The following is a 115343-nucleotide window of genomic DNA, read 5'->3' as shown; positions in this document are numbered from 1 at the left end:
TATTTTAGATAAATTCGGTTTTGAAGCACCTGAGCTAAAACTTAGCTACGCTGGCGAAGACGTTTATATTGTCGACCACACAGAGAAAACCCAAGCGCCTGACGATATTGATCAGGCTCGCGTTGTTGGCGTGGTTGATCACCATAAATTAGGTGATTTAACTTCATCAACTCCGCTTGAGTGTTGGATCCGCCCTGTTGGTTGTTCAAACACCATTATTAAGATGATGTACGATTTTTATAACGTAGAGATCCCTAAAGACATTGCCGGCATTATGCTTTGCGCCATTTTAAGCGACACGGTTATTTTTAAATCGCCAACCTGTACCACAGCCGATATTAAATGTGTTGAAGCGCTTGCAGAAATTGCAGGCATTGAAGACTTTAAAGAACTAGGCATGGACATGTTCCGTGTTAAATCAGCCGTTGAAGATACGCCAGTACGTGACTTAGTAATGCGTGATTTTAAAGACTTTAACATGAACGGTAACCTTGTTGGCATTGGTCAGTTAGAAGTTATTGACCTTGCGGTATTTGACGAGATTAAAGCCGACCTTGAAGCCGACATCGCCAAGCTTAAAGAAGAAGGCGGTCGTCATTCAGTATTTTTACTACTAACCGACATTATGAAAGAAGGCTCACAAATGCTGATTGCATCAGACGATGCCAGCCTTGTTGAGCAAGCCTATGGTGAAAAGCCAGAAGACGGTAAAGTATGGCTAGACGGCGTATTGAGCCGCAAAAAGCAAGTAGTACCACCACTACAAGACGCTTTTAAGGGCTAGGTTCGAGGTTCGAGGTTCGAGGTTCGAGGTTCGAGAAACTTAAAAACCTTGCGGTTAACATCGCAAGGTTTTTTTATACCTGTAGCAGCGGGTTCACCCCGCGTCAGGTATTAGGCTCAAGGTGCTAGGTGCTAGGCTCTCTGTCCGCAGCTCTTGGCCCGTCCGTTACGGTATAAAGCCCCACCTACATTAAAATACCTGCTATATTTACTTATAAAATAAAGGCGTTAGGCTCTAAGTGCTAGGCTCGAGCTTCAAGCCGTAACCCGCAGCCCGCAGCCAAAACATAAGGACATAAAATGCAAATACTTCACCATGGAGCAGTCAATGGCGTAACAGGCTCATGCCACCAGCTGATAATAAACGATCAAAGCTCTTTTCTAATTGATTGCGGATTGTTTCAAGGAGAAGATTCTGTAGATGATCTAAGCATTGAATTTAATATAGACACAGTTCGCGCGCTTATTGTTACTCATTGCCATATTGATCATGTTGGCCGCATTCCCTATTTATTAATGGCTGGATTTAAAGGACCAATATTTACCTCTATTGCATCAGCAAGTTTACTGCCGTTAGTCATTGAAGATGCATTAAAAGTGGGCGTCACGCGAGATCAAAAAATAATAGACACCTGCTTAAGGCTACTTAAACAGCAAGTTGTCGAAATCGATTTTAAAACCTGGTTTGATCTTCCTTGTAATGGGGAGCACACAGCCAAAGCCCGACTTCAACGAGCAGGGCATATTTTAGGCTCCGCTTATGTAGAAATAGATATAAGCACGCCTCCTTATAAAGCGAGCAATATTCATAGAGTGGTTTTTTCAGGTGATTTAGGCGCGCCCTATACGCCTTTACTACCCGCCCCTAAAGCCCCCTATAAAGCAGATACTTTAGTTATTGAGTCAACCTATGGAGATAAAAACCATCAAGGGCGAAAACAACGTACGCAAACCTTAAAATCTGTGATTGAACGCGCTGTTGCCGACAACGGCGTAGTACTTGTACCTGCCTTTAGTATTGGCCGCACACAAGAGCTGTTATACGAACTTGAACAGCTAATTCATGCCTCTACAAAAAATTCACCTTGGCGCACAATACAAGTAATACTCGACTCCCCCATGGCGGCTAACTTTACTCAACAGTACCGAAGGTTTAAATATTTATGGGATGAAGAGGCAAAACAAAAAGTAGCCAAAGGCCGCCACCCACTCGACTTTGAAAACCTCACTACAATAAATACCCATAGTGAGCACTTAGCGTTAATAAATTACTTAGCCACCCGTCAAACACCTGCCATTATTTTAGCAGCAAGCGGTATGTGCACCGGTGGGCGAATAGTTAACTACCTAGAGCGCTTTTTAACCGACAAAACCACCGACGTACTCTTTGTAGGTTACCAAGGACGCGGCACATTAGGTCGCGACATACAAACCTATGGCCCAAAAAATGGCTATGTAGTTATTAATAATACCCGCATTAATATAAACGCCAAAATACACACCATAAGCGGCTACAGTGCTCACGCCGATCAAGCAGGTCTCATCAAATTTGTAACCGGTATGCGCAAAAAGCCCCGCCATATAAAAATAGTCCACGGCGATGATGACGCTAAAAATGCACTCGCAGCAAAATACAGGGAAATATTGGGAGATGATGTAAAAGTTGAAATTGGGAAGGGATAGGTTCGAGGTTCGAGGTTCGAGGTTCGAGGTTCGAGGTTCGAGGTTCGAGGTTCGAGGTTCGAGGTTCGAGGTATTTAAAAACCTTAAGGTTAATATCGCAAGGTTTTTATATCCGTAGCAGCGGGTTCATCCCGCGTCGTTATTAGGTTTTAGGTTTTAGGTATTAAGCCCGTCACCCGTCACCCGTTGCCCGCTACCTGTTACCCGTTACCCGCTGCCGTGAACCCAAACACCGAGCTTGGCTTAATCTCTACCTAAAACCCAATACCTAGCACCTTTGTCTTTAACCAGACGCGGAATAAATCCGCTGCTACACCAGTCAATCTTAACCCGCTTCTCGCAGCCCGTCGCCCGCTGCCGTGAACCCAAACACCGAGCTTGGCTTAATCTCTACCTAAAACCCAATACCTAGCACCTTTGTCTTTAACCAGACGCGGAATAAATCCGCTGCTACACCAGTCAATCTTAACCCGCTGCTACACCAATCAACCTTAACCCGCTTCTCGCAGCCCGTCACCCGTTGCTCGTTACCCGTCACCCGTTACCCGTTACCCGTTACCCGTTACCCGTTACCCGTTACCCGTTACCCGTTACCCGTTACCATTGTTGTGATTCAATATCTTTATTATCTACGCTCATTTCTATTTGTTTGTTAAGTAAGTTAATTAATAAAATACTGCGCATGTCGCCACTGGGCTCTTTGTAAATTGCTTGAATACCTTGAAAAGAATCGTTATTAACGCTCACTACATCACCCGCTTTTGGCATCGTTGACTCAACAGTTTGTGAACATTCACTTTGTAATTGTTCAATTAAACTTATGGGTACCACTTGATAACTCGCACCATAAGACACAAACCCACCTATACCGCGGGTATTTTTTACAGCAGAAAAGTTACCGCTTTTTAATTCAAGGCGAACAAATAAGTAATTAGGAAACAAAGCTAACTGCTTAACAGTGCGACGACCTTTAATGAGCTTTTCTGTTGTTAATTTGGGGTAAAATGCCTCAATCCCTTGGTTGGTTAAATTAGCTTTTGCCCTTTCCTCTTGTCGTGGCTTACACATAACTAAATACCAATTTTCCATACTATATCCTGTAACCTTAGCTTAACGAGCAATCGTCAGCATTTATCTAACCGAACGCACTATTGTAAACTACTCACAGACTTGATGCGAGGTAGATAGTTAGGTTCGAGAAATTTAAAAACCTTGCGGTTAACATACGCATCGCAAGGTTTTTTATGCCTGTAGCAGCGGGTTCACCCCGCGTCAGTATTAGGGTTTAGGGTTTAGGCGCGTAACTCGTCGCTCGTAACGTATCGGAGTTTTTCAAGGGGAAACACAAGAGAAAAGTGTGACTTTTTATTGAATGTTAGATCCCTTCAATAAAACAAATTGAAAAGTGATCGCGGTAGGAGTGAGCATTACAAACCAGTGAACTGGTTTTACGGGTGAAGTCGATTGATAGGTATAGTGTGGTGTTTATGCGTAAAAGCCCCAATGTCACTTATGTAAAATATCAATGTTTGTACATGATGACCGTTTTTAATGGCCTAACTCAATAAGGTATGACGGATACGATAAATATTCATATTATGTAAGTGAAGCTTTATGAGGCAGGCGCGGCAAACCATCGCTTGAGAGATTGAATAAACATGACCACCTAAATCGGCAACCATGCCGCCATTAAAATTCGGCCCCCTTTAACGTTAAATCTTCAAACACTAAAATGTCATTTTCATTGGTTATCTGTCGTGAAATTTTGTGCTCAAAATAGAGTTTTTGCTTAAGGTTTTACCGCATAATTTATTGATGCATTGTTTTATTTTCTCCCAGCGATTTGCCCCTTTATTTCGTCAGTTAAACGTTTACAAAACACCTAATCAAGTGCATAAAAAAGACTTGGAACTTTCGCCCCAAGCCTTTCATTAAAACTGTCACCTATTTCAAAACGTGACAGAAATCGTTATATAACAGTGATAACCGTATTTAGATCATCGATTAACTAATCTGCGGGTAAAAGCGAATACAATTAAAATTAAACTGAACCAGCCTAAGCTACCACTATCACTAGAGTCTTCAACGGGTTTTTCAACAACAGGTGCAGCCACTACATTAATGTTAAATTGTTCTGTTACAGGCTGTGAAATTTCACCATCGGTAACAGATACGGCAATAGTTACCGTACCAATATGTGCATCACCAGGCGTACCTGAAAAAGTTCTAGTGTCTGCTTCAAAACTCAACCAGCTTGGCAACTCTGTACCATCTTCTAATGTTGCAGAATAAGTCAGCTCATCGCCTTCATCAGCATCAGTAAAAGTTTGCGCATCAAAGGTAAAGCTATACGCAAGACCCGATTGTGCTTCCTGATCTGGAATTGCTATGTTGACTACGGGCGCCCTGTTCTTTTGAATAACAACAACTTGGGCACTCGCATTAACAGTTTCGTCATTAGCTAGCTCAACCACTACTGTTACCGTTTGCTCGGCAATATCGACAGGCCAAATTATCTGACCAGCTTGAGCAGCCAATTCAGTTGCAAGATTTAATTGACCACTAGCATGAACTAGTTTGACATTTAGCTCATCATTTTGGTCTAGTCCTGCAACATCCCAAGAAACTCTTAAGTTTTCACCATTAAAGACAACGTTTTCAGTGTTGATTAAAATACTTGGTACTATGTCAACGACGACATCAAACATTACTTGCTTACTATCGATTGTAATATCAAAAGATTGAGCTTCAACATTTTCGCCTGAAACGTCTAAACGATATAAACCTAAAGGCAAACCGTTAAAGGCAAATCGTCCGGCAAGATCGCTTAAAGTGGTGTTAACTAAATCAACCTGTATACCTTCAGCCGTGAAGAGTGATAAATCTACATTAGCTACTGCATGGCTGTTAGCAGAAACAAATCCAATAAGGCTTGCTTGGTGTGTATTAATTACCACACTTTCAGCAGTGCTGATTTGATCATCGTCTGTTATGACAAAAACACTATAGTAGTAAATCGTATCTCTAGATGCCGAAGTATCATTACATTCGTTAGCAACTTCACTACAAATCTTCAGGCCATCATTTGGACTTACAGGGAAATCATCTGTGCTTCTTACAGTGATCACTTCAGCAATATTTGGCAAGTTAGGTAATGTCCATGTAAGTTGAACATCGCTACCGTTTGAGCTGGCTTGCAAATAGCTTATAGCCTGAACGGCCACAGCGGTTTCACCACTATATGTGGGCTCAACAATGGTATTGTCGATAACTGCGCGCACATCACTATTAACTTTAATAACAAAACGCTCATCGCTAGTTATTTCTTCGTAGTTTATGACTTCTAGTGTGCCACTTTCTGTTGTGCGTTTTACAAAGACTCTAGCATTGGGGAATTGCTTATAACGTTCAATTTCTACTTCAAACTCACTTGCGCGAGACAAGTAAAGCTTTTCAGACATAAGTGAGCGACTGACATAGCTTACATCTTGTGCCATTTGCTCAGATAAAGGCATTAAACGAGCTGGTTCGTCAGTTTGCTTGTTTTTCACCGAAACAATACGAGCACCCTGCACGACGACCTGCGTATGAACTAAAGAGTTCATAGTAATAGCCGCTTTATTACTATTTCCTTTTACATTTTGCTCAGTAACACCTTCCTTACTAGCATTCAAATAAAATGCATTTTGTGCTTCTTGTGCAGTGCTATGAAGCTGTAACTCATCATTAGTAACACTAGCAAATCTGGTCATTGAACCACTGTTAGCATACGGGTTGTACGCCACAAAATCACCGTATTGGCTTTGCACTGTGCCTGTTTTTTTGAAGTCAACGACAAAATGCGGGATAGTGCTTAACGCATCGCCAGTAAATTCTAATTGGCTATAACTGCTTGGAAAGTTATTATCATGCGTTACAAGTACGGTAGTGTTGTTATATTTAATTAGTTGGGTTGCCACGATGGCATGACCACCTTTTACAGTGAAGTAGAACACCAGTGGGGATGCTTTATCATTAGTGAAATGTTTAGCATAATAGCTACTTAGCTGCTCAACATTGCTAAAACGTGAGAAACTGGCACTACCGGCGCCACTATTTGCTCCGCTCCCCGAGTATGCGCCTTGGGTAACAAAGTAATAAGCAATTTGCGCCATACTTTGCACAATATCATTATTGTTCGTTGCAATATATTGACTCACGTCTTTAGGTAACGGTTTTGGTGTTTGCGTTTCACGGTATTGCCAATGGTCATTATAGAGTGCGGTAATTGTTTGCGCAGAGCTACCCTCAACAATTGAGCTACCCCAAGCTGATGCTTGTGCGCTGTTATTAAAGTTACTCGCCGCTGAAGTGGCTAATCCATAGCACACTCCGCCGAAACTGCGATTTTCTCGAACACTTTTATCAATGCCGTCATATTTACCGACAATTTCATAGGCTTCATCTCTACGATGTTCAGGTAAAATAGGCGTGATACCATCAGCAACATTAAGTAAGGTACCATGCACTTCAAGTTGCTCGAGTGAACAGTTTCCTAACACCCAGCAAGCAATGCCTCCGTCAGCTAACATGGCATCACTCCAACCACCATTTTTAAAGGCATAACCATGTTGGTCAACATTAAATGAAGTACCATAAACACTCAAATTGTTTAAATCCTTTATAACTTCACACTGCTCAGCTAAACAAATAGACATGCTGGCATCTTTAAGCACATAAGGTGCATTATTCAGGGTGAAGTCTACTTTAAAAGCCTTCTTAGCAGCGTCAACTGAACATTCCCCTGGTAACTGCTGGTTACTATCTTGAACGATAAAGCTGTGCTGAGAACAAATATCCTCTAATGCACCACCACTTTTAGCAACTAGATCACGAAAATACACAGTAAAGGTATTTGAAACCTTGGCGCCACGTTTTTGATAAACTTTATCGGTTTCAAACTCAAAATTAAAAAGAGATTGCGCTTGGTTGAACCAGACATTGTCAATAGCAAAACCGGCGCGCTCTTCTGTTTCTATTGCAATACGGAAGCTAGCAATGTTCTCACCACTAATTTCAAAACGCTCAATACCATAGATGGAATCAAAACGCTTACCTAGAAGCTCGCCATTTTCGTTATACCAAGAAATAGCTGTTGAGCTGAGGTCATCAAAATAACCTGCATCAAGGGCAAACGTATTTACTGTTAAGGTTCTACTTGGATCCGCCGGGTCGACAAAATGCCCCTCAATAGCACCATTAAATCTTGGATAGCCCGATAACACCGGAGTAGTTGGGTTAGCACTATCTGAAGTGATAAATGGTGTATCTCCAGAGAAAATAATTCCTTTATCAGCATACTGGTCTGTTATGTAAGTGTTTGTAGCAAACTCTGAAAAGGTGATTATACCTTCCTGTGCCTCTGCCTGAACTTGGTTTTGTTTACTGAATTGTTGTTTTTGAATAGTGGGTGAAGAAGAATAAAACTCTTCACTATAAGCTTGTTGATTGGTCTGTGCGTTGGCCGAAGTGACTAAAAGACTATAAGCTAAGCAAGTTGACGCGAAAGTAACTTTATTACATTCCATAAATATTCCCTTTTATCAATAATGAAACACCCCTAAATAAAAACATGCAGTTAACTTTTATTTAACATCTTGGAGCCTGATTAGGATATATCAGTATACTTTTTACAGCAAGCGTCGACAGAATATTTAGTTTTTGAGGTTGGCTTGGGCTACGCATCTTATCGTGTGGGTATCTATTACACTTAATTATTCGCTTTTTAATCGTGGCAAAAAAATTCAGCAACCGCATTATCATGATAATGCGGTTGAAGCCTGAAGCGACTAAGTGATTTTAATGATCAAAGCTTAATGAGAATAAGCGATCAAAGTTAATGCAATTGGGTGTTCAAAGCTGGAGAGAATATGCAACTGTTAGATTTGATTGAGCTCTTGTTTGTTTAGCCCAACTGGTTAATTCGAGGTTCTAGGCTCGATGCCCATACCCCGTCGCTCGTAGCTCGTTACCCGATGCCCGTTACCCTTTAACCAACTTTTTCATATGCTCAGTAAACTCATTACCTAAACTTTCATGGCGCATGCTGTATTCTACAATGGCTTTTAAGTAACCGAGTTTATCACCACAGTCATGTGAGCGGCCGCTCATATGAAACGCTTCTACTGTTTCTTGTGCTATTAGCGCATCAATCGCGTCAGTAAGTTGAATTTCGCCACCAGCGCCAACGTGAGTTTTAGCAAGTAACGGCCAAATGTTTTTACTTAGTACATAACGGCCAACAATCGCGAGGTTTGAAGGGGCAACATCAACATCTGGCTTTTCAACCATGGCATTAATAGCGGCGCTTTCACCTGGGGTTAGTTCTACACCGTTAATATCAGCAATACCGTATTTGCTTACATCTTCCTGTGCTACAGGTTCAAGCATAATTTGGCTAGCTTGCGTTTGGTTAAAACGCTTGATCATCGCTGCTAAATTTTCAGTTTTTTGATTTGCCGTATAAGCATCGAGGATTACATCTGGCAGTACCACTACAAAGTCGTCATCACCCACAATTGGCTTAGCGCATAAAATAGCGTGTCCTAAGCCTTTAGCTTCACCTTGGCGTACATGCATAATGGTTACATCAGGTGGGCAAATAGAACGTACTTCATCAAGTAATGTACGCTTAACACGTTTTTCAAGCGTTGCTTCTAACTCAAAACTGGTATCAAAATGGTTTTCAATCGCATTTTTAGAGCTGTGCGTTACTAATACAATTTCTTTAATGCCCGCAGCAACACATTCGTTAACTATGTACTGTATAAGTGGCTTATCAACCAAAGGCAACATTTCTTTAGGGATGGCTTTGGTCATAGGTAACATACGCGTGCCTAAACCGGCAACAGGGATTACAGCTTTCATGCTAGTCCTTTAATTAAGTTTTTAATAATTTTGATAAATTAGCAGCTAAGCAATATATCTAAGCTGAATAATTTTATCTTTTTTAAATGTGCTGTGTAATATTATAAACCCCACTCTACAAAAAAAAACACCGGGCTCGAATTGAACTCAGTGTTTTAAATATTATAGTCTCTAATGCTTACTCAAATTTATCAAGGCTTTATCCAGTACCTAAAGCCCTTAATATTTATCAATCACTACCAAACAAGTCGCGAGTATACACCTTATCTGCAACGTCGCTCAGTTCCTCAACCATACGGTTTGATACAACCACATCTGATATTTGTTTAAATTCATTTAAGTCTTTAATTACACGTGAATGATAAAACTTACTTTCTTCAAGTACAGGTTCGTACACAACAACTTCGATACCTTTAGCCTTAATTCGTTTCATAATGCCTTGAATCGCAGAGGCTCTAAAGTTATCAGAACCAGACTTCATAACTAATCGGTATATGCCCACTACTTTAGGATCACGCTTAAAAATTGACTCAGCAATAAAGTCTTTACGGGTTGTGTTTGCATCTACGATCGCACCTATAATATTATTAGGTACATCGGCATAATTTGCGCGAAGTTGTTTAGTGTCTTTTGGTAAACAGTAGCCGCCATAACCAAACGAAGGGTTATTGTAGTGGTTACCTATACGCGGATCTAAACTAACACCTTGTATAATTTGCTTGCTGTTTAAGCCATGTGCTTCAGCGTAGCTGTCTAACTCATTAAAGTAAGCAACACGCATTGCTAAGTAAGTATTCGAGAATAACTTAATAGCCTCAGCTTCGGTCGAATCTGTAAATAGCACTTCAATATCTTGTTTTATAGCGCCTTGCTTAAGTAAATTAGCAAACACCTCTGCACGTTCACTCTGTTCACCAACGACAATACGTGATGGGTATAGATTGTCGTGTAAAGCCTTACCTTCACGTAAAAACTCTGGTGAGAATATTAAATTTTCTACACATAGCGATGTTTTAATATTTTTAGTAAAGCCAACGGGTACTGTCGATTTAATGACTAAAACAGCATTTGGGTTATGCGCTGTAGCATCTTTAATAACGGCTTCAACCGATCTGGTATTAAAGTAGTTATTTTCTACATCATAATCAGTTGGCGTGGCAATAATTACAAAGTCTGCATTTTTATACGCTGAAACCTTATCTGTAGTTGCTGTAAAATTTAAATCATTACGAGTTAAAAACTCACTGATTTCGGTATCAACAATAGGTGATTTTTTATTATTTAAAAGCGCTATCTTTTGTTCGTCAATATCGAACGCAACCACTTCATTATGCTGTGCTAATAACATAGCGTTAGAGAGGCCTACATACCCTGTGCCTACCACTGTAATGTTCATTAAAGATCCTATGCCTTTGAATTTTTTTGGAGAAAGTAATTTAAAATTTATATCTGCAGGTATAAAAACTTATGCCCTTAATTAACTACTCTATATAAGTGTTTAACTTGTTAATAGAGATTGCTGCCATAGATTACCGTAATAAAGATCAGCTTTAAAATCAGAAAAAGATTCAAAACCACTACCTGGAGTAAAAGTCATTTCTCCAAAAAGTACCTTCCCATCAACTAAATATAGATCGACTCTTACATAGTCAAACCCTTCAGCAAGCCTAACCGCCGCCTTTTTAAGCTTATTTAACTCTTGTAAAGAAGGTAAATCATAATCTCCACCACTATATAATAAATCATAATCTAAACGTTCAAAGTCTAGAGAATAGAGATTTCTTTTATGATTTGAGAATCGATCAAAATCAACTTGTAAAAAGCCCTCTGAGCCATTGAATATATGAAACTTAAAATCTTCTATATCTAACCCATTATTATCTATCAACTCTTCGATTATAATTTTTTTAGGTATTAGATCATATTGCGTTTCACCTAATATTGTACCTTTATAACGACTTACCATCGCTCTATCAAACTTTTTCCGTAGCTTATCATAATTTATAGTTGACTTATCTTTCACTATTTCAATGTGCTCATCCCCACTTCCAAAGTTTGTTTTTATAACAAAAGCTTTTGGTAGTTCTGAAAAATTAACATCACTAAATGAGCTAAAGTAACCTATAAGCGGAATTAAATAATCACCTCCTAACTTCTGTTCCACAACCCGCCTAACAGCATATTTATCCGACAGTTCTGAATACTCCGGGAGCATATTCAACTTTCGGAGTTGGAGTTTTTCTGTATAAGTCTTTGGATTAGAAAAGCTAATGACTTTTCTATGCTTCAAAAAAAAATAAATGAAAAGTCGAGCCTTTAGAGGTATTAATTTGAATATCTCAATTGTTGTCTTGTCTAATAATTTCATATTAATTTATTAACTTGTTTTTTATATGGCCAATCACAATAGCTCTAAACTCATCGTTTCTAATTATCGTAAAAACTTTTTTTATCAAACCTGTTAGTTTGTTTTTTATACTCCCCTGATTTTCTACACTTGAATTAGTGTTCCCAAGCTTTAGCTTTATGATTTTTTAAAGAAAAATAATATAACCAACCTGAATATTGTTACAAATTAGAAATAAATATATTTAACTAATGTAAAGGCGCTTATGAAAACCCTCAAGTATTCCTGTTTATTTTGACACTTCCTATGACACATTAAGTACTTTTATCTATCACTTATTTTGTTTTAGATGTTTAATTTAGTAAATCTCTACCTTTTACTTGTCTTAAATAAATTTCAACTGTTACTGCTCTTAATATTTTATCACTTTTATTAATGAAATTTGAGTCTAAATGTGGCTTTAGATATTTTTCAGATAAGTTTTCATTAGTTAGTTTTTTATATTCCGCAGTATCACAATTCAAAAGGTTATCAATATATTCTGCAACACTAGAAGAGCGTATCCACGATCTATAATCCGTATAAACCTGCGTAGTCTTGATACCCATTATTGTTTTAAGCTCTCTAATAACTTTATTGTAAGCACGAATAGTTATATTTGGTGTAATAGTTAAACCTGCCGGCTTACCAGTTTGTTGCCAAGGAATATCTTTAAAAAATTTAGGGAAAAACTTTTGAAGCATTGATGCGTATAACTTATTATTTAACCGATACTCATCAGGGAGAGAGTAGATCAACTCAACACAATCATTATCAAAAAATGGTTTGCGTTGCTCTAGAGCGATTAGGGAGTTAACAGTACCCATATTAATTAACCGTCTGCCCCGCGACATAAATAAATAAGGATCTATATGGTTAATATTATAAAAATCAGAATCGAAACTTTCATCCTTAGTATTATGGTAATAGGATTCAACAATGTTTTTATTTATTTTTCTATTTAAATAGTTATCATTTTTAAAATAGCTACCACCGAAAATTGCATCACCTAAATAACCATTTAAATTGATATCAACATTACTAGCAATATCATCAATAAACTCGCCACCATGCATATGCATCATGTCTTTCATACCATCGGTATTCCAAACTTTTTCAAGTCGTGGCTTAAACCAGTTTTTATTGGTAAAGTGGTATTCTTTGTGATTCCAATGTGATTTTGAAACCACCGTTTTAGCAATAGTAATATCATCACAGCCGTCAATACCAAATGTAAATGCACTACCTTTATAATCAGGATATAAATGTTCAACCGCTGCAAAAATAACCCTTGAATCTAAACCACCGCTTAAGGTTATACCTATTTTTTCTTTAGGATCGAATCTTCGCTCAACGGCTTTAATAAAGCGTTTTCCTAACTCATTAACAGCGTCATCAAAAGATATAGATGATGGCTTTATTTCTGCCCAAGTCCAATAATGATATTGAGAAACAGTATTTTTTTGTAAATCTAACGTAATCACGGTTGCTGGTTTAACAAGCTTAATGTGCTCAAACCAAGTGTGCTCCCCCAGCAAATAACCTAAATCCATGAAGCATTCAAAGCTTGTTGAATCTATTGTTTGATCTATATTATCTAAGGATAAAATAGCTTTAACCTCACTTGCCCAAGCAAACTGTCCTTTGTTCCAATACCAGTAAAGCATTCGCATTCCGTAGCGATCTGAAATTAGTTTGACTTGTTTTTTATTTTGATCATAAATAACAGCACAAAAGTAACCATCTAATTTATTCAAAAAGCTGTCTAATAGATTATGGTGATATACAAACAATAAACATTCACTAAAACTTAAACTCTCTTCATAGCCGAAGCTACTTGCTAGCTCTACATGATTATAAGTCTCGCCTTCTATCCAAGCAAAAACTCCATTACTTTGTATAGGAGAATTCTTTTCACCTATTTTATTAAGATGAACACGAGAAGCAGCTATTGATACATCTTCAAACAAATCATCTTTTTTAAAGTATGGATAAAGCATCATTGATTTTTGCACTGTCTCAATAGATGCAGTTTGATCTTTTTTTGTAAAACCAAATATACCTGGCATAACTAGTCCTTTTTAAAACTTTTAAACAATGGCTTTTCAACCAAAAACAAATAGGGTGCATAAAGCATGAAACAAACAACGCCTGCTAATAATATACGTAAAATTGGTGCTTCTAATTGAGCGAAATGTACAGATTGTTTTGCAAACCAAGCAATTGTTATTGTAACTACTACAACTTTACTAAAATGTAAAAAAATACCTAAATAGGAGATCCGCCCAATTTTAGCAATTAAAACGTGCCAAATTACGCCAACGGTTACAGATAGAGCTAGCAGCGTAAACGCTACTGCTTCAACTGTTTGAAAATACGAAAGAACAATAAACAGTGTAACAGAAACAGTAGAAGCCCAAAAAACATTCCACCAAAAGCCAACATCTGCACGACCTAAAGCTAAAATCAAAGCACCACCGGGGTTACCTAACGCCTTTCCAATCCCCACAAAAGCTAACACTGTAACTAATAGAGCTGTTTGTTCCCAACCTTTTCCAAAAACTATCAACACAACATCATTAGCGAAGAAGGACAAAAAAGCCAAAATAGGTACCGTTAATAAACTCAATATTTTTACGCTCAAACTGTAGTATCGATTTAAAGCTTTAGGATCATTTTGAACTTTTGCATAAACGGGGAATGCAACCTTATTAACAACAGGGTTGATTTTGGCTAATGGAAATATAATTAACTGCCACGCCATGTTATAAAAACCAACTGCTTGAAAACCAACCATTTTACCAATTAACAATTTATCAATGTTTGCGCTAATATAATTGACAGACTTTTCGCCCATTTGAAATAAACCAAAAGAGTAAAATCCTTTCATCTCACTGTGTTTATATGAAAAGGTAGGGACGTGATGATTTTTCAACCCCACATACAAGAACAATATACTTGAAGTAAGCGCTTGTGTAAGCATTGAAAAAACCAATGCATACACCCCCCATCCACTATAAGCAAAATAAACGGCCACTATAAAGGACAATGATGCTGTAACCACTTCAATTTTTGCCATTAAATTAAACAAAAGCTCTTTTTGACACAAAATACGATACTGGTTACCTAAAGAAACAATAATAAAAACAGATGACAGTATTATAAGAAGATTATTCAGCCTTGCTTCTTCATAAAAAGAGGCTATTAATGGCGCTAGTACAATCACTAGTAACGCAAGTAAAGTACCCGATATAATATTTAGCCAATATAAGCTAGACAATTGACTATTACTTATTTTTTGCCTATGGATTATTGCATTACTAACACCCATATCCATAAAGGCTTGAGAAAAACCAATAACAACCATTAAAATAGCCATTAAACCAAAGTCGGTAGGATCTAGGTAACGAGCTAATATTGACAACTGCAATAATTGTAAGATTGTTACTATTACCATAGATGTAGTTGTCCATTTAACGCCTGAAATGGCACTGCTTTTTAAAGACATAAACAAAAAACACCAAAAATATACATATAAATCAACTATTGGGTTGCTTTTACATATTAATCATACTAATTACTACAATTGATATGTACTAAGTTAGACTGGAACCGAATTATTCAAATAAACTCTTTAATTGGTTCAAATAATTTGACTTAGAAAAGTACTCTTTTACCACTTCAATGTTTTTTTCTTCATTTAAAGAATCTAAGCTATTAAATTGTTCTACATCTCTGATATTGATACCTTTTTCTTTAAAAAATTGCCATTGAGTAGTATCACTTCTGATATATACGGTTTTACCTAACCCTAATAAAGTAATAGTATTTCCCATTGCTTGTTGGCGATTATGATTGAAAATAGCAATGTCAATTCTGCCTAAAAAAGCAAGGTATTCATTAAAGGGGAGCATGTCTGTGAGCGGTTTAAATTTATCACCGAACCACTCTCTTCCTTGCTCTATTATTTTCTTTGCATACTCTTGTGAACCGTAAGATAATGGTAAATATATGCATATATTTTTATCTTTGTAAGGTAATAATTTTTTTAATACTTCTAAATGGTTATTACTTGAGCAAGCAGAGTTACCTACCTGAATATTAATCGTCTTACTGCTATTTTTTGGCACTTTATACTCTTGATACAAATTACTAGTGTACATTAAGCATTCATGATATTCGCCTTTTGCTTTATACCACTTTCGAGCAAGAGCTACATCCCCATCTATATACGTAACCAAGTGACCTATATTTTTAATTACTGGACGTCTGAAAAATTCTTTTATTTTCCACTTCCAATTTTTGCAGCCAAGCTGATATGTGTACAGATCTCCTCCCCACATTACCCAATAACATTTATTGAGTAACCACGGAGTGAAAAATAGTATTTGCACTAACTTTATATCGAATAAACCATGCAAAATAATCTTATCAGCTTGATGCATTTTTATAATCGCTTGAAAATAATGCTTTAATCTAGCTAGAAAGGTAGTATTTGATAGGCTTATGTTTTTAGCATCAATTAAATCAGCAGCGGCTACTCCAGTAGTTAGCAAAAACTCATGTTCATCAAAATTAAATTGCTCTCTGACAAGCTGAACAAAAGGAGGGATAAATTTATCGCATCCAGCAATATGTAATATTTTTTTTGTCATTTACCACTTAACCTAACCATATATCTGAATATAATTAAAAGCTTAAAGCTGCTGTAATCACTTTATCTTGCTCTTCTTTTGTCATTCCATAATACAGCGGCAAACGTACTAGCTTTGAACTCTCTTGGGTTGTATAAGTATCTTTGCCTGAAAACTCGCCAAACTGTTTTCCTGCTGGGCTTGAATGTAGTGGGATATAATGAAAAGGTGTCGTAATATCCTGCGTTTTCATATAACTAATAAATTCATTTCGCTCTTCATTTGAGCTCAATTTTATATAAAACATATGCGCGTTATGCGTTAATGAATCCGGAATATGAGGTAGCTGTTCAGCCTTTAGTTTCAGGCTGAGTTTATTGTAATAACGTTCCCATATTGATAAACGGAAATTATTTATCGTGTCTGCTGCTTCAAGTTGAGCATATAAATACGCAGCTTGTAACTCGCTTGGTAAAAAGCTCGAGCCTATGTCTTGCCATGTGTATTTATCGACAATACCATGTAGGAATTGGCTACGGTTTGTTCCTTTCTCACGTATAATCTCAGCTCGTTCAACCAACTTAGGGTCATTAATTAAAATAGCCCCACCTTCACCACCCGACGAGTAGTTTTTAGTTTCATGAAAGCTATAACATCCTATATGACCAAGAGTCCCTAGCGCTTTACCTTTATAGGTAGACATTACGCCTTGTGCTGCATCTTCTACTACCCACAAGTCATGTTTTTCTGCGATAGCAAGTATTGTATCCATTTCACAAGCTACACCTGCGTAATGTACTGGCACTATTGCTTTTGTTTTAGCCGTAATCACAGCTTCAATGAGTGTTTCGTCAATATTCATTGTGTCCGGACGAGCATCAACAAATATAATTTTTGCACCACGTAATACAAACGCATTCGCTGTAGATACAAATGTATATGAAGGCATTATGACTTCATCACCAGGCTGAATATCAATTAAAATAGCGGCTAACTCAAGTGATGCGGTACACGAAGGGGTAAGCAATGCTTTTGCTGTATTTAATGTTTCTTCAAACCATTTTTCGCACTTTTTAGAAAAGTAACCGTCGCCGCATAGCTTGTCTGATGCAATAGCTTGCTCGATATACGCTAATTCTGTACCTATTTTAGGAGGAATATTAAAAGGAATCATTTTTTCTCAATTTTATACTAACTAACAGCGTAACGCCTGCAATGCATACAGGCTAGTGATCTTCAACATGTAGACTAACTTGCTAAGCAGGTGCAATCATACATGTTTATGGTAATCTACATTCGTTTCAATTATTTTAAACCCAAGGTTCTGATACAAAGAAAGTACCCCATTATTTGCAGCAGATATATTAGTAAATACCTTACTAACACCTTCGCTTTTAAAATAACTAATTACTGAACCCCAAAAAAATGGAGAGTGCATTTCAAAACCTTTTTTACTCCCCCCAAGGATTAAACTAACCTGTTTACGCTCATTGACTCTGTAAATCATAAAGGAAATTATATCACCAACATTTGACTTATTGACTAAACACGAAACATCTTGATTGGCAAGCTCATTAACCCATTGGTACATTCTAATATCTGAGAGATGCTTCTGAATAAACGGGTCTTCATGGAATCTAGAAAACTTAAACATATCACGTGCTATCTCTGCTATCTCCTTAAACTCACTTTTTTTTGCCTTATTAACCGGCAGCATCCTTCTTGAGTAGAGAGGCGGTAGTGTATATTCATGTAATTTACCAAGCGCAATTCTGAAGCTAGTTTCACATGCGATATAACCACTTTTAAATAATAACTCTTTAACTACAAAATCATTAGCTGGAAATCTACCATATATAAGCTCTGCATTACAAAAAGAGTTATTATTCAACTCTATTTGAGTACTCTCGATATTTTTCGTTTCAATCTCTAATATCTCAAATGTTCTTAGTTTGAGTGCAGATTCATCCCATGGGGTATAGCGCCCTCTAATCATACTTATCCCCTCAAGCAGTACTACCAGCGTCAACTGTTAACGTTGTCCCCGTTACACCTGCTGCGTTAGCCGATAGTAAATATAACGCAGCAGATGCAGCATCATCTACACTTGCTAATCGGCCTATACAACTTCTTCTTTTAATCTTTTCAAGCTTGTCACCTTGAAGACCATCTGTCATGCTGGTTTCCATATAACCTGGTGCTAAAGTATTAACCGTTATCCCTACCTTGCCAAGCTCACGTGCTAGTGACTTGGTAAAACCTCCTAATGCTGACTTAGTTGCGCCATAGACGCTTAAACCACTGAAGCCAGTCGAACCAATAATAGAGCCAACATTAATTATTCTACCGGCCTTGTTAAGCAACATTGCGCGTGAAACATATTTTGTGAATAAAATAGGGGCTTCAATATTAACTTTAATGCTTTGAGCTATGTCACTTTCATGCATTGTACCTAACACCCCATCATTACCTATAGCGGCGTTATTTATTAGCCCGTAAGGCCGGCCATGCTCTGTAGTGATTTTTTTTACCAGCTTAGATATATTCGTTGTATCTGAAAAGTCATACTCATAAAAAAACAATTTATCCGAGTGCTTTAGCTGTAACACTTTAAACTCTTCAGTTAAAGTTCTGCTCACTGCAATTACTTTGTAGTCGTTAGTTAAGAGTTGATGGCATAACGCTAAACCTAAGCCTTTACCCGTACCTGTTACAATAACTGTTTTTTCCATTTTAAAACCTTATTAATTTACCCGTTGAGTTAGTAGCAATAGTTTCAACAAATTTCAGCAACACCGGTACTTCGTGTGTTTCTAGCTCATCTTTACATAATCTTAAAATATTCGTTTTTAGATCTTTGGTGTTTAAACTTTTTGCAGAGTCTTCTAATACAACTTCCGCACACACTATCGTACCTAACATAGAGTTACTTTTACCAAACACTCGAGAATAACTGACACTATTACATTGATTTATAATCGCCTCTATTTTTTCAGGCATTACTTTATTACCACCAACGTTAATGGCACCGCTACTTCGACCTAAAAATATCACACGCTCATCAATACACTCGACAAGATCACCCGTGTTTATGAAGCCCTGCTCATCAATATCTACATGCCCAGCCAATAAAGCACTATTAGAACGCTCACTTCTAATCCAAAGCTCTTTGTTTATTATTTTGAGACTTATACCTAACTCACTATTTGCTAATAAGTAATTAGCAGGAAAACCTTCCTTGTTATCCTTAACAGCAAAACCAACACCAGCTTCGGTTGAAGCATATATATGTGTTATTTTAGCCGTAGAATACTTATGCTGAAGAGCATTAAGTATACTTTGAGTGCTTATTTCTCCACCTAAAGTGATTTTTTTAAGCTCTAATGATGAAGCGTTTTCTGTCATTAGGACTTTACGCCAAAAAGAAGGCGTTGCAGATACTGAGTTTACTTGGTTAAAACTAAATATATTAACAATGTCACTAATTGAATGTTCACATTCGCTAATTGTAAGCACTGAGCCTGCAGCGACAACTTGTAAATATACTTGCAAACCTGCAAACCTATTCAAGTCATAACATAACCCCCAGTTATAAATACTACCCAACTCAATGTTTTTTTGAGCAGTACTTATTAGTCGTTCTAAACTAAACGACACTAACTTAGGTGTACCTGTAGTTCCTGAAGTAGCTAAAAGCCAGCCATGTGATTGTTCAATTACACTCACAGTGTTCAGCTTTTTAATAACGATCTCATTGTTAGCTTTTAAAGTTATGATATATTCAATTTCAGCGTTTTCATAAAAGCTACTGGTTGTATCTTCATCTAAATCACTTGCTTGTAAAAAAATAGTTTTAGCTAAACTATCAATCGCAGGTAAATATAAAGCTAAAGAGAGCCTATCGTTTGAAGTAACAGCGCAATTCTTGTCTTTTAAAAAGCTATACCTTTCAATAAACTCAAAAGTAATCTCATTTAATTGTTTATAGGTTACTGACCTATTTTCAGCTTTAATAAAACAGCGTTCCAAAGGCACTAAATTTATATAATCTAAAAGCTTATTAAGCATTTGCCTGCTCATAAATTGCAACAAACTCACCAAATGTAGTCGGGTACACTGGCTCTTCCATTATTTGGAAAGGATCAATATCAAGCTCCTCTTCAAGTAAAGCTACTAAAATAGCAAATCCTAATGAATCAAGGTCTGTTTCAAGTAGTATTTGATCATCTTTTATATCTACATATGTTTTTTCTTTATCAGTTTGCTCTAATGCTTCATTAAATTTTTCTAGAATAATAGCTCTCATAATTTACCCTTATATATAAAACTCATTATAATATTCAATTGCTAATAAAACACAATCATAAATAAACTCATGTATCTCATAATTTTAATTAATATTTTTTGTTTTTTGCTACTTTTTTTGTTTTAACCATCAAAAATGACTACTCTATATTTATTAATAACAAAAAAGCCGCTTTTCTTAGCTCATTATAGTAAGCGGGACCAATTAACTTACCGCCCTTACAGTTTGCTCTCAATAATTTCTAATAGATATTTTCCATAGCTATTTTTGATAAAAGGTTGGGCTAATTTTGTAACTTGTCGCTTTGACAGCCATTTATTATTGAATGCAATTTCTTCTAGGCAGGCTATTTTATAACCTTGGCGTTTTTCAATTGTTTCTACAAATTGAGCAGCTTCAAGCAAGCTTTCATGCGTGCCAGTATCAAGCCAAGCAAAGCCTCGACCAAGTATTTCAACATTAAGTTTGTTCTGTTTTAAATAAATTTCATTTAAACACGTTATCTCTAGCTCACCTCTATGCGAGGGCTTAACTTGTTTTGCTATTTCTACAACTGAATTGTCGTAAAAATATAAGCCCGTGACAGCAAAGTGTGATTTTGGCTTATCTGGTTTTTCTTCTATAGAAATTGCTTTTTTGGTTTCATCAAACTCAACAACACCAAAACGTTCTGGATCTTTAACTTGGTAACCAAAAACAGTAGCACCTTGACCATTTTTAGCATTCTCTACAGCCTGTTTTAATTTAGGTGTAAAGCCTTGTCCATAAAAAATATTATCTCCAAGTACTAAACACACATCGTCATTACCAATAAAGTCTTCGCCTAAAATAAAAGCCTGCGCTAAGCCATCGGGGCTTGGCTGTACTGTATAGCTAAGCTCAATACCAAATTGTGAACCATCACCTAATAATCGTTTAAATGATTCTTGATCTTCAGGTGTAGAAATAATTAAGATTTCACTTATTCCCGCTAACATCAACACAGAAAGCGGATAGTAAATCATTGGCTTATCATAAATTGGGAGTAACTGCTTGGATACACCCATAGTAATAGGATAAAGGCGTGTACCGGAGCCTCCGGCAAGGATAATTCCTTTCATGCTATTTTCCTTTAGCTGTCATATTTATTTCGCCCAGACGCTCACGTTGATATGAACCATCTTGTACGTTTTGACACCACGTTTGATTATCTAAATACCATTGAACGGTTTTACGTAGGCCTGTTTCAAAGGTTTCGACCGGTGTCCAGTTTAGCTCTGCACTCATTTTTGATGAATCAATAGCATAACGTCTATCGTGACCAGGGCGATCTGCCACGTACGTTATCAGTTCGGAGTACGGAGAACCTTTAGGTACTAAAGTATCTAAAATACTACAGATGGCTTCTACTACTTCAATATTCTGCTTTTCGTTATGGCCACCGATATTATAGGTTTCACCCACTTTGCCTTCGGTTACTACTTTATATAGGGCCCGTGCATGGTCTTCAACATAAAGCCAGTCACGAATTTGATCACCTTTTCCGTAAATTGGTAACTCTTTGCCTTCTAGCGCATTAAGTATTACTAATGGAATTAACTTTTCAGGAAAATGGTAAGGGCCATAATTATTAGAGCAATTTGTAACAATAGTCGGAAACCCATATGTACGTAACCAAGCTCGCACTAGATGATCGCTAGAGGCTTTGCTTGCTGAATATGGGCTACTTGGTGAATAAGACGTTTGCTCGGTGAATAATGGAAGATCACCTTCTTGCTCATCTGGGTGTGGAAGGTCGCCGTAAACTTCGTCAGTTGAAATATGATGAAACCGAAAAGCTTCCTTTACTGTATTAGTTAATGTATTCCAATATTCTCGAGCTGCCTCTAAAAGGTTATAAGTGCCAACAATATTAGTTTGTATAAACTCTGCAGGACCAGTTATAGAGCGATCTACATGGCTCTCTGCAGCTAAATGCATTACTGCATCGGGCTGGTGTGTGGCAAACACACGATCAAGCTCTGTACGGTTGCAAATATCAACTTGTTCAAATGTATAACGTTCATCATTAGATACACATTCTAGTGATTCTAAATTACCTGCATAAGTAAGTTTATCAATATTAATAACTGAGTCTTGAGTATTCTCTATAATATAGCGAACGACTGCTGAACCTATAAAGCCTGCGCCGCCTGTCACTAAAATTTTCATTTGAATCCTTTTATTCTATTAGGGCATACATAAAAATCTGGAAAATATAACTTGCTCTACATGGATTTATTCAAATATATCCACGTAGAACTTTATACTTTAAGTGTTCTTCATAATATCTTGAATAACTGATGTTCTAAAGTTATCGCATCCAGTTTTTATTAAAAAAGTAAAGGATAAGCTGCAAGAGGCAGGTTTCCGAGACATTCATGTGTTCGTACTTCATTGTAATATAATCGCCAGAACCAAGAAAACCCTCTTACTTGACCGATATTCTAAAACAAGTAAGCATCAAGAAATCCCTGTCGGAATACCTAATTAAACCGCTACACGAAGCAATTCTATTGTAGCTTGCCCGACTGAATGTTTAATATATCTATATTGTGCGCTTCGCATCAGTCTGTTAATGCCTCTGAAATAAGTTAAGCTATTATCCAAACGCAACTAGCTGGTTGCCCACGTTCATCTTTCAATTGGTCTAATACGCGAGCTACACGGCAAGCAGCTAATAAAGTGTCAGCTTTTATAGTTAAACAATCTAGCATTCCTTCATCACCACATTCAAAGTTATGAATCGTTACCGCAATAAGAGTGTCATGCATAAACTCGAGTGCACACTAATGACTAGCTTGTTCTGCACCTCTAAAGACTGAGGAATATGCTGGATAACACTCATTTTGTTTATTGTTTCAAGTTCAAACTAATCTGATAATACACTCGGTAAATTTGCTTATGGTTGAAAGAAAAACCTTTAAAATATATCAGGCAAAGCATCTCAAAGAGCCTCTCGAAGCGAATTCTCTACCACAACACTTAAGAGTGTCAATGACAATAGCATCAACTTTTCTCAATACCGCAGTGAGGGGTAATTCCCCTATTTTTAATGGAAGCCAGCTGTAGAATTTCCGTTGGTTGAATTTTCAGTTTTTGTATTGGTGTTATACCACACAACCCTATGTTAGGTCGTTCATTATTATAAGTCCACAGCCAATCAGTCGGTCTGTCTTGTAACTCACTAATATAATTGTAAATATAATGACTCAGCCAGTCGTAACTAACTGTTCGATTGAAGCTATCTATATAGACATTTGGGCTATTTAAGCGTTTCCTTGGCTTGATACACAAGTTTAACTCAAGCTCTCGGTAAATCCGGTAAACTCACTTGTGGTTCAATTTATACGGCTTTACATTGTGTAAATATAAAAAGTACAACCCAAAACCCCAGTTACGGTTTTATTCAATTAGCTCGAGTAACAGGTCTGCTATTTTTAGATTTTCATTTCTTAATATCAGTGTATAACAAAAACAAGTTTCACTAATAATAAAAGTACGACAGGCAAAGGCAATACTCATTTTATTTGTGCTAACGACTTCATGCGCCAATACTTTACTTTGCGCTCAGTAGCCATTACTACTTTTTTACCATGGCCTCTTATATGACCTCAGATTTTAGCCGCTCCTCAGCATACATTTTCTTTAAACGGCGATTTTCATCTTCAAGCTCTTTCATTCGTGTCATTAAGGACGAATCCATGCCGCCGTATTTAGCGCGCCATTTATAAAAGGTTGAATTGCGCATACCATGTTCACGGCATAGCTCAGGAATGGGCACTCCGCCTTCGGATAGCTTCAAATAGCCAGGTTCTGACTGTCTGTAAAATGTGCTTTTTCATAATTTACTCTTGTGTTTACAATAAGAGAAAATTCTACATCTGGCATCTATTCTTTTTCGGAAGGATTACCGATCTGAGATTCGGTATAGCATATTTTTTTCATAGTCATCTCCTGAGTTAATCATTACAGAAAACTCAAATTAAGCCCGTCTCCGTTTAGAGAAAGTAGATACAATCTCCGCTACTATTATAATAAATGATTATTTAATCCTATAAAAAAAAAGATTATAAAAGTATCTCAGAGGACTTTCCGGAAATATTTTAGACTTACTTTTTAATATTTTAACTACTGTACTAAACAAGCACCTATAACCAAATTTAATCGAAGTTAGAATATAAAAAATTAGAGGATGTTGATATTTCCTTAAATTTTGTAACTTTAAAAATTTATTTGCTCTTATAGCAACGTCTAAGCGAGTAAAGTGCCTTTTATTAGTCGGTCTAGATAATCCACCTGCATCACCACATACTGAATATATTTTTTTTTCACTAATAACTATTTTTTTAGCGTTACAATAAGCCCTTAAAGAAAACATAACATCGTTTGAAACAAGTGTTTCATCAAACTTTATGCTTTTAATGCTATCTCGTCGGTATAGCTTGCTCCAGGGTACAATAAACTGTGTTCCAACGTGATTCAAATCATCACTTTCCAATAGTAAAGCATATTTTACATGTCTATTGCATGCTGTTCCTGAAAGGTTATGTGAAGTCGGCGGAAAAAAAACAATATCCCCATCCTCCTTGAAGTAACTAGCAACTATTGAATAGTAACCCGGTAAAAACACGTCATCCGCATCTGCAAATAGTACCCATTCACCATTACTTGCAGCTAAACCGATATTCCTACAAACACCAGCTCCTTTAACATTTGTGTTATTTACCAAATTTACAATGTTACTATAGTCACTAAGTTCTTCTCTTTTATAGGGCTTGGTACTATTATCATCAACAATTATAATCTCTATATCCCTATAGTTCCCAATACTTTTAATTAACCTATATAGTAAGTCAGGTGAATTATAGTGAGGAATAATTATAGAAAGCATTATCTAAACCTCTTATAAATATAAGAAATTAATACTCTCACACTATAGAATGCCCTAATCACTATAGAAGATACTAATATACTGTAGCTTTTATGCTTTGTTTTAAATAGCATTTTCCAAATAGCTAATATAAAAGTCAGCCTTTTTTTTAAGCTTCCACCTAGGTTACCTCTAGATACAGGAATATCAACCCTATACAAGGCTAACTCTTTATCAACATGTATAAAACTAGTCATTGCTAATAGATCAAAATAGAAAATTAAGTCTTCTCCCCAAGGAGAGTTATTACACATCAAAGTAAAAGCCTCTCTTTTAAGAAACAACCCGGACATTGATGGGAGTATATTATGCCGCAGTAACTGAAAATGATTTTTAATATATTTTACTTTGAGAGTAGATTTTTTCTCTCCCACTTCTGTTTTATTAACTTTATATTCCTCACTCTTAACAGGCTTTGTATTACCATAAAGGAGCAATATATCCCTACTATCTAATTTATCAATATTTTCGATAATATACTTAAAGCCGGAAATGTTTATAATGTCATCAGCATCAACTAACATAAACCACTCAGCTTTAGAAAGCATAACACCCTTTTTTCTTGTAGCTTCGGGACCTCTGTTTATTTTCTCCTGACTTAAAATAAATTTACTTCGTGCACCTTTATGCTTTTCAATAAAGGATTTTACCAGGTGGACTGAAGCGTCTGTTGAGGAGTCATCAACAATAATTACCTTGTTAAATAAGCTCCAAACTTCTTCCAACTGATTAAGCAATTCAATTATATATTTTTCTTTATTAAATAATGGGATTATTATATCAATATCGCGTTTCATCGAACTCTCTTTTTCTGGTATATGGTAAGTATACCCAGTAACATCCATGGTGCAGGGTGACCGATTACACTACTGATCAACAAACAAAAAATAGTAAAATACTTATATGGTTTCGCTTTAAAAGCTACCTTTAAAGTAAGCAAGTAAATTATAAAAAAACTAAAACCAATTAAGCCTACGTCAAGTGCGAATGCTGCTAGGTAAGCTGTTGGCCTAACAGGACACAATAATTGGCCGCAGGTATACTTAAAGTAGCCAATTGAATATTCATCAATACCCATAGCTTTCATTGCCAAAAGTGACGACTGCTCCCAATTACCAACTCCATAACCAAAAAAAGTAGTTAAGCCCTGATTATAAGATGATATAACACTAACGCCTCTAAAGCCTGAATTAATAACTAAGTACTCAAATGATGTAAATAGATCGTCTAAAGACATTAATCCAATAATGATCTGTATAGACCGCACGTTACCATAATCAACCTTACCCCCGTCATATAATAAGTTCAGCAAAAAAATAAGCGCGATAGTTGATGTTGCATATAAAGCTATATTTATTAGATTCTTAAACTTAATGTGCATAAATGACATAAAAACCAAATATACTATTAAGCCTAAAGCTGATTTAATGATAAACACAATAAATAACCCAACAAAGATATCTTTCAAAAAATTATTGCGACCATTGTCTAGAAATCTAAACATTGCGTATATAAAAATAAATTCGTAAGCAGCTCTTGAGGGCTCTGTAGATAAGATAGAAACCCCCCTACTGCCAACTCCACTTCCCCCACCCCTTTCTTTTAATAGAGCTATAATTGGATCAAAAACCACTCCAAAACCAAGTGTTTGTAGCAAGCCTACAATTATGTAGAAGAACAAAATAAAGCGCAGTAGCTTCTTGAACCATATTAAGTTATCAGTTTTATTCAAAAACCAAGCTAAGGTAAAAATTATAAAAGTTGAATTAATGTATGCTAAAAAGCTTCTAGTTAATTGTCCGAGATGCTCTCCCTCAGTTAAGTATGCCGCGTATAATGCACTAAGGCTAAATATAAAAAGTAATAACAGGAATGCTTTAGAGATTTTATTATAGATAATTACACATAGCAGAGTAAAAAATAAAGCCCATGGAAATACCTCTGCATCAATTAACCTAAAAGTTATCGATGGAAAGAATAACATTATACAAAATAACCTAAGTAAGTATGTATTGGTCACTGATATATTTAAGTTACTCTGAATAAGAGAAGGTGAGAGTTTCATATTATAAATATTAACTCTATTTTAGATACTTCAGAAGAGCATTATAACAATATATAGCAAAGTAATAACTTGTCATCATAACGCTTAATTTCATCTCTTTCCTGTAAAAAAGCCACTGCCATTTTAATATTTCCAGTTTATCTTGTGTCATGCCTGAGTCCACCCTGTATAGAGCTAACGCCTCATTAAGGCAATATGCTCTCTCAACATCTTTTAGGATATTTAGCCATAATCCCATATCCTGTCTTTTTCGTATTAAAGGCATGTATTTTTTGCCTAGCACTTCTGTATCATAAATCGCAGTTAAACAACCAATAACATTGCCACCCAAAAGCTTACGATAAGTTGTATATTTTGGAGGAGTAATTATTGCTTTCTTTTCATTACCTTCAACTTTTTGATAGGCCGTAAAAGTAAATGCATAATTATTTTTTTGCATAATGGCAATTTGTTTAATTAGCTTTTCAGGTAACCATTGATCATCAGCATCTAAAAAAGCTATAAAACGGCCTTTAGCTTGCTTAATAGAATTATTACGAGCAACCCCCGCCCCACCATTTTCTTTATTTACAAAAAGCTTAATACGACTATCTTGATTACTGTATTGTTTAACTATTTCCTGAGTATTATCATTTGAGCGATCATCTGTTATTAACAATTCCCAGTTTTGATAACTTTGCTTAACAACAGAATCAATAGATTGCGCAATATATTTTTCTGCATTGTATGCAGGCATGATTACTGAAACTAATGGTTTTTCCATTATCTTCCCATCCCGAACAACACAGTTTTCACAGTTAGCAATAAAATTTTAATGTCTAACATAGATGAGTGGTGCTTAATATAATGAATATCGTATTTGTGCTTCCAAATCGCATCTTCAACTGAAGCACCATAAGGGTAACTAACCTGTGCTAAACCGGTAACCCCAGGTTTAACTGCATGCCTAAAGCGATAATATGGAATTTCTTTCTCTAAGTCCCTAATAAATACCTCACGCTCAGGCCTTGGTCCTACTATCGACATACTGCCTTGTAATACATTTATAAGCTGAGGTATTTCATCTATCCGTGTTTTTCGGATAAATTTACCTACCTTAGTCACTCGTACATCATTCTTTGATGCCCATTGCGCCCCGTTCTTTTCAGCATCACTGCGCATAGATCTAAACTTATAAACTTTAAATTCTTTATTATATTGACCTGTTCGTTTTTGCTTATATAAAACAGGTCCGGGACTTTCAATTTTAATTAAGACTGCAGCAATTAAAGCCAAAGGCAAGGTGACGATAAGTAGCAAAATAGAACTTATTAAATCTATGAAACGCTTAGTCACTTGAGTTCGTTTATTTGACAATATTGAAAATGCTTTTTGATGCAAAAAATAACTACTGTGAAGTAAACGTACCTCAGTATACTTTAAACGCTCATCTAAATAACTCACAAGCGGCTCAACCCAAGCACCACATTCTGTTGCATTAACCAAAAACTTGCGCTGTTCTTTAGTCAAATGTGCACTTTGGTAATGACACACTACTTTCTGAGTGAAATCATGAATTGAATAATCATTGATAACAATATCAAAGGAATAATCATTAATAATACTTCCAATTTTTTTAGCACTTTCTGGAGGACAAAACACATAAATAACACTTTGTTTAAGCGCTTCTGATTTAGATTTAAAACTATTAGTAATAAAAACAGGTTCCATTACATCTAAGTTACTGGCGGAAGAGTGCTTTTCAGCTTCTACTGTTTTAACTTCCGGACTCATAGTTGGCCTTCCATTTATATAAATTATTTAATGTACAATTCGAAAACTTTCAAATAAAAAGCGCATTTATAAATCAACTTTCTAAGTTTAATTAAATTAAAAGCTCAGTTCTAAATTGAATTTTTGCAGTTTTATATCTCAGTTTTATTTATATGCACTGAGACACTTTTTTCTAAACTGAGACAGTCAATTTTAACTATCTCATTGTAATTGCTTGTTTTTGTACTTTTATTTAAAAGTGCCCAATAGGCCCTCTATATATCTAGGAATTAGGTTCTAGGCTTCGGGCCGCGAGCCCATAGTTCTGAGCTCTAGTCTTTATCCTTGGCTATATAGTGTCTGATCAATACTATCATTACACTTAGCATTCCGCCTAAAAGAACACCCAGTACACAGATTAATGCACGCTTAGGTTTAAACTTTTCTTCAGGCACGAGCGCTGCATCAATCGTTTTAAATACATATTCGTCGCGTACTTTAGCAAACATAATTGTCTTAGTTTGCTCTTCAACTAGCTTATAAAGTACCGCACGGATATCGGCTATTTTAGTTTGTTCTAGCTGTTGGGTTAAAAAGTCAGTGCTTTTTATAGCCTCTTGCACATCTCGCTCTTTCATGGTTTGGTTAATATCTTGTATTAACCAGCTAACCCATTGCTGGGCAACACTAGGAGATACATGCTCTACCGACACGGTAACCATACCGCTTTCTTTATCAGTACTTGCACTTATTATTTTGCTAAAAACCTTAAACGCTTCCTGCATAGATGGCTCTGGTTTAAAAGGCGCTTTAACCTCACGCACCCATTTACTGTTTTCAGCATCGAATATTTCGCTATCATAAATAACTGTATTCGTTTGCATATCCCACGATTTAGCTGCCATCAAGTCGGCTAATATACTGTGCTTTTGAATGAAGTCACTGGTAAATTGGCGTGATTTTAATACCTCAATGGCTAATTGTGCCTTATTACTCGAACCACCACCTAAATTTACACCTGCTAAACTCGCTAAACCACCGAACTGCCCAGCCAATGCACTTAAGCCACCGCCACCTTCTTGCTCCGCTGGTGCAAGAAGTGCCTCAGACTTATAAATATTAGGTTGGTTAATAGCATAAATAACCGATGCAACAGCAAACAGGGTAGTTATTGCAATTATTATCCACTTACCTTGCCATATTACCGCAAAGAGCTCACGTAAATCTATTTCATCGTCAGCGATGTTGGGGTTTTGCATTGGTGTATTATTTTGCATTGGCTCGTTATTTTGTAATGTACTTGGGTTGTTCATATGGGTCTCGTGGTTCTAGTAAGTGGCTTCGGGCCGCGAGCTATTGGCTAAGAGCTATTTTTAATGACCGTTATTAATCTGCTTAGCATCTTTGCAATAACCTCACATTCTTCGAGAATATAACCTGCTTTTAAGCTATTGATATATCCTAATTCTGAAGCAATCATAACTTGTGTTTTTAATTCGCCTATGGAGCCTTTGGCAATCCATAAAAAGCGAGTTTTTTCTTTTTCAAAACCTCTTTCCATCCCCTCTGCAATATTGCTAGGTACAGAAACAGAGCATCTACACATTTGATCTTTTAGACCATAATCCTGGAGCTGCTGAAAGCTTTTATAAATTAATAAACTTAACTTAAATGCTCTTTGCCAAACTTCTAGATTTTCGTATTTCATTTTTAACTCTAAAGTAATACTTTAAAGTAAAAATGTAGCAGGTTTTAGCGTTTTTACAGTTAGTTAATTTTAGAGCTTCGAGCTTCGAGCTTCGAGCTTCGAGCTTCGAGCTTCGAGCTTCGGGCTTCGAGCTTCAGGCTTCGGGCTTCGAGCTCTAGGCTCTAGGCTCTAGGCTCTAGGCTCGTCGCTGTAAGCTTATCTAGCCCTTCAGACACGCTTCACGTTCCAGTTCGTCGCAGAGCTCCTCTTGCTCCTGCTTGATGTAAACTAGTACACATAATCACTTAAGCAATTTAACGAGTTAAACTATCCGCAAGCGGCGTTAAAAACTTTTTATTTAGAACAACTAAACTACAAAGCTTTTGCCTTGCTATCGTAAAGTTTTCCTGGCCTAAAATAGCCCACTCTATTACGGGTACTAGTTTCAAACTACTTGCTTGTCTAGCCCTTCGGGCACGCTTCCGCCCCTAGGTTGCAGTTCCTACGGTCTGATAAAAAACAGGTTTTAGGTTCTAGGCTAATGCTCATAACCTTTAAGTAAAAACCTGCGGGTTAAAGTCCCGATTTAAAAATCATTTTAAACCACAGAGTACATTGAGGCGCTGCACGCTAACACAGAGAAGAAAAGCTTATATTGAGAAAAAGCCTTTAACTTTGATCTCTTCCTCTGTGTTCTCTTTACCCTCTGTGGTGAATAAAATCACTAACAGACGCGACATAAAGTCGCTGCTACGTTTGCGAGGCGTAAAGCCCCGCTTTAAAAATCATTTTCAACCACAGAGTACACCGAGGCGCTGCGCGCTACACTGAGAAAAAGCTTGCTGAAAAATGACAGCTAATAACTGCTCTTTACCCTCTGTGGTGAATAAAATCACTAACAGACGCGACATAAAGTCGCTGCTACCTTTGCGAGGCGTAAAGCCCCGCTTTAAAAAACATTTTAGCTGCGAGCCACGGGCTACGAGTTTCGAGCCCTAAGCCCTTAGCCCTTAGCTAATAGCCCACAGCCCGATACCCGTTGCTTATAACCCTATATTACAGGCTACCTATCGCGGCTACTGCTACACCTAATTGATACAGTATTTGCGTTGCTGTGCTCCACAGCGTTAGCTTATCCATGTGCCCAGTGTCCATAGGTACTACTATGGTGTCGCCTGGCTCTAGCTGGTCTGAGTTATTAACGGCAAACCAGTTACCTGCGCTAGGTATTTTAACCGAGCCGTTGGCTTTTATAATGTAAATACGATCGTCATCAGCACGCTCTTTTAAACCACCACTTAGCTCTAGGTAGTCGTCTAGGCTAACGCCTGCTTTATATAAGTGAGTAGTTGCATAATTAACCTCTCCCACTACGCTGATAGAGTCGCGCTTACTCGGTACATAAAGCGTATCACCATCTTGTAGCACTAGTGTTTGCTGGTTTTTAGCAATTAGTGGTAGGTCGATAACTAAACGCCCTACAGCTTCAACACTGGCTAAGTCGTTAAGTAGTTTGTTCATTTCGCCGTACGAAAGCGCACTACTACTTATTGAATTTTGAAAGCTTTTTGATGCTACATCGCGGCGTAGTTCAGTAGCTAAACGGGCTAGTTGTTGTTGCTCTTGCTGCTTAACCGATTGGCGAATAAACACCGCTGCTTTTTGCTCGGCAAAGTTAGTAAAGCCACCGGCACGGTTTAATAAATCGGTTAGTGTTTCGCCGCGGCGAATGGTGTACGTACCCGGGAATAGCAACTCACCTTTAAGGGTTACTTTTACGTTTTCTTGCCAGTTAGGAATGGTAAAAATATTTAAGCTGTCTTTACTTTGTAATTTAAGGCCTTGTGCATTGCCACTCAATACTTGAGCAAGGTCTATATTAATGTGCTCAACATTTGAAGCATCGCCATTTACCATACGGGTAATTTCGGCTTGTTTGGTATAAGCCGACTCCAATAAACCACCTGCTGCTGTGATTAAATCTGCTGCTTCAGCATCTACTGTTAATGGGTAAACGCCTGGGTAAGTAACACTACCATTCACCTCAACTAGCTGAATAGCTTGCTGAGTAGACGCTTGTCGCTTTAACTTTTTAATTATTGGTGCTAACAAATTATTACGGCTATAAGGTGTATAGCTAGCAGCACTTAGCTGGTTACTATCTCCTGCTTGGCTAGCAGCTTGCTCAATTGTGGTATCTTTTTTAGTGCCTGAGCCCGTTGCTGCTAACGTTAACTTTTCATCACGTTTTTCTTCAAATTCACTAAATATAAGTATTTTGTCGTTAGCGTTAAGGATTAAGTCGTTTTCACTATTTTTAACAATAGCTAAAGCTACATCAAACTGATGCACTTCTATGTCACCATTTATGTTTATTTCGCGCACCACTAAGCCATAGCTTAAATCGGCTTGTGGGAGCAAGTCGCCACGTACCGACTTAAGTACATCAGATATGCGTTTACCTTGGTGCCATTGGTAACTACCAGGGCGTACCACAGCACCGACCAAGTTAACTGAGTTTTTATATTGTGCGCTTATGGTGTTAAAACGAATACGGTCGCCGTCTTGCGGAATGTAATTAATTTTATTTGCCGAAAAGTCTACGGTTAGTACTTCTTTACGGTTGTTATTAAAGCGCTCTACTAGTGCATTTTTAGTATAGGCACCGGGCTTTAAGCCGCCAGCCATTGCCAGTAGCTCTTTTGCTGTTTCGCCTTTTTTAAGCTCAAAAATAGCAGGGCGTTTAACTAATCCTTCTACTTTAACTTGTGCGCCCACCGAAGGTACAAATACCACGTCGCCGGGTTTTAAAATAATATCGTTACTGCTATCACCGTGAATAAGTAGGTCGTATAAATCGAAATTAGTAACTACTTTACCAGCCCGCTTAACTTGAATATTACGTAATGATGCAATATCCGACACTCCACCACTTACAAATAAAGCATGAGACACTGTAGTAAGCGACGACACACTGTAACTTCCTGGTTTGTATGCTTCACCTAATACCATAATACGCATACTGCGAAGTTGACCAAGCGAGACAAACGCTTTTACACCTATAACTTCTTGCTCTACTTTTAACTTAATTAACTGCTTTACCTCAGAAAAAGTTAAGCCAGCGACTTGTACCGGGCTCAAATCAGGGATGCTAATGCGCCCTTCGCGATCAACAATAACTTCAAAGCTCGCGCTTTCTTTACCATAAAAGTTTATTAATAGCTGATCGCCTCGGCCAACTAAATACGTATCGGGTACTGCTGACGTTTCGCTAGGCATGAAGGTAGTTGGTTCACCGGCAAAAAGTTCATAACCAAATGGCTTAACTGTATTAGGGTTTTGTTTTGCTGGTTCTGCTTTTGCTGCTTGCTCTTGTTGTACTAAACGAGGACCGATTGTTGGTTCTTCAACTTGAGGTTGATTACTTGATTGGCTTGACCCAGTTATTGCCGATAGATCAACACCGTACTGCTTTGCCAATGCCTGCTGCTGAGACTTTGGTAATTTTTTAAATTGCTCTATTTGCGACGCACTCGGAGTGAATGCTAATGCACTAAAGCTACATATTAATACTAAAGCACTAAATAAGTGTTTAAAAACGTTCACGAGTAGGTATTTCCCTAGGTCTACAACAAGAATTGCTGCGTATTGTACATTATTATTGGACAAATAAAAAAGGGACTTTTGCCCCTTTAGTCATTTAAATGTCATTAACCTGGTATTATTAGTTAAAAACTGTAAACCAGTGTTAGCGAGGTCTCAGTGTCGGTGCTTTCTTTGTCATCAGCAACATCTGAGTTATTGGTTATATTATAGGCCACTTTCATTTGCAGTGAGCCATTAATTTTAGTAAGTAGCGCAGTTTCTGAGCGAGTTTTGGTATTAGTATCACCGTACTCCACTGATACTAACTGAGTAAAGCGCGCGTTGTCTGAAATTTTCCAGCTAAAGTCTACTTTACCTAGCGCAATCACTTCGCCTTCGTATTCACCCGCTAGTGAGTTGCCGTTTTCATCAACCTCTTCGCTTACATCTGGGTATTTAAAGTACTTATAACCTGGACCAATTTCAGCATTTAGTTTCATGTTTGACTCGTTTAGTAAACGTAAACCATAACCTGCTGAAATAACCGACTCACTTCGGTATGCACCAAAGTAATCAGAAACATGCGATCCGTAAATAAATAAATGAGCGTGCTTTTCGTTTAATTTGTAATTACCCTGCGCTGAAATAGAGTACTTTTCGTTAGTACGCTGTTTTTCTTTGCTGCCGTCGTCGTTTTCTACTTCATCTTCTTTGTAGATGCCGTCTAACTTATACTCGTTATTCCAGCTTTCTAAGTTATGCAATACTTTAATACCGCCTTTTAACGTGGTTGTTTCGGTATTACCGCTGGTAATAATAGCGCCTACTTCGCTGGTAACTTCCCAGGTTTTTTGCTCATCTTCTGATGCAAATGCATTGGTTGTAGCTGAGGCTGCTACTAAAATTGATAAAAGCTTAAGTTTCATTAAAAAAATAACCCTATAAAAAATGTATTAATACCTATTAAAAAGGCAACGCGCATATTAATAAATCGAATTTGAGCGCTGCCTTAATAAATAAGTATTTTAAAAAATTAGTCTTGCTTGTGTAAATGTACATCCATTTGCGGGAATGGAATGGTAATGTCTGCGTCGTCTAACGCTATTTTAATGTTTTCTATTAACGACCAGTATGTTGGCCAGTAATCTTCTGAGTTAACCCAAGGGCGTACGATAAAGTTAACGCTTGAATCGGCAAGTTCAGAAACTGATACATTGTATGCAGGATCTTTTAAAATACGCGATTCGTTATCTAGTACTGATTTAAGTACTTCTTTTGCTTTTCGTAAGTCGGCGTCGTAGCCAACACCAATCACAAGGTCAACGCGGCGTGTTGATTCGCGCGAGTAGTTAATAATTGCATCTGACATGATTTTTGAATTAGGCATTACAATAACTTTGTTATCGGGTGTGCGCATTTCTGTTGAAAATATTTCGATTTTTTTAATCGTACCGGCTTTACCGCCAGCTTCAACGTAGTCACCTGATTTAAATGGGCGAAGTAGAATAATTAATACGCCTGACGCAAAGTTAGATAACGACCCTTGCAGTGCTAAGCCAACGGCTAAACCTGCCGCACCTAAAATAGCAATGAATGATGTGGTTTCGATGCCAATTTGTGACAGCGCCATTAAAATAGTGGCTGCAAATACAATGGCATATACAATACTAGAGACAAACGATGAAACCGCTTTATCTACTTTTTTCTTGTCGAATGCTTTTTCGGTTAACTTTGCACAAAATTTAGCAATTCGTCCGCCCAGTAAAAATATAACAAGCGCTATGACTGCTTGAATACCGTAGTGTAAGATTAAGCCTGAATTTTCATTCAGCCAATTGAGTATTGAATCCATATTAACTCCTGATAGTGTTATTAAACAGTTTAGCGGTGTTGTTTATTGTATTGTAAATCTTTAATACATGTTTGCAACAGCGTTTTACGAGGTTCGAGGTTCGAGGTTCGAGGTTCGAGGAATTTAAAAACTTTACGATTAATATCGCAAGGTTTTTATATCCGTAGCAGCGGGTTTACCCCGCGTCGTTATTAGGTTTTAGGTATTAGGTTCTAGGTTCTAGGTTCTAGGTTCTAGGTTCTAGGTTCTAGGTTCTAGGTTCTAGGTATTTAAAAACTTTACGATTAATATAGCAAGGTTTTTATACCCGTAGCAGCGGGCGGGTTTACCCCGCGTCGTTATTAGGTTTTAGGTTCTAGGTTCTAGGTTCTAGGTTCTAGGTTCTAGGTTCTAGGTTCTAGGTTCTAGGTTCTAGGTATTTAAAAACCTTAAGGTTAATATCGCAAGGTTTTTATATCCGTAGCAGCGGGTTTACCCCGCGTCGTTATTAGGTATTAGTTTTTAGGTATTAAGCCCGTCACCCGTTGCCCGTTGCCCGTCACCCGTCACCCGTCACCCGTTACCCGTTGCCAATAGCTTAAATATAGAATATTTATAATAAATTTAATTTTTTTGATTTTTTTGCTTCACAAGCATGGGGATATTATGTATTATGCGCGCCACACCAAACAAGGTGTATGTAGTGGCGGTTGTAGCTCAGTTGGTAGAGCCCCGGATTGTGATTCCGGTTGTCGCGGGTTCGAGCCCCGTCAATCGCCCCACTATTTTCTAAGTTCCCTCAGTAATGTTCAAAGTTAGCTTCTTAATAATACCTAGCCTTCATAAAACCAAATCTAAAATAAAAATAATACACACTTATCAGTAGCCGCTGGTTCATTCCATTTTACACAGCCTATTTCCCGTATTTACGCTTTAGCCATTATCTCAAAACATATAAGTGCGCATATAACACCTCACCTACGTTTAAACACAAACACCGTGCTTGGCTTAATCTCTGCCTTTAACCTTTTGCCTTTAACCTTTAAAAAGACGCGATATAAAATCGCTGCTACATAAATTAAAAACAACTCCCGTAGCAGCGGGTTTACCCCGCGTCATGGGGCATTAAAAGACGCGATGTGAAATCGCTGCTACATAATTAAAAAAAACTCCCGTAGCAGCGGGTTTACCCCACGTCATGGTGCATTAAAAAACGCGTATAAAATCGCTGCTACATAATTAAAAACAACTCCCGTAGCAGCGGGTTTACCCCGCGTCATGGTGCATTAAAAGACGCGATATAAAATCGCTGCTACACTTTATTCTTTATGTGCAAGGACTCGCTATGAAGAAGGCTTATAGACTCAGGAAAGGGAGGGTCTCATTAACTAATCACTACTATATTGTCACTATGGTATCCCATAATCGTAATAAGCTTTTTACTAAACTTAATATGAATCGTTGTTTAATAAAACATATGCGAGAGCTAGAACGAGAACAACGAATAAAATCAATCGCATTTGTTATTATGCCAGACCACTTACATTGGCAATTTCAAATACTTTCAAACAATACGCTTTCAAATGTAGTTCGTCTTTTTAAAGGTAGAACTGCCGCGAGTTTTTATCAGTTTGAGGTTTATAGATTGTGGCAAAAAGGGTATTACGATCATTTAATTCGTAATGAAGAAGATCTTATAGCAAGCGCTCGTTATATTATTGCCAATCCTTTGAGGGCAAAGTTAATAGCCAATGTTGCAGATTACCCTTACTGGGATTGCGTTTATGTTTAATATTACAGCCGACGTGTAGCAGCGGGTTTACCCCGCGTCATGATGCATTAAAAGACGCGATGTGAAATATCCCCCACGTCATGGTGCATTAAAAGACGCGGAATAAATCCGCTGCTACATGTGCGCGAGATGCCCCGTCTACAGGCTATTTTAATTTACCCGCAACTCGCAGCCCGCCGCTCGTAACCTTTAAAAAGACGCGGAATAAATCCGCTGCTACATGTGCGCGAGATGCCCCGCCTACAGGCTATTTTAATTTACCCGCGCCTCGCAGCCCGCTGCTCGTAATCTTTAAAAAGACGCGATATAAAATCGCTGCTACATGTGCGCGAGATCCCCGCCTTCGTTCAATAAAAACACTGTGCTTGGCTTAATCTCTACCTTTAACCTTTTGCCTTTACCCTTTTGCCTTTACCCTTTTGCCTTTAATCTTTAAAAAGACGCGATATAAAATCGCTGCTACATGTGCGCGGGATACCCCCCGCCTTCGTTCAACACAAACACCTTGCTTGGCTTAATCTATGCCTAAAACCTAGAACCTAGAACCTAGAACCTTGTTTTAACTGGTTATTGAAGGCGCTCTTTCCACTGCTCAATAGGCAATGGCTTTGAAGATAAATAGCCTTGAAATAAGTTGCAACCGCGTTGCTTTAAATAATTAAATTGCGCGGGTTCTTCAACGCCTTCAGCAACACTGTTTACGCCTAAAGCACTGGCCATGTCGATGATCATATTCACAATAGTTTTACTTGAATTATCATCAGTATCCATAATGCCATCGACAAAGTATTTATCTATTTTAAGCTCAGAAATTGGCAACTCTTTCAAATAACTTAGGCTTGAATAACCTGTTCCAAAGTCATCAATTGAAAACCTAAAGCCCTTTTTATTAAGTTCAAGCATAGTCTCTTTTACTAGTTCGATGTCTGACACTAAAGTCGTTTCGGTTAGCTCTATCACTAAGTTACGTGGCGACACTTGCCACTTATGAATACTGGCGAGCAATTTTTCCTTAAAATCGGGGGCTACAATTTGTTTAGCGCTAATGTTTACGGCAATACAGGTGTTTTTTCCTGCTCGGCTGACTTCATGCAGCAACTTACATACTTGATCAACCACCCAATCGCCAATTTTAATAATGGCTTCATTCTCTTCTGCTAGGGGTATAAATTCCCTAGGGCTTATTACGCCCAATTCCTCAGAATCCCAACGTAATAATGCTTCGGCTGAATTAAAGGTATTTTCATTATTAAATTGTGGCTGTAGTACCAGTGTTAATTCATCACTTTTATCAACATTTATTAGTAAATAGCGAATCTTATTGGTACGTTCGTAACGTTTTAATGCATCTAAATCTGCAAAGTAATAACCAAATGGCGCTAGTTTTTTTGCTTGTTTTTGTGCGTATTCCAACTTATCAAACATAGAGCTATAGGAGTCTCTACTCGCATTAATAATTGTACTGCCCAACGAGGCGCTTAGTACCACATCAAGATCATTGATCTTATGTGAGAAGTTATCTAGCGCTAATAATTTAGAGTCTATACTTGGTTGTTGTTGCTCTAGGTAGGATAAGTCACTACTTACATTGGCGCTTATAATTAAAAAAGAATCGACTCCGCTTTTGTATAGCTTGTACTCGCCCTGTACCGCATTTGATAGTTTTTTAGCCGTTAAAATGAGTGCTTCGTTGCCCGCCTCAATACCGTACTTAAAGTTAAATTGCGCTAACTTGTCCATATCTAATAATGCTGCATATATGTAGCCATTATTAATGCTGGCACTTTGAAGTAAACTTCTGCATTCGCGTTCAAACCATCGCTTATTTTTTAATCCTGTTATGGGATCTGAATAGGCTAAGTTATAAATGGTATCTTGCGCTTTGAGTTTTTCACTAATATCTCTAACTACACCAATATATTCAACGTTTTGCTCATTAACTGCTTTGGTAAGTGACAATTCTATTTGAAAAATAGTGCCGTCTTTTTTTCTTGCAGGTAGTTGCCTACCAACACCAATAATTTTAGCCTCACCTGTTTGCTCATAATTTCGCATATACGAGTGATGTTTAGATGCATAAGGCTCAGGCATTAAGTTGTTAATCGACAAGCCAAGCATTTCATTTTGCTTATAGCCAAACATAGTTAATGCGGTTGAGTTACAGTGAACAATAACACCTTGCTGATTAATAGTGATCACTGCATCATTTAAGTTATTTAAAATAGCTTCAAGGCGATTATTTTTATCATCAACCTTGGCCTTTAATTCATATTCTAAAGTGACATCTTCGAAAGCACCATACACTTTAATAACCTGATGATCATCATTAAAAACAGGGTGACCACTCGTCCGTACCCACTTTTTATTGCCATGAGCATCTACAAACTCAAAGTCTTCACAATAAGGAAGACCTAATGTTTGTAATCGCCTAAAAAGCTGGCTAATACGCACTTGTTCTTCATCTGCGTAATGAGCGATGGCTTGAGTGGTATTTATTTTACTATCAGCAGCAAGCGCATAAATTTTATAAACTTCAGGTGAGAAGTATAACTCGTCGGTTAAAACTGTATATTGCCAACTCCCCACTTTTGCCATACTTTCAACTGCATTAGTAAGCAGCTTTTGCGAACTTGGTTTATTTTCTAAGAAACATTTTTGTAAGTACGCGCTGGTATAATTAGCAAAGCTTAACAAGATCGATTTATAAGATTCTAAATCTTGATGCGCATTAAAATAAAGGCCAACTAACACACCGGTTAGTAAGCCATCATCATTTAAAATCGCAGCCCCAATATAGGCATTGGCATTGATTACCTGTAACAGCTTATTTTCAGGGTAATCTTGCTGTAATTTATGGGTAATAAAGCAAATACTTTGAGTTAAAAGGAGCTCACATGGCGAACCTTCAAGGCTATAAGAAAAGTTTTCAATCACCTCTGTATTGGATAGAACTAACTGCGTAGTAGCTGATTTATCCTCATCAACAGAGGCAATAAATAAGTAATCGGCTTTTATTTCTTGTTGCAATGCACTCAATTGCGCACTTAAGTTTGCGCATTGAGAATACGGTGCTTTATAGGCTGCGCCTATATCTACCGGCTTGCTATTCTTGCTCACGTTATTAACCTACTTTAAAAGAAAGACCTAGTGATGCTAATGCTTTAGAATACTTTTCTATCGTATTAGACTCTGCGCCTACACTATGCGCTTGGGCTAAGTTATCTGAAGACGCACTACTAATATTTGAAATATTACGGCTAATTTCTTGCGATACCATACTTTGCTCTTCTGCTGCCGTTGATATTTGCGTTGCTAAATCAGAAATATCAGTAATTGCCGCATAGACTTTTGAGACGATATCTTGGCTATTTCGCGTTTCTTTAACGCAGGTCTCTGCCGCATTCTTGCCAGCTTCCATTGTTTTTGACCAATTGAGTAACGTAGATTGTATTTCAGATATAGAGACTTGAATTTGCTCTGTAGCTGTATGCGTTCTGCTTGAAAGCGCACGCACTTCATCAGCAACAACCGAGAACCCTCTACCGTGCTCGCCGGCACGCGCAGCTTCTATAGCGGCATTAAGTGCAAGTAAATTTGTTTGATCGGCAATCCCTTGTATCTCTTGCATTATACCACCAATTTTTTCAGCCTCTGTTGCTAACTCGCTCGCAGAGCTTGCTGAGTTATCAACTTCAGTTGCAAGTAACGACACCTCTCGCATAGTGCCTGACATAGCTTGCGTTGCATTTTCGCAGTCTTGGTGAGCTTGTTGAACACGTTGGTTGGTTACTAAGGTATTTTTAGCGACCTCATCAATTGAATGCACCATTTCCTCAACCGCAGAGGATACCTGATATAATTCTGATGCTTCTTTTTCAACGCCAGCCTGCGCAGCTTCAGCACAAACTTTAAGCGAATCAGCTCCTTTGCTAAGGCTTAAAGTACCATCAATAATACGCCCAACAATGGTCGTTACTTTACCCTCAAGTAATTTAATCTGAAAATCACTGTAGCTGAGGCTATCGCTACCAGAATAAATATGCCGAGATACGCTATCTGGGCCTGCCTTGGTTTTTTTGATTTTGCTTGGCGAGCGAATTAATTCCTCGTAAAAAATAATAAAAGGCAGAGGAACAAATAATAAACATAACCAGAACATATAGCTTGTTAACCAAGCAATTAAAGCTGCACAACCAATAAATAGCGGCAATTTAAATGCAGCTAATTTTTCACTTAAAGGCGTAATTGATTGACCGTTAATTAAACGCTGGTATAGCTTTTCTGCGCGGTGTTTATATTCTGGAAGGAGTTGTTGGCGAACTGATTGATAACCTACTTTTTTACCGTTTTCGTAAATAGGGGTAACAAATGCATCAACCCAGTAATAACGCCCATCTTTACATCTATTTTTTACCGCCCCTCGCCAAGCGGTATCGCTTTTTAAATGAGACCACATATCTCCAAATGCCGCAGATGGCATGTCTGGGTGACGAACCATATTATGGTTTTTCCCTTTTAACTCATTGATGGTATACCCTGAAACTTTACAAAAGCTATCATTTGCATAAGTGATAACGCCTCGTAAATCTGTTGTAGAAACTAATTCTTCGTCAATGCCAAACGAAACTTCCTGGTCTACCGTTGCTTGATTTTTTCTACTCATAGTGGGGTCTTCATGATGCTTCTATACTAATTTGCGGGATGTTAATTTATAAATGTATAAAACACAATTATACATTATTACTATATTCTAATAGTTCAAAAGAGTCTGAAACTTCATATTACACCTCAGCTTAATAAAATATACATTTAAAAACATACAGTTACAAAATTACATATATGTAATAAAGAGTTATAATTACAAAAAACTCGATTTTAAAATAGGATTTGAACAAAATACGACTAAGCTAAGAATAGTTTAGACTTTAAAGATAAAGGACGCCAAAAATAAGGATAAAAAAAATGCCACCAGATGGTGGCATTTACACACGGGGGTATTTCTACTTATAGAAATTTTTTACGAAAATATATATTGAAAAGGTAACATTTAGCCCATTATCTAGCAACATTTAAGCGGGTTTTATCTTACAACCATTAACTCATCGGAACAGTCTTAACCATTACACCTTAATACATACGTATTTTTCTTCTAAGTACTCATCTAAACCCTGATGCCCGCCTTCACGACCAAGACCTGATTGCTTTACACCACCAAACGGCGCAACGGGGTTTGATATAACGCCCTCATTTACACCAACCATGCCAAACTCTAGCCCTTCGCTTATACGATAGATTTGTTTAATGTTTTGGCTATAAAAGTACGCAGCTAACCCATAAGGGACGTCATTAGCAAGCGCAAGTACTTCGCTTTCTTCATCAAATGGGATCACCGTTAATACAGGACCAAACACTTCTTCGTGATAAATATCCATTTGTGTAGTGACATTGGTGACTATTAATGGGTTTTGAAAACTGCCACCTAAATTGCTGTTATCTCCAATTAGCGTAGCGCCTTTATCAACAGCGTCTTTAATCAGTTGTTGCACTTTCTCTTTTGCTTTGGGGTAAATAAGCGGCCCTATATCGGCATTTTCATCAAAACCGTTCGCAACATTGAGCGCAGCGACTTTGGGTGTAATTTTTTCAAGTACGCCATTTAATATATTACGCTGAATAAAAATACGATTCGCTGCAACACAAGCTTGTCCTGAGTTTCTAAATTTGGCCGCCATTAATCCATCAATCGCATCGTCAATATCAGCATTATCAAATATTATAAACGGGGCATTTCCCCCCAATTCCATTGAAGTACGCTTCATTGTAGATGCACATTGAGAGAGTAACTGCTTACCTACACCAGTAGAGCCAGTAAAAGTAAACTTACGTACCACCTCTGAGTCTGTCAGCATTTTGCCAACCTTTTTGGCATCTTGTGACACAAGCACATTAAATGCACCTTTAACAAAGCCAGCCTGATCAGCTAAATAAGCTAAAGCGATAGCACATAATGGTGTGTGCTCAGAAGGTTTGAGTATAAAACTACAACCTGCGGCATAAGCCGGCGCGACTTTTCGTGTCACCATAGCAACAGGAAAATTCCATGGCGTAATACCTGCTACCACGCCAATAGGTTGCTTGAAGCTAGTTAAACGATGACTGTTATCGGTGGCGGGGATCACATCACCGTAGCTGCGTTTAGCTTCCTCTGCAAACCATTTAATAAAGCCAGCGCCATAATCTATTTCACCTAGCGATTCTTTAAGCGGTTTTCCCTGCTCTTTAGTCATGAGCTTAGCGAGTGTTTGTTTGTGCTTTATTACTAGATCATACCAACGCATCAGGGTTTCGCTTCGCTCGGTCGCATTGGTGGCTTTTAATTTTACAAACGCGCCTTGTGCTGCTGTTATGGCATTTTTTACGCCTTGCTCGTCAATATCGCTAACATCAACAATACTTTGTTCGGTAGCGGGGTCATCAACACTAAAGCGTGTGCTGGTTTGATAAAATTCACCGTTTATAAACGAGTCTGAAAAAATAAGATCACTCAAAATATACCTCCGAAATGGGTTTTGGGCTTCGGGCTTCGGGCTTCGAGCTTCGAGCTTCGAGCTTCGAGCTTCGAGCTTCGATAAATTAAACAGCCTTATGGTTAACACTACAAGAGTTTTTATTTTAATTTACCCGCCGCTCGCAACCTTTAAAAAGACGCGGGGTAAACCCGCTGCTACATGTGCGCGGGATACCCCCGCCTTCGTTCAATAAAAACACTGTGCTTGGCTTAATCTCTACCTAGAACCTTTGTCTTTTGCCTTTAACCTTTTGCCTTTAACCTTTTGCCTTTTGCCTTTAACCTTTTACCTTTAACCTTTTGCCTTTAACCTTTTACCTTTAACCTTTTGCCTTTAACCTTTAAAAAGACGCGGAATAAATCCGCTGCTACCAAATACAAACAAAAAAGCCGCTGTATCAAACAGCGGCTTTTAATATGATAGTCATTAATTAAAAACTAGTGTTCTTCATTAACGATATTGAGATTGTACTTAGGTATTTCAACCACTAAGTCTTCATCTCTAATAATTGCCTGGCAACCTAAGCGCGATTCAGGCTCTAAACCCCATGCTTTATCTAGCATGTCATCTTCTAGGTCATCACTTTCATCTAATGAGTCAAAACCTTCACGGATCACTAAATGACACGTTGTACATGCACATGATTTTTCACAGGCATGAGGAATGCTAATGCCATTTTTAAGCGCGATATCAAGTACCGTTTCGCCAGCGGGCGCTTCTATTGCTGCACCGTCAGGACACAACTCCGGATGGGGAAGAAAAACAATTTGTGGCATTCTAATCTCTCTTATATATTGTCTACTGACTGACCCGTTAAGGCTTTTTTAATTGACGCGTCCATTCTGCGCGCGGCAAAATCACTGCTCGCATTATCCATTTTTTCAATGGCCGCTTTTATTTCGCTTGGCTCTTGTGCACTCTCGCGTACTTTTGCAAGTTCGTTTATTTCCACTTTCAGCGCAGCTAGTTGCTCAGGCTCAAGTAAGTCACCATCAGCAGCTAAAGAGGCTTCCATCGCTTCTATTACACGAAGCGCTTCAACTTGTTGCTCTTTAAGCATACGCGCTTGCATATCGCCTTTAGCGTTACTCATCGACTCTTTAAGCATATTAGCAACTTGGTCGTCAGACAAACCAAACGACGGTTTTACTTGTATTTCTGCTTGAACACCCGTTGATTTTTCCATGGCCGACACGCTTAGTAAACCATCAGCGTCTACTTTAAAAGTAACGCGAATATGCGCCGCCCCCGCCGCCATAGGAGGAATACCTTTTAAGCTGAACTTTGCCAGCGATCGACAATCGTCAACCAGTTCACGTTCACCTTGTAATACATGCAACGACATGGCCGTTTGACCATCTTTAAACGTAGTAAATTCTTGCGCACGCGCAACCGGAATCGTGGTATTGCGTGGAATGATTTTTTCAACCAAGCCACCCATTGTTTCAAGGCCTAACGACAACGGTAACACATCAAGTAATAACATGTCTGAATCTGGCTTGTTACCAATTAATACGTCAGCTTGTAATGCAGCACCTAGTGCAACAACACGATCAGGGTCAATTGAAGTTAGTGGCTGTTTATCAAAAAATTCGCCAACTTGAGTACGAACCAACGGCATGCGGGTTGAACCACCAACCATCACGACTTGTAATACTTCTTGGTTTTCAATACCGGCATCTTTTACTGCACGACGACATGAACGAAGCGTTTTTTTAACCAGTGGCATAGCCAGCTCATTAAATTTTTCTCGCGTTACTTCAACCATGTATTTTTCATCGTCAAACTCAAGGCCAACATTTACTTTTTCGTATTGGCTGAGTGCTTCTTTACAGGCTTTGGCTTTATTTATAAATAAACGTAATACCGAAGGAGATAAGCCCGTCACGCCGGTTTCTTGTTTTAAGTAGTCAACTAATAATGAGTCAAAGTCGTCGCCGCCTAGGCTAGAATCGCCACCGGTAGCCAGCACTTCAAACACGCCTTTATTAAGACGCAAAATAGAGATATCAAAAGTACCGCCCCCTAAATCATAAACGGCGATAATACCTTCCTGCCCTGAATCTAAACCGTAAGCAACGGCAGCGGCAGTTGGCTCGTTTAGTAAGCGCAGTACATTAATACCGGCAAGCTCAGCCGCATCTTTGGTGCTTTGACGCTGTGCATCATCAAAATAAGCTGGTACCGTAATCACTGCCCCTAAAATATCTTGATGACCAAAGCTTTGCTCAGCGCGTACTTTTAAAGCATTTAAAATATGACTTGAAGCTTTAACTGGGCTGATTTTTCCCGCAGCCGTTTCGATAGCCAATGCACCATCATCATCGCAAAACTGATAAGGCAGTTGGCCATAGCTTTGTTTTATTTCGGTTTGCGTTTTACCTAAAAAGCGCTTCACTGAAATAAGCGTATTAACCGGATCGAGTGTAGCTGCTTGCATTGCATCATTACCCACGGTAATGCCGCCAGCTTGATAACGAACCACCGAGGGTAACATCGCTTCGCCTGACTCATCTGTAATAGTGCGTGCTTCGCCGCTTTGTACGGTTGCCACTAATGAATTTGTAGTGCCTAAATCAATTCCAATGGCTAATTTGTGTTCATGTGGTGCCGCGCTCTGCCCCGGCTCAGCAATTTGCAATAATGCCATAATGCTCTTTAAACTCGTGTTGCTCGCTTTGCAGCAAGTAATTAATCGTCAAATAAACTGTCTTCAATGCGTTCAAGTTCGTCTTGTAACTTATATACAAATTTTAATTTGCGAATGTTGTCAGCAGCGTGTTGATATTGTTGCTCATCGTTGCTTGCAAGTTGCTCAGCCAATTCGTTGCTATACTGGGCTTTTAATTGCTTTATTTGCGACTCAAAATTAGCAATAGCGATATCTGGATCACTTGCAGAGGGAAGTTCTTCAAGCTCTTCGCGCAGTTCCATTTGTTGCATCAAGAACATGGGATCTTGCAGTGTTTGCTGCTCAGCGCGAATATCAACGCCCAGCTCACTCAACATATATTCAGCACGTTTAACCGGATGCTTAAGTGTTTGTAATGCGTCGTTAATTTCAGCGGTACTTTGTACGGCCATTAATTTATCACGACTGCTGGCATTAGCATGACGATCAGGGTGTACAGCACGTTGAAGTTCTAAGTAGTGCTTGTTGATCTTTGCTAAGTCAATATTGTAGTCAACCGGTATTGCAAATAACTCAAAATAACGCATAACTTCTCACAAATGACAAAGCCCTACATTAACTGGCAGGGCTTATTTATATCTTAAAACAAGTTTGAGCTTAAACAGTAAAGCTTTCGCCACAGCCACACTCATCCGCTTGGTTAGGGTTATTAAATTTAAACCCTTCATTTAAACCTTCTTTAGTGTAGTCGAGCTCGGTGCCGTCGATATAAACTAAGCTTTTAGCGTCAACAATTAAGGTAACGCCTTTGGCCGCAAATGTTTCATCGTCATCGTTTAGCTCATCAACAAACTCTAGAACATAAGCAAGACCTGAACAGCCCGTCGTTTTAATGCCAACTCGCAGGCCAATGCCTTTACCACGGTTTGCTAAAAATGATTGTACGCGGTTTGCTGCCGCATCTGTCAATGTCACTGCCATGAATATCTCTTAGTTTGTATGTTTGCTTTTATAATCTGCAATTGCTGCTTGAATTGCATCTTCGGCTAAAATTGAACAGTGAATTTTCACTGGTGGTAATTCTAGCTCTGCGCTGATATCGGTATTTTTGATAGTCGCAGCTTCGTCTAATGTTTTGCCTTTAACCCACTCTGTTACCAGCGAAGATGAAGCAATTGCGCTACCACAGCCGTACGTTTTGAATTTTGCATCTTCAATAACGCCGTCTGCCGATACTTTAATTTGCAATTTCATTACGTCACCACATGCTGGTGCGCCTACCATACCCGTTGCCACTGACGGATCGTTTTTGTCTAGAGCACCTACGTTACGTGGGTTTTCTACGTGGTCGATTACTTTATCACTGTAAGCCATAATTCTATCCTCACTACCTGCTAGGTATGGGCTCCACTAATTAGTGGTGCGCCCATTCAACTGAATCTAAATCAACACCTTCTTGGTGCATTTCCCAAAGAGGAGACATTTCACGCAAACGACCAATCGAGTTTTTTATTAGCTCAACGGTGTAATCAATCTCTTCTTCGGTGGTAAAACGGCCAATACTAAAACGAATTGAGCTATGCGCTAATTCGTCGTTACGACCTAGTGCACGTAATACGTAAGAAGGCTCTAAACTTGCAGATGTACAGGCTGAACCTGACGATACCGCAATATCTTTAACAGCCATTAATAACGACTCACCTTCAACAAAGTTAAAGCTAATGTTGACAATACCAGGTACTGATTGGTCTTGCGTGCCGTTAAAGTACACTTCGTCCATATCCGTTAAAATGCCGTCGATTAGGCGTTTACGCAACGCACTGATGTGTGCGTGATCTTTTTCAAAATCTTGTTTTGCAATTCTAAATGCTGCGCCCATACCCACTAATTGATGGGTTGCTAATGTACCTGAACGCATACCACGCTCATGGCCGCCACCGTGCATTTGTGCTTCTAAACGTGCACGTGGTTTACGACGAACATACAAAGCACCTACGCCTTTAGGGCCGTATACTTTGTGCGCCGAGAATGACATAAAATCTACTTTGGTTTGTTGCACGTCAATTAAAACTTTACCCGCGCTTTGTGCTGCATCTACGTGGAACATAATTTTACGTTCGCGACACATTTCACCAATAGTGTTGATATCTTGGATCACACCTAGCTCGTTATTTACATGCATGATACTTACAAGCACGGTGTCGTCACGCATGGTATCTGCTAATTTTTGCAGATCAAGTAAGCCGTTTTCTTCAACGTCCATGTAGGTTACTTCAAACCCTTGGCGTTCAAGTTCACGACATGTGTCGATAACCGCTTTGTGTTCAGTTTTAGCGGTAATAACATGCTTACCTTTTTTCTTGTAAAACTGAGCTGCACCTTTAATCGCAAGGTTATTTGATTCTGTTGCACCCGATGTGAATACAATTTCACGTGGGTCTGCATTAATTAAATCAGCAATGTCAGTACGTGCTTGGTCAACGACTTCTTCAGCTTGCCAACCAAAACGGTGTGAACGCGATGCTGGATTGCCAAAATTACCGTCCATAGTCAGGCATTGCATCATTTCTTTGGCAACTCGTTCGTCAACAGGCGTAGTTGCTGCGTAATCTAAATAAATCGGTAACTTCATTTCTCTCTCCGCTGCAGGTCAACCTTAAAGTTGACAGCTTACTTGAATATTTTCCAACTGCTTAATTGCATCATTAACGCTGTTTTCTTGGCGAAGAGCGACCGCTTTAACGTCCGACTTTTCAACCAGTTCAGCTAAGGTAATATTATTTAAAAATTCTTCAATTCGTGCGCTTAAGTCTGACCACAATGTATGGGTTAAACAACGCATACCACTTTGACAACCAGTATTGCTTCGCTGACACCGTGTAGCGTCAACAGATTCATCTACCGCATTGATAACATCGCCAACTGAAATTACGTCAGCCTCACGTCCTAGTAAATAGCCCCCACCAGGACCTCGAACAGAACTCACTAGCCCATTTTTACGTAAACGGGCAAATAATTGCTCAAGATAAGACAAAGAAATTTCTTGGCGCTGCGAAATATCTGCAAGCGCTACAGGGCCTATATTTGCATGTAGTGCAACATCCAGCATGGCTGTAACGGCGTATCTGCCTTTTGATGTTAACTTCATAACGCCCCCCGCACAAAAGAGTGCAAATTTTAATTACCAGAGTAGATTAGTCAAGTATTCTAGGTTCTAAAAAAACTTGCAATACCCGACTGTTTTGGTCAAGTATTGGGTCTATTGTAATTACCTGAGTAATTTAGTCAAGTATTAGTAGAGCAATAAAGGGCGCTATTTATAACTAATTGCTATTTTATAGACTTATTAATTGAGGTAAGAATACCTCGTAATATGTTCATTTCTGCATCTTCAGGGCGAGCACGATTAAACAAACGACGTAGCTTTGTCATTACCATGCCTGGGTGCTGCTTAATAATGAAGCCTGTTTTAAACAAGGTATCTTCAAGATGTTCGTAAAACAATTCTGTTTGTTTAGACGATGGATATAGGGTGTCGTCTTCTTGTTGTTCCGCTTTAGGCTGTTGATTTAAAAATGCCATACGCGTTTCATAACATAAGGTTTGCACAGCCATGGCTAAATTAAGTGAGCTGTATTCTGGGTTAGCAGGAATACACACATGATAATTACACAGTTGTAATTCTTCATTAGTTAAGCCACTGTTTTCACGGCCAAACACAAGCGCTACAGGGCCGTTTACGGCTTCGCCAACAAGCTTTTCAGCACATTCTCTCGGCTCTACCATAGGCCACGACAACGTACGCGAGCGGGCGCTAGTACCAATCGTTAATGCACAATCAGCAATCGCATCTGCAACACTATCAACAATAACCGCATTACCTAGTACATCAGTCGCACCTGCAGCCAGTGCGCTGGCATGGCTATCTATTTCACAAGCAGGATCAACAAGGTATAACTTTGATAATCCCATGGTTTTCATGGCGCGCGCCGCTGAACCAATGTTACCAGAGTGTGATGTGTTAACTAAAACGATGCGGATATCATCTAAGATCATTACAGTGCTACTTATCGAGTACAAAAAAATTGCGCAAATTCTAGCATGAAAACGCGCCGAGATCCTATATTCAATAGTCGAGATCTAAAAGATCAGTTCGGGGTTCGGGGTTCGGGGTTCGGGGTTCGGGGTTCGGGGTTCGGGGTTCGGGGTTCGGGGTTCGGGGTTCGGGGTTCGGGGTTCGGGGTTCGGGGTTCGGGGTTCGGGGTTCGGGGTTCGGGGTTCGGGGTTCGGGGTTCGGGGTTCGGGGTTCGGGGTTCGGGGTTCGGGGTTCGGCAGGATTGTGTTTGGTATTAATTAAAAAGCAATTCCTCATTTATTTGTTCATCACCTAACCCTTCAACTCTTGATAAAGCAAATTATAATTGGCAGTTGCACAACATTAATTACACCCTCGGAGCCTTTACCCTATACGCGGCATAAAGCCCCGCCTTGTATCTCTCTGTAATAGATGATTAGCTATCATTTATTACATCGGAAGTTAGTGAGCTTGTAGCCCCGCCCAGTACTTGATACTGAGCCGTAGATTAAGCCCTAGCTTCCAATTCTCAATAAACTGAATGGTATCCAAGCACTCTTAGATCAAGTTGATGCTGTATGTACAAGGGGAGTAAGTAGAGATGATGTTTATTGGTTTTGATATCAGTAAAGATAAAGTTGATTTATGTTGGCTGAGAGATCCAATCACTAATAAAAAGAAAACAAAAGTATTTAAAAATAACCACCTAGCTTTCAAGGAAATTAAGCAGTGGCTTTTAAGTACAACCAAAACTATAGCTGAGGAAATCGTTATCACGGTAGAGCCAACCGGTGTTTACCATGAGCCGTTAATGTACTTTTTATACCAGCAAGGATTCAATATTATTCTCGCTAACCCTAGCAAAGCAAAAAAATATGCTGAGGCTCTAAATGTTGTTCATAAAACAGATAGGTCAGATGCGATAATGCTTGCAAGCTACGGTTATGCTAAGCAATCAACCGTTAACTTCTGGCAACCTGAAGCAAAGGAAATTAGAGAGCTTAAATCCTTACTGCGTCGACTTGATGCATTGGAGTCCAATAAACAACGAGAGCAGAATCGATTAGAAGCAAGTGAGTTTAATGCGACATCTGAGCGAGTCACTCAATCATTAAAAGAAACGATTAACTTTCTAGATGATGAGATAAAAAAACTTAAGTCAGATATTGATAGTCACATAAATAGCTTTCCTGACTTAAAGAAGAATAGAACGTTACTAGAAACAATCCCCGGTATTGGGCCTGTTATGTCTCGGGAGCTGACGTATATATTCGCCGCTAAAAATTTCAGCAGAGCTAAGCAAGCTGCTGCCTACTGTGGCTTAATACCGCGGCTGCATGAGTCTGGGAAAATGAAGGGCCGTACAACTATGAGCAAGCTAGGGCCCTCAAAAATAAGAAGTAAACTTTATATGGCAGCAGTAGTCGCTGGGCAGTGGAATTATAAGATACAACAGCAAAAAATAGCCTTGCTGAATAATGGCAAAACGTCGATGCAAATCATTGGCGCCAATATGCGTAAACTCATTCATATATGTTTTGGTGTAATAAAAAATCAAGAAGCGTTTAAGCTCCAAGAAAGTTAAATACGATCTTGAAGCCTATAAAGAGAGATGGTATCTACAAAATAGTGTGCGCCATCCCATCAGCCTTAGTTTACCTCGCACACGTTTTAGGCTCGAAGCCCGTCGCTCGTAGCCCGTTAACCTTTAACCTTTAACCTTTAACCTTTAACCTTTAACCTTTATGTCGCTGTAAGCAGCAACAGGTTGTATTATGTCAGACTATGGTTTCAGCGACAGCGACACTTTAACCTTTAACCTTTAACCTAAACCATCGCGGCTTTTACATATACATCAAAGCGGTTCTTTTTCGTTTTGATTTGCATGCTTGGGGTTTTATCATTTAAAAATGGTGCGTAATCGGGGCGTTTAACCACCACACGTTTGCTGGCAAGAGGGTAGGCAAACTCGAATAAATCATCGGCGTCGGTATCGCCACCCACTAACTCTTGGAATACCCGCATTTCTTTTTTAACCAATGCTGATTTTTCACGGTGCGGAAACATAGGATCTAAATACACTACATCGGGCACGCTGTCACATTGAGCAAGTAAGGTATGGCTTGAGCCAAATATTAAGCTCATATTTTGCTGCATCCATAGGCCAATTTCACTATCGTTATAAGCACGTTGTAAACCGTCATATAACAGCGCGGCAACCACGGGGTGGCGCTCATGCAAAATCACTTTACAGCCTAGCGATGCTAAAACAAAACCATCACGTCCAAGCCCTGCGGTTGCATCGAGTACCACTGGCGTTGCGCCCTTATTAAGACCAACGGCTTTAGCAATTGATTGCCCTTTACCACCACCAAATTTACGCCTATGTGCAACGGCACCAGTTACAAAGTCTACGTTAATTGCACCTAGTTTAGGCTCATCAGTTTTATATAGGCTTAGCCCTTTATCATCGTAATGCAAACTAAAGCCACTGCTTTGCTCTGCCCATTGAGCAAGCCCAAAGCGTGCTTCTAACTCATTTAAATAAGGTCGACACTCTTTAAACGCACACTGTATAACCACTTCACACTCCGATGATAAATTTCACCGCTATTATACCCAAACAGCAGCAATATACGAAGTTCGCAAGGTGTATAGTTTAAAACAACTCAATATCGTTATTTTCACTCTCAGATTCTGGCTTCGCTTGTTGTTTACTTAGTTGTAAATGTAGTCAGCCCCGCCAACACTAAACCCTTTAATACGTTCAGCCTGCCCCACTTTGGATGATAAAAACATTACCGGAAAATTTCGATAAAAAAGCGCCACTGGGGCGCTTTTGTAATTATATTTTAATCCGCAAAGGTCAACAGACCCTAAGCGGCAATGCCACTGTGGCGTAGTAGTGCGTCTACACTTGGCTCACGACCTCGGAAATTTTTAAACAGTGCCATTGGCTCTTCGCTGCCGCCTTTTTCAAGAATGTGCTGCATAAACGCTTGGCCTGTTTGTGGATTAAAAATCCCCTCTTCTTCAAATTTAGAATAGGCGTCTGCCGAAAGTACTTCAGCCCATTTGTACGAGTAATAACCTGCACTATAACCGCCCGCAAAAATATGACTAAAGCCATGCTGAAAACGATTAAACGCTGGCGGCTTAATGACTGAGGTACGACTGCGTACATCATCAAGCACAGCTTGAATGTTACATGGTTTGTCTGCCACGTAATCGTGGTGGATTTTAAAATCAAATAACGAGAACTCAAGTTGTCTTAACATTTGCATACCTGAGTTATAATTTTTAGCCGCAAGTAGTTTATCAAGCAACTCTTTTGGTAGTGGCTCACCGGTTTCGAAGTGACCTGAGATAAAGCTAAGCGCTTCTTCTTCGTAACACCAGTTTTCTAAAAACTGACTTGGCAATTCAACGGCATCCCATGCCACACCATTAATACCGGCAACGGGGGCTGCATCCACTTGGGTAAGCATATGATGAATGCCGTGACCAAACTCATGAAACAGTGTGGTTACTTCATTATGGGTAAACAAAGCAGGCTTATCGCCAATCGCTTTATTAAAATTACACACTAGGTAAGCAACTGGTGTTTGAAGTTCACCATTAGCGCGCACTTTACGACCCATACAGTCATCCATCCACGCACCACCACGCTTGTGATCGCGCGCATACAAATCTAAGTAAAAACGACCACGTAAAGTGTTATTGCTATCGTAAATTTCAAAAAAACGTACATCTTTATGGTAGCTATCAAAATCAGCAACTTCATTTACAGTAATACCAAATAGGCGATTAACCGTTTCAAATAAGCCACTTAGTACTTTATTTGCTGGGAAGTATGGGCGAAGAACTTCATCTGAAATCGCGTACTTTTCTTGCTTTAGTTTTTCACTGTAATAACCAAAATCCCACGCCTGTAGTTCACTAATACCGTGCTGTTGCTCTGCATATTGTTGCAACTCTTTAAGCTCTTGCTCTGCTTGTGGCTTAGATTTAGCGGCTAAATCTTCTAAAAATGAAAATACCTGCGCAGGTGATTCTGCCATTTTTGTAGCTAACGATTTTTCGGCGTAATTATTAAAGCCTAGTAATTGTGCTAACTCATGACGCAGTGCCAGTTCTTCACTCATTATCGCTGAGTTATCGAACTCACCCGCATTTGGCCCTTGATCGGATGCACGAGTAGAAAACGCGGTGTATGTTTCTTTGCGAAGTTCACGGTCGTCTGCGTAAGTCATTATAGGTAAGTAAGAAGGGAAATCGAGAGTGAATACCCAGCCTTCTAAGTCTTTACTTTTTGCCGTATCGGCCGCTAATGCCAGTGCTGATTCTGGTAAACCCGCTAGTTGGCTTTCATCGGTAATATGCTTATGCCATGCAAGCGTGGCATCCATCACATTATTACCAAATTTTGAAGCAAGCTCTGATAAACGCGCACTAATTTCACCGTAGCGTTTTTGCTGCTCAGGATTTAATGCAATGCCTGAAAGCTTAAAGTCGCGCAATGCGTTGGTAATGGTTTTTTGCTGGGCGGTAGTGAGTGTTTTAAATTCATCACTGTTATAAAGCGCGCTGTAAGCCTCATATAAACCTTGGTGTTGGCCAACAAAAGTAGAATATTCAGAAATAAGCGGCAAACATTGCTCGTAAGCTTCGCGCAGTTCATCGTTGTTCATTACTGAATTTAAATGTGATACCGGTGAAAATAATCGCGATAGTTTATCGTCGGCTTCTTCAAGCGGTAGTACTAAATCATTCCAGGTGAAAGATTGCTTTGCTAGTACGCTTTCAATCTCACTGCGACAGTGCTCAATACCTTTTTTTAATGCCGGTACTACATGTTCAGGCTTTATTTTTGAAAAAGGAGGAAGTCCTTCAAGCCCAATAAGGGGATTTATTTGTGCATTGCTCATAGTCATTCTCAGTTTATGCAAATATAAAAATGAAGTTGGGGCAAAATACGTAAATACAAGGGCAAACCTGCTTTACTAATTAACGAGTGTGTATCTGCAAATGTTCACCTAGCCGCTTGATCTGAAATAGCATATCTTTCGTTTGATAAAGGATGTTTGATAGATTTTAGCTGCCCCGAACAAGTGACTTGTTCATCGCATATGATATTATCGGTAAAACATTGTTAAATACATTTAGAGGATTAAACATGGCTCAGCATTTTGATTACATTGCAATTGGTGGCGGTAGTGGTGGTATTGCATCAGCTAACCGTGCAGCAATGCGTGGCGCAAAAGTAGCATTAATTGAAGCTAAACACATGGGTGGCACCTGCGTAAACGTAGGGTGTGTTCCAAAAAAAGTAATGTGGCATGGTGCTCAAGTTGCTGAAGCAATTAATCTATATGCTCCTGATTACGGTTTTGATGTTGAAGTTAAAGGCTTTGACTGGTCAAAGCTAGTAGAAAGCCGTGAAGCTTATATTGGCCGCATTCACAAAGGCTATGATAATGGTTTAGCTAAAAATGGCGTAACTGTGATCAAAGGCTTTGCAAAATTTGTGGATAGTAAAACCGTTGAAGTAAATGGTGAGCATTACACTGCTGATCACATTTTAGTTGCCGTAGGCGGACGCCCTACTATTCCTAACATTCCAGGTGCTGAACACGGTATTGATTCAAACGGCTTTTTTGAGCTGAACGAACAACCTAAACGTGTTGCTGTTGTTGGTGCCGGTTATATTGCCGTAGAAATTGCCGGTGTACTGCACAGCTTAGGTACACAAACTCACTTATTTGTTCGTAAGAGCAAGCCACTGCGTACCTTTGACCCATACATTATCGACACACTGGTTGATATTATGGCAAAAGAAGGCCCAACACTGCACACTGAGTGTTCACCAAAAGAAGTGGTAAAAGAGGCTGATGGCAGCTTAACGATTCATTTTGAGAATGGTTACAGCGAAAATGTTGATCAGGTTATTTGGGCTATAGGCCCGCACGCCAACAACCGATAAAATTAACCTTGCTGCAGCAGGCGTAGAAGTAAACGAAAGCGGTTATGTAAAAGTAGATGAATACCAAAACACCACAGCTGAAAATGTATACGCTGTGGGTGATATTATCGAAAATGGTATTGAGCTTACACCGGTTGCTGTTAAAGCGGGTCGTACTCTATCGGAGCGTTTATTTAATAAAGAATTGCCGAACGATTTAAAAATGGATTACAGCCTAGTACCAACCGTAGTATTTAGCCACCCACCTATCGGCACCATTGGTCTAACTGAGCAAGAAGCGATTTCTCAGTACGGCGGCGAAAATGTAAAAGTATATAAATCAAGCTTTGCGGCTATGTACACCGCCGTTACTCAGCACCGCCAAGCCTGTAATATGATGTTAGTGTGTGCAGGCGATGATGAAAAAGTTGTGGGCTTACATGGTATTGGTTTTACCGTTGATGAAATGATTCAGGGTTTTGCAGTCGCTATGAAAATGGGCGCCACTAAAGCTGATTTTGATGCCGTGGTTGCACTACACCCAACCGGCTCTGAAGAGTTTGTTACTATGAGATAAGCTCGAGGTTCGAGGTTCGAGGTTCGAGGTTCGAGGTTCGAGGTTCGAGGTTCGAGGTTCGAGGTTCGAGGTTCGAGGTTCGAGGTTCGAGGTTCGAAAAATAAAAAAACCTTGTGGTTAACATCGCAAGGTTTTTTTATTTAGAAGTTAGGTGTTTTGCTCGAGACCTGTTGCCCGTCGCTCTTTATCTTTCGCTTTGACCTTTAAAAAAGACGCGGAATAAATCCGCTGCTACATGTGCGCGGCGTAAAGCCCTGCCGTTTAAGCCAAACACTGTGCTTGGCTTAATCTCTGCCTAAAACCTTTGCCTTTGATCTCTTCCTCTGTGGACTCTGTGGACTCTGTGGACTCTGTGGCGGAGTTTTTCAAGTTAGGTGTTTTGCTCGAGACCCGTTGCCCGTTACTCTTTATCTTTCGCTTTGACCTTTAAAAAAGACGCGGAATAAATCCGCTGCTACATGTGCGCGGCGTAAAGCCCCGCCGTTTAAGCCAAACACTGTGCTTGGCTTAATCTCTGCCTAAAACCTTTGCCTTTGATCTTTAAAAAAGACGCGGAATAAATCCGCTGCTACATGTGTGCGGCATAAAGCCTCTGGGTTCGAGGTTCGAGAAATGACCAAATTTACGCGAGGTAAACTCGCTGCTACGAAATCTAGACTCGTAACCCGTCGCCCGCTAACCTTCGTATTTTAAGCTAAATGCTCTCGGGCTAAATATTCTAACGATTGCATTTCTTGCAGGCGACTAATACAGCGTTTAAATTCAAAGTTTAAATTGCCTTGTGTATAGAGCTCGGTAATGGGTTTTTCTGCAGAGATAATTAAGGTAACGTTACGCTCATAAAACTCATCTACCAACGCAATAAAACGCCTTGCTGCATCATCATTATTTTGTCCAAGCTGTTTTACGTTTGATAAAATCACCGTGTTATATAATCGGCTTATTTCCATGTAATCCACTTGGCTACGCGCGGTTTCACACAGTTCACTAAATTCAAACATAACGATGCAATCAGACACCTTGCGGGTTTTGATCATCCGCCCTTCTATTTCAATTGGGGTGTCTACTTTACCGGCCTCAGGGGAGAGCTTATCAAAGTATTCAAATAGGTTTTTATCAGCTTGCTCATCAAGCGGGCTGTGAAAAATTTCTGCTTGTTCCAGTGTACGTAACCGGTAATCAACACCGGAATCTACATTTACTATTTCAGTATGCTTATTCACTAAGGCAATAGCCGGTAAAAAACGAGCGCGTTGTAAGCCGTTGCGGTATAAATCATCAGGTATAATATTAGAGGTTGCAACCAACACAATACCACGAGCAAATAGCGCCTCCATTAAACCACCGAGCAGCATGGCATCGGTAATGTCTTGAACAAAAAACTCATCAAAACAAATTATGTCTGTTTCTGCTTTAAAAATATCGGCAACTGTTTCTAATGGGTTTGCTGTGTTGTTTAACTTTTTAAGCTCGTCGTGTACTCGGTGCATAAAACGGTGAAAATGCACTCGCATTTTTCTATCGCCCGGTAAAGCTTCGTAAAAAGTATCAACAAGGTAAGTTTTACCACGGCCTACGCCACCCCAAAAGTATAAACCTTTAATGGGAGCTGGCTCTGCTTTATTAAAAAGCTTTGCAAAAAAGCCTTTAGATTGTGGTTTTGCTTGTGTTAAATCGTCGTATAAACGCTGTAAATGACGAACTGCATTTTCTTGTGCTGCGTCATGTACAAAGTCATCGCGTTGAAGGTCTTGCTGGTATGTTTGCCAAGGAGTCATATCTATTTACAGTTAAAACACAGTTTAATTTGTAAAGCATATTAACACGCATCAATACTCAGGGTATATTAGACTTAGTATGAATTATTATTGAACTAAATTTTTTTAGTTATTTTCGCATAGAGGTGAATTTATGGGTACATTTACATGGGTAGGATTAGTGGTAGTAGTTGCTATTGCTGCATTTTTCGTTGGTGCCTTTGTCACTAAAAAACAATTTAAGCAAGATGAGTTAGAGCAACAAGCAGAGCAAGCTAAGCATTCGCTTGAGCAGTATCGTCAAGATGTTGCCGACCATTTAGCGAACACTGGTAAGTTAGTAAACAAAATGAAAGAAAACTACGATCAGTTATTAAGTCATGTTGAAGAAACTAATCAACTATTACTTGAAGACAGAAATAAAGCCCCTGCTGAACCGTTTTTCTCTAAAGAAACCACCGAACAGTTACAAGCGTCATTAAAAGAACGTAGTTCAGATCGCTCAAACGCCGATGCCCAACCAGCTGATTATGTGTCGGGTAAATCAGGATTATTTGCTGGTGATGTGAATACTTCTAAAGCATCTTGATGAACTTTTTTTTGACCCCATAGTCTTTAGATATAACAGCTTTGTTGTTTTATCTTACTGATATACTTTTTTGAGGCTGCTTATTGCAGCCTTTTGCTTTTTAAGTGGAGTAAACCCTGACTATGAAAATGAAATTATCACTTATCAGTGCTGCTATTTTATCTACTAGCTTATTACTAAGTCCAACCGCCTCGTTTGCTAAATTGCCGGTTGCCGTTAATGGTCAACAATTACCAACACTTGCCCCTATGCTTGAGCAAATCACCCCAGGTGTAGTGAGTATTCAGGTTTCAGGCTCTAAAGAGGTTCGCCGACGCGGTGACCCGCTCGATTTCTTTTTTGGCAACCCGCAGCCACGTAGCCAAAAGCGCCAGTTTAGTGGTTTAGGCTCAGGAGTTATTATTGATGCTGACAAAGGTTATGTGGTTACTAACAATCATGTAGTGCAAGACGCTGAAAAAATGGTGGTCACTCTTGAGGATGGCCGCGAATATGAAGCAACAAAAATTGGTAGCGATAAAGAGTCTGATATTGCGCTACTACAAATAGACGCAGATGAATTAACCGCAGTAAAGCTAGCTAACTCAGATGATTTACGTGTCGGTGATTTTGCCGTCGCAATTGGTAACCCTTTTGGTTTAAGCCACACGGTTACCTCAGGTATTGTTAGCGCATTAGGCCGCAGTGGCTTAAATATTGAGGGTTACGAAGATTTCATTCAAACCGATGCCGCGATAAACCAAGGTAACTCAGGTGGGGCTTTAGTTAATTTAAACGGTGAGCTGATTGGTATTAATACCGCTATTTTAGGTGCATCAGGCGGAAATGTGGGGATTGGCTTTGCTATTCCGTCAAATATGATGAAAAACCTAGTTGATCAAATTGTAGAGCATGGTGAAGTACGCCGTGGTTCGTTAGGTATTTCAGGCCGTCCTCTTGATGCAGGTCTTGCTAAAGCACAGCAGCTTGATGTTAAACAGGGTGCTTATGTTATGCAGGTAATGGATGACACCGCAGCCAGCAAAGCCGGTATTAAGGCAGGCGATGTGATTATTAGTATTAATGGTAGCGAAATTAGTGGCTTCCATGAACTACGCAGTAAAATTGCCACCTTAGGTGAAGGCCGCGAAGTACAATTGGGGATTTACCGTGACGGTAAAGTTAAAAATGTGGAAGTAACCCTAGATGGTGCATCAGGCATTACCGCTGCGGGCGAAGAGTTACACCCAGCATTCCAAGGTGCAACACTGGAAAACGTGAAGAAGAACAAAATGAAAGGGATTGAGGTGACCTCTGTCGACCCTCGTTCGCCATCAGCACGAGTAGGCCTTGAAGAAGGCGATGTTATTGTGCAAGTAAACCGTCAACGAGTAGAAAGCATTCGCGACATGAACAAAATTATCGAAGATATTCAAGGTAATATTGTGTTAGGTGTGAAACGCGGACGTGAGTCTATTTTTGTATTAATTCAGTAATAATACAATAAAAGTAACAGCGGCACTTGCCGCTGTTATTTTTTTTGTGCCATCATAAAGGGATTGCTCACTAACAATAAGAATACCGTGCTAAAACTTCTAAAATTTGTACTTCCTCCTCTATTTGCCGGTTTAGGCATTGCTTTTTTAGTGGTTTTTTTTAGCCCTAACATGCGCACTGCATTGCTACCTAATGTGCCGCTAGCTAGTGCAATGACTGCAAGTCATTTGAGCTTTTCTGATGCAGTTAAGCGCGCAGCGCCATCGGTTGTCACCATTTTTTCAGAAAGCATTTCTAAAGAGCCACGCTATAAACGCCAAAATACGGTGCAAGAGCTTGGTTCTGGGGTGATCATGTCACCTGACGGTTATATTTTGACTAATTACCATGTGATCAATAATGCCGATCAAATACTGGTTATTCTTACTGACGGCAGACGTTTTTTTGATGTGCAACTCATTGGATTTGATACTATTACCGACTTAGCATTATTAAAAATAAATGCCAATCACCTGCCAGTTATCCCTGTTAATGATAACTACAGTTCGAGTGTAGGCGATTTGGTGTTAGCCATCGGAAACCCACTTAACTTAGGGCAAACCATTACTCAGGGGATCATTAGCGCCACCGGTAAACAAAAAATTACCGACAGTCCTTACAATAACTTACTGCAAATGGACGCTGCTATTAACGTAGGTAACTCTGGTGGTGCACTGGTAAATTCTAATGGCGATTTAGTAGGGATCACCTCTGCCCAGTTTAAAACCCGTGAAAACTTAAATATACAAGGGATCTTTTTTGCGGTGCCTTACACCTTGGCAAAAGAGGTAATGGGTAAGCTTATACGCCATGGTCGTGTTGTACGCGGCTATTTGGGCTTTGAAGGCACAGCTGTAGACAGTACAGGCAAAGAGGTCAATGATAGCTTAACGCCTGTTGCAGGCATGCGTATTACCAACCTAGATCCTTTAGGTCCTGCATGGCAGGCGGGTATAGAAGAGCAAGATATTGTGATTAAAATTGCTGGGCTTTCAGTGGCTAATCCACAAAATGTATTGAAAAAAATAGGCAGTACCGAACCGGGGAAAGAAATTGAATTTGAGCTTTACCGTAACGGTGAAATACAAAAAATAATGGTGAAAGTAGCAGAGCTTGAAACCAAGCTATAAAGCGCTTATTTATACTTTGGCATTAGACATAAAAAAACGCGACATATCATCTAACACCACTCGTTTAAGAACGAGTGGTGTTTTTTCGTTTATATCTAACCGGATATTTTTGTGTCTTTGCCAGCACCGCTCGCGGATAAGCTTTTCGCTTTCTTTTCTCCGGTAATATTAGCCGTTTACCGTTTTCACGTAGTTCTTTTAGCTTTTTAGGGATTGTCCCTGGGCTTCGACCTGAACACCATAAAAACTCGTCTTGTATGAGATATAATGCGTTAATAAAACTGATGCGTAATGGCTCAACTTTATGGGCTTTAGCCATCTCTGCCATTTCAAGTCTCACGATATTATATGATGTCAGAATACCCCAGAGCTCTTGATAAATACCTTCCTGTTTCAGGCTCCGTAATGCTGGTTTATTTGATAGTTGATACTGCTTGAGCTCACCATAGCCTCGCTCTATTTCCCATCGTTGCCAATACACATCGAGTAGCGCTTTCAGCGGGTACTTTTCTGGACAGACGCATGAGGTGATGAACCCTTTTATTTCCCCTTTAGGTGTCGGAATTTGAATAAGCCTTGCTTGCCATGTATCACCTAGGTAAGGGGCTGATTTCTTAGCTTGTGGTGAAATAGGCATTGTTATTAAGTGGTCGTAATCGCTAAATGACTCCGTTATTTCATAGCGCATTTTGCTTTTGATGGGTGTAAGCCAATGATGGTTTTCGCTAACGCCTTGCCAGCTCGTAAATAGTTCAGCCGAAAAGAAACCTCTATCAAATAGCGTCAATGAATATTCAGGTGCTGAGCCAACAAGCTGTTGAGCATAATGAATTTCACTTTGAGTAATGGGGCCAAACGCTGCATCGGATATTAAATGCGTTCTTGTCGACATCAAGGTCACAGCAAGTACTGAGGGGAAGTTTGTTGTCGATTTAGCATAGCCAAAGTGACGGTTACTCGGTGTATCTTGAGTTTTAAATTGTGTACCGTCAATGCTGAGCAGCTTTAAACCACACACGTCATCAAAAGTTTGCGACTGCTCCCACTGCGTTGCTGTATGTTTAAAAAGGTGTTTCATAGGTGCTGCGCCTAGCTTTTCTTTCCCTTTTATAATACTGCTCGTCGCCAATGGTGGAAGTTCTCCTTTAGCGTCAGGAAAAGCGAGCTCTAGTTTGTCACAGACTTCAGATATTGAGCGGTTTCTTAATAAACCAATCCCTAATACAAGCCAAGCAGCTTGCTCGGCGGGGAAACGTCGTTTACGCACAGAGGCTCTCCCTGTTTGAGTAACGGCTGCTTCAATCCACTCAAGGGGAATATGCTTAGTAAACGAATCAATATCACGATCTTGGCTAAATTCAGTAGTAAGGTGTAATTCTTTAATAAATTCAGACATAAAAATAGGCCACAACTTTTGTTGTAGCCTATTATGAAGCCTCTGAAAGATCGTTCAATTAACTTAAACGATCCGCATTAGACATATCATCGCGTTTTTATGTCACCTGAACTCTGGTTAAGAGATTTACTAACGTATTGAATCAAAAATGATATTTATGTTTATTTTTCTCTAGCCAGAGATTTCCAGTGAAAACAAGGCGAAATTACGCGTCAATAGCTAGCCTATTGCAAGTAAATTCAACGCAGTTAGCGCTGAAAATAGCTGCTTGAGATAGATTTATTATCCAGAGTTCAGGTTACGTATTAGACTAACTAATTGCTTTTGCGTTTGATGTTAGCACCTAGCGCACTAAGCTTATCTTCAATACGCTGATAGCCTCTATCTACATGATAAATACGATCAACAATCGTTTCGCCTTGAGCCACAATCCCCGTTAGAATAAGACTCGCTGATGCACGAAGGTCAGTTGCCATTACTTGCGCACCCGATAAGCTTTTTGTTTCACCACAAAAGGCCGTATTGCCTTCTAAGCGAATATTAGCGCCCATACGTTGTAGCTCAGGCACATGCATAAAACGATTTTCAAAAATAGTTTCGGTAATAGTCGCACTACCATTAGCCACCACATTTAATGCGGTAAACTGCGCTTGCATATCGGTTGGAAAACCAGGATGAGGCATAGTTTTAATATTCACCGCTTTAAGCTCTCGGCCTCGCATGTCTAGATAAATACTGTCATCGTGCACTTCTAATAACGCATTGGTTGCACGTAGTTTTTCTATTACAGGCTCAAGTGAGTGAAAGTCGGTCATTTTACATAGTACTTCTCCGCCAGCCATCGCTGCAGCCACTAAAAAGGTACCTGTTTCAATACGATCCGGTAATATGCGGTGTTCACAACCTGATAAACGCTCAACCCCTTCAATCTCAATACGGCTTGAGCCCGCACCACTGATTTTAGCCCCCATAGCAATTAAGCAATTGGCTAAATCGATAATTTCTGGCTCGCGGGCAGCATTTTCCAGTACTGTTTTACCCTCGGCGAGCGTTGCCGCCATCAGTAAGTTTTCAGTAGCACCTACGCTGATCATTTCCATGAAAACTTCAGCGCCTTTTAAGCGACCATCTACTTTGGCATTAATATAACCGTTTTCAACGGTTATTTGAGCGCCCATACGCTCTAAGCCTTGAATATGAATATCAACCGGGCGCGCACCAATAGCACAGCCACCAGGTAAGGATACTTGCGCCTCACCAAATCGAGCGACTAAAGGGCCAAGTGCAAGCACTGACGCACGCATTTGCTTTACTAAGTCATAAGGCGCTAACGTGCTATTTACCGTTGCACCATCAATAATAAGTGAATCACCTTGCCACTGAACATCAGCGCCTAAGGTTTTTAATAAGGCTTCAGTAGTTATAATATCGCGAAGGCGCGGTACATTAGTAAAGGTACTCTTGCCCTCGGGCAATAAGGCTGCAAATAAAATAGGCAGTGCCGCATTTTTAGCGCCAGAAATAGTTACTTCACCAGCCAGTGAAGTGCCACCTTGAATTACAAATTGATCCATTTAAGGGGCCTTATTTATTGCGGTAAAATGAATTTTTGCTCACGTTTCCACTCTGTCGGAGTAAAAGCGCGGATAGAAACAGCATGAATGGTACCGTCTGAAATAGTGTTCATTAATGGCCCATATACTAGCTGTTGCTTTTTAACACGACTTAATCCGTCAAAGCATTCACCGACAGCGATTACTTCATAATGACTGCCATTGGCTTTTACATGTACTTCAGCTAACTGAAGTTCGTCTCGTAATAATGTTTCGACTTGACTCGTTTCCATAACTCTCACTCAAATAGGGTTGTAACCTGGCCTAACTGCATAAGGTTTTGCAGTTGTTCAGGTGGGTTTTGCAATTCAAGGCGAATGCCTTGCTGCTTAAATTCTGTAAAAGAGTGAATTAACCAAGCTAAGCCGGCTGTGTCAACCCTTGTCACCTCACTTAGGTCAAAATAAAGGGTTTTATGCTCAGTTTGTCGCTTGGTATTCAGAAGCCGTTCATTGCCAATTGAATTATGAGTCAATTCACCACTGACTCGTAGATGCTGTTCATCGACTTGGCTGATTGCCAATTTAGTCATTTGTGTCACTGCCTCTAAACTGAACCGGTAACTTACTTTTTTGCTCTAACAGGTCGCTAACGTGGTCAATACCTTGTTGGCGTAAAATGCCCTGAAACTCACTTTGTTTTGCATCAAGTAAGCTAATGCCTTCAGCAATCATATCGTAAGCGCGCCATTCGCCACTTCTATCTTCACGTACTTTAAAATCAATTTTAATATCAGGCTTACCAGCTTCTACAATTTTGGTTTTTATCACCACCACATCTTTGCCTTTAAAAGGCTGCTCGGCAGCAAATTCAACTTGTTGATTAGTATACTGGGTAAAAACGCCAGCATAAGTGGCAACAAGGTACTCTCTAAACGCGCCAATAAAACGCTGAATATCTTCAATTGCTTTTGCTTTTTCTGCTTTGTCGGTAATGGCGCGTACCTTAGATACTTCGCTACCTAACACTCTCAGTGCAGCATATTTGTAGTCAATGTAAGGCATCAGCTCTTCTTCAACGATGACCCGTAAATGCTCTTTATTAGCGGTTATTAACGGCTGGTCTTTAGTAATACGTTCAAAGGTATTATCAGCAACCTGACGTACCATTTTATTAGGATCAGCCAATTTCACCTCACCGGCATGTACACTTTGTACTAGCGTGACAGTTACTAATGCGATACTTGCTAAAAATGTTTTCAACATAATAATTACTCACTACCTTGGTTGAATAAAAACTGGCCTATTAATTCTTCTAGTACCAATGCTGACTTGGTATCTGTAATAGAATCGCCGTTAGCTAGTGCTTTACTTTGAACACCAAATAAATCGTCAATGGCTTGATCTTGTTCGCTGTTCGCTACATCTTCGCCTAAGCATCGCTGTTTAGCTGAATCTGATGCGATAACGGGGTTAATCCCTAAATATTGTTCACCTAAAATACCCGAGGTTAAGATAGAAATGGAACTAGTGTCTGAAAAACGACACAAATACCGCGCATCAATGCTCATATTTACTACTGGTAAAAACTCTTGAGGATGCACATAAATTGACTCTACACGACCAATAACAACGCCGCCCACCTTAATGGGTGCACGTGTTTTTAATGATCCTATATTTTCAAACTTGGCGTTCAATGTGTAGGTTTCACCTGAGCCGCTAATACCCGAATTAGCCACTTTGAGCGCCAACATTGAAAATGCTAAAATGCCCAATGCTACAAAAAAACCAACTAAAATTTCTAATTTCCGTGAATTCATTATTTAATACCCTATTAGCTGGTAAACATTACCGCTGTCAAAATAAAGTCAAAACCTAATACCGCTAGTGATGAGTGCACCACTGTCTCTGTTGTTGCCTTGCTGATCCCCTCTGATGTGGGAACACAGTCATACCCTTTGTAAAGCGCAATCCAGGTAACAACAATCGCAAATACGATACTTTTAATTAAACCGTTTAGTATGTCTTTTTCAAACGACACCTGAGATTGCATAATTGACCAGAAACTTCCCGTATCAACGCCTAGCCAATCAACCCCCACTAAATGAGCACCAATAATAGCTACAGCAGAAAAAATAAGTGCCAACATTGGCATACTGATCAAACCAGCCCAAAACCGCGGCGCTATAATTCGTCTAAGCGGGTCAATGGCCATCATCTCAAGCGACGATAACTGTTCGGTGGCTTTCATTAAGCCAATTTCAGCGGTTAACGCACTGCCTGCCCTACCGGCAAATAATAACGCGGTTACTACAGGCCCAAGCTCACGTAATAAACTAAGTGCCACTAGAGGCCCTAGGCTGTCTTCAGCGCCATAATCAACTAAAACAGTATAGCCTTGCAGAGCCAATACCATGCCGATAAACAATCCTGATACAACAATGATCAATAATGACTGTGAGCCAACCATATATAATTGGCGCACGAGTAAGGGCGTGCCTTTTTTAAAATTGGGTACATGCCATAACGCACTTGCCAGCATTTGGGTTGAACGCCCCAGTGCAGCAAAACGGCCCAGCGTTTTATGGCCTATTTTTTGTAGTAAATCCAACATTACTGCTGCTCTCCTAACAGTTCATCTGCATAGGTTTGTGCTGGATAATGAAATGGCACTGGACCATCTGATAACCCTTTTAAAAACTGTTGAACAAGTGGTGATTCGTGTTCTCGCATCTGCTCTGGTGTACCACTGCCTATAACGCCTTGATCAGCAATAATAATAACGTGGTCGGCAATACTCATTACTTCTGTCACATCGTGCGTGACAATTAAAGAAGATAAGCCAAGTACTTCGTTTAAAGATTTGATCAGCTTAACTAAAACCCCCATTGAAATAGGGTCTTGTCCTGCAAAAGGCTCATCATACATAATAAGTTCAGGATCAAGCGCTATAGAGCGAGCCAAAGCTGCACGACGTGCCATACCGCCAGATAACTCTGAAGGCATTAAATCTTTAGCACCACGTAAGCCAACAGCTTGTAGTTTCATTAATACCACTAAACGGATTAAATCTTCACTGAGCTGCGTGTGCTCTCGAATGGGGAATGCAATGTTATCGAACACCGACATATCAGTAAATAAGGCACCGCTTTGAAATAACATACTCATGCGTTTACGTGCCGCGTAGAGTTCTTTGCGCGACATAGCGACAATGCTGTCGTTTTTAAATAAAATATCACCGGAGTCTGGTTTAAGCTGGCCACCTATTAGGCGTAGCATCGTGGTTTTGCCAATTCCGCTTGGCCCCATAATGGCAGTAATTTTACCCTCAGGTACGTCAAAGCTCATATTTTTATATATGACCCTATCGCCTCTAGAAAAGGTAACATCCTTGACTTCTACTATTGATTGCGACAAGTCGCTCTCCATAACAATACTCTCTCATATTTCTATTTTAAGGGTTTTTTAACCAATATGGAAAAAACAATTCGTAAGATTTTGTAATAGTGTCGCAAAAAGAGTTATAAGGTTGATTCAAGCAGCCTTAACTTTGGCTTAAAATTGCATATAAAAAGCGCCAAAGAATACTTAAAATAACCGCCTAATGTATTACACCTTATTCTTTTATTTATACTTTTATGGTGGCTTTTGTTACTATTCGCACTATCTGAATTTACATTAATTGGCTTATCATAATGGTTACCTCGTTTGTCATTTTAATTCTTGGTTTTGCGGCTCTCGTATGGAGTGCAGACAGGTTTGTTTATGGTGCAGCAGCACTGGCTAAAAACTTTGGCGTGCCAACGCTAATTGTAGGTTTAACCGTGGTAGCTATGGGCTCTTCAGCGCCTGAAATGATGGTATCGGCTTCAGCAGCTTTGGCAAATAAAACCGATACTGCCGTGGGTAATGCAGTTGGTTCAAACATCACTAACATCTTATTAGTTTTAGGTATTACTGCCCTTTTAAGACCCTTATCAGTATCTTCAAGTACGTTAAAACGTGAAATTCCACTGGTACTGCTGGTCTCCATTGCAACTTGGTATATTTTTTCAGATAACTATTTTTCATTTTTTGAAGGTGCAGCCTTATTATTTGGCTTTGTTGTTTTTATTGGCGGACTTATTTTTGTCTCACTGCGAGCTAAAAACCAAGACGATCCGTTTGTGAGCGAAGCCTGTGACGAAGTACCTGACAACGTACCAACCAAAAAAGCTGTTTTTTGGCTGGTAGTGGGTATGATTTTACTGCCGGTTAGTTCACACTTTTTAGTTGGCTCAGCCGTTGATATCGCAAAATATTTTGGCTTAAGTGACTTAGTGATTGGTTTGACCATTATTGCTATAGGCACCAGCTTACCTGAACTTGCAGCTTCAATTGCAGGTGTACTTAAAAATGAAGATGACTTAGCGCTGGGTAACATAGTTGGTTCGAATATTTTTAATATTTTAGCGGTATTACCGCTGGCAGGATTAATTAATCCATCGGTTATCGATGCTTCGGTAGCTAACCGTGATGTTATTATTATGATTGGCGCAACCTTGGCGCTAATTGCTATGTCATTGAACTTTAGAGGTCAAAGACGTATCAATAGAATAGAAGGTGGCTTGCTCATCGTCGCATTTATGATTTACCAAGGTTATATTTTTAGTCAAGTAGGATAGCCCATGGCAACGCTAAACTTTATTCAACAAGGGTTACGTGTTCTAGAGATTGAACGCCAAGCACTCAGCGATATTACACAATACGTTAATGAAAGCTTTAACCAAGCCTGTCAATTAATGTATGACTGCCCAGGTCGTATTATTGTTATTGGCATGGGTAAATCAGGTCATATTGGTAACAAAATAGCCGCCACTCTTGCCAGTACCGGCAGCCCCGCATTTTTTGTTCACCCAGGTGAAGCAAGCCATGGTGATTTAGGAATGATCACAGCAAATGATGTGGTTATCCTCATTTCAAACTCTGGTGAAACCAGCGAAGTACTTAATATTATTCCGGTATTAAAGCGCATTGGAGCCAAAATGATTGCCATGACAGGCAACCAAGGCTCAACCATGGCAACATTGGCAAATGTGCATGTGTGTATTAAAGTTGAACAAGAAGCCTGCTCATTGGGCTTAGCACCTACTGCAAGTACCACTGCCACACTCGCTATGGGTGATGCCATGGCGGTGGCATTATTAGAAGCACGTGGCTTTACTGCTGATGATTTTGCACTATCGCACCCTGGTGGTAGCTTAGGCAAGCGATTACTCTTAACTCTTAAAGATGTTATGCACAGTGGCGCTGATACGCCTATCATTAACGAGACGCAAACGATTAAAGATGCCTTAATTGAAATGTCGGCCAAAGGACTCGGCATGACCGCTATTGTTGATAGTGACCAGCAATTATCAGGCCTGTTTACCGATGGCGATTTACGCCGTATTTTAGAGCAACGTATTGACATTCATAGCACTGAAATTAATGTTGTGATGACCAAGTCGTGTACTACAGCCACCCAAGACATGCTCGCGGCTGAAGCGTTAAATATTATGGAACAAAAACGTATTAATGGCTTAATTGTAATTAATGAGCATAATCAACCGATTGGCGCACTAAATATGCAAGACTTACTTAAAGCGGGAGTGCTATAAATGCAATTTGAAGATCTCTATCAACCGCTAAGTGATGATGCAAAGGCGCGCGCAAAAAAAGTAAAGCTATTAATTTGTGATATTGATGGTGTATTTTCTGATGGGCGTATTTACCTTGGAAACCAAGGTGAAGAACTCAAAGCATTTAACACCAAAGACGGATTTGGTATTAAAGCCCTGATTAACAGCGGTTTTGAAGTCGCTGTGATCACCGGGCGCCATTCTCATATAGTGCAGCAACGTATGAGCAGTTTAACCGTACAACATATATATCAAGGCCAAGAAGACAAACTTATAGCCTATCAAGAATTAAAACAAAAATTAGCGCTTAGCGATGATCAAATTGCTTATATAGGTGATGATGGCCCAGACATGCCAGTAATGGAGCAAGTCGGTTTTGCGGTTGCCGTAAACGATGCTCATCCACTTATTAAACGTTTATCACATTATGTAACCCAACTACCCGGCGGTTTTGGTGCGGTAAGAGAGCTGACAGACTTACTTATGCTCGAAAATAGCAAGCCACTAACTAGCCAAGGAACGAGTTCATGAATGTAGCGCGCATTATACTGAGCGTTTTATTCATAAGCTGTATGGTTTGGCTCTGGTATCCTTATTTTACTAAGGTTGATATTACTGCAAGCGAAGAAACACAAGTTATTGCTAAGCCTGATTATACCGCTATTGAGCTAAAACAAACGGCTTATGATGAACAAGGTAAAGTGAGCCATAAGGTAACTGCGGTAAAAATGGAGTTGTATCAACAACTCGGTTTTACCTTTTTTGAAAAGCCTATATTCACTTTATACAACGAGCAGCAAACATGGCGTATTAACGCCGATGAAGCCACCCTCTACGACGACCGTCAACTGGTGTTAGAGGGTAATGTAACCGCTCAAAACTTAGTAGATAACGCCATGATCGATACGATCACCGCCCAGACCATCAATGTTGATATAAAACTATTAACCATGCAATCACAGCAGCCTGTCGTTATTACAGGACCTAATTTAAAAATCACAGGTAAAGGCCTTGAGGCCGATTTAAAAACCGAGGTGATTAAACTTATTAACCATACGCGAACCCTATATTATGACCAATAATCTATTTAAAATTTTAATTGTTCCCTCACTATTAATTGCTTTTAACAGTAATAGCGCTGAACCTGCTGAAGCCCCCGCTGCGAATCAAATTTCAATTAGTGCAGATAAACAAGAAGGCCAATTAAAAGAAAACGTAGGCATTTTTGAGAAAAATGTTGAAATTATTCATGGTAATCGCCGTATCACAGCTGACCGTTTAGAAGTGCATAAACGCGATGACCTAGGCGATAACAAACAGTTATTAATTGCCACAGGCAGCCCTGCATATTTTGAAGAAACACAAGCTGATGGCACCATAATGAGCGCCAGTGCTAATGAAGTGCGTTACGATGTGTCGCTGCGTTTTTTAACCTTAATCGGCGATGCAAGCATTGCTCAAGCAGGTCAAAAAATAACAGCTAAAAGTATCACTTACGATATCGAGCAGCAGTTAATTAGCGCAGAAAAAGACGAAAACTCAACAGACCGTGTACACACTATTTTAGTGCCTGTTGAAAATAAAAAAGAAGATGATAAAGGCCAACCATGAGCACATTAAAAGCAGAGCTATTAGCTAAAAGCTACAAAGGTCGTGAAGTGGTGAAAAACGTTGGCCTAGAGGTTGAAGCTGGCAGTATTGTGGGGTTACTTGGCCCTAATGGTGCAGGTAAAACCACCACCTTTTATATGATTGTAGGCCTTGTACCTAGCGATAAAGGCAAAATATCAATTGATGATAAAGATATTACTTTATTACCGATGCACAGCCGAGCGCGTTTAGGGATTGGTTATTTACCGCAAGAGTCGTCTATTTTTAGAAAGCTGACTGTTTATCAAAACTTAATGGCTATCTTAGAAACACGTAAAGAATTAAATAAACAACAACGCGAAGATACTTTAAATAATTTACTTGATGAATTTAGCATTCAGCATATCCGCGATAGTCAAGGTATGGCTTTATCAGGTGGTGAACGTCGCCGCGTTGAAATTGCTCGCGCGCTTGCAGCAAACCCTAAATTTATCCTTTTAGACGAACCCTTTGCGGGGGTTGATCCTATCTCAGTATTAGATATTAAAAAGATTATAGAGCATCTTAAAAACCGTGGCATTGGCGTCCTTATTACAGATCATAACGTGCGCGAAACACTTGATGTTTGTGAAAAAGCCTACATAGTTTCTCATGGGGAGTTAATTGCATCAGGCACTCCTGAATACGTATTAAACGATAAAACAGTACGCGATGTTTATTTGGGCGAGCAGTTCAAGCTCTAATATGTGTGTTATTCCACTAAGCATCTGCTAAGATTAATCATACTTAGGTCTGTTGACCTATCAAGGTTGAATTTGCAGCAGTCTGTTTGGTATTTAGGCAAGGCAGAGCCTATGTGGTGTGGTATTTCCCCATAAATAGGCGATAACGCAGCATCAATGCCAAACAGGCGCTGCCCTTCGGGTTCTGCCTAGGGACGATTTACTCTTTGTTGCTCGGTTTTGACTTAGCCCACTAGGTTACAAACCTCGCGCCGCAATTAAACCGCCCCTAGTTTGAACAAATTTTAATCGTAAAGGTCAACAGACCGTAATTTAAAAGGATTGTTAGAGATACATGAGGCAATCATTACAGCTGCGCATGGGCCAGCAACTTACAATGACTCCACAATTGCAACAAGCAATTCGCTTATTGCAACTCAGTACATTGGATCTCCAGCAAGAAATTCAAGAAGCGCTCGATAGCAACCCCTTGCTTGAAGTTGAAGAACACGATTACAGCGAAGACACTGCAGGTAAAAACGAACAAAAAGCCGATAACGATGACTTAACGCTAAGTGCCTCAGCTGACGATAAACCTAGCGAGTATGAGCAAGATAGCGGCGAAGCAATGACCAAAGACACCATTAGCGATGATATGGCTATGGATGTTACTTGGGATGAATATATGAGTGCTGCGCCTGCCTCTTCATCGGGCCCAATGCCAGAAGATGAATCTATTTATCAAGGCTCTTCGACTGAAACGCTGCATGAGTATTTAATGTGGCAACTTCAACTGACGCCGTTTAGCCCTACCGATGAAGCGATAGCTATTGCAATTGTAGAAGCTGTGGACGACTCAGGGATTCTAACCCTTAGCTGTGAAGAAATATTAGAAAGCTTTAACCAAGAAAACGACGCCGAAGATGAAGTTGAACTTGACGAAATAGAAGCGGTACTAAAGCGTATTCAACTATTTGATCCAGTGGGAATAGCCGCGCGTAGTTTACAAGAGTGCTTGTGTATTCAGCTAAATCAATTTGATAAAGACACACCTTTTTTAAACGAAACAAAAATGATCTTAACCGATCATATTGATTTACTGGCTGCGCGTGACTATCGCACGTTGATGAAAAAAACAAAGCTTAAAGAAGATGAGCTTAAAGAAATCATGACGTTGATTCATACGCTCAGCCCAAAACCGGCAGACACTATTGTCAGAGAAGAGTCTGAGTACGTTATTCCTGACGTGTCGGTTAAAAAAGTAAAAGGCCGTTGGGTGGTTGAACTAAACCCAGATAGCATGCCTAAGATCAGAGTAAATAGCCAATATGCAGCTATGTCGCGTACGGTTAAATCAAGTGGTGATAGCCAGTTTATTCGCTCGCACTTACAAGAGGCTAAATGGTTTATAAAAAGCTTAGAAAGTAGAAACGACACGCTGCTTAAAGTAACTAACTGTATTGTGCAGCAACAACAGGCCTTTTTTGAACATGGTCCTGAGGCGATGAAGCCTATGGTACTTAACGATGTGGCTGAAATGGTGGAAATGCACGAGTCGACTATTTCACGTGTTACTACGCAAAAATACATGCACACACCACGTGGCATTTTTGAGCTTAAATATTTCTTTTCAAGCCATGTAAGTACTGAAAATGGTGGCGAATGCTCATCAACAGCAATACGAGCATTAATTAAAAAATTAATCGCTGCAGAAAACTCAGCTAAACCATTGAGTGATAGTAAAATTGCAGATATATTGGCAGAGCAAGGAATTAAAGTAGCGAGGAGAACTATAGCAAAATATCGCGAATCTCTAGCTATTCCCCCGTCTAATCAACGTAAAAGTTTGATTTAAGGCGTACAACAAAGAGGAAAATGTTTATGCAACTGAATTTAACTGGTCGTCATGTAGATATTACCGACTCGCTTAGAGACTACGTAAATAGCAAATTTTCGAAGTTACAGAGGCACACTGATCACATAACGAATGTGCACGTTATTCTCGATGTAGAAAAACTAAACCAAAAAGCTGAAGCAACCGTTCATGTTAGTGGCGCTGAGATTTTTGCTTCTACTGAGCATCAAGATATGTATGCCGCTATAGACTCGCTCATTGACAAGCTAGATCGTCAAGTAATTAAACACAAAGAGAAACTTGCTCGACACTAACACTATGAAACTAAGCTCACTTATCTGTCAGGACTGCAGTAAAGCTGCGGTCCTTTTTAATAGTAAAAAAAGAATTTTAGAATTTATCAGTGAATTGGCTCACAATAAACTGCCCTATTTAACACAACAAGATATTCTTAATGCATTAACTGCAAGAGAAAAGCTTGGAAGTACAGGTATAGGTCGAGGAATTGCAATTCCACATGGTCGTATGAGTGGTGTACAAGAGCCTCTTGCACTTATATTAGTGAGCGAAACGGCTATTAATTTTGATGCGATAGATAACCGACCGGTCGACATTTTTGTTGCCTTAATTGTACCTGATGGTGACAATAAGCAGCATTTAAAAACCTTAGCCACGATAGCAGAAAAGCTCAATGATAAAGAATTTTGTAAACAGTTACGCGCCGCCAAATCGGATAGCGAACTGTATCAGGTTATCGTCAGTCAATCGTAGTAATAAAGAAAGGTGGTAAATGGAATTAATAATTATAAGCGGTCGCTCAGGGTCAGGTAAATCTGTGGCGTTACGCGTTGTGGAAGACTTAGGTTATTATTGTGTAGACAATATTCCTCTTAATTTATTACCATCATTAGTGCGCAGTGTTTCCGACAGTTATAATAAAATTGCTGTGAGTGTTGATGTACGTAACCTACCTAAAGAGCAACAGCAGTTTAATGAAATCATTGAATATTTACCTGGTTTTACTAAACCAACGGTATTTTATTTAGACAGTGACGATCAAACATTAATAAAACGCTTTTCAGAAACGCGTCGTCTTCACCCTTTATCTATTGATTCTTTGCCGCTTGATTTAGCCATAAAAAAAGAAAAACAACTACTTGATGTATTGATTAATCGTGCTGATTATATGATTGATACCACAGATTTAAGTGTGCATCAGCTTGCTGAGTCTATTCGTGAAAAAATACTCGGAAAAAAAGATAAACAACTGATCATTACCTTTGAGTCATTTGGTTTTAAACACGGCCTCCCTAAAGAAGCAGATTACGTATTCGATGCCCGTTTTTTACCAAACCCGCATTGGGAGCCTGAACTAAAGCTACTTACAGGGCTGGATCAACCAGTAAAAGACTACCTAGCAAGTCACAGTATAGTGCAAAAATTTACATGGCAAATTCAAACATTTGTGCAAACATGGCTGCCGCATTTAGAACGAAATAATCGCAGCTACTTAACTATTGCAATTGGCTGCACCGGTGGGCAACACCGCTCTGTTTATTTAGCGCAAACCATTGGCGAAAGCTTTGCAATGAGTCATCCCAATGTAAAAATTCGCCACCGAGAACAAGAATAAAGCTTGCGAGAACATGTCATGCGCTTAGAAAATACATTTTTAATAAAAAACAAATTAGGATTACACGCTAGAGCGGCGACAGTATTAGCTCAGCTTTCTGTGCAATTTGATGCCACAATCACTTTATTTCAAGATGACAAACAAGCCGCTGGCGATAGCGTGCTGGCACTTATGTTACTCGAAAGCAGCCAAGGCAAAGAAGTTAAGGTGGTATGCGAAGGCCCCGACGCTGAGCCTGCACTTAGCGCAATAGGTGAACTCATCGACCAACGATTTAATGAGCAAGAATAAAAAAGTTCATTATTAACTCATCATCCTAAACTTGGGTTAATAGTGCTTGAGGTAGTTTGCTCAATTAAAGTAAGATAAACTAAAATTGAATAGCATTTATACCCTTCCAGCATGTAATAAAATTTAATTAAGGATGCCAATGCCTGAAGCTTTAGAACAAGATATTCCACTACAACAACTAAAACAGGTGACTAAGTCACTAAATAGTGGTCAATTTGTTCAAGTTAGGCGCATGCTAGCAAAAACGGCACCTTGTGATACCGCACTTCTTTTAGAATCATCCCCGCATAAAATTCGCCGTATGCTCTGGCAGCTTGTTGATCCTGATGTACAAGGTGATGTGCTTGAAGAGCTGTCTGAAGATGTACGTTTGGGCATTATTGCGCAAATGGCACCCGAGCACATTGCTGCTGCAACCGAAGACATGGGCCATGATGATTTAGGGGAAGTACTACGTAGCCTACCTGACACTGTTTATAAAGATGTTGTTAGCGCTATGGATATTCAAGATAGAGAACGTGCAAGGCAGGCTTTATCGTATCAAGAGCGCTCTGCTGGCGCATTGATGAATATAGATACCGTTACTATTCGCCCCGATGTGACTCTAGATGTGGTACTACGTTATATTCGCTTACGCGGCGAATTACCTGAGGGTACAGATGACTTATATGTGGTTGATGAAAATAACTGCTTTTTAGGCGCCCTATCGCTGAGTACTTTATTAACTAATCCCCCTGAAAAAATTGTTCATGAGTTAATGGATGAAGACTGTGAGTCTATTCCTATTTCAATGGATGAGAGCGAAGTTGCACAATTGTTTGAGCGTCATAACTGGATATCGGCACCGGTTGTTGATGACAACGCACACTTGCTTGGGCGGATCACCATTGATGATATCGTTGATGTTATTCGTGAAGACGCTGAGCACAGTTTACTGGGTTTAGCGGGTTTAGATGATGAAGAAGATACCTTTGCACCTGTGTTAAAAAGCTCTAAAAAGCGCTCAATTTGGCTGGGTGTAAACTTACTAACTGCATTGCTGGCTGCAATTGTGGCGAGCTTTTTTGAAAACACCTTAGCTATATTACCAATTCTTGCTGTGCTCAATGGTATTGTTCCGTCAATGGGTGGGGTTGCAGGCAGCCAAACCTTAACTTTGGTTATTCGCGGTATCGCGGTGGGCCATATCAACCAAACTAACCAACGTTTTTTATTATTAAAAGAACTCGCTATCGGCGCGATTAACGGTATGGTTTGGTCTATCCTAATTGCCGGTGTCGTTGCGCTTTGGCAATGGGATTTCAAACTCGGTGGTGTTTTAGCGTTTGCTATGTTTATGAATTTAGTTGCAGCAGGTATTGCGGGTGCTAGTATCCCACTATTGCTTAAAAAAATGAAAATAGATCCAGCACTTGCAGGCAGTGTGGTACTAACCACAGTAACTGATATTGTTGGTATATTTGCCTTCTTAGGTACTGCGACTTGGTTATTGATTTAATCTTTTTATAAACAAAAACACCGCGTCAATACGCGGTGTTTTTGTTTAAGCCGATAATTACTTTACCTTGCGCGCTGGCGATTACCGCCAACCTTAGGTTTAGTGTTGGCTTTTTTAAACTGACTAAACCCAGTATGACGAGTAAGTGCAGGGCGACCGCCCTTGTTACCTTTACCGCCTTTAGTTTGTCTTTCATCTCGCCCTTCTTCTGGCACTAAACAGTTAGGTCCTTTACCAATAAGCTTGGCTTTGCCCATGTTACGCAGGGCTTCGCGGATCATTGGCCAACCGGCAGGATCATGGTAACGTAAAATTGCTTTATGCAAACGACGCTGACGCGCGCCCTTAGGCACAGCAACTTGCTCAATATTATTTTTAATATTACGAAGCGAGTTCATTTCAGTATGATAAATAGTGGTCGCATTAGCCATCGGTGATGGGTAAAAATTTTGTACCTGATCAAGCTTAAAATCATTCGATTTCAACCATAAAGCCATGTTTACCATATCTTCATCTTTAGTCCCTGGGTGAGCAGAAATAAAGTATGGAATTAAATACTGCTTTTTACCCGCTTCTTTAGAGTACTTATCAAATAGCGCTTTAAATTCATCGTAGGCACCCATACCTGGTTTCATCATTTTTGATAATGGGCCATCTTCTGTGTGCTCGGGTGCTATTTTTAAATATCCACCAACATGATGGGTTACTAGCTCTTTAACGTAACGAGGATCACGTACTGCAAGGTCATAACGCACGCCCGAAGCAATTAAGATCTTTTTGATCCCTTTAACCTCACGCGCCTTTTTATATAAGTCGATAGTGGGTGTGTGATCGGTATCCATATGCTTACAAATATCAGGATACACACACGACAAGCGACGGCACGTACTCTCTGCTTTTTTACTGGTACAACGCAGTTTATACATATTTGCAGTTGGCCCACCTAAATCAGAGATAACCCCAGTAAAGCCTGGCACTTTATCTCTAATTTGTTCAATTTCTTCAATAATTGATTCTTGAGAACGGCTTTGAATTATTCGCCCTTCATGCTCGGTAATGGAACAAAACGAACAGCCGCCAAAACAACCGCGCATTATATTTACCGACGTTTTAATCATATCGTAAGCAGGAATTTTAGCGTCGCCATAACTTGGATGTGGTATACGCTGATACGGTAAACCAAACACATCATCCATTTCTTGGGTTTCAAGTGGATAAGCTGGCGGGTTCACCCAAATAGAGCGATCGCCATGACGCTGAAACAACGCTCTTGCACAACCGGGGTTGGTTTCTTGGTGCAAAATACGTGATGCATGCGCATACAAAGGCTTATTAACGCTAACCTGCTCAAAAGCAGGTAACTTAACGTAAGTTTTTTCCCATGGCTTAGGGCGCGCAGGTTGGATGATAATTGGTTTTGCAGCTTCGGCTTTTAAATCAATACCCGCTTGCTTAAATTCTGATTTAGCACAACCCACATCATCCGCACCATAAGGATTAGGAATAGGGTCTATTTTACCAATTTTATCAATGGCTGTTGAATCACTGCCACGCCAACCGGGTAAAGGCTCTTTACGAATAACCGCCGTGCCTCTCACATCCTGTATGGTATCTATGGTTTCACCCGCAGCGATACGGTGCGCTACTTCAACTAACGGGCGTTCGGCATTACCATAAATTAAAATATCGCCTTTAGCGTCAAATAATACGCTACGACGTACTTTTTCTTGCCAATAGTCATAATGAGCAATACGACGCAAGCTGGCTTCAATGCCCCCTAACACGAGCGGCACATCTTTATAGGCTTCACGACAACGTTGTGAGTATATGATCACGGCGCGATCGGGGCGTTTACCACCAACATTTCCCGGGGTATAAGCATCATCGTGGCGCATTCGTTTTTCAGCGGTGTAACGATTGATCATCGAGTCCATATTACCGGCTGTAATACCAAAAAATAAGTTAGGCTTACCCAATGCCATAAAGGCATCTTTAGAGTTCCAGTCAGGCTGAGCAATAATGCCCACTCTGAACCCCTGCGCTTCAAGCACACGGCCAATTACGGCCATCCCAAAACTAGGATGGTCTACATAAGCATCACCGCTAATAATAATAATATCGCAGCTATCCCAGCCAAGCGCGTCCATTTCTTCGCGTGTTGTTGGTAAAAATGGAGCTGTGCCATAACACTCAGCCCAATACTTGGGGTATGAGAATAAGGCGCGATCAGCTTTTAATGTGCTCATAAAATTGGCCGTTCAATAACAAAAGGCGCGAATTATACCCTATCGACATCCCCGTTGATATAGCACAAAATGAAAGCGCTGATTAAAAATTGTTTACCTTTATTGCATTACTAAAACTAATAAATCATCTAAACTTATTACGGCTAATGTCTGCTTTTGAAATAATACAAGGTAGATAAAATAGATCAAAAGCAACCGCGACTTCGTTAAACTATTAAATAATTAATAATTGATAGACGCTGTAAATTAAAATAGATGAGGAATACCTATTAAACTACTTAAAAAAATAATGCAGTTTTCAATCATTTTACTCTTGGTTTTTGTTATCGTTGGATTATTGTTACCACAAAATTATCATGTGCAAAAAAGTATAAAGATTAACGCACGCGCTCCCGCAATAAAGTCATTAGTGGAGGACTTTACCCAGTGGTATAAATGGTCGCCGTGGCAACAAATAGACCCTAACATTAAGTTTAATATTGGAGAACCAAGCTCTGGCGCAGGAGCCTACCAATCTTGGGAAGGTAAATGGGGCAAAGGCGAAATGACAATATCGGCATTAAGCGATAATGAAGTTGTATTTAGTGTGTTATTTAATCAAGAGCATATTATCACTAGCAAATTGCTATTTAGCCCGCACACAAAAACCGTCACGTGGCAAATAGAAGGACAAGCAACGATGCCGCTTATTTCTGGGTACGTTGCTATATTTGCTGAAAATATATTAGGTAATATAGTGACCCTAGGGCTAAATAACTTAAAAACGGTCGCTCAACTCAGTGATGCACAAGCAATAATGGAAAGCCATGACAGTCAAAACCGCACAAGCCAGGATTAAACTTGCCAATATTATTGAGTCACTGCTAGGTTACTCAGTCACAAAAGTGAGTAATACGCCTGCCATTGATGAAAAAACCTATAATCCTCAAAGTAAAGCCAAATCGCTTTATAGTATTAATAGCGAGCATTCAATTTTAGCGCGTGCTCAAAAAAGACAAGACTTACTACTGATTAAACAGCAACAAAATATTGAGACTATTTTAGCCTTAGCAATGGAGTTTTGTCCTGATGTTGCTTGCGCTAAACAGCCCGATGCTGATTGGGTAGAGCACTTTATAGCCTTATGTGAAGATACCTCAAATCAATCTATGCAAGTGTTGTGGGCAAAAATTTTTACTGGCGAAACCATTAGCCCAGGTACTTTTTCTATTAAAAGTTTACAAACACTCAAGCACATGACCCAGCGCGAAGCCGATTCATTAAGAAAGTGCGTGTCTATTTCTGGGTATAACGAAAAGGATAGTAGCCACCTAATATTCTTGGGGTATTACAAAAAACCCTCATTATTTGATTTACTAGGTAAAGGTAATAAAGTGTCATTAAGCATAGGTAAAAGCGGTGTGAGCTTTCCTGATGTATTAACCTTAATGGATTTAAATTTGTTATACCGTAAAGAGATTGAATCCGCTGCATTAAAAGCAGGACAAGAGTTCACCCTCTCCTTTTTGACTCAAAAACTAACTTTAAAAGCAAAAAGTAACGATTTGGTGCTTAGCTATTATAAGTTTACCCAAACCGGTGATGAACTGTTTAGATTAATGAACTACCCAATTAACAAGGTGTACAAACAGTTAATTGGTGCAGCATTTGAAGGGGAATTTGAATTAGTGTGGCATGCTTCAAAGTAACTAAAAAAGCCACACGAGGTGGCTTTTCGAAAAGTCGGTGCTTAAAAGTGAACCTGAATACCGGCAAACGGCCCCGATGCATCAATATCAGTATTAATATCATCGACATCATCAAGTTCTAACACCATAGAGCGGTAGCCCGCTTTAACCGCAACATCAACGGCTAGGTTATCAATAAACTCCCAAGCAATACCCATTTGGTAATCTTGTACTTTACTGTCATCTATGGCTAAAAAGCTGCCTTCAGCAAAAACACTTAAACCACTAAATGGTAAACCCGCTTCAAAACGTCCATATACTAACGGCACAACACCAGAGAACTCTTCGATTTCAGTAAAGTTAGCGCCACCTTGTTGTGATGTACCTGTTACAACAAGCTCACCATCAAACTGCTTAGCATTAAGACCTAAATCAATTGAGATTAAATCGTTATCAAAAATCTCGTAGTAAAGAATATAATCAATATGCGATAAGTCAGTCACTGAATTAACACCTGTGCCTACAACATAATCAGTGCCGTTAAAGCTAAATGTGTCTTCAAGCACTGTTGAACCGGTTAATTCAAGCTCAGTGTATTTTAACTTTAAGTTTGGCACTAATGGCACTGGGTGCTCAAGCGCAGCGTAATAACTGACAAAAGTTTCATCTTTAAAGTTGAAGTTTTGCAGGGCGTTATTGTTATCAGAAAAGCTACCGTCATTATCTGCTTTCCAACCATCAACCCCTACATATAAGCCTAATACAGTGTCGGCTTGTGCTACAGGAGCTAAACATGCCATTGATAAGGCTGCTGCTATACAATACTTTTTCATTTTTTATCCTTGCGCTAATAATTCGCTAAGTTCAATAAGTGCCGCATTGGCTCTAGAAATATAATTTGCCATAACAAGTGAATGGTTGGCGACATAACCAAATCCATTACCGTTTAAAATCATTGGGCTCCATACCGTTTCTTGGGTTGCTTCAAGCTCGCGTATAATTTGTTGCAAGCTGACACGGGCGTTCTTTTTATCAAGCACATCGGCAAAATCATATTCAACCGCCTGTAAAAAGTGCAGTAAAGCCCAAGTAGCACCACGTGACTCATAAAATACATCATCAATTTCCCACCATGATGTTTTTATTTGTTGTTGTAAAGGCGTATAGGTGGCCTGTGTATTTGAAGAGTTACCGGCGAGGTCAGTGTTAACTTTATCTTGACCCACGCTTGCACTTAAACGCTGACTTAAGCTGCCTAAACGCTTTTCAGCTTCTTTTAACCAACTGCGTAGGTTATCTGCACGAGAGTAAAATTGGCTATCGCGCTCATGCTGATTGGCTATTTGAGAACGATATACCATTAAATAATCAATTCCTTTTTGGTATTCACCCTCAGCACTTGGCCATGCCCATGCTTCAGAGCTGATATTAAATTGTGGCTGAGCTTTTTTGAGCGCTTCGTGTTCAGTTGATTGCGATTGTGAGCGGCTAAAATCTTTTCGCATAGACAACGCTAAATCACGCACCATTTCCAGCGCACCATACTCCCAGGCCGGCATATTGTCCATTATTACGCTCGGTGGTAGCACATCATTTGATAAGTAACCGCCTGATTTAGTTAAAAGCGTATCAGCTACAGTGATGAGTGTTGAAGTTGTTACATAACCTGTGACTAGTTTTTCACTGCGTTGCTGCGCTTGTTGCTTAGCATTTTGCACAACATCAAAACGTGAAGGCTCTATACTCCAGTATACTGCAATGGCGTAAAACACGACAAATAACAGTACCAGTGCCGTTATTATTTTTCCTTTATGCTGTGACATTTATCCTCCTAATGATGACTATGATCTTTCGATGCTTTTACCGACTCTGCTTGTGAGGCTAACGAAACGACTTTTGCATTGGTAAATACTCGGTTCCCGTCTTCAAAATATAGCGTGAGTTTACGTTCTTGACCTACTTTTAACGGTTCTTGTGGTTCAAACACCATTAAATGATAGCTGCCTGGCTTAAAATCGAGTTGTTGGTGAGCTTTAATAAGCAATGATTCGACTTTTTGCATTTTCATCATACCGTCAGCGTGAACGTGCTCATGAATTTCAACACGCCCTAGACCATCAATTGTCGCTTTAGTCAACGTTGCTGGTACATTGCTGTGGTTTTTAATACTAAAGTAAGCCACACTGGCTTTGGTTGCCGGCAAAAACTCTCTTACTTGCGCATGTGTTACTTGTAGCTGCGCAACAACACTATCGTGTTCATGTCCTTCGTGCGCCATTAACGAAGACGAAAAAACCCCCACCATTAATGCACTTGCTATCAAAATACATTGTTTAATCATCGGTAAAATCCTTGTTAAAACAAAAAAATATAGTTTAAATTTATCATAATTCCCCTATGTTAGGCAGCTAATTTAAGCTCAAGAGACGACTTTTTTGTTATCTGCGATTAACCAACACAGCCCTGCTACAAACAATAACGGCCAAGCAATCATCAATGATCCGAATAAAAAAGCTAAAATAGTACCAGCCAGTGCCACCATCGCCGCGCCAACTAACCCCATCGTCACTAAAGCAACAATCGCAATAACAACGATAATAGCAACTAACGCACCAATGAGCTCTATACCTGTCCAGCTAATATCTGAGATCCATAGCGGAAACTGCCACACATCAAAGTGAATAATTGAACCGCTATTAATTAAAAACATCGCAAAAATAACTAGGCACACGACGAATGTTTTCATGCTGCTCTCCTTACACTGCTTTTTCTTCAAGGCAACAGTGAGCAATTAAATAACCTAGCGCCACTGCAAACGGAAAACTTAAAAATAATAAAACAGTCACTAAGCGAGTAGACCATACCGGAAAGTCTAGTCGGTAAGCTAACCCACTACAGACGCCTGATATTTTTTTGTTAAGCGTGTTTTTGTACCAACGACGGTGTGTATTAAAACTATTCATAACAATCTCCTTAAGCTGTTTGTTTATTAGCAGTATTTAAACTTGCTTTTAAACTAGCCAGTTCTACATCAATTTTTTCATTTTTAACCAGTGACTCAATTTGCATAGCTGTATTGCTCGCAGTATCTGTGAGCTCATACGCTTCAACTTGCGACTCCACACTTTCAACGCGGCGCTCTATTTGCTCAAATCGTGATAAGGCAAAAGCCACTTTATCGCTTTGTAGTTGCGTATTTATTTTTGCCCTTGCTTCAACTACGTTTTTACGCTTTGTAAGTTGTGCTTGTTTTGCTTTTGCCTGCATCATTTTGTGTTGTAAGCGCTCGCAGTCTTCTGTGATTTTTACAATTGATTGCTGCAATGTTTCAAGCTGCGTTTGCAAGCACCCTATGCTTTGTTCAACTGTGTGTTTTTCGGCTAATGCTGATTTAGCTAAATCGTCACGATTTTTTGCCACAGCATGCTCAGCTTTTAATTGCCAATTTGCGAGCGCTTGCTGTTTGTTACTTATTTGTCGTTTAATGCACTTTTCTTCACATAAAATTGCAGCTGCCGTACTACGACACTCATTAAGCGCTTCTTGCATTTCAGTAAGCATTAAATTGAGTAATTTCTCTGAGTCTTCTGCTTTATCAAGCATAGCTACGATATTTGCTTGAATGACGTCGTTTACGCGGTTAAATATACCCATGTTATTCTCCTGATGATTTTTATTTATACATCAACAGGATTCCAAGAGTTATGCCAACAACTTAAAATAGTTTTATTTTAATTAAATATCATCTAGTTAAGTTATTTCAAGTAGGTAAATTAATGACTCGTCACTGAATGGAGTTAAGTCGAATTGGCTAATAAATTAAACTTTTGACCAAAATTTGGGTTCAAAAAAAGCCACCTGAGGTGGCTTTTTTCTATACAGAGGATCTGTTATTCGGGTACGTAACTTAGTGCTTTATCCATGACACCTAGATCAGCTTGCTTGCCATGGCCATTTTCAGATAAATGGCGTCTAAAACCACGCGCACCGGGTTGTCCCTGAAAAATACCTAACATATGGCGAGCAACATGCCAAAAGTTAGCGCCTAAACGCATCTCTTCTTCAATGTAATCATACATAGCGCGCACAACATCATGACGTGACTGAGTATTAGCAGCGTCACCATATATTTTTTCATCCACTTCATTTAGCATAAATGGATTACTGTAAGCCTCTCGCCCAACCATCACCCCATCTATGTACTGTAAATGCTCAAGACTTTGCTCAATGGTTTTAACACCGCCATTAATACTTAAATCAAGTTGTGGATAATCTTTTTTAAGCTGGTAAACACGGGGGTAGTTAAGCTCAGGAACTTCGCGGTTTTCTTTTGGGCTCAACCCTTTTAGCCATGCTTTACGGGCATGAATAATAAAATCATCACAGCCTACTTTATGCGATGCTTCAATAAGCGCACATAAAAATTCATAGGAGTCTTGCTCATCAATACCAATGCGCGTTTTTACCGTAACAGGAATACTGACTTCACTTTTCATTGCAGCAACACACTCTGCCACAAGCTCGGGCTCTGCCATTAAACAGGCACCAAAACGCCCATTTTGCACACGATCAGACGGACAGCCTACGTTAAGGTTTATTTCATCATAACCGCGCTCACCTGCAAGCTTGGCACACTGTGCTAGCGCTTGCGGATCTGAGCCCCCCAGCTGCAGCGCTACTGGGCCTTCGTGTTGATTAAAATGCAAATAGTCACCACGACCAAATAAAATAGCACCTGTGGTGATCATTTCAGTGTAGAGCACGGTGTGCTTTGTCATTTTACGATGAAACGTACGACAATGGCGATCAGTCCAATCTAACATTGGGGCAACAGAAAAGCGTCGATTTAAAGTACGTTTATCCAAAATGTAGTCCTCAAAAATTTATAATTTAAGCACAGCTTAAACGGCGCTGCATTTTACACAAAAGCCCCATGCGCAGCAATGTTAAGCAAACACCTGCAAGCCAAAGTATTGTGCGATACCATTTAAAATATTCGTTACTGCGACTGAGCTTAAAATTAACCCCATAATTCGGCTAATAATACTTGCCCCGCTATCACCTATTATTTTATGTACCTGCGTAGCAAGTAATAACAAAATAAGTACCACCACTAAAACGGCCAGCATCATTGATGAGGTAATCATTTGTTCAACCCAAGTATATTCTTCATTACGCGTCATTAATACCGCACCTAACATAGCGCCAGGGCTTGCAATTGAGGGTATAGCCAGCGGAAAAATAGCGGTTTCAGTGCTATCGCGAACACTTTTAATTTCAGCTTCGGGTTTACTTTCACCAAACGTCATGGAGAGTGCAAAAATTAATAAGATCAAGCCACCGGCTATTTGAAATGCCGATAGTGGAATCTCAATCACATTGAGTAATTGCTCACCGGCAACCACAAAAAATAACAGTACTAAAGCAGATACACCCACTGCCTTAAAAATCACTTTACGCTTAAACTTGTCGTCATCACCCCGAGTTACGGCGATAAAAACCGGAATTGTGCCGATTGGATCGATAACTGCAAAAAAGAAAATAAATGTGGCTAATAATTCATGCATTAATGAATACCTTTTCACAAAAGCGGTTAATAAATCGCTGCAACTACAATACAGTATGTTAGTATATCACGGCAAAGTAAGGATGAGAGAAGATGAATATAGAATCACTCGTAAATAAAGCAAAACAAGTATGCGACAACCGTGGTGCGCGATTCACACCTATTCGCGAAAAGGTATTTCGTTTATTAGCAAGCGCTCAAGGTGGTGTGGGTGCATACGATTTGCTAGAGCAATTAAAAGTCACTGAAACAGGCGCAAAACCTGCGACAATTTATCGTGCTTTAGACTTTTTAGCAGAACTCGGTTTTATTCATAAAATTGAAAGCACTAACGCATTCATGTTGTGTCATCACTTTGATCATATTCATCCTGTTCAATTACTAATTTGCGATACATGTGGGTTTGTTAAAGAGCTGCATTCAACAGTAATTTCACATGAGCTCAATAACTTAGCAGCGGAAAGTGGTTTTGTAGTTTCTGGGCAAACCATAGAAGCACACGGTAAATGTGACGCTTGTCGAGCATAGCTGAGCGACTATAGCTATACTTTACGTATCCCCCCTATCAGTACCAATTTAAGGATATATAATATGAATGTAGAGTTCATTAATCCCTTTTTATCTTCTTTGATGAATGTATTGAGCACCATGGCTAAAACTCAGTTAAAACCAGGTAAACCTCGCATTAAAACCGATGAAGTAGCCTGTGGTGATGTATCGGGATTAATTGGTATGGTTGGCCCCCAAACTCGTGGTTCATTTTCAATAACCTTCGACGAAAGTTTAGCGCTGACTATAATGGAACGTATGTTAGGTGAGAGACCTAACAGCGTAAATGAAGAAGTCACAGACATGGTCGGCGAAATAACCAATATGGTCACCGGTGGTGCTAAAAACCTATTAGGTGAAAAAGGCTATGACTTTGCCATGGCAACCCCCATTGTTGTGTCTGGTAAAAACCATACCATTACGCATAAAAGTGACGGCAAAAAAATTATTATGCCATTTACCAGTGATGCAGGTAATGCAAACATTGAAGTGAGCTTCGATAAGCTATGAGCTGGTCGCAAACCACGATTACATTAAAGCCTCGCTCGCGGGGCTTTCACTTAATTGATAACGACATACTGACTAAACTCCCACAGCTGAGCCAACTAAAAATAGGTTTATTACACTTATTTATTCAACACACCTCTGCCAGCTTAACCATTAATGAAAATGCCGATCCGACCGTGCGTATGGATATGGAAAGTCACTTCAATCAGTTTGTACCTGAGCGCCAGCCTTATTATCGTCATGACTATGAGGGCGATGATGATATGCCTGCTCATATTAAAACCAGCACTTTAGGTTGCGAGTTAATGATACCTATTAATAATGGTCAATTAGCGCTGGGGACTTGGCAAGGAATATACTTAGGCGAACATCGCGACCATGGCGGGGCTAGGCGTATTATTGCCACTTTGCAAGGCGAAACGTTTTAGAGCTAGGTTTTATAACACAGATCGTTCGCATCCATTGAGCACTTCAAATCGATAAAAATTATATAAATTAAATTTATAATGATTCACGTGTGGATTATTGTTTGCTATTTGAAAATGAATATCTGGAAAGTAAATAAGATTGGAGCGGTACACGAGGCTCGAACTCGTGACCTCGACCTTGGCAAGGTCGCGCTCTACCAACTGAGCTAGTACCGCATTATATGAAGGTTCTAGGTTCTAGGTTCTAGGTTCTAGGTTCTAGGTTCTAGGTTCTATCAATATTAAACCTTGTTCCTTTAACCTTTCATCTTGAATCTTTATTTCTACTACAATTTCTTTTGGTGGGAAATTGGAGCGGCACACGAGGCTCGAACTCGTGACCTCGACCTTGGCAAGGTCGCGCTCTACCAACTGAGCTAGTGCCGCATTCAAAATAGTCAGTAATTTGTCTGTTGGTGCGCGACAAGTCGCGTCCTACATTCTGGCAACTGAGCTAGTGCCGCATTCAAAATAGTCAGTAATTTGTCCGTTGGTGCGCGACAAGTCGCGTCCTACATTCTGGCAACTGAGCTAGTGCCGCATTCAAAATAGTCAGTAATTTGTCCGTTGGTGCGCGACAAGCCGCGTCCTACATTCTGGCAACTGAGCTAGTGCCGCATTCAAAATAGTCAGTAATTTGTCCGTTGGTGCGCGACAAGTCGCGTCCTACATTCTGGCAACTGAACTAGTGCCGCATTCAAAATAGTCAGTAATTTGTCCGTTGGTGCGCGACAAGTCGCGTCCTACATTCTGGCAACTGAGCTAGTGCCTCATTCTAGGTTCTAGGTTCTAGGTTCTAGGTTCTGTCAAAATTAAACCTTGTTCCTTTCATCTTGAATCTTTATTTCTACTACAATTTCTTTTGGTGAGAAATTGGAGCGGCACACGAGGCTCGAACTCGTGACCTCGACCTTGGCAAGGTCGCGCTCTACCAACTGAGCTAGTGCCGCATTCAAAAGTCAAAGCTCAAACACACTAACCCCGCGGGGGTTATCGTCTTGAGCGGGGCAGGATTCTACAATAATTAGGGTGCTTTGCAAGTATTTTTTATAAATTAAAAAACTTTTCTCGGTAAACCTTTAATTCCATAATCGAATCTTTAATGTCGTCTAACGCTAAATGTGACCCTTTTTTATTCACTTGAGCCAATACATCTGGTTTCCAACGACGAGCAAGTTCTTTAATAGTACTTACATCTAAATTACGGTAATGAAAAAAGTCTTCAAGCTCACGCATATACTTATTCATAAAACGGCGATCTTGGCCAATCGAGTTACCACACATAGGTGAAGCACCCGCTGGCACCCATTGCTTTAAAAACGCGAGAGTTTGCTCAACGGCATAAGCTTCATCGAAAGTACTTGCCTTACAACGCGCTGTAAGCCCTGATTTGCCATGCTGAGTTGTACACCACTCATCCATACCATCAAGTAGTTCATCACTTTGATGAATGGCAATGGTTGGGCCTTCGGCTAATATATTCAGATCAGCGTCAGTGACAACAGTTGCAATTTCAAGTATTTTGTCAGTCTCTGGTTCAAGTCCGGTCATTTCCAGATCGAGCCAAATTAAATTTGATTTATTAATAGTCATAATTACCTTAAACGGTGCTTTTCTTTAGATCCAACGCATTTCGATATATCATATTAGCATCAACCGTCGAGCTAAAGCTTTTTTTGGCAAACTCGGCATTTAACTCAGGTTATAGGCCTCAAGTGGCAAAACAGAAAAAATTAAGTAAAGGCCAATCCCGAAGGATCAAGGCCAATCATCAAAAGCGCTTATCGAATGCCGATACAAAACCGGCAAAAGTCGGCGCGCAAGAATGGCAAACAGATAATTTAGGTCAACTGGAAAATGCGATTGTTATTAGCCGCTTTGGACAACATGCCGATGTAGAAACACAAAACGGTGATGTATTACGTTGTAATATTCGTCGTACCGTATCGAACTTGGTTTGCGGCGATGAAGTATTGTTTCGCCGTGCAAAAGTAAGTGCAGGTGATTTAGCGGGTGTTATTGAAGCAACTCAAGAGCGCCGTTCACAACTCACGCGCCCCGATTTTTATGATGGGGTTAAAGTGATTGCCGCTAATATTGATCAAATTTTAATGGTTTCAGCGGTACTGCCAGAGTTTACCCCGAGCATTATTGACCGCTATTTAATTGCCTGTGAAGACATGGGTATCGAACCCATTTTAGTACTGAATAAAATTGATTTAATTGATGAAGCTGGTTTAAACGAAATACAACAAATCCTCGACATTTACCGTAAGCTTAATTATCAGGTGCTGCTAGTTAGTAATATAACTGGCGAAGGCATTAATGAGTTAAAAGAAGTACTTGCGGGCAAAAACAATATTTTTGTTGGTCAAAGTGGCGTGGGTAAATCTACCTTAGTTAACACTGTACTGCCGGATGCTGAAATTTTGACTAAAGAAGTATCTGAAAACAGCGGGCTTGGCCAGCACACCACCACGGTATCACGCCTTCATCATTTACCGAGCGGGGGTAATTTAATTGACTCACCGGGGATTCGTGAATTTGGCCTATGGCATTTAGATGTTGAACGCGTCACTTGGTGCTTTAAAGAATTTAGAGAATTTATAGGCGGATGCCGGTTTAGAGATTGTAAACATTTAAACGATCCGGGCTGTATAATTAAACAAGCGGTAGCCGATGGCGATATTTCAAAATTACGCTTTGAAAGCTACCACCGTATTTTAGAAACCATGGCCGATGGCCGTGCAGGCGCTCGTGCGCCCCGCGTATAATAAGGGAATAATCTGTGAGTTTAGATAAATTTAAAATCGCCATGCAGTATGCCATGCCAAAACACTTTATTTCTCGTGTGGTAGGTAAACTTGCTGCAGCAAAAGCCGGTGCGTTAACAACCACATTAATTAAATTATTTATTAAACAATATAAAATAGATATGAGCGAAGCTAAATATTCAGATCCGGCTCATTACAAAAGCTTTAATGAATTTTTTACCCGTCCGTTAAAAGACGGTGTGCGTCCTATGGTTGAAGATGACGATATTATTATTCATCCAGTAGACGGCGCAATTAGCCAACTAGGCGACATTGTTGATGGTCAACTTATTCAAGCTAAAGGCCACGATTACAGCTTACAAGCATTGTTAGGTGGATCACAAGACGACACAACCCCGTTTTTAGGCGGTAAATTTGCAACTATTTACTTAGCCCCAAAAGATTACCACCGGATTCATATGCCAATTGATGGCACGCTAAGCAAAATGATTTATGTACCGGGCGATTTATTTTCAGTAAACCCACTTACCGCTCAAAACGTACCAAATTTATTTGCCCGTAACGAGCGTGTAGTGGCTATTTTTGAAACTGAAATTGGTCCTTTAGCTATGGTCTTGGTAGGCGCAACCATTGTTGCCAGCATAGAAACTATTTGGGCTGGCACAGTGACTCCACCAGCTGGCAGTGATGTGTTTAGCTGGAACTACCCAACTAAAGGCGAAAACGCGATCACCCTTAAGAAAGGGGAAGAAATGGGTCGCTTTAAATTAGGCTCAACGGTTGTACTTGCATGGGGTGCGAACAAAGCAGAAATATTAGACGATCAACTCCCAGAGGTAGTTACTCGTTTAGGCACTGCCTTTGCAAAAATTGATGATTAATAGGTAGTGTCAGTTCGAGCTTAAAAAAACACCGCGTTTATTTTCAATAACCGCGGTGTTTTCTTGTAAACGTAGAGCTTACTCACGTTAAAAGCCAAGCTTTTCATTACTCATACCCGCCACACTCTTTACACGCTAAATCCTTAGTCATCTTAAAATGCTGTTGCTTTAAGCTTAATGCGTCAAACGTTATAAACACATTCCCCTTAAAATGACCTAACAACATATTGAGGGTTAATTGTGCCTGCATTGACCCAACAATCCCAAGTAAAGGGCTAATTACCCCGGCATTACTGCAATTTATAACCGGTGCATCGCTACTTTGAGGGAAAACACAGCCGTAACATGGGCTGTCACTTTGTCTAAAATCAAACCCCATTAATTGTCCTTGAGTTGCCAGCGCAGCCCCTGTAATTAAGCGAGTGTTATTAGCAATGCAATAGCGATTAACCGCATAACGGGTACTAAAGTTATCAGAGCAATCAAGCACTATGTCGGCGTTTTTTAAGAGCAACGCACTATTGGTATCATCCAGCTTTTGAGTGTGGGTTATTATATTTATTTGATTGTTAAGGCTCGCAAGCACTTTTCTAGCCGCGCGAACTTTGTTTTGCCCCAAATGATTTACTTTATAGAGCACTTGGCGCTGCAAATTAGACAGTTCAACTACATCGTCATCAATTAAAATAAGCGACCCAATGCCAGCTGCCGCTAAATACAGCAGCGCAGGACTACCTAAGCCACCTGCACCAACTACGGCAACCGTTGAACGTTTCAGCGTTAACTGCCCGTCAAGCCCCACTTCATCAAGTAATATATGGCGGCTATAACGCAAGGTTTCTTTGTCATTTAACGTTTGCAACGTATCAGTCATGTTTTGTATTAATCGCGGTTTGCAGTGATCGAATTGCTGAAACATGATCAGACGCTTCACTAATGGCACGTACCACAGCTACGCTACCAACCCCCGTATTTGCTACTTCAGTTGCGCGGCTTAAATCAATACCGCCAATAGCGACTGTAGGGTAACTCTGCATAAGCGGTACAAATTTATTGAGCTTTTCAAGCCCTTGTATTTGCCCTGTCATGTCTTTGGTCGTCGTTGGGTAAATAGCACCAAACGCCATGTAGCTTGGGCGATAATTATGCGCGCGTAGCATTTCATAAAACCCATGGGTAGAGAGACCAAGTCGCAGGCCTGCTTCTTTTATAGCAACTAAGTTTGCACTCTCTAAGTCTTCTTGCCCTAAATGCACCCCATAGGCGCCATGTTTGATGGCAAGTTGCCAGTAATCATTTATAAATACCTGCGCATTATACTGCTCACCCAAGGTGACCGCTTTGGCAATCAGTTCATCTAGCTCATTCTGCGTTTTATTTTTAACACGAAGCTGAGCTGTTTTAATTCCTTGCTGTAAGCACTTTTCTAGCCATTCAATGCTATCAACCACACCATAGAGGCCAAGCTTTTTACTTTCACAGGCTGCAAAATCAGCAGCCATATTAAAATCAAGCGGCACATCAAAATCCAACTCATCACCTAACCAGCTACCCGGTTCAATCACCTGAGGGTAATGCGCTAAATCGGTAGGAAACTGCGTTTGTGCGACGGGCCCTATACCCTCGCCATAGCGAACTGATTGCTTTAAACCTTGGTTTATATAGGCTTTAGCTAAAATAAACGCATCTTTTAACGGGTAGTTTTTTGCAAGACACGCAGCAATTACCGACGCCATACTGCACCCTGTACCATGGCTATGAGGAACTTGAATTTTTTCATTACCTAGCCAATAGTCTTCACCGTTTTGTGTGCAGTAATCAATGCAATACCCGCTTGGGTAATCCCAATGTCCGCCTTTAATCACCACCGCTTTTGCGCCCCACGCCATCAGCTTACTCGCCGCTTCTTTAATCGCTGCAGGGCCAATTAAATACACACCCGTTAATAACTGTGTTTCGTGGGTATTTGGGGTAATTACATCCACCAGCGGTAATAAACATTCTTTTATTGCGCTTACGGTGTCTTCTTCTGTTAGTAAGTCACCGCTTGAGGCAATAGCCACAGGGTCATACACAATAACCGGCGGGGTTGGCCATTTGGTTTTGTAGTGGCTTATGTGCTCACTAATTAACTGAATTTGCTGCACATTAGCAAGCATGCCAATTTTTATCACTTTGGCTTTCATGTCTTTTTCAAGTGCAAGCAACTGGGACTCAATAATATCGGTAGACACTGCATTAATGGCCTCTACACCTAAGCTATTTTGAGCGGTAAGCGCGGTGATTGCTGTACAAGCATGTACACCAAAACTTTGCATTGCCTTGATATCGGCTTGAATACCCGCGCCGCCGCCAGAATCAGAGCCAGCAATTGTCCACACTACGTTTGTCATATTTTTATTTCCTTACTGCTGATGCCAAAATGGCATACCCATTGTTGGGGTTGAGGGGGTTGCAACGTCTTTTTCGGGCATTGCTTTGGCATTGTATGCAAAGCGCCCTGCTTCTACCGCAACTTTAAATGCACGGCTCATAGTCACTGGGCAACCCGCCCCTGCAATGGCTGAATTTAATAATACCGCATCATATCCTAATTCAAGTGCTTGGCAGGCATGCGATGGTAAACCTAACCCAGCATCAACAATTAATGTTGTATTAGGCAGGCGCTCTCTAATGGTTTTTAAATTATAACTATTTAACAATCCTTTACCGGTGCCAATAGGCGCGCCCCACGGCATTAGCACCTCACAACCTAATTCATTTAAGCGCTGACACAGCACTAAATCATCAGTGCAATAAGGCAGTACTTTAAACCCATCATCAATCAATATTTTTGTGGCTTCAAGTAATGCAAATGGATCGGGCTGTAAATTATAGTCATCGCCTATTAATTCAAGTTTTATCCAATCGGTAGCAAATACTTCTCGGCACATTTTAGCTAGGTTAATAGCCTCTTTGACACTGTGGCATCCGGCAGTATTAGGCAGTATTTTTAAACCGGTGTTTTTAATTAATTGCCAAAAATCATTCCCTGCCGCCGCGTTTTGTTGTCGCCTAAGTGACACGGTGACTATTTCAGCACCTGAGGCTTTAATTGATTGCGTCATTATATCTGGTGATGGGTATAACGCAGATCCAATTAACAAGCGACTATTGATTGGCTCACCATAAATTGTTAAACAGTCTTTGCTTTGCATAGCACTATCCACCTTGGATAGGTGACAATAACTCAATACTGTCACCTTCGTTTATAACAACGTGGCTATGGCGACTCTGAGGAATAAACTCTCCATTTACAGCCACGGCATAAGGCGCCATTGCACCCACGTTTTTTACTATTTCCAGCAGCGCTTGGCTAGTCACATTTAAAAGCTCACCATTAATTGTAATGTTCATTTAATACTCACTCTATTTGCAATAATGCTTGTGCCACAAGCGCGGGGGCCAACATATAACCGTGGCGATACAAGCCATTGATACTGATAACCTTGCTCGTTTTTTTTACCTGTGGGCGATTATCGCTAAACGCTGGGCGTAAGCCTGTTTGAATATTTAATAATCGCGCTTCGGCAAAGCCACTGTGAACAGTGTAGGCCGCCGATAATAGTTCAAGGGTTGAGCGCACAGTTGCAGGACCTGTATCTTGCGATTCGATCTCCGTTGCCCCTATGACATATTCATGATTAGGTTTAGGTGCAATATAAATAGGGTAACGCGGATGCATTAACCGCACAGGCCGCGTTAAGTTAACCTCAGGGGCGTATAACCTTGCCACTTCCCCGCGCACACCTCGAAGTGGCTGTTCTTGCTTGGCTCCAAGCCCTCTGCAATCAATAATGTAATCAAACTCTCGATTATTCACTTTATTATCAAAAACACTGACGCGTTGATTAAATACAAACTTTACTTTACGTTTATTGAGGGTTTTAAAACTGGCTTTATAAAAAGCCTGATTATCAATTTGTCCTTCACCGGGTAAAAATAGTCCTTGATTAAAACGCCCTGTAAGCTCAGGTTCTAAATCCGCTATTTGCTGCGCATTAACCGCTTTGGCACTAAAATTTAGTAACGGCTTTATTCGCTGTGCAAAACTTTGTAAGTCACCTTTATCTTGCGTATGAGCAACCACCAAGGTGCCCTGCTGTTGAAAGAACACCTCACTGTTTAACTCATCTAAAATAGCAGGCCAGCGAGCAATAGAATCTACTCCCAATAGCGCTAAATCATGTTCACACATAACCGATTCAGCTAGCGGTGCCAGCATAGCCGCCGCCACTTTACCCGCACTATTTTGGGTATGCTCATCATCAGCTTCAAATACAGTAATACGGTGCTGCTTACTTAATTCAAGCGCCGCCAACCGCCCTGCTAAACCAAAGCCCACCACAGCAATGTCATAAAACATAAACACTCCTACATTTAGCTGCGCGCTGCGGGTCTCCGGCTTCGAGCAACAAGATGTTAAGATAAACATTTCGCTACTCGATGCTCGCAACTCGCAACCTATTTTATATTGCTTTATGGTAAATCTCTGAGCCTGTTTGCTTAAACTCTTCAGATTTGACTTTCATCTCGGCTTCTACATCAACCATTTTGATTTCAATGGCATCACCTACGTTATTAGGATCAATACCGCGCGCTTCTAGATCTTTGGCGTAGTCACGTACTTCTTGGGTTATTTTCATCGAACAAAATTTAGGACCACACATGGAGCAAAAGTGGGCTACTTTTCCTGATTCTTGCGGCAGTGTTTCATCATGATATTCACGAGCGCGAACAGGGTCTAAACCAATGTTGAATTGGTCGTGCCATCTAAATTCAAAGCGTGCTTTTGATAAAGCATTGTCTCGCTCTTGTGCACCGGGGTGACCTTTGGCTAAATCGGCGGCATGAGCGGCAATTTTGTAGGTGATAAGGCCTTCTTTAACGTCTTCTTTATTTGGCAAACCTAAATGTTCTTTCGGTGTTACATAACACAGCATGGCACAGCCATACCAAGCTATTTGCGCAGCCCCAATCCCTGAGGTTATATGGTCGTACCCTGGGGCAATATCGGTGGTGAGTGGGCCTAAGGTATAAAACGGTGCTTCATCACAATGTTTAAGTTGCTCTTCCATATTGGCTTTGATCATATGCATAGGCACATGCCCAGGGCCTTCTATGAAAACTTGTACATCATGCTTCCAAGCTATTTTAGTCAGTTCGCCTAAGGTACGAAGCTCACTAAATTGCGCTTCATCGTTGGCATCGGCAATAGAGCCTGGGCGAAGGCCATCGCCTAGTGAAAAACACACATCGTATTGTTTTAAAATTTCACAAATATCTTCAAAGTGCGTGTATAAAAAGTTCTCTTTATGGTGCGCTAAACACCATTTGGCCATAATTGAGCCACCGCGCGACACAATACCGGTTACGCGTTTTGCTGTCATAGGGACATAGCGCAAAAGCACGCCGGCATGAATAGTAAAGTAGTCAACTCCCTGCTCTGCTTGTTCAATTAAGGTATCGCGGAATATTTCCCAGGTTAGGTCTTCCGCTACACCGTTTACTTTTTCAAGGGCCTGATAAATGGGTACAGTACCAATAGGGACTGGCGAATTACGCACTAGCCATTCACGGGTTTCGTGAATGTAACGTCCAGTTGATAAATCCATTACGGTATCGGCGCCCCAACGGGTTGACCACACCATTTTTTCAACTTCTTCTTCGATAGATGAACCGACTGATGAATTACCAATATTGGCATTTACTTTAACTAAAAAGTTGCGACCAACAATCATAGGTTCGGTTTCTGGATGATTAATGTTGTTAGGTAAAATAGCGCGACCACGCGCTATTTCAGCACGCACAAATTCAGGAGTAATAAACTCAGGGATACTCGCTCCAAACGACTCCCCTTTATGTTGTGCCGCGAGAAGCTCTTTGCGTATTTGTGCGCGCCCCATGTTTTCACGTATAGCAACATACTCCATTTCAGGCGTAATAATTCCTTGGCGGGCATAGTGCATTTGCGTTACGTTTTTACCCGCTTTTGCACGGCGAATTTTTGGTAAATGCTCAAAGCGAATATGATCAAGCCCATCGTCAGCCATACGCTGCTGCGCAAACTGTGAGGTAACTGACTCAAGTACTTCGGTATCATTACGGCTCTCAATCCATTGTTCACGGTATTTATTAAGTCCCTTGCGCACATCCAATTTAAATTCAGGGTCGGTATACGGGCCTGATGTATCGTAAACACGCAGTGGTGCATTTGGCTCATACACTGGATTTTGTTCATCACCACCAATAAAAGTATCGCTTAATGTTATTTCGCGCATACCCACACGCACGCCTTGCTGGGTTCCTTCAACATACACTTTATGAGAGTTTGGGAATGGTTGACCCGTTAGGTTATAAATATAGTCAGATGCAGCAGCACGGGTTTCGCGGCGCGATGATTTGTTTGTAGTGTTTGACATGACTTACCTCATTGCTTAAGGGTTGTCTTGCCAGATATTCCGATGGAATAGAGAAAGATCGTAAAGTAGCTTTATGCCACTTTGCAGCCTAAATTGACGGGTTTGGTGTTGTTGTACGCATAAAAAAAGACGCACAAGCGTCCCGTTTAGGCAGCTTGTTCCCTACGCAGGTATTAACCTGATCAGGTTCACGGATCCCGCTTTCGCGATCTCAGCCTAAATAAAACTTAGGCACTCCGACAAGTAGTTAAATTGTTCGTTGATTTGATAATGTTTTAATCAAATCTGCTATGAGTGTACGCCAGTTGAAAACTCCCCGCAAGGGGCTGTTTTTCAAAATGTGTAAAATTTACTTAGGGATAAACACAAATTTTTGCTCGCCTTGCATCACCAATTTTTGGTCTTGCAGGTTAAGCTCGGCACCTTGCTTAAGCGCTTGTAAAAACTGCTGTTCAAACTCATCGAGTTCAGGGCCGCATGATTTGCGTGTCATACCTAACTTACTTACGCTCAAGCTGCTATCTTCAAGCGAACCTTCACCAAAAAACTTATTGCATCCGGCAAAGCCATTTATTTGTAGCGCTTCTATAAAGCTCATTGATGCTTTAAAAGATGCGGGAATGGCCAAACCATCAACCTTTGATAATTGCCATTGTGTATATTTTAGCTGCTCAGTGGTAACTGTCCCTGTTGATGCGCAACCAACACATAAACCGATTACAAGCATCGGTATTGTTGCTAATTTCATGTTACTACTAACTTATTGTCTAATTAGTGTAATAGTATCAATATTTGTCAGGTTTATCCGTTAAAAATGCATGTTTTAAATGTAAATTTTTGTTCTAAGCTAGTTTAAAAGCAGTGCTATTTGGAATTAAGCAATTGCTTGGAATAAGTTATCTATCTGTGGTGGTAAAAATGGACGACCTTTCTCGTTAACCGACGTACCTATTACTAAGGCATTGAGCATCACTTTTTCGTCTAATTTGCGAACTACCGTTTGTTTAAACGCAAATTTAAGGCGACTAATGCGTACAGGCTCTACTGCTACATAAAATTCATCCGCTGGCTTTAAAGACTGCTTGTAATCCATTTCACTGCGAAGTACCACTAAGTTAATTTTATCTTTGGCAAGTTGTGCAAAATCAACACCCTGTGCGTATAAAAACTCATGACGAGCGTGCTCCAGATAATTAAAATAAACACTATTATTTACAATACCTTGTAGGTCACACTCGTAGTCACGCACTTTAAAGTCTACTTTAAAGGTCATATTAGTAATCCCAATTATTTAACGTATAATTGCCGCGTTTATAGCACAAGTGTTGAAATAATTGCTACCATACAAGTCCCTAAAATGGAGTTAAGTAACCTAATGAACTTACGTTTGTCTTTAATTACAGCCACGTTATTACCCCTGTTCGCAGCACCTATCTATGCTAACGCAGATGACACCGAACTAGAGAAAATCATTGTTACCGGTGACTTTCAGCAAGAAAGCATTCAAACATTAAGCGCCAGTGCCAGCTTATTTTCTGAAAATGAAATGAATCAACGTGGTGCAACGTATTTAGACGAAATGTTAGCCAGTGCTGCCAATGTAAACTTTGCTGCTGGTGCGTCTCGCGGACGTTATATTCAAATTCGCGGTGTAGGTTTACGCTCGCAGTTTGTTGACCCGATAAACCCATCTGTGGGCTTAGTAATTGACGGTATTAATTATTCGGGCTTAGGTGGCAGTTCATTATTGTTTGATATTGACCAAGTAGAAATTTACCGCGGTCCTCAAGGTACACGTTTTGGTGCAGATGGCATGGCGGGCATGATCCAAATGCAATCAGCTAGTGCAACCAGCGATCCTAGCTTAAAGTTACATTTAGGTGCCGGCACTTATAACAGCCACGAAGCAGGCCTTGCTGCTAGTACAGGTTTAACAGATGACACCAGTGCCCGCGTTAGCTACTTTCGCAGAAAGTCTGACGGCTACGTAGACAACCTTTATTTAGATAAACCCACTCAAAATCAAGATGAGCAAGTTGCACGCTTTAAATTAAACAGCCAACTCACAGTTCATTTAAATTCAGAGCTAAACCTGCACTATATCGATATTAATAACGGCTACGATGCATTTACTCTTGATAATTCTCGCAACAGCCTTGCTGATCAACCAGGCGAAGATAATCAACAAAGTTATGCTATTGGCCTGAATAATACTTACACTGGTTTTGATGCCTTTGATGTCAACTTAAACCTTTCAGCCATTGATACAGAACTTTTTTATAGCTTTGATGAAGACTGGGTGTGTAACGATACAAGTAAGCCGCAATTATGTGCCGCCGGGTTACATCCTGATGGTTATAGCTCAACAGATATTTATAGCCGCGATCGTGATGATCAAGCGCTCGAACTGCAGTTTAATGGTAAAGCAGGTAACTGGGTTGCGGGTATTTACTATCAAAACCGCGATGTTGACCTTGAGCGTCAATATACATGGTTAGCCAATCCGTTTTCTTCAACCTATGAAACTAATAACATTGCAGCTTATGGCCAATTAGCCACAGCAATAGGCCCAAAAACTACGCTTATTACTGGTTTACGAGTTGAGCAATATCAAGGTGATTACACCGATAGTAACGGCTTTATTGAAGAAACTGATGACGTAATGGTTGGTGGTAAAGTTGCACTTGAATACCAAGTAATTGATCGCACTATGATCTACGCAAGTATTACTCGTGGTTATAAAGCCGGTGGTATTAATTCAGAAGCGCTAGCAAAAGCAAAAGATGAAGGTTTAAGCTTAGATGCTGATTTTTTCAAACAGCATACCAGCTTTGATCCAGAGTACTTATGGAGTGGTGAGTTTGGTGTTAAAGGCTCATCGCTAGATGACAAGTTTACTCTGCGTTTAGCTGCTTTTTATATGCACCGCGATAATATTCAATTAAAGTCGTGGCAAGTATCAGATCAACAATTTACCGGTTATGTTGCCAATGCCAGCTCTGGTAGCAACTACGGTCTTGAAATTGAAGGTAGCTACTTACTTACTGATAATTTACTCATTAGTGGTAGTGCTGGCTATTTAGATACGAAAATAAACGACTTTGTCACTAAATCAGGCTTAAACCAAGATGGCCGTGAGCAAGCACAAGCGCCTAAATATCAATACGCATTTAGTGCACGCTACAATGTTACTGATGAGCTATATGCTATGTTAGGTGTTGAAGGTAAAGATGATTATTACTTCTCAGACAGCCATAATGCACAAGCTCCAAATACAAACTTAGTGAATGTAAGCCTTGGCTACGAAGCAGAAAACTGGGCTGTTCGTGCATGGGCACGTAATGTGTTTGATGAAACCGTTCCAACTCGCGGTTTTGAATTTGGTAACAACCCGTTAGATGGTTATACAAGTCAAACTTACATTCAACTAGGTGAGCCACGTGTGGCCGGCGTTACGTTTACGCTTAATCTGTAATACAGCGAACCAGTTGTCAGATCGAGAATAGAAAACACCGCGTTTAATGCAAACGCGGTGTTTTTTTATCTGATAGCTGACCGCTAAAAGCTATTAGCTGCTTTAAGCTCTGGCTACATCAAACGCAATCACTTCTTTTATTTTTTGTTTATTGGTTGCTAGCATCACGAGTCTATCAATCCCTAATGCAACCCCTGCACATTGCTCTAAACCATGCTCTAATGCGGCAATTAAACGCGTATCCATAGGTACTTGTTTTAAGCCGTTAGCAGCACGGTAGGCGTTGTCTTCGTTAAACCTTTTTTCTTGCTCTTTAGCATTAGTGAGTTCATTAAAGCCGTTAGCCAGTTCCATATTTTTATAATAAAGCTCAAAGCGCCCTGCTACTCGCTGATCGTGTTCACAAATTTGTGCTAGCGCCGCTTGTGATGCCGGAAAGTGATACACAAAACATGGCTTATCTTGCCCTATTGTTGGCTCTACTTTCATACAAAATAATAATTGCAGCAAGGTATCTTTATGAGTCTCGTTTTTAGCAATATCAGCAAAGCCATGTTCGCATGCGAGTTGTTGTAACTGCGTGATAGATACAGTTAATGGATCGACCCCTAACGCGCGTTCAAATGCCTTTTGGTAGGTAACGCGCTCTGCAGGCGCAACCTCAAGAATGAGCTGCATTAGCTCATCGATTTCGTCCATTAAAGCAAATTCGTCAAACCCAGGACGATACCATTCAAGCATAGTAAATTCAGGATTATGATGACTACCCGCTTCTTCATTTCTAAATGCCTTACAAAGCTGGAAAATAGCGCCTGAGCCGGCCGCTAACAAGCGTTTCATCGCAAACTCTGGAGATGTTTGCAAAAACAGGGGTAGCCCACCAGCGTGACCTGGGCCTACAAATGTAGTATTAAAGCTGGCTAAATGCACATCGGTTACACTGGTACCACTTAAACTCGGTGTTTCTACTTCCATTACATTACGAACATAAAAGAATTCTCGAATGCTGCGCATAATTGTTGCGCGTTGCTTAAGTATTTCTATACTGGCACTCGGCGCCCAAAGATCAGCTGACATATTTTCTCCAAAAAAAAATCCCAGCTTAAGCCGGGATTTAATTAATAAGGCGTGTTACTGCTTACTTAACACGGCTCACGTATTCACCATTACGAGTGTCTACTTTAATTACTTCGCCAATTTGTACGAATAATGGAACACGTACTACAGCACCTGTGCTAAGCGTTGCTGGTTTACCACCCGTGCCTGCTGTATCACCTTTAAGGCCAGGGTCGGTTTCAGTGATCTCAAGCTCAACAAAGTTTGGTGGAGTTACTGCAATTGGGCTGCCGTTCCATAATGTAATAGTACAAACATCGTTTTCAACTAACCATTTGCCAGCATCGCCCAGTGCTTTTTCGTCAGCAGCGATTTGTTCAAATGTTTCGTTGTTCATGAAATGCCAAAATTCACCGTCTGTGTATAGGTACGCTAAATCGGTATCCATTACATCAGCACCTTCAACCGATTCACCCGATTTAAAGGTTTTTTCAAGTACCTTGCCAGAGATAAGCTTACGGATACGAACACGGTTAAACGCTTGGCCTTTACCCGGTTTTACCATTTCATTTTCTAAGATACTGCAAGGTTCGCCGTCCATCATAATTTTTAGGCCGCCCTTGAACTCGTTGGTGCTATAATTCGCCATCGTTTCCTCTATTTATATTTTTCGAGTAATCTACGTGCCAATGATACAAAGAAATGAAGCAAATTTGCATAAAAACTGGCAAAAAGAATTAGCAAATGTAGTTACCTGCCCAAAAGTGTTGCTAGAAATGGTTGGTTTATCGAGCCAAGTCCATGAAAACGACATAAAAGCTCGTAGCTTGTTCCCTGTTCGTGTGCCATTGCCTTTTATAAAAAAAATTCGTCACGGCGATGAAAATGACCCTTTATTGCTGCAAGTTATGCCCCGCCACCAAGAGTTTTTAACTAAGTCGGGGTTTAATAAAGACCCGTTACTTGAGCAAGATAACAATCAACCGGGTCTGTTACATAAATATAAATCGCGTGTTTTAGTCATGTTTAAAACCGGTTGTGCAGTAAATTGCCGCTACTGCTTTAGACGCCACTTTCCTTATCAAGAAAACCAACTGAATAAACGTAGCCTTATTGATGCATTAAGCTATATAAAATCGGATAAAAATATTAACGAGGTGATTTTAAGTGGTGGCGATCCACTAATGGCCAAAGACGATGCTATTAGCTGGTTTTTAGATGAGCTTGAGCAAATACCACAAATTAAACGCATGCGCATACACAGCCGCTTGCCTGTAGTTATTCCTGCACGTATCACTGAGCAATTATGTGAAAGATTAGCAAAGTCACCATTAAAAATTATATTCGTTAATCATATTAACCATGCAAACGAAATAGATAGTGACTTTAAAAATGCCATGAACATGCTCAAAAAAGCAGATGTGCTACTGTTAAACCAGGCGGTTATTTTAAAAGATGTTAACGATACAGTTGATGCGCAAATAAACTTAAGTGAAGCACTATTTGATGCGGACGTACTGCCTTATTATTTACACTTACTGGATAAGGTAGAAGGCGCAAGTCATTTTGATATTGATGAACAACAAGCGATAAAAATTCAGGCCGAGCTACTAAAAGCCCTGCCTGGATTTTTGGTGCCTAAACTAGTTCGGGAAATAGGAGGTCAAAAAAGTAAAACCCCTATCGACCTCAAATTAGTTTAAACATAAACGTTTATATTATTCCCAAGTGTTGCAGTGACCGACTTAGCCGGTGTTTGCGCACTTGAAGATTGTGTAGCGCCTTCAATAAGTGCCAGTGCAGCGGCACCATCAGCTTGCTGTTGCTTTTTAGATAAAGCAGCAGTTAATACTTCTGCGCCTTGGCCTGCACCAGGCATTGTAGGTAGATTTCCACCTGATATATTCATAACTCACACCTGACTTTTAACTGTAATACACGTATTATAGTTGCTGAATTGGTAAATTACTTTACCAACCCACTTAAGTATTTATCGGCAACATTGCACTAAGCTTTAGGAAAACCATGGATTCTATAATTGAACAACTCAACGCCAACTTAAAAATTGTTTACCGTCAGGCACTTGACGCTGACAAAAAACTCGATGAGTTACAACAGCAAGGTCACGGAAAATTTAAAGCCTTATTTGCCGAGGACGCTGGATTTAGTTTCGAAGCTAAACGCTTTAAGCCTTATGTTTTAGACGTTGCCGCTGATGTAGAAAGCTTATCGAGCGACGGTTTGGATGAAGAAAAACTAAAACAAGCGGTTATTAAACTACAAAATTTACTAACCTTGTTAGCGACCTTTAAGTGAATGAGCGACTTACTTGCAAAGCATCTACTAAAGTAGATGCTTTGCATTATTAGCTAGATTCGCGGTAAGATTTGTTCACCAAACCACTCTGTTAATAAGCGTTTTTCATAGTAAAATGCTTCGTCTCGACCCATTTTAATTTTATCCATAAAGCCCATATCTTTTAAACTTACATTATCTTCTTGTGCGACAACGCCACTTTCATCACTAAGCACATAATTAAATTCAATGCGTGGAAAGTGAATAGGTTCAACCACTCGGATTTCGTTAACACCGCCATAGCGTACGTCTCCGGCTAAATCTAAATCGGTTACTTCAATTTTTAAACTGTAATTTTTAGGAAGTTGCTCGCTGAGCTTTGCAAAGTGTTCATCAATACTTTTGGCTATTTGCTTATGGTATGAGCCTTTAGTTTGGTTGGATGGGCGTACATCGCGATAATCATTAAAGTCATGCCATTTCACTTGAGCCTCACCCGCGCAAACAACACTCGGTAGCGCAATACACATCAACATTGCTATTTTTTTAACTAAGTTCATACGTTTCTCCAACGAGTATTTTGATCATTGTGATCAATTGAATATTTTACAAATTGCTATACATCACTTTAGCAATTACATATGAACTATAACTTAATCTTTACGCTGAGGTGTTATTAAAATTGCACAAAATGTAATCGAAAGTACGGTTTACGATCATACTATTACAAAGCAAATAAAATAATACATGTAAAAACTCATTATTTATGGTGAAATTAGGGTAATTGAACACAGGTTTCCAAGGAGCATTCATGGCAATTTTAGTAACCGGTGGCGCAGGCTATATTGGCTCACACACCGTTTTAGAACTTTTACAGCAAGGCAGCGACGTTATCGTTATCGATAACTTAAGTAACTCCTCTGAAGAGTCACTTGAGAGAGTGAAAAAAATAACCGGTAAAGCAATTACTTTTTATCAAGGTGATATTTTAGATAAACCCTTTTTAGACTCGGTGTTTGCCAAGCATACCATTGAAAGTGTGATTCATTTTGCTGGCCTAAAAGCCGTGGGAGAATCGGTCGTAAAACCCATTGAGTATTATCAAAATAATGTACAAGGTACACTAACACTCGTTGATGCTATGCGTGATGCGGGTGTATTCAAACTGGTATTTAGCTCATCCGCAACTGTATACGGCGACCCAGCAAGCTTACCAATACGCGAAGACTTCCCCGTTGGCGGTACAACCAACCCATATGGTACGTCTAAACTAATGGTTGAAATGATGTTGCAAGATATCGCTAAATCAGATGAGCGCTTCGCGTTTGCTATTTTGCGCTACTTTAATCCTGTCGGTGCACATGAGTCAGGTTTGATTGGTGAAGACCCTAATGGTATTCCTAATAATTTATTGCCTTTCATTTCACAAGTTGCGGTTGGCAAATTAAAGCAACTTGCTGTATTTGGCGACGATTATGATACGGTTGATGGTACTGGCGTTCGTGATTATATTCACGTTGTAGATTTAGCCCTAGGGCATTTAAAAGCACTTGATAAAATAGCCGCAGAAACCGGTGCGCTTGTTTATAACCTTGGTACAGGTAACGGCTATTCAGTATTACAAATGGTCAATGCGTTTATTAAGGCTAGCGACCAAGCAATCCCTTATGCGGTGTCACCTCGTCGCCCAGGTGATATTGCAGCCTGTTATGCTGCGCCAGAAAAAGCCCTTACTGAACTAGGTTGGCAAGCTGAGCGTGGTATTGATGTCATGATGCAAGATACTTGGCGCTGGCAATCAAATAATCCAAATGGATATAAGTCATAAAGGCTTCTTTAAGTTATCAGCTTAAAATTAAAACACCGCATTTAAATTAAATGCGGTGTTTTAATGTTGTACTTTCCAATTTTGCATTTCTACAATCCGTGACTGGGTTCGCGCATATTCAAAACATAACTTTTTACCTTGGTATAACTCGTTTATGTCGGCTTGGGCATTAATTACTAGTAATTTGTGGCAATCGTAAAACTCATCGACTAAGGCAATAAAACGCCGTGCTTCATCATCGAGCGTATGCTCATCCAATTGCTGCTTTTCTCGCTGATAGCTATCTTCTATACCATGCACAATAATCTTACCGGTTGCTTCTTTGCCCATTATTGGCACATTCGCGATATATACTACCGAAAACTGTTCTGCTAAAAACATATAGTCATTGGCGCTGCGAGGACCTGAGCACAGTGCCATAAAATCAATCAGTAGTGCATCGTTAGTTTTTAATAAATAGGGAAGTGCTCGGCCATGCACAATCATTGTATTATCACGCGTTGCTTGAGGGTATGCGGATAAAAACCCAGCCTCAAATTCAGCATCGGGCAAGTTAATAAAATAATGACGACTGCTTCTACCGTACCTAAAGCGGTGGTCTTCCTCCCCCGCTACGTTAATTACATGACAATGCGCATTTATTAAATCGATAGTTGGTAAAAATCGCGCGCGTTGCAAACCGTTGTAATAAAGTTGCTCGGGTTTTGCGTTAGAGGTTGCGACTAGTACCACGCCTTGTTCAAACAAAGCGTTAAATAACCGAGCCATAATCATGGCATCACCAATATCACTAACAAAAAACTCATCAAAGCACAGTACCTTTATCTCTTTGGCCCACTGTTTAGCTATTATTTGTAGCGGATTTTTATCCCCTTGTAACTTGGCTAGTTGAGCATGAACTTTTTCGATAAAATGATGAAAATGCAGGCGCTGCTTTTTCTCTGTGGGTAAGTTTTCATAAAATAAATCCATCAACATAGATTTACCCCGACCAACCGGGCCATATAAATATATTCCCTTAATTAAAGGTGCTTTTTGCCACCAACTTGCAGGCTGATTTAATTGCTCACTTAAAGACTGTAACGCACTCACTGCTAGGTGCTGCGCCGCATCGAAATCAAGCTCTCCTGATGAAACCTTGCTATGATACAGGCTTAAAATTTCTGTGCTGGGCTCTGTCATGGTATTTCACTATCCGCTATACTCGCGGCCATTGTAGCCGACTAAAAATGTGAACAACATGAAATTTCCTTGCCGTTTAGATAAATTTATTAGCCATTTAGCAGAGATACCACGCTCAAAAGCCCGCGCAGCAATAAAAAGCCAAGTGGCTTGCGTTAATGGCGAGGTGATCACGGCATTTGACTTTCAAGTTACTCAACAAGATGACGTGCTGTTTTATGACGAGCCATTAGTTTTTTTAGGTAAACGCTACTTTATGCTCAATAAGCCGGTAGGTTATGTGTGCGCTAATTCGGATGAGTTACACAAAACCGTATTTGATTTGCTTGATGAGCCAAACATGGCCGACTTTCACATTGCCGGGCGTTTAGACATAGACACCACTGGCCTAGTGCTTATTACTAATGATGGCGACTGGTCACACAAAATTACCTCGCCGAAAAAGAATAAGTTTAAAACCTACCTAGTCGAAACCCAAGAACCGATTACTGACGATGCACTTAAACAACTACGCGACGGTGTGCAGTTACACAATGAAAAAGATTTAACTCGCCCTGCTATTGCTGAACGCTTGGGCAGTTACGGTTTACGCTTGTCTATTTCTGAGGGGAAGTATCACCAAGTAAAACGTATGCTAGCAGCGGTAGATAACAAAGTGGTTGAACTACATCGTGAACAAATTGCGGGTATAAAGTTAGGTGAAGATTTGGCTGCAGGTGAATACCGCCCACTAACCGCCGCAGAGATAAAACTGTAAGACTGTTTAGGTGTTAGGAAATGGCTTCGGGCCACGAGGTTCGAGCTGTTCATCTGCCGCTCTAGGCTCGCTGCCTTTAATAATCTTGCTTAATATCTGTCTGAAATCTGGCGTTTAACACCTGATCTTACGATTTAATTTGTACTAAATCAAAGTCTGTCATTCCGGGTACAATCGCTTGCAGACGAGACTCAGTAATATCTAGAGAGTTTAAGCATTCACAGTATTCAGAGGCTTTAAGTTCTAATTGGTGGGCTTTTTTCTGCAATGACTTATCGATTTCTTTGGTAATGATATCCATGCGTTGCCCCATGTCGTTCATGCGGTCTTCTATATTGCCTTCTCGAGATTTAAACGCATCCCCGAGCGACATTAAAATAGCACCCAAAGAGCCATGTACAGCAGAGTGTATTTTTTGGCTAATTTCTTTAGTAAAAAAATCATCAATTTGGGAAAGCGATTGAGGGGCTATAAAAAAGAAGTCGTCGCCACGCTTAAACTTATCCATAAGTGCACGCTCTACATATTGTAATTGCGTTTTTAGCACTTCGGGTTCTTTATCTGACATGCCCTCAACAACATGCTCAATAGCACTAAGCCCAAGGTTTACGCCATCAGTCGCTAAATCGACCAGCTCTGGCACCGTTTGACGAATACCATTGCTAAATTGTTCTAGCACTTTACTTTCGTCGGTACTTAAATCGACCCAGTAGCCTCGAATAAATAGTTGATTATTATTGTTAATTTGCACCCTGGTTTGGCCTTTATCAACAATACGGATCACATCATCGGTAATAATTAAACCATGACGAAGTTCAACATCACATTGTTTTTGTGCGATTGCATTGCAGCTTAAAAGTGCCATTGATAACGCCAATATCGAACGAGATAAAAACGCCATAAACACCTCAAAAAGACTAAAATAGGGGGTGGCTAGATTAACAAAAAACCAACTTTATGCAAGCAAAAGTAACACCCTAAAAACAAGGCACCATGAAACGTAACGTTTACACAGCGCCTTTATCCTCTGGCTTGTACTATTAAATAGGTGAGCCTGGTGGTATAGGTAACGCTTTAAAGTTATCAGGCCACTGGCCTGTTGTTAAAAACTGATTAATTTGCGCCGCTAAATAGTCTTTAAATGCGCTGTCACCTACTTCAGGATGGCTCAGTAAAGAGTGTTGATTAAACTCATCAGCAAGCTTGCTTAAATAGAAATGTAGTTGCGCTTGCACTTCAGGGCTTAAACCGTCGTTAGCCACAAGATCAGCCATGGTTTTTGCCGTTAGGTACTGTACTCGTTGCGTTACTTTTCCTGTCATGGTGGCAGGCGCTGATACGTTAAACACCTGCTTATTTAACTGTTTAAGTAACTCATCTAGGCTATAAAAGCGGTTATCACGTGCTTGTTGCTGCGCTAATCGGTTTAATCGTTGAGCATTTAGTAATAGCGATAAACTATGCTGCGCGGCGACTTCAGGCAATGCAAGTGCATCCATGGTTAAGCCGGTACGCCCCACTATACTTTCTCGTGATTTAGACTCGCCATACGCTTTAGGTACGATTAAGGAAAGTATCGACTCTGGAAGCGTTAAGTTGCTTGCTTTTAGGGTCGCTAAAATGGCATTAACCGCTTGTTGTTGAGCCTCTTTAGTTACAACTTGGGCGCCTTTAACGGGTGCATCACTGCGTATCTCATAGTCATAATCAACGCCCGCGATAAGCTTAGCAACCGCTTCAACTTGATAACGGTGGAACAAATAAAGCGGTACTAGCTTTTCTTCCAATTGCGATAGCGCAACCCCAGTTTTTATATTATTAATACCAAACTGCCCAAGCGCCTGCTTTCGCACATCAAGCACTCTAAGTAATTCTTCACTTGGATTACTACCGTTATCCCAAAGGTGCGCTGTAGGGTGTGCCCCACCTTTGGCACGGGCATCACTGTCAGAAATAAACGCCAAACCTTGCGCTTTATTTTGCTGTAAAATAGCAGCGAGTGCTGCGCTTTCATCTTGTCCGGTAAAGTCGCTGTAGCCATATTTGATCACTTGCTTATCCCATGCGCCCATACCTTTAGCATAACCATCAGATACATCTAACTGACCATTATCAGCAAAACTTAACAACGGATGCGGATAGTCCATCACCGAAGCACGATTATTTACTGACGCAGCAAAGTTGTGCGCAATACCCAGTGTATGACCGATTTCGTGAGCACTGAGTTGACGAATACGATCAAGTGCCATTGCATGTAAAGTGCTTGCTACTTCATTGCCTTTTAAATAAGGCGCCGCCAGTGATTCAGCTATTAAAATATCTTGGCGTACTCGTAGCGATCCTAGTGTCACATGGCCTTTAATAATTTCACCTGTACGTGGGTCTATAATTGAACTGCCATAAGACCAACCACGAGTTGCGCGATGCACCCATTGAATAACGTTGTAGCGCACATCCATAGGATCAGCATTATCTGGTAGCACTTTAACTTTAAAGGCATTTTTATAGCCTGCAGCATTAAAAGCGTTATTCCACCATTGCCCGCCATCTAATAAAGCCGTTTTTACTGGTTCAGGTACCCCAGGATCTAAGTAATAAACAATAGGCTCTACTGGCTCACTAACTGCTAGGCTTGGATCTTTTTTTGCTAAACGATGGCGCGGAATGTAACGCACATACATAGACTCATCGAGCCCTGCTGCATAATTTTTATGCTCCACACTCCAATAACCCGATTGCGGGCTAAATTTACGAGGTGTGTAATTATCATCAGGCAATTGAATAAGTGAATGGTGCATATGCACACTCAAAGCGTAAGGGTCAGCACTCACTTGGCGCACATATTCACCTGGTTTAGACCCTTTAAAGGTGAGAATGGCTTCAAGTTCAGTATTTTTTACAAATGCTTTTGAGCGATTCATAAATACCGCACTGCGCGACTCATCAAGGCTAAACTGCCCTTGCTTGCGCGCAGCTAAAGTACGGCTTACGCCATGTACATCGCTTAGTAAATAGGGGGTGTAATCAATTAATGCAGCATTGTCATCTTGCGCGACAACTTTAAAACCCGCCAAAATACTGGATGCAAACGCTTCGTTAACGCTTTGCTGCTCTGCTATATTACTCGTGTTAGCACGGTAGTAAGTATTTACAGCGCGCAACATCACCTTGTTGCCAAAGCGCTCAAACTGTACTAAATAAGTACCGCCTAATTGGCCTCTATCTAAACCTATGTCGTTAGACCCAACGCCATAAGGTAAGCTGTGTTGTAATAAAAATTGTTGTTCAAGTTTATCGACCTTTAAATACACATTGCCGTTTTGGGTATCGTAAAAGAAAGAAAAATAACCGGGGAAATGGTTCATTTTTTCAGTAAATTCGTCAATAGACTTAATTGCTGCGTGCGCTTGGGTTATCATACAGAGCAGCACAGTAAAGAGTATGTAACTTAATCGTGATATTTTTTGCATAATCTTATCTTTGTTATTAGCGTTTTAAATGCGATGTAGGTACCCCATTATAAGGGGGTTATTTATACAATACAGTTATTTAAGACGAATTTCAGCGCTCTAAACTAATCTCTCTCACATTATGATTAGTTTTAACACGTTATCAGGAAAAAAGAATGCGTAGACTCCCACCAGTATTACTAGAAGATGGCTGTTCAAGAGAACTTTTGTCGTTAATTCGTACTATTTTAGCGGCATGTAAAGAAATTTCATTTCGCGTCGGTCAAGGTGAATTATCGGGCGTATTAGGCTCAACCCTCGATGAAAACATTCAAGGCGAAACACAAAAGAAACTCGATGTACTGTCTAATCAGTTATTAAAAGATATATTGCTGGAGTCAGGCACAGTTAAAGCGATTGCCTCTGAAGAAGAAGACTATACCGTTGCCGGTAACCCAGATGCTGAGTACATTGTTGCATTTGACCCACTTGATGGCTCGTCAAACACCGATATTAACTCGCTAGTAGGTACTATTTTTTCTATTATGAAAGCGCCTGTGGGCTCAGATGCGGCTGATGAAAAGATTTTTATGCAGCCTGGGCATCAACAAGTGGCTGCAGGTTATGTACTGTATGGGCCATCGACCATGCTTGCGCTAACAACGGGTAAAGGTACACGCATGTTTACCTTAGATAAAACCCAAGGTAGCTTTTTACTTACCCAAGATTTTGCCGCTATTCCTGCTACAACTAATGAATTTGCAATTAACGCCTCTAACCAGCGCCACTGGGAACCGGCAATGCAAAACTACATTAACG

The 115343-nt window shown here is 39.9% G+C and carries 104 protein-coding genes, 4 tRNA genes, 2 pseudogenes and 1 riboswitch (2 of these 111 only partly in view); of the genes and pseudogenes, 34 read left to right on the top strand and 76 right to left on the bottom strand.

Going from position 1 to position 115343, the window contains the following annotated elements:
* Together LOC50_RS01590 and LOC50_RS01585 are read left to right on the top strand one after the other, a co-directional pair.
* On the top strand, window positions 1-784 hold the 3' portion of the coding sequence (locus LOC50_RS01590; RefSeq protein ID WP_055013427.1) for a manganese-dependent inorganic pyrophosphatase. The gene continues 140 nt to the left of window position 1, outside the view; the window shows 784 of its 924 coding nt (coding positions 141-924); its start codon lies off the left edge, out of view; it ends in the stop codon at window positions 782-784.
* A 299-nt stretch (window positions 785-1083) separates the two neighbouring features.
* Complete coding sequence (locus LOC50_RS01585; RefSeq protein ID WP_250653499.1) at window positions 1084-2466, top strand: MBL fold metallo-hydrolase RNA specificity domain-containing protein; 1383 nt, start codon at window positions 1084-1086, stop codon at window positions 2464-2466.
* 597 nt (window positions 2467-3063) lie between these two features.
* On the opposite strand, the gene rfaH is transcribed toward LOC50_RS01585, so the two are convergent.
* The 26 genes and pseudogenes from rfaH to LOC50_RS01455 form a co-directional block, all read right to left on the bottom strand.
* Window positions 3064-3555, bottom strand: coding sequence for a transcription/translation regulatory transformer protein RfaH (gene rfaH, locus LOC50_RS01580; protein ID WP_250653498.1), 492 nt, complete (start codon window positions 3553-3555; stop codon window positions 3064-3066).
* 908 nt (window positions 3556-4463) lie between these two features.
* Window positions 4464-8033: a putative Ig domain-containing protein gene (locus LOC50_RS01575; RefSeq protein WP_250653497.1), complete on the bottom strand. Its 3570-nt coding sequence runs from the start codon at window positions 8031-8033 to the stop codon at window positions 4464-4466.
* A gap of 454 nt (window positions 8034-8487) precedes the next feature.
* Window positions 8488-9372, bottom strand: a complete 885-nt coding sequence (gene galU, locus LOC50_RS01570; RefSeq protein ID WP_250653496.1) for a UTP--glucose-1-phosphate uridylyltransferase GalU — start codon at window positions 9370-9372, stop codon at window positions 8488-8490.
* A gap of 229 nt (window positions 9373-9601) precedes the next feature.
* On the bottom strand, window positions 9602-10768 hold the full coding sequence (locus LOC50_RS01565) for a nucleotide sugar dehydrogenase (RefSeq protein ID WP_250653495.1): 1167 nt from the start codon (window positions 10766-10768) through the stop codon (window positions 9602-9604).
* Window positions 10769-10870: 102 nt separating this feature from the next.
* Window positions 10871-11587, bottom strand: a complete 717-nt coding sequence (locus tag LOC50_RS01560; RefSeq protein ID WP_250653900.1) for an ATP-grasp fold amidoligase family protein — start codon at window positions 11585-11587, stop codon at window positions 10871-10873.
* Window positions 11588-12072: 485 nt separating this feature from the next.
* Window positions 12073-13827 carry an asparagine synthase-related protein gene (locus LOC50_RS01555; protein WP_250653494.1) on the bottom strand — a complete coding sequence of 585 codons (1755 nt, stop codon included), beginning with the start codon at window positions 13825-13827 and terminating at the stop codon, window positions 12073-12075.
* 2 nt (window positions 13828-13829) lie between these two features.
* The gene (locus LOC50_RS01550) at window positions 13830-15266 is read right to left on the bottom strand and encodes an MOP flippase family protein (RefSeq protein ID WP_250653493.1); all 1437 of its coding nucleotides are present in this window, start codon (window positions 15264-15266) and stop codon (window positions 13830-13832) included.
* A gap of 109 nt (window positions 15267-15375) precedes the next feature.
* Window positions 15376-16413, bottom strand: coding sequence for a TDP-N-acetylfucosamine:lipid II N-acetylfucosaminyltransferase (locus tag LOC50_RS01545; protein WP_250653492.1), 1038 nt, complete (start codon window positions 16411-16413; stop codon window positions 15376-15378).
* Between the two features lie 34 nt (window positions 16414-16447).
* Entirely contained in the window at window positions 16448-17566 is a 1119-nt protein-coding gene (gene rffA / locus LOC50_RS01540; RefSeq protein WP_250653491.1) for a dTDP-4-amino-4,6-dideoxygalactose transaminase, read from the bottom strand.
* A 96-nt stretch (window positions 17567-17662) separates the two neighbouring features.
* Window positions 17663-18388: an N-acetyltransferase gene (locus tag LOC50_RS01535; RefSeq protein ID WP_138595482.1), complete on the bottom strand. Its 726-nt coding sequence runs from the start codon at window positions 18386-18388 to the stop codon at window positions 17663-17665.
* A gap of 10 nt (window positions 18389-18398) precedes the next feature.
* Window positions 18399-19124 (bottom strand): SDR family NAD(P)-dependent oxidoreductase, encoded by a 726-nt coding sequence (locus LOC50_RS01530; protein ID WP_138595480.1) that lies wholly within the window; start codon window positions 19122-19124, stop codon window positions 18399-18401.
* Between the two features lies 1 nt (window position 19125).
* Window positions 19126-20460, bottom strand: coding sequence for an AMP-binding protein (locus LOC50_RS01525; RefSeq protein WP_250653490.1), 1335 nt, complete (start codon window positions 20458-20460; stop codon window positions 19126-19128).
* Window positions 20453-20698, bottom strand: a complete 246-nt coding sequence (locus LOC50_RS01520; protein ID WP_138595476.1) for an acyl carrier protein — start codon at window positions 20696-20698, stop codon at window positions 20453-20455. Before LOC50_RS01520 ends, LOC50_RS01525 begins: the two co-directional genes overlap by 8 nt.
* A gap of 218 nt (window positions 20699-20916) precedes the next feature.
* Window positions 20917-21798: a glucose-1-phosphate thymidylyltransferase RfbA gene (gene rfbA / locus LOC50_RS01515; RefSeq protein ID WP_250653489.1), complete on the bottom strand. Its 882-nt coding sequence runs from the start codon at window positions 21796-21798 to the stop codon at window positions 20917-20919.
* Between the two features lies 1 nt (window position 21799).
* A complete protein-coding gene (gene rfbB / locus LOC50_RS01510; RefSeq protein WP_250653488.1) occupies window positions 21800-22888 on the bottom strand; it encodes a dTDP-glucose 4,6-dehydratase in 1089 nt (362 codons plus the stop codon).
* 921 nt (window positions 22889-23809) lie between these two features.
* Window positions 23810-24607: pseudogene (locus tag LOC50_RS01505) on the bottom strand (transposase); the annotation flags it as partial.
* Window positions 24608-24761: 154 nt separating this feature from the next.
* Window positions 24762-25610 (bottom strand): glycosyltransferase family 2 protein, encoded by an 849-nt coding sequence (locus tag LOC50_RS01500; RefSeq protein ID WP_250653487.1) that lies wholly within the window; start codon window positions 25608-25610, stop codon window positions 24762-24764.
* Complete coding sequence (locus tag LOC50_RS01495) at window positions 25610-26446, bottom strand: glycosyltransferase family 2 protein (RefSeq protein WP_250653486.1); 837 nt, start codon at window positions 26444-26446, stop codon at window positions 25610-25612. The genes LOC50_RS01500 and LOC50_RS01495 overlap by 1 nt, the downstream gene beginning before the upstream one ends.
* Window positions 26443-27633 (bottom strand): hypothetical protein, encoded by a 1191-nt coding sequence (locus LOC50_RS01490; protein WP_250653485.1) that lies wholly within the window; start codon window positions 27631-27633, stop codon window positions 26443-26445. The genes LOC50_RS01495 and LOC50_RS01490 overlap by 4 nt, the downstream gene beginning before the upstream one ends.
* Before the next feature lie 97 nt (window positions 27634-27730).
* Window positions 27731-28477 (bottom strand): glycosyltransferase family 2 protein, encoded by a 747-nt coding sequence (locus LOC50_RS01485; protein WP_250653484.1) that lies wholly within the window; start codon window positions 28475-28477, stop codon window positions 27731-27733.
* Entirely contained in the window at window positions 28477-29487 is a 1011-nt protein-coding gene (locus LOC50_RS01480) for an exopolysaccharide biosynthesis polyprenyl glycosylphosphotransferase (protein ID WP_250653483.1), read from the bottom strand. Before LOC50_RS01480 ends, LOC50_RS01485 begins: the two co-directional genes overlap by 1 nt.
* A gap of 311 nt (window positions 29488-29798) precedes the next feature.
* The gene (locus tag LOC50_RS01475; RefSeq protein ID WP_250653482.1) at window positions 29799-30779 is read right to left on the bottom strand and encodes a Wzz/FepE/Etk N-terminal domain-containing protein; all 981 of its coding nucleotides are present in this window, start codon (window positions 30777-30779) and stop codon (window positions 29799-29801) included.
* A 47-nt stretch (window positions 30780-30826) separates the two neighbouring features.
* Entirely contained in the window at window positions 30827-31174 is a 348-nt protein-coding gene (locus LOC50_RS01470; RefSeq protein WP_008131632.1) for a four helix bundle protein, read from the bottom strand.
* A 1035-nt stretch (window positions 31175-32209) separates the two neighbouring features.
* Window positions 32210-34759, bottom strand: a complete 2550-nt coding sequence (locus LOC50_RS01465; protein WP_250653481.1) for an SLBB domain-containing protein — start codon at window positions 34757-34759, stop codon at window positions 32210-32212.
* A 122-nt stretch (window positions 34760-34881) separates the two neighbouring features.
* Complete coding sequence (locus tag LOC50_RS01460) at window positions 34882-35664, bottom strand: DUF481 domain-containing protein (RefSeq protein ID WP_250653480.1); 783 nt, start codon at window positions 35662-35664, stop codon at window positions 34882-34884.
* 107 nt (window positions 35665-35771) lie between these two features.
* Window positions 35772-36590 carry a mechanosensitive ion channel family protein gene (locus tag LOC50_RS01455; protein WP_250653479.1) on the bottom strand — a complete coding sequence of 273 codons (819 nt, stop codon included), beginning with the start codon at window positions 36588-36590 and terminating at the stop codon, window positions 35772-35774.
* 685 nt (window positions 36591-37275) lie between these two features.
* On the opposite strand from LOC50_RS01455, the gene LOC50_RS01450 reads away from it, so the two are divergent.
* Together LOC50_RS01450 and LOC50_RS01445 are read left to right on the top strand one after the other, a co-directional pair.
* A tRNA-His gene (locus LOC50_RS01450) sits at window positions 37276-37351 on the top strand.
* A gap of 563 nt (window positions 37352-37914) precedes the next feature.
* Entirely contained in the window at window positions 37915-38361 is a 447-nt protein-coding gene (locus LOC50_RS01445; RefSeq protein WP_069439933.1) for an REP-associated tyrosine transposase, read from the top strand.
* Window positions 38362-38928: 567 nt separating this feature from the next.
* On the opposite strand, the gene LOC50_RS01440 is transcribed toward LOC50_RS01445, so the two are convergent.
* The 11 genes from LOC50_RS01440 to trmJ form a co-directional block, all read right to left on the bottom strand.
* On the bottom strand, window positions 38929-41478 hold the full coding sequence (locus LOC50_RS01440) for a sensor domain-containing protein (RefSeq protein ID WP_250653478.1): 2550 nt from the start codon (window positions 41476-41478) through the stop codon (window positions 38929-38931).
* A 4-nt stretch (window positions 41479-41482) separates the two neighbouring features.
* Window positions 41483-43024: a methyl-accepting chemotaxis protein gene (locus LOC50_RS01435; RefSeq protein WP_250653477.1), complete on the bottom strand. Its 1542-nt coding sequence runs from the start codon at window positions 43022-43024 to the stop codon at window positions 41483-41485.
* Window positions 43025-43481: 457 nt separating this feature from the next.
* Window positions 43482-44909: an NAD-dependent succinate-semialdehyde dehydrogenase gene (locus tag LOC50_RS01430; protein ID WP_250653476.1), complete on the bottom strand. Its 1428-nt coding sequence runs from the start codon at window positions 44907-44909 to the stop codon at window positions 43482-43484.
* A 458-nt stretch (window positions 44910-45367) separates the two neighbouring features.
* Window positions 45368-45706, bottom strand: a complete 339-nt coding sequence (gene fdx / locus LOC50_RS01425) for an ISC system 2Fe-2S type ferredoxin (protein WP_008113929.1) — start codon at window positions 45704-45706, stop codon at window positions 45368-45370.
* An 11-nt stretch (window positions 45707-45717) separates the two neighbouring features.
* The gene (hscA, locus tag LOC50_RS01420) at window positions 45718-47580 is read right to left on the bottom strand and encodes a Fe-S protein assembly chaperone HscA (protein WP_250653475.1); all 1863 of its coding nucleotides are present in this window, start codon (window positions 47578-47580) and stop codon (window positions 45718-45720) included.
* Between the two features lie 41 nt (window positions 47581-47621).
* Entirely contained in the window at window positions 47622-48149 is a 528-nt protein-coding gene (gene hscB, locus LOC50_RS01415) for a co-chaperone HscB (RefSeq protein ID WP_138627299.1), read from the bottom strand.
* A 70-nt stretch (window positions 48150-48219) separates the two neighbouring features.
* Window positions 48220-48543, bottom strand: a complete 324-nt coding sequence (gene iscA / locus LOC50_RS01410) for an iron-sulfur cluster assembly protein IscA (RefSeq protein WP_008113924.1) — start codon at window positions 48541-48543, stop codon at window positions 48220-48222.
* A gap of 9 nt (window positions 48544-48552) precedes the next feature.
* Window positions 48553-48936 (bottom strand): Fe-S cluster assembly scaffold IscU, encoded by a 384-nt coding sequence (gene iscU, locus LOC50_RS01405; RefSeq protein WP_008467675.1) that lies wholly within the window; start codon window positions 48934-48936, stop codon window positions 48553-48555.
* A 40-nt stretch (window positions 48937-48976) separates the two neighbouring features.
* The gene (locus LOC50_RS01400; protein ID WP_036981250.1) at window positions 48977-50194 is read right to left on the bottom strand and encodes an IscS subfamily cysteine desulfurase; all 1218 of its coding nucleotides are present in this window, start codon (window positions 50192-50194) and stop codon (window positions 48977-48979) included.
* A 24-nt stretch (window positions 50195-50218) separates the two neighbouring features.
* Window positions 50219-50710: a Fe-S cluster assembly transcriptional regulator IscR gene (gene iscR, locus LOC50_RS01395; RefSeq protein ID WP_008113921.1), complete on the bottom strand. Its 492-nt coding sequence runs from the start codon at window positions 50708-50710 to the stop codon at window positions 50219-50221.
* 182 nt (window positions 50711-50892) lie between these two features.
* On the bottom strand, window positions 50893-51618 hold the full coding sequence (gene trmJ, locus LOC50_RS01390; protein WP_250653474.1) for a tRNA (cytosine(32)/uridine(32)-2'-O)-methyltransferase TrmJ: 726 nt from the start codon (window positions 51616-51618) through the stop codon (window positions 50893-50895).
* 620 nt (window positions 51619-52238) lie between these two features.
* On the opposite strand from trmJ, the gene LOC50_RS01385 reads away from it, so the two are divergent.
* Complete coding sequence (locus tag LOC50_RS01385) at window positions 52239-53222, top strand: IS110 family RNA-guided transposase (RefSeq protein ID WP_036981290.1); 984 nt, start codon at window positions 52239-52241, stop codon at window positions 53220-53222.
* A 242-nt stretch (window positions 53223-53464) separates the two neighbouring features.
* Here LOC50_RS01385 and LOC50_RS01380 read toward each other — a convergent pair whose 3' ends face one another.
* Together LOC50_RS01380 and prlC are read right to left on the bottom strand one after the other, a co-directional pair.
* A complete protein-coding gene (locus tag LOC50_RS01380; protein WP_250653473.1) occupies window positions 53465-54220 on the bottom strand; it encodes a class I SAM-dependent methyltransferase in 756 nt (251 codons plus the stop codon).
* Between the two features lie 293 nt (window positions 54221-54513).
* Window positions 54514-56565 carry an oligopeptidase A gene (gene prlC / locus LOC50_RS01375; RefSeq protein ID WP_250653472.1) on the bottom strand — a complete coding sequence of 684 codons (2052 nt, stop codon included), beginning with the start codon at window positions 56563-56565 and terminating at the stop codon, window positions 54514-54516.
* A gap of 248 nt (window positions 56566-56813) precedes the next feature.
* On the opposite strand from prlC, the pseudogene gorA reads away from it, so the two are divergent.
* Window positions 56814-58176: pseudogene (gene gorA / locus LOC50_RS01370) on the top strand (glutathione-disulfide reductase).
* A 689-nt stretch (window positions 58177-58865) separates the two neighbouring features.
* Here the strand turns inward: gorA and zapE (LOC50_RS01365) are convergent.
* Window positions 58866-59954 (bottom strand): cell division protein ZapE, encoded by a 1089-nt coding sequence (gene zapE, locus LOC50_RS01365; protein WP_008465128.1) that lies wholly within the window; start codon window positions 59952-59954, stop codon window positions 58866-58868.
* A 133-nt stretch (window positions 59955-60087) separates the two neighbouring features.
* Between zapE (LOC50_RS01365) and LOC50_RS01360 the strand changes: the two genes are divergently transcribed.
* The 3 genes from LOC50_RS01360 (at window position 60088) to LOC50_RS01350 (ending at window position 63167) form a co-directional block, all read left to right on the top strand.
* Window positions 60088-60522 (top strand): Z-ring associated ZapG family protein, encoded by a 435-nt coding sequence (locus LOC50_RS01360; RefSeq protein WP_054202363.1) that lies wholly within the window; start codon window positions 60088-60090, stop codon window positions 60520-60522.
* A gap of 122 nt (window positions 60523-60644) precedes the next feature.
* Window positions 60645-61997: a Do family serine endopeptidase gene (locus LOC50_RS01355; protein ID WP_008465125.1), complete on the top strand. Its 1353-nt coding sequence runs from the start codon at window positions 60645-60647 to the stop codon at window positions 61995-61997.
* Window positions 61998-62084: 87 nt separating this feature from the next.
* Window positions 62085-63167, top strand: a complete 1083-nt coding sequence (locus LOC50_RS01350; protein WP_250653471.1) for a trypsin-like peptidase domain-containing protein — start codon at window positions 62085-62087, stop codon at window positions 63165-63167.
* Between the two features lie 64 nt (window positions 63168-63231).
* Here LOC50_RS01350 and LOC50_RS01345 read toward each other — a convergent pair whose 3' ends face one another.
* The 8 genes from LOC50_RS01345 to LOC50_RS01310 all read right to left on the bottom strand — a co-directional run bounded on the left by LOC50_RS01345 (window position 63232) and on the right by LOC50_RS01310 (window position 69544).
* Window positions 63232-64563, bottom strand: a complete 1332-nt coding sequence (locus LOC50_RS01345; protein WP_036979639.1) for an IS4 family transposase — start codon at window positions 64561-64563, stop codon at window positions 63232-63234.
* 314 nt (window positions 64564-64877) lie between these two features.
* Window positions 64878-66137 (bottom strand): UDP-N-acetylglucosamine 1-carboxyvinyltransferase, encoded by a 1260-nt coding sequence (gene murA / locus LOC50_RS01340; protein WP_250653470.1) that lies wholly within the window; start codon window positions 66135-66137, stop codon window positions 64878-64880.
* A gap of 14 nt (window positions 66138-66151) precedes the next feature.
* On the bottom strand, window positions 66152-66409 hold the full coding sequence (locus LOC50_RS01335; protein ID WP_007378312.1) for a BolA family protein: 258 nt from the start codon (window positions 66407-66409) through the stop codon (window positions 66152-66154).
* Window positions 66410-66414: 5 nt separating this feature from the next.
* Window positions 66415-66708 carry an STAS domain-containing protein gene (locus tag LOC50_RS01330; protein ID WP_008465119.1) on the bottom strand — a complete coding sequence of 98 codons (294 nt, stop codon included), beginning with the start codon at window positions 66706-66708 and terminating at the stop codon, window positions 66415-66417.
* The gene (locus LOC50_RS01325; RefSeq protein ID WP_069438866.1) at window positions 66701-67381 is read right to left on the bottom strand and encodes an MlaC/ttg2D family ABC transporter substrate-binding protein; all 681 of its coding nucleotides are present in this window, start codon (window positions 67379-67381) and stop codon (window positions 66701-66703) included. Before LOC50_RS01325 ends, LOC50_RS01330 begins: the two co-directional genes overlap by 8 nt.
* A gap of 5 nt (window positions 67382-67386) precedes the next feature.
* Window positions 67387-67935, bottom strand: a complete 549-nt coding sequence (mlaD, locus tag LOC50_RS01320) for an outer membrane lipid asymmetry maintenance protein MlaD (RefSeq protein WP_250653469.1) — start codon at window positions 67933-67935, stop codon at window positions 67387-67389.
* 14 nt (window positions 67936-67949) lie between these two features.
* Window positions 67950-68729 carry a lipid asymmetry maintenance ABC transporter permease subunit MlaE gene (mlaE, locus tag LOC50_RS01315; RefSeq protein ID WP_013463989.1) on the bottom strand — a complete coding sequence of 260 codons (780 nt, stop codon included), beginning with the start codon at window positions 68727-68729 and terminating at the stop codon, window positions 67950-67952.
* A complete protein-coding gene (locus tag LOC50_RS01310) occupies window positions 68729-69544 on the bottom strand; it encodes an ATP-binding cassette domain-containing protein (protein WP_013463988.1) in 816 nt (271 codons plus the stop codon). The genes mlaE and LOC50_RS01310 overlap by 1 nt, the downstream gene beginning before the upstream one ends.
* A gap of 266 nt (window positions 69545-69810) precedes the next feature.
* On the opposite strand from LOC50_RS01310, the gene LOC50_RS01305 reads away from it, so the two are divergent.
* The 12 genes from LOC50_RS01305 to mgtE all read left to right on the top strand — a co-directional run bounded on the left by LOC50_RS01305 (window position 69811) and on the right by mgtE (window position 79364).
* Entirely contained in the window at window positions 69811-70779 is a 969-nt protein-coding gene (locus LOC50_RS01305) for a calcium/sodium antiporter (RefSeq protein ID WP_033104260.1), read from the top strand.
* Window positions 70780-70782: 3 nt separating this feature from the next.
* The gene (locus tag LOC50_RS01300) at window positions 70783-71754 is read left to right on the top strand and encodes a KpsF/GutQ family sugar-phosphate isomerase (protein ID WP_069438864.1); all 972 of its coding nucleotides are present in this window, start codon (window positions 70783-70785) and stop codon (window positions 71752-71754) included.
* Window positions 71755-72306, top strand: a complete 552-nt coding sequence (gene kdsC, locus LOC50_RS01295; protein ID WP_036981223.1) for a 3-deoxy-manno-octulosonate-8-phosphatase KdsC — start codon at window positions 71755-71757, stop codon at window positions 72304-72306.
* Window positions 72303-72857, top strand: coding sequence for an LPS export ABC transporter periplasmic protein LptC (lptC, locus tag LOC50_RS01290; RefSeq protein WP_036981221.1), 555 nt, complete (start codon window positions 72303-72305; stop codon window positions 72855-72857). The genes kdsC and lptC overlap by 4 nt, the downstream gene beginning before the upstream one ends.
* Window positions 72847-73386, top strand: coding sequence for a lipopolysaccharide transport periplasmic protein LptA (gene lptA / locus LOC50_RS01285; protein WP_250653468.1), 540 nt, complete (start codon window positions 72847-72849; stop codon window positions 73384-73386). Before lptC ends, lptA begins: the two co-directional genes overlap by 11 nt.
* Window positions 73383-74108, top strand: coding sequence for an LPS export ABC transporter ATP-binding protein (gene lptB, locus LOC50_RS01280; protein ID WP_013463982.1), 726 nt, complete (start codon window positions 73383-73385; stop codon window positions 74106-74108). The genes lptA and lptB overlap by 4 nt, the downstream gene beginning before the upstream one ends.
* 334 nt (window positions 74109-74442) lie before the next feature.
* The gene (locus LOC50_RS01275) at window positions 74443-75942 is read left to right on the top strand and encodes an RNA polymerase factor sigma-54 (RefSeq protein ID WP_036981216.1); all 1500 of its coding nucleotides are present in this window, start codon (window positions 74443-74445) and stop codon (window positions 75940-75942) included.
* A 26-nt stretch (window positions 75943-75968) separates the two neighbouring features.
* Entirely contained in the window at window positions 75969-76256 is a 288-nt protein-coding gene (gene hpf / locus LOC50_RS01270; RefSeq protein WP_010390562.1) for a ribosome hibernation promoting factor, read from the top strand.
* 4 nt (window positions 76257-76260) lie between these two features.
* Window positions 76261-76713: a PTS IIA-like nitrogen regulatory protein PtsN gene (ptsN, locus tag LOC50_RS01265; protein ID WP_248474853.1), complete on the top strand. Its 453-nt coding sequence runs from the start codon at window positions 76261-76263 to the stop codon at window positions 76711-76713.
* A 19-nt stretch (window positions 76714-76732) separates the two neighbouring features.
* Window positions 76733-77575, top strand: a complete 843-nt coding sequence (gene rapZ, locus LOC50_RS01260) for an RNase adapter RapZ (RefSeq protein ID WP_036981214.1) — start codon at window positions 76733-76735, stop codon at window positions 77573-77575.
* Window positions 77576-77593: 18 nt separating this feature from the next.
* Entirely contained in the window at window positions 77594-77866 is a 273-nt protein-coding gene (locus tag LOC50_RS01255; RefSeq protein ID WP_013463979.1) for an HPr family phosphocarrier protein, read from the top strand.
* Window positions 77867-78005: 139 nt separating this feature from the next.
* On the top strand, window positions 78006-79364 hold the full coding sequence (gene mgtE, locus LOC50_RS01250) for a magnesium transporter (RefSeq protein ID WP_250653467.1): 1359 nt from the start codon (window positions 78006-78008) through the stop codon (window positions 79362-79364).
* Between the two features lie 62 nt (window positions 79365-79426).
* Here mgtE and LOC50_RS01245 read toward each other — a convergent pair whose 3' ends face one another.
* Entirely contained in the window at window positions 79427-81610 is a 2184-nt protein-coding gene (locus LOC50_RS01245) for a YgiQ family radical SAM protein (RefSeq protein ID WP_250653466.1), read from the bottom strand.
* 289 nt (window positions 81611-81899) lie between these two features.
* Between LOC50_RS01245 and LOC50_RS01240 the strand changes: the two genes are divergently transcribed.
* Together LOC50_RS01240 and LOC50_RS01235 are read left to right on the top strand one after the other, a co-directional pair.
* Window positions 81900-82448 carry an SRPBCC family protein gene (locus LOC50_RS01240; protein ID WP_069438860.1) on the top strand — a complete coding sequence of 183 codons (549 nt, stop codon included), beginning with the start codon at window positions 81900-81902 and terminating at the stop codon, window positions 82446-82448.
* Window positions 82417-83298 carry a TIGR03899 family protein gene (locus tag LOC50_RS01235; RefSeq protein WP_248532112.1) on the top strand — a complete coding sequence of 294 codons (882 nt, stop codon included), beginning with the start codon at window positions 82417-82419 and terminating at the stop codon, window positions 83296-83298. The genes LOC50_RS01240 and LOC50_RS01235 overlap by 32 nt, the downstream gene beginning before the upstream one ends.
* Window positions 83299-83339: 41 nt before the next feature.
* Here the strand turns inward: LOC50_RS01235 and LOC50_RS01230 are convergent, their stop codons facing one another.
* The 8 genes from LOC50_RS01230 to LOC50_RS01195 all read right to left on the bottom strand — a co-directional run bounded on the left by LOC50_RS01230 (window position 83340) and on the right by LOC50_RS01195 (window position 88844).
* Window positions 83340-84110 (bottom strand): TIGR04219 family outer membrane beta-barrel protein, encoded by a 771-nt coding sequence (locus tag LOC50_RS01230; RefSeq protein WP_036981206.1) that lies wholly within the window; start codon window positions 84108-84110, stop codon window positions 83340-83342.
* Window positions 84111-84113: 3 nt separating this feature from the next.
* On the bottom strand, window positions 84114-85100 hold the full coding sequence (locus LOC50_RS01225; protein WP_013463973.1) for a DUF2333 family protein: 987 nt from the start codon (window positions 85098-85100) through the stop codon (window positions 84114-84116).
* A gap of 8 nt (window positions 85101-85108) precedes the next feature.
* Window positions 85109-85618 (bottom strand): copper chaperone PCu(A)C, encoded by a 510-nt coding sequence (locus LOC50_RS01220; protein ID WP_138627049.1) that lies wholly within the window; start codon window positions 85616-85618, stop codon window positions 85109-85111.
* A 78-nt stretch (window positions 85619-85696) separates the two neighbouring features.
* Window positions 85697-86023 (bottom strand): hypothetical protein, encoded by a 327-nt coding sequence (locus tag LOC50_RS01215; protein ID WP_250653465.1) that lies wholly within the window; start codon window positions 86021-86023, stop codon window positions 85697-85699.
* Window positions 86024-86033: 10 nt separating this feature from the next.
* Window positions 86034-86240: a PspC domain-containing protein gene (locus tag LOC50_RS01210; RefSeq protein ID WP_013463970.1), complete on the bottom strand. Its 207-nt coding sequence runs from the start codon at window positions 86238-86240 to the stop codon at window positions 86034-86036.
* 10 nt (window positions 86241-86250) lie between these two features.
* Complete coding sequence (locus tag LOC50_RS01205; protein WP_250653464.1) at window positions 86251-86931, bottom strand: PspA/IM30 family protein; 681 nt, start codon at window positions 86929-86931, stop codon at window positions 86251-86253.
* A 236-nt stretch (window positions 86932-87167) separates the two neighbouring features.
* Window positions 87168-88100 (bottom strand): tRNA dihydrouridine(20/20a) synthase DusA, encoded by a 933-nt coding sequence (gene dusA / locus LOC50_RS01200; RefSeq protein ID WP_250653899.1) that lies wholly within the window; start codon window positions 88098-88100, stop codon window positions 87168-87170.
* A gap of 123 nt (window positions 88101-88223) precedes the next feature.
* The gene (locus tag LOC50_RS01195; RefSeq protein ID WP_036981200.1) at window positions 88224-88844 is read right to left on the bottom strand and encodes a MarC family protein; all 621 of its coding nucleotides are present in this window, start codon (window positions 88842-88844) and stop codon (window positions 88224-88226) included.
* 92 nt (window positions 88845-88936) lie between these two features.
* On the opposite strand from LOC50_RS01195, the gene LOC50_RS01190 reads away from it, so the two are divergent.
* From LOC50_RS01190 to LOC50_RS01180, 3 genes are all read left to right on the top strand, one after another.
* Window positions 88937-89371: a transcriptional repressor gene (locus LOC50_RS01190; protein WP_036981198.1), complete on the top strand. Its 435-nt coding sequence runs from the start codon at window positions 88937-88939 to the stop codon at window positions 89369-89371.
* Window positions 89372-89434: 63 nt separating this feature from the next.
* Window positions 89435-89902, top strand: coding sequence for a chemotaxis protein CheX (locus LOC50_RS01185; protein ID WP_036981196.1), 468 nt, complete (start codon window positions 89435-89437; stop codon window positions 89900-89902).
* Window positions 89899-90327, top strand: coding sequence for a secondary thiamine-phosphate synthase enzyme YjbQ (locus LOC50_RS01180; protein WP_069438855.1), 429 nt, complete (start codon window positions 89899-89901; stop codon window positions 90325-90327). Before LOC50_RS01185 ends, LOC50_RS01180 begins: the two co-directional genes overlap by 4 nt.
* 140 nt (window positions 90328-90467) lie before the next feature.
* On the opposite strand, the gene LOC50_RS01175 is transcribed toward LOC50_RS01180, so the two are convergent.
* From LOC50_RS01175 to orn, 4 genes are all read right to left on the bottom strand, one after another.
* Window positions 90468-90543 (bottom strand) — tRNA-Gly (locus tag LOC50_RS01175).
* A 134-nt stretch (window positions 90544-90677) separates the two neighbouring features.
* Window positions 90678-90753 (bottom strand) — tRNA-Gly (locus LOC50_RS01170).
* Window positions 90754-91240: 487 nt separating this feature from the next.
* Window positions 91241-91316: transfer RNA gene (locus tag LOC50_RS01165), tRNA-Gly, on the bottom strand.
* 97 nt (window positions 91317-91413) lie between these two features.
* Entirely contained in the window at window positions 91414-91959 is a 546-nt protein-coding gene (orn, locus tag LOC50_RS01160; RefSeq protein WP_008115490.1) for an oligoribonuclease, read from the bottom strand.
* 122 nt (window positions 91960-92081) lie between these two features.
* Here orn and rsgA point away from each other — a divergent pair, with 122 nt between their 5' ends.
* Both rsgA and asd read left to right on the top strand, forming a co-directional pair.
* Complete coding sequence (rsgA, locus tag LOC50_RS01155; protein ID WP_036983369.1) at window positions 92082-93140, top strand: small ribosomal subunit biogenesis GTPase RsgA; 1059 nt, start codon at window positions 92082-92084, stop codon at window positions 93138-93140.
* Window positions 93141-93154: 14 nt separating this feature from the next.
* Window positions 93155-94021, top strand: a complete 867-nt coding sequence (gene asd / locus LOC50_RS01150; RefSeq protein WP_016900290.1) for an archaetidylserine decarboxylase — start codon at window positions 93155-93157, stop codon at window positions 94019-94021.
* Window positions 94022-94127: 106 nt separating this feature from the next.
* On the opposite strand, the gene LOC50_RS01145 is transcribed toward asd, so the two are convergent.
* From LOC50_RS01145 to LOC50_RS01110, 8 genes are all read right to left on the bottom strand, one after another.
* Window positions 94128-94883 carry a HesA/MoeB/ThiF family protein gene (locus LOC50_RS01145; protein ID WP_250653898.1) on the bottom strand — a complete coding sequence of 252 codons (756 nt, stop codon included), beginning with the start codon at window positions 94881-94883 and terminating at the stop codon, window positions 94128-94130.
* Window positions 94884-94887: 4 nt separating this feature from the next.
* A complete protein-coding gene (gene thiE / locus LOC50_RS01140) occupies window positions 94888-96414 on the bottom strand; it encodes a thiamine phosphate synthase (protein ID WP_250653463.1) in 1527 nt (508 codons plus the stop codon).
* 12 nt (window positions 96415-96426) lie between these two features.
* Entirely contained in the window at window positions 96427-97218 is a 792-nt protein-coding gene (locus tag LOC50_RS01135) for a thiazole synthase (RefSeq protein ID WP_069438876.1), read from the bottom strand.
* A gap of 4 nt (window positions 97219-97222) precedes the next feature.
* Window positions 97223-97417, bottom strand: coding sequence for a sulfur carrier protein ThiS (thiS, locus tag LOC50_RS01130; protein ID WP_248532113.1), 195 nt, complete (start codon window positions 97415-97417; stop codon window positions 97223-97225).
* Window positions 97418-97424: 7 nt separating this feature from the next.
* Window positions 97425-98426 carry an FAD-dependent oxidoreductase gene (locus LOC50_RS01125; protein WP_250653462.1) on the bottom strand — a complete coding sequence of 334 codons (1002 nt, stop codon included), beginning with the start codon at window positions 98424-98426 and terminating at the stop codon, window positions 97425-97427.
* Between the two features lie 103 nt (window positions 98427-98529).
* Window positions 98530-100482, bottom strand: coding sequence for a phosphomethylpyrimidine synthase ThiC (gene thiC / locus LOC50_RS01120; RefSeq protein WP_250653461.1), 1953 nt, complete (start codon window positions 100480-100482; stop codon window positions 98530-98532).
* Window positions 100483-100624: 142 nt separating this feature from the next.
* Window positions 100625-100731, bottom strand: a riboswitch (TPP riboswitch).
* A gap of 100 nt (window positions 100732-100831) precedes the next feature.
* A complete protein-coding gene (locus LOC50_RS01115) occupies window positions 100832-101230 on the bottom strand; it encodes an META domain-containing protein (RefSeq protein WP_282452050.1) in 399 nt (132 codons plus the stop codon).
* 126 nt (window positions 101231-101356) lie between these two features.
* Complete coding sequence (locus LOC50_RS01110) at window positions 101357-101755, bottom strand: acyl-CoA thioesterase (protein WP_008465083.1); 399 nt, start codon at window positions 101753-101755, stop codon at window positions 101357-101359.
* A gap of 102 nt (window positions 101756-101857) precedes the next feature.
* On the opposite strand from LOC50_RS01110, the gene LOC50_RS01105 reads away from it, so the two are divergent.
* Window positions 101858-103957, top strand: a complete 2100-nt coding sequence (locus LOC50_RS01105; RefSeq protein ID WP_250653897.1) for a TonB-dependent receptor — start codon at window positions 101858-101860, stop codon at window positions 103955-103957.
* Window positions 103958-104059: 102 nt separating this feature from the next.
* On the opposite strand, the gene epmA is transcribed toward LOC50_RS01105, so the two are convergent.
* Both epmA and efp read right to left on the bottom strand, forming a co-directional pair.
* On the bottom strand, window positions 104060-105034 hold the full coding sequence (epmA, locus tag LOC50_RS01100) for an elongation factor P--(R)-beta-lysine ligase (protein WP_250653460.1): 975 nt from the start codon (window positions 105032-105034) through the stop codon (window positions 104060-104062).
* A gap of 61 nt (window positions 105035-105095) precedes the next feature.
* Window positions 105096-105662 carry an elongation factor P gene (gene efp / locus LOC50_RS01095; RefSeq protein WP_010390517.1) on the bottom strand — a complete coding sequence of 189 codons (567 nt, stop codon included), beginning with the start codon at window positions 105660-105662 and terminating at the stop codon, window positions 105096-105098.
* A 40-nt stretch (window positions 105663-105702) separates the two neighbouring features.
* On the opposite strand from efp, the gene epmB reads away from it, so the two are divergent.
* On the top strand, window positions 105703-106716 hold the full coding sequence (gene epmB / locus LOC50_RS01090; protein ID WP_036981176.1) for an EF-P beta-lysylation protein EpmB: 1014 nt from the start codon (window positions 105703-105705) through the stop codon (window positions 106714-106716).
* On the opposite strand, the gene LOC50_RS01085 is transcribed toward epmB, so the two are convergent.
* Window positions 106713-106922, bottom strand: a complete 210-nt coding sequence (locus LOC50_RS01085) for a hypothetical protein (protein WP_036981174.1) — start codon at window positions 106920-106922, stop codon at window positions 106713-106715. The two genes, epmB and LOC50_RS01085, sit on opposite strands and share 4 nt — an antisense overlap.
* Window positions 106923-107038: 116 nt before the next feature.
* On the opposite strand from LOC50_RS01085, the gene LOC50_RS01080 reads away from it, so the two are divergent.
* Window positions 107039-107329, top strand: a complete 291-nt coding sequence (locus LOC50_RS01080) for a hypothetical protein (RefSeq protein WP_010390514.1) — start codon at window positions 107039-107041, stop codon at window positions 107327-107329.
* A gap of 53 nt (window positions 107330-107382) precedes the next feature.
* Here the strand turns inward: LOC50_RS01080 and LOC50_RS01075 are convergent, their stop codons facing one another.
* Window positions 107383-107868: a DUF3016 domain-containing protein gene (locus LOC50_RS01075; protein WP_069438845.1), complete on the bottom strand. Its 486-nt coding sequence runs from the start codon at window positions 107866-107868 to the stop codon at window positions 107383-107385.
* Window positions 107869-108119: 251 nt separating this feature from the next.
* On the opposite strand from LOC50_RS01075, the gene galE reads away from it, so the two are divergent.
* On the top strand, window positions 108120-109136 hold the full coding sequence (galE, locus tag LOC50_RS01070; protein ID WP_250653459.1) for a UDP-glucose 4-epimerase GalE: 1017 nt from the start codon (window positions 108120-108122) through the stop codon (window positions 109134-109136).
* A gap of 60 nt (window positions 109137-109196) precedes the next feature.
* Here the strand turns inward: galE and zapE (LOC50_RS01065) are convergent, their stop codons facing one another.
* The gene (gene zapE / locus LOC50_RS01065; protein ID WP_250653458.1) at window positions 109197-110318 is read right to left on the bottom strand and encodes a cell division protein ZapE; all 1122 of its coding nucleotides are present in this window, start codon (window positions 110316-110318) and stop codon (window positions 109197-109199) included.
* A gap of 58 nt (window positions 110319-110376) precedes the next feature.
* Here zapE (LOC50_RS01065) and rsuA point away from each other — a divergent pair, with 58 nt between their 5' ends.
* Window positions 110377-111075 (top strand): 16S rRNA pseudouridine(516) synthase RsuA, encoded by a 699-nt coding sequence (gene rsuA / locus LOC50_RS01060; RefSeq protein WP_036981158.1) that lies wholly within the window; start codon window positions 110377-110379, stop codon window positions 111073-111075.
* 127 nt (window positions 111076-111202) lie between these two features.
* Here the strand turns inward: rsuA and LOC50_RS01055 are convergent, their stop codons facing one another.
* Both LOC50_RS01055 and LOC50_RS01050 read right to left on the bottom strand, forming a co-directional pair.
* Entirely contained in the window at window positions 111203-111976 is a 774-nt protein-coding gene (locus LOC50_RS01055) for a YggN family protein (RefSeq protein ID WP_008115461.1), read from the bottom strand.
* A 139-nt stretch (window positions 111977-112115) separates the two neighbouring features.
* A complete protein-coding gene (locus tag LOC50_RS01050; protein ID WP_250653457.1) occupies window positions 112116-114545 on the bottom strand; it encodes a zinc-dependent metalloprotease in 2430 nt (809 codons plus the stop codon).
* Window positions 114546-114700: 155 nt separating this feature from the next.
* On the opposite strand from LOC50_RS01050, the gene LOC50_RS01045 reads away from it, so the two are divergent.
* On the top strand, window positions 114701-115343 hold the 5' portion of the coding sequence (locus LOC50_RS01045; RefSeq protein WP_248473997.1) for a class 1 fructose-bisphosphatase. The gene runs 326 nt beyond the window's last position; only the first 643 of its 969 coding nucleotides appear in the window; the start codon lies at window positions 114701-114703; the stop codon falls past the right edge of the window.

It is taken from the genome of Pseudoalteromonas sp. SCSIO 43095, from assembly GCF_023650455.1.
In the GTDB taxonomy this organism is placed as follows: domain Bacteria; phylum Pseudomonadota; class Gammaproteobacteria; order Enterobacterales; family Alteromonadaceae; genus Pseudoalteromonas; species Pseudoalteromonas tetraodonis.
The sequence above is the reverse complement of the archived record's forward strand: the minus strand, read 5'-3'. Positions and strand labels throughout refer to the sequence as shown.

Excerpts from the sequence above, each read along its gene's own strand:
- lptB (WP_013463982.1), top strand. The coding sequence starts at position 73,383 with ATGAGCACATTAAAAGCAGAGCTATTAGCTAAAAGCTACAAAGGTCGT.
- efp (WP_010390517.1), bottom strand. The coding sequence starts at position 105,662 with ATGGCGAATTATAGCACCAACGAGTTCAAGGGCGGCCTAAAAATTATG.
- mlaD (WP_250653469.1), bottom strand. The coding sequence starts at position 67,935 with ATGAATTCACGGAAATTAGAAATTTTAGTTGGTTTTTTTGTAGCATTG.
- LOC50_RS01475 (WP_250653482.1), bottom strand. The coding sequence starts at position 30,779 with ATGAACAACCCAAGTACATTACAAAATAACGAGCCAATGCAAAATAAT.
- LOC50_RS01545 (WP_250653492.1), bottom strand. The coding sequence starts at position 16,413 with ATGACAAAAAAAATATTACATATTGCTGGATGCGATAAATTTATCCCT.
- dusA (WP_250653899.1), bottom strand. The coding sequence starts at position 88,100 with ATGTTAGATTGGACTGATCGCCATTGTCGTACGTTTCATCGTAAAATG.
- LOC50_RS01115 (WP_282452050.1), bottom strand. The coding sequence starts at position 101,230 with ATGAAATTAGCAACAATACCGATGCTTGTAATCGGTTTATGTGTTGGT.
- orn (WP_008115490.1), bottom strand. The coding sequence starts at position 91,959 with ATGACTATTAATAAATCAAATTTAATTTGGCTCGATCTGGAAATGACC.
- LOC50_RS01110 (WP_008465083.1), bottom strand. The coding sequence starts at position 101,755 with ATGACCTTTAAAGTAGACTTTAAAGTGCGTGACTACGAGTGTGACCTA.
- LOC50_RS01535 (WP_138595482.1), bottom strand. The coding sequence starts at position 18,388 with ATGATTAGAGGGCGCTATACCCCATGGGATGAATCTGCACTCAAACTA.
- LOC50_RS01230 (WP_036981206.1), bottom strand. The coding sequence starts at position 84,110 with ATGAAAAAGTATTGTATAGCAGCAGCCTTATCAATGGCATGTTTAGCT.
- rffA (WP_250653491.1), bottom strand. The coding sequence starts at position 17,566 with ATGATTCCTTTTAATATTCCTCCTAAAATAGGTACAGAATTAGCGTAT.
- LOC50_RS01185 (WP_036981196.1), top strand. The coding sequence starts at position 89,435 with ATGAATGTAGAGTTCATTAATCCCTTTTTATCTTCTTTGATGAATGTA.
- LOC50_RS01585 (WP_250653499.1), top strand. The coding sequence starts at position 1,084 with ATGCAAATACTTCACCATGGAGCAGTCAATGGCGTAACAGGCTCATGC.
- LOC50_RS01190 (WP_036981198.1), top strand. The coding sequence starts at position 88,937 with ATGAATATAGAATCACTCGTAAATAAAGCAAAACAAGTATGCGACAAC.
- LOC50_RS01310 (WP_013463988.1), bottom strand. The coding sequence starts at position 69,544 with ATGGAGAGCGACTTGTCGCAATCAATAGTAGAAGTCAAGGATGTTACC.
- hscA (WP_250653475.1), bottom strand. The coding sequence starts at position 47,580 with ATGGCATTATTGCAAATTGCTGAGCCGGGGCAGAGCGCGGCACCACAT.
- epmB (WP_036981176.1), top strand. The coding sequence starts at position 105,703 with ATGATACAAAGAAATGAAGCAAATTTGCATAAAAACTGGCAAAAAGAA.
- hscB (WP_138627299.1), bottom strand. The coding sequence starts at position 48,149 with ATGCGTTATTTTGAGTTATTTGCAATACCGGTTGACTACAATATTGAC.
- LOC50_RS01235 (WP_248532112.1), top strand. The coding sequence starts at position 82,417 with ATGACAGTCAAAACCGCACAAGCCAGGATTAAACTTGCCAATATTATT.
- trmJ (WP_250653474.1), bottom strand. The coding sequence starts at position 51,618 with ATGATCTTAGATGATATCCGCATCGTTTTAGTTAACACATCACACTCT.
- LOC50_RS01305 (WP_033104260.1), top strand. The coding sequence starts at position 69,811 with ATGGTTACCTCGTTTGTCATTTTAATTCTTGGTTTTGCGGCTCTCGTA.
- LOC50_RS01485 (WP_250653484.1), bottom strand. The coding sequence starts at position 28,477 with ATGGAAAAACCATTAGTTTCAGTAATCATGCCTGCATACAATGCAGAA.
- LOC50_RS01550 (WP_250653493.1), bottom strand. The coding sequence starts at position 15,266 with ATGTCTTTAAAAAGCAGTGCCATTTCAGGCGTTAAATGGACAACTACA.
- LOC50_RS01500 (WP_250653487.1), bottom strand. The coding sequence starts at position 25,610 with ATGCTTTCTATAATTATTCCTCACTATAATTCACCTGACTTACTATAT.
- LOC50_RS01075 (WP_069438845.1), bottom strand. The coding sequence starts at position 107,868 with ATGAACTTAGTTAAAAAAATAGCAATGTTGATGTGTATTGCGCTACCG.
- fdx (WP_008113929.1), bottom strand. The coding sequence starts at position 45,706 with ATGCCACAAATTGTTTTTCTTCCCCATCCGGAGTTGTGTCCTGACGGT.
- LOC50_RS01565 (WP_250653495.1), bottom strand. The coding sequence starts at position 10,768 with ATGAACATTACAGTGGTAGGCACAGGGTATGTAGGCCTCTCTAACGCT.
- thiE (WP_250653463.1), bottom strand. The coding sequence starts at position 96,414 with ATGACAAACGTAGTGTGGACAATTGCTGGCTCTGATTCTGGCGGCGGC.
- thiC (WP_250653461.1), bottom strand. The coding sequence starts at position 100,482 with ATGTCAAACACTACAAACAAATCATCGCGCCGCGAAACCCGTGCTGCT.
- LOC50_RS01330 (WP_008465119.1), bottom strand. The coding sequence starts at position 66,708 with ATGACTAAATTGGCAATCAGCCAAGTCGATGAACAGCATCTACGAGTC.
- LOC50_RS01490 (WP_250653485.1), bottom strand. The coding sequence starts at position 27,633 with ATGTTATTCTTTCCATCGATAACTTTTAGGTTAATTGATGCAGAGGTA.
- kdsC (WP_036981223.1), top strand. The coding sequence starts at position 71,755 with ATGCAATTTGAAGATCTCTATCAACCGCTAAGTGATGATGCAAAGGCG.
- LOC50_RS01240 (WP_069438860.1), top strand. The coding sequence starts at position 81,900 with ATGCAGTTTTCAATCATTTTACTCTTGGTTTTTGTTATCGTTGGATTA.
- lptA (WP_250653468.1), top strand. The coding sequence starts at position 72,847 with ATGACCAATAATCTATTTAAAATTTTAATTGTTCCCTCACTATTAATT.
- murA (WP_250653470.1), bottom strand. The coding sequence starts at position 66,137 with ATGGATCAATTTGTAATTCAAGGTGGCACTTCACTGGCTGGTGAAGTA.
- LOC50_RS01215 (WP_250653465.1), bottom strand. The coding sequence starts at position 86,023 with ATGAAAACATTCGTCGTGTGCCTAGTTATTTTTGCGATGTTTTTAATT.
- LOC50_RS01470 (WP_008131632.1), bottom strand. The coding sequence starts at position 31,174 with ATGAAATACGAAAATCTAGAAGTTTGGCAAAGAGCATTTAAGTTAAGT.
- LOC50_RS01255 (WP_013463979.1), top strand. The coding sequence starts at position 77,594 with ATGCGCTTAGAAAATACATTTTTAATAAAAAACAAATTAGGATTACAC.
- rfbA (WP_250653489.1), bottom strand. The coding sequence starts at position 21,798 with ATGAAAGGAATTATCCTTGCCGGAGGCTCCGGTACACGCCTTTATCCT.
- LOC50_RS01435 (WP_250653477.1), bottom strand. The coding sequence starts at position 43,024 with ATGAGTAGAAAAAATCAAGCAACGGTAGACCAGGAAGTTTCGTTTGGC.
- LOC50_RS01195 (WP_036981200.1), bottom strand. The coding sequence starts at position 88,844 with ATGCATGAATTATTAGCCACATTTATTTTCTTTTTTGCAGTTATCGAT.
- LOC50_RS01300 (WP_069438864.1), top strand. The coding sequence starts at position 70,783 with ATGGCAACGCTAAACTTTATTCAACAAGGGTTACGTGTTCTAGAGATT.
- LOC50_RS01085 (WP_036981174.1), bottom strand. The coding sequence starts at position 106,922 with ATGAATATATCAGGTGGAAATCTACCTACAATGCCTGGTGCAGGCCAA.
- LOC50_RS01125 (WP_250653462.1), bottom strand. The coding sequence starts at position 98,426 with ATGTTTTATGACATTGCTGTGGTGGGCTTTGGTTTAGCAGGGCGGTTG.
- LOC50_RS01400 (WP_036981250.1), bottom strand. The coding sequence starts at position 50,194 with ATGAAGTTACCGATTTATTTAGATTACGCAGCAACTACGCCTGTTGAC.
- LOC50_RS01210 (WP_013463970.1), bottom strand. The coding sequence starts at position 86,240 with ATGAATAGTTTTAATACACACCGTCGTTGGTACAAAAACACGCTTAAC.
- LOC50_RS01245 (WP_250653466.1), bottom strand. The coding sequence starts at position 81,610 with ATGAGCACATTAAAAGCTGATCGCGCCTTATTCTCATACCCCAAGTAT.
- galE (WP_250653459.1), top strand. The coding sequence starts at position 108,120 with ATGGCAATTTTAGTAACCGGTGGCGCAGGCTATATTGGCTCACACACC.
- LOC50_RS01355 (WP_008465125.1), top strand. The coding sequence starts at position 60,645 with ATGAAAATGAAATTATCACTTATCAGTGCTGCTATTTTATCTACTAGC.
- LOC50_RS01495 (WP_250653486.1), bottom strand. The coding sequence starts at position 26,446 with ATGAAACGCGATATTGATATAATAATCCCATTATTTAATAAAGAAAAA.
- LOC50_RS01135 (WP_069438876.1), bottom strand. The coding sequence starts at position 97,218 with ATGCAAAGCAAAGACTGTTTAACAATTTATGGTGAGCCAATCAATAGT.
- LOC50_RS01385 (WP_036981290.1), top strand. The coding sequence starts at position 52,239 with ATGATGTTTATTGGTTTTGATATCAGTAAAGATAAAGTTGATTTATGT.
- LOC50_RS01445 (WP_069439933.1), top strand. The coding sequence starts at position 37,915 with ATGAAGAAGGCTTATAGACTCAGGAAAGGGAGGGTCTCATTAACTAAT.
- zapE (WP_250653458.1), bottom strand. The coding sequence starts at position 110,318 with ATGACAGAGCCCAGCACAGAAATTTTAAGCCTGTATCATAGCAAGGTT.
- LOC50_RS01455 (WP_250653479.1), bottom strand. The coding sequence starts at position 36,590 with ATGGATTCAATACTCAATTGGCTGAATGAAAATTCAGGCTTAATCTTA.
- zapE (WP_008465128.1), bottom strand. The coding sequence starts at position 59,954 with ATGACTCCTTGGCAAACATACCAGCAAGACCTTCAACGCGATGACTTT.
- LOC50_RS01360 (WP_054202363.1), top strand. The coding sequence starts at position 60,088 with ATGGGTACATTTACATGGGTAGGATTAGTGGTAGTAGTTGCTATTGCT.
- LOC50_RS01530 (WP_138595480.1), bottom strand. The coding sequence starts at position 19,124 with ATGGAAAAAACAGTTATTGTAACAGGTACGGGTAAAGGCTTAGGTTTA.
- LOC50_RS01575 (WP_250653497.1), bottom strand. The coding sequence starts at position 8,033 with ATGGAATGTAATAAAGTTACTTTCGCGTCAACTTGCTTAGCTTATAGT.
- mlaE (WP_013463989.1), bottom strand. The coding sequence starts at position 68,729 with ATGTTGGATTTACTACAAAAAATAGGCCATAAAACGCTGGGCCGTTTT.
- LOC50_RS01050 (WP_250653457.1), bottom strand. The coding sequence starts at position 114,545 with ATGCAAAAAATATCACGATTAAGTTACATACTCTTTACTGTGCTGCTC.
- LOC50_RS01325 (WP_069438866.1), bottom strand. The coding sequence starts at position 67,381 with ATGTTGAAAACATTTTTAGCAAGTATCGCATTAGTAACTGTCACGCTA.
- iscU (WP_008467675.1), bottom strand. The coding sequence starts at position 48,936 with ATGGCTTACAGTGATAAAGTAATCGACCACGTAGAAAACCCACGTAAC.
- ptsN (WP_248474853.1), top strand. The coding sequence starts at position 76,261 with ATGAAACTAAGCTCACTTATCTGTCAGGACTGCAGTAAAGCTGCGGTC.
- LOC50_RS01560 (WP_250653900.1), bottom strand. The coding sequence starts at position 11,587 with ATGCTCCCGGAGTATTCAGAACTGTCGGATAAATATGCTGTTAGGCGG.
- rsuA (WP_036981158.1), top strand. The coding sequence starts at position 110,377 with ATGAAATTTCCTTGCCGTTTAGATAAATTTATTAGCCATTTAGCAGAG.
- LOC50_RS01345 (WP_036979639.1), bottom strand. The coding sequence starts at position 64,563 with ATGTCTGAATTTATTAAAGAATTACACCTTACTACTGAATTTAGCCAA.
- LOC50_RS01525 (WP_250653490.1), bottom strand. The coding sequence starts at position 20,460 with ATGCTTAATAAGCTTTTAGATTATATAAATTTAGTGCCTTTGGAACGC.
- prlC (WP_250653472.1), bottom strand. The coding sequence starts at position 56,565 with ATGAGCAATGCACAAATAAATCCCCTTATTGGGCTTGAAGGACTTCCT.
- thiS (WP_248532113.1), bottom strand. The coding sequence starts at position 97,417 with ATGAACATTACAATTAATGGTGAGCTTTTAAATGTGACTAGCCAAGCG.
- LOC50_RS01275 (WP_036981216.1), top strand. The coding sequence starts at position 74,443 with ATGAGGCAATCATTACAGCTGCGCATGGGCCAGCAACTTACAATGACT.
- iscA (WP_008113924.1), bottom strand. The coding sequence starts at position 48,543 with ATGGCAGTGACATTGACAGATGCGGCAGCAAACCGCGTACAATCATTT.
- LOC50_RS01080 (WP_010390514.1), top strand. The coding sequence starts at position 107,039 with ATGGATTCTATAATTGAACAACTCAACGCCAACTTAAAAATTGTTTAC.
- rfbB (WP_250653488.1), bottom strand. The coding sequence starts at position 22,888 with ATGAAAATTTTAGTGACAGGCGGCGCAGGCTTTATAGGTTCAGCAGTC.
- LOC50_RS01225 (WP_013463973.1), bottom strand. The coding sequence starts at position 85,100 with ATGTCACAGCATAAAGGAAAAATAATAACGGCACTGGTACTGTTATTT.
- LOC50_RS01555 (WP_250653494.1), bottom strand. The coding sequence starts at position 13,827 with ATGCCAGGTATATTTGGTTTTACAAAAAAAGATCAAACTGCATCTATT.
- mgtE (WP_250653467.1), top strand. The coding sequence starts at position 78,006 with ATGCCTGAAGCTTTAGAACAAGATATTCCACTACAACAACTAAAACAG.
- LOC50_RS01335 (WP_007378312.1), bottom strand. The coding sequence starts at position 66,409 with ATGGAAACGAGTCAAGTCGAAACATTATTACGAGACGAACTTCAGTTA.
- LOC50_RS01220 (WP_138627049.1), bottom strand. The coding sequence starts at position 85,618 with ATGATTAAACAATGTATTTTGATAGCAAGTGCATTAATGGTGGGGGTT.
- lptC (WP_036981221.1), top strand. The coding sequence starts at position 72,303 with ATGAATGTAGCGCGCATTATACTGAGCGTTTTATTCATAAGCTGTATG.
- LOC50_RS01055 (WP_008115461.1), bottom strand. The coding sequence starts at position 111,976 with ATGGCGTTTTTATCTCGTTCGATATTGGCGTTATCAATGGCACTTTTA.
- epmA (WP_250653460.1), bottom strand. The coding sequence starts at position 105,034 with ATGTCAGCTGATCTTTGGGCGCCGAGTGCCAGTATAGAAATACTTAAG.
- iscR (WP_008113921.1), bottom strand. The coding sequence starts at position 50,710 with ATGAAGTTAACATCAAAAGGCAGATACGCCGTTACAGCCATGCTGGAT.
- galU (WP_250653496.1), bottom strand. The coding sequence starts at position 9,372 with ATGAAAGCTGTAATCCCTGTTGCCGGTTTAGGCACGCGTATGTTACCT.
- hpf (WP_010390562.1), top strand. The coding sequence starts at position 75,969 with ATGCAACTGAATTTAACTGGTCGTCATGTAGATATTACCGACTCGCTT.
- rfaH (WP_250653498.1), bottom strand. The coding sequence starts at position 3,555 with ATGGAAAATTGGTATTTAGTTATGTGTAAGCCACGACAAGAGGAAAGG.
- LOC50_RS01105 (WP_250653897.1), top strand. The coding sequence starts at position 101,858 with ATGAACTTACGTTTGTCTTTAATTACAGCCACGTTATTACCCCTGTTC.
- LOC50_RS01480 (WP_250653483.1), bottom strand. The coding sequence starts at position 29,487 with ATGAGTCCGGAAGTTAAAACAGTAGAAGCTGAAAAGCACTCTTCCGCC.
- rapZ (WP_036981214.1), top strand. The coding sequence starts at position 76,733 with ATGGAATTAATAATTATAAGCGGTCGCTCAGGGTCAGGTAAATCTGTG.
- LOC50_RS01180 (WP_069438855.1), top strand. The coding sequence starts at position 89,899 with ATGAGCTGGTCGCAAACCACGATTACATTAAAGCCTCGCTCGCGGGGC.
- LOC50_RS01460 (WP_250653480.1), bottom strand. The coding sequence starts at position 35,664 with ATGAAACTTAAGCTTTTATCAATTTTAGTAGCAGCCTCAGCTACAACC.
- LOC50_RS01205 (WP_250653464.1), bottom strand. The coding sequence starts at position 86,931 with ATGGGTATATTTAACCGCGTAAACGACGTCATTCAAGCAAATATCGTA.
- LOC50_RS01520 (WP_138595476.1), bottom strand. The coding sequence starts at position 20,698 with ATGAGAGCTATTATTCTAGAAAAATTTAATGAAGCATTAGAGCAAACT.